Origin of the sequence: Cryobacterium sp. Hh11 (assembly GCF_004404045.1) — a bacterium.
GTDB classification, from domain to species: Bacteria; Actinomycetota; Actinomycetes; order Actinomycetales; family Microbacteriaceae; genus Cryobacterium; species Cryobacterium levicorallinum.
Window position 1 is genome coordinate 1 of record NZ_SOHF01000019.1, and the last position, 115,016, is coordinate 115,016.

Annotated in this window: 107 protein-coding genes, 1 tRNA gene, 1 rRNA gene and 1 pseudogene (1 of these 110 running past the window's edge); 66 read left to right on the forward strand and 44 right to left on the reverse strand. The window is 65.1% G+C overall.

Annotated features, from left to right (window positions below; genetic code table 11):
• The 19 genes from rrf to E3T46_RS08385 form a co-directional block, all read left to right on the forward strand.
• Nucleotides 1-104 (forward strand): 5S ribosomal RNA (gene rrf / locus E3T46_RS08305); the annotation flags it as partial.
• Nucleotides 105-1,635: 1,531 nt separating this feature from the next.
• Nucleotides 1,636-2,772: a hypothetical protein gene (locus E3T46_RS17860; RefSeq protein WP_166790214.1), complete on the forward strand. Its 1,137-nt coding sequence runs from the start codon at nt 1,636-1,638 to the stop codon at nt 2,770-2,772.
• Entirely contained in the window at nt 2,750-3,778 is a 1,029-nt protein-coding gene (locus E3T46_RS08310; protein ID WP_134444523.1) for an HAD-IIA family hydrolase, read from the forward strand. The genes E3T46_RS17860 and E3T46_RS08310 overlap by 23 nt, the downstream gene beginning before the upstream one ends.
• Before the next feature lie 9 nt (nt 3,779-3,787).
• The gene (locus E3T46_RS17865) at nt 3,788-3,937 is read left to right on the forward strand and encodes a hypothetical protein (RefSeq protein ID WP_166790215.1); all 150 of its coding nucleotides are present in this window, start codon (nt 3,788-3,790) and stop codon (nt 3,935-3,937) included.
• Between the two features lie 104 nt (nt 3,938-4,041).
• Nucleotides 4,042-4,842 (forward strand): TlyA family RNA methyltransferase, encoded by an 801-nt coding sequence (locus tag E3T46_RS08315; protein WP_134473497.1) that lies wholly within the window; start codon nt 4,042-4,044, stop codon nt 4,840-4,842.
• A 4-nt stretch (nt 4,843-4,846) separates the two neighbouring features.
• The gene (locus tag E3T46_RS08320; RefSeq protein WP_134444521.1) at nt 4,847-5,767 is read left to right on the forward strand and encodes an NAD kinase; all 921 of its coding nucleotides are present in this window, start codon (nt 4,847-4,849) and stop codon (nt 5,765-5,767) included.
• 4 nt (nt 5,768-5,771) lie between these two features.
• Nucleotides 5,772-7,493: a DNA repair protein RecN gene (recN, locus tag E3T46_RS08325; RefSeq protein WP_134578194.1), complete on the forward strand. Its 1,722-nt coding sequence runs from the start codon at nt 5,772-5,774 to the stop codon at nt 7,491-7,493.
• 14 nt (nt 7,494-7,507) lie between these two features.
• Nucleotides 7,508-9,220, forward strand: a complete 1,713-nt coding sequence (locus E3T46_RS08330) for a CTP synthase (RefSeq protein WP_277870945.1) — start codon at nt 7,508-7,510, stop codon at nt 9,218-9,220.
• On the forward strand, nt 9,213-9,845 hold the full coding sequence (locus E3T46_RS08335) for an NUDIX hydrolase (protein WP_134578195.1): 633 nt from the start codon (nt 9,213-9,215) through the stop codon (nt 9,843-9,845). Before E3T46_RS08330 ends, E3T46_RS08335 begins: the two co-directional genes overlap by 8 nt.
• Nucleotides 9,846-9,847: 2 nt before the next feature.
• Entirely contained in the window at nt 9,848-10,840 is a 993-nt protein-coding gene (locus E3T46_RS08340) for a site-specific tyrosine recombinase XerD (RefSeq protein ID WP_134578196.1), read from the forward strand.
• A 167-nt stretch (nt 10,841-11,007) separates the two neighbouring features.
• Complete coding sequence (locus E3T46_RS08345) at nt 11,008-11,895, forward strand: ParA family protein (protein ID WP_233195351.1); 888 nt, start codon at nt 11,008-11,010, stop codon at nt 11,893-11,895.
• Nucleotides 11,879-12,688, forward strand: a complete 810-nt coding sequence (locus tag E3T46_RS08350) for a ScpA family protein (protein WP_134578197.1) — start codon at nt 11,879-11,881, stop codon at nt 12,686-12,688. Before E3T46_RS08345 ends, E3T46_RS08350 begins: the two co-directional genes overlap by 17 nt.
• A complete protein-coding gene (locus tag E3T46_RS08355) occupies nt 12,678-13,355 on the forward strand; it encodes an SMC-Scp complex subunit ScpB (protein ID WP_134578198.1) in 678 nt (225 codons plus the stop codon). The genes E3T46_RS08350 and E3T46_RS08355 overlap by 11 nt, the downstream gene beginning before the upstream one ends.
• Nucleotides 13,356-13,363: 8 nt before the next feature.
• Nucleotides 13,364-14,173 carry a pseudouridine synthase gene (locus E3T46_RS08360; RefSeq protein ID WP_134467890.1) on the forward strand — a complete coding sequence of 270 codons (810 nt, stop codon included), beginning with the start codon at nt 13,364-13,366 and terminating at the stop codon, nt 14,171-14,173.
• 27 nt (nt 14,174-14,200) lie between these two features.
• Complete coding sequence (locus E3T46_RS08365; RefSeq protein WP_134467860.1) at nt 14,201-15,283, forward strand: prephenate dehydrogenase; 1,083 nt, start codon at nt 14,201-14,203, stop codon at nt 15,281-15,283.
• Between the two features lie 3 nt (nt 15,284-15,286).
• The gene (gene cmk, locus E3T46_RS08370) at nt 15,287-15,979 is read left to right on the forward strand and encodes a (d)CMP kinase (protein WP_134578199.1); all 693 of its coding nucleotides are present in this window, start codon (nt 15,287-15,289) and stop codon (nt 15,977-15,979) included.
• Nucleotides 15,972-17,483, forward strand: coding sequence for a ribosome biogenesis GTPase Der (gene der, locus E3T46_RS08375; protein WP_134578200.1), 1,512 nt, complete (start codon nt 15,972-15,974; stop codon nt 17,481-17,483). The genes cmk and der overlap by 8 nt, the downstream gene beginning before the upstream one ends.
• A 213-nt stretch (nt 17,484-17,696) precedes the next feature.
• On the forward strand, nt 17,697-19,178 hold the full coding sequence (locus tag E3T46_RS18215) for a hypothetical protein (protein ID WP_194092396.1): 1,482 nt from the start codon (nt 17,697-17,699) through the stop codon (nt 19,176-19,178).
• A gap of 231 nt (nt 19,179-19,409) precedes the next feature.
• The gene (locus E3T46_RS08385) at nt 19,410-20,780 is read left to right on the forward strand and encodes a hypothetical protein (RefSeq protein ID WP_134578201.1); all 1,371 of its coding nucleotides are present in this window, start codon (nt 19,410-19,412) and stop codon (nt 20,778-20,780) included.
• A 509-nt stretch (nt 20,781-21,289) separates the two neighbouring features.
• Here the strand turns inward: E3T46_RS08385 and E3T46_RS18430 are convergent.
• From E3T46_RS18430 to E3T46_RS08440, 11 genes and pseudogenes are all read right to left on the reverse strand, one after another.
• Complete coding sequence (locus tag E3T46_RS18430; protein WP_134578202.1) at nt 21,290-21,844, reverse strand: GAF and ANTAR domain-containing protein; 555 nt, start codon at nt 21,842-21,844, stop codon at nt 21,290-21,292.
• Between the two features lie 177 nt (nt 21,845-22,021).
• Nucleotides 22,022-23,116, reverse strand: a complete 1,095-nt coding sequence (locus E3T46_RS08395) for an SDR family oxidoreductase (protein ID WP_134578203.1) — start codon at nt 23,114-23,116, stop codon at nt 22,022-22,024.
• Nucleotides 23,117-23,267: 151 nt separating this feature from the next.
• Entirely contained in the window at nt 23,268-24,182 is a 915-nt protein-coding gene (locus E3T46_RS08400; protein WP_134444502.1) for a DUF808 domain-containing protein, read from the reverse strand.
• Between the two features lie 223 nt (nt 24,183-24,405).
• On the reverse strand, nt 24,406-25,332 hold the full coding sequence (locus E3T46_RS08405; protein ID WP_134444500.1) for an exo-alpha-sialidase: 927 nt from the start codon (nt 25,330-25,332) through the stop codon (nt 24,406-24,408).
• Nucleotides 25,333-25,354: 22 nt separating this feature from the next.
• The gene (locus E3T46_RS08410; RefSeq protein WP_134578204.1) at nt 25,355-26,572 is read right to left on the reverse strand and encodes a M23 family metallopeptidase; all 1,218 of its coding nucleotides are present in this window, start codon (nt 26,570-26,572) and stop codon (nt 25,355-25,357) included.
• 34 nt (nt 26,573-26,606) lie between these two features.
• The gene (locus E3T46_RS08415) at nt 26,607-27,266 is read right to left on the reverse strand and encodes a M23 family metallopeptidase (protein WP_166790217.1); all 660 of its coding nucleotides are present in this window, start codon (nt 27,264-27,266) and stop codon (nt 26,607-26,609) included.
• A 330-nt stretch (nt 27,267-27,596) separates the two neighbouring features.
• On the reverse strand, nt 27,597-28,190 hold the full coding sequence (locus E3T46_RS08420) for a DUF305 domain-containing protein (protein ID WP_134578206.1): 594 nt from the start codon (nt 28,188-28,190) through the stop codon (nt 27,597-27,599).
• Nucleotides 28,191-28,283: 93 nt separating this feature from the next.
• The gene (locus tag E3T46_RS17875) at nt 28,284-28,526 is read right to left on the reverse strand and encodes a hypothetical protein (RefSeq protein WP_166790218.1); all 243 of its coding nucleotides are present in this window, start codon (nt 28,524-28,526) and stop codon (nt 28,284-28,286) included.
• A 354-nt stretch (nt 28,527-28,880) separates the two neighbouring features.
• Nucleotides 28,881-30,119, reverse strand: coding sequence for an MFS transporter (locus E3T46_RS08430; protein WP_134578208.1), 1,239 nt, complete (start codon nt 30,117-30,119; stop codon nt 28,881-28,883).
• Nucleotides 30,112-30,504, reverse strand: coding sequence for a metalloregulator ArsR/SmtB family transcription factor (locus tag E3T46_RS08435; RefSeq protein ID WP_134578209.1), 393 nt, complete (start codon nt 30,502-30,504; stop codon nt 30,112-30,114). Before E3T46_RS08435 ends, E3T46_RS08430 begins: the two co-directional genes overlap by 8 nt.
• A 304-nt stretch (nt 30,505-30,808) precedes the next feature.
• Nucleotides 30,809-32,036 (reverse strand): annotated as a pseudogene (locus E3T46_RS08440) (ISL3 family transposase).
• A gap of 610 nt (nt 32,037-32,646) precedes the next feature.
• Here E3T46_RS08440 and E3T46_RS08445 point away from each other — a divergent pair.
• The 3 genes from E3T46_RS08445 to E3T46_RS08455 all read left to right on the forward strand — a co-directional run bounded on the left by E3T46_RS08445 (nt 32,647) and on the right by E3T46_RS08455 (nt 35,945).
• Nucleotides 32,647-33,216, forward strand: coding sequence for a sigma-70 family RNA polymerase sigma factor (locus tag E3T46_RS08445; protein ID WP_134578210.1), 570 nt, complete (start codon nt 32,647-32,649; stop codon nt 33,214-33,216).
• A complete protein-coding gene (locus E3T46_RS08450) occupies nt 33,203-33,811 on the forward strand; it encodes a hypothetical protein (RefSeq protein ID WP_134578211.1) in 609 nt (202 codons plus the stop codon). Before E3T46_RS08445 ends, E3T46_RS08450 begins: the two co-directional genes overlap by 14 nt.
• Before the next feature lie 232 nt (nt 33,812-34,043).
• The gene (locus E3T46_RS08455; protein WP_134578212.1) at nt 34,044-35,945 is read left to right on the forward strand and encodes an ABC transporter ATP-binding protein; all 1,902 of its coding nucleotides are present in this window, start codon (nt 34,044-34,046) and stop codon (nt 35,943-35,945) included.
• Nucleotides 35,946-36,055: 110 nt separating this feature from the next.
• On the opposite strand, the gene E3T46_RS08460 is transcribed toward E3T46_RS08455, so the two are convergent.
• Nucleotides 36,056-36,523: an SRPBCC family protein gene (locus E3T46_RS08460; protein ID WP_134578213.1), complete on the reverse strand. Its 468-nt coding sequence runs from the start codon at nt 36,521-36,523 to the stop codon at nt 36,056-36,058.
• A gap of 98 nt (nt 36,524-36,621) precedes the next feature.
• The gene (locus E3T46_RS08465) at nt 36,622-37,089 is read right to left on the reverse strand and encodes a hypothetical protein (RefSeq protein WP_241980544.1); all 468 of its coding nucleotides are present in this window, start codon (nt 37,087-37,089) and stop codon (nt 36,622-36,624) included.
• Between the two features lie 429 nt (nt 37,090-37,518).
• Here E3T46_RS08465 and E3T46_RS08470 point away from each other — a divergent pair, with 429 nt between their 5' ends.
• A complete protein-coding gene (locus E3T46_RS08470; RefSeq protein ID WP_134578215.1) occupies nt 37,519-38,052 on the forward strand; it encodes a hypothetical protein in 534 nt (177 codons plus the stop codon).
• Nucleotides 38,053-38,287: 235 nt separating this feature from the next.
• Here E3T46_RS08470 and E3T46_RS08475 read toward each other — a convergent pair.
• A tRNA-Pro gene (locus E3T46_RS08475) sits at nt 38,288-38,364 on the reverse strand.
• Nucleotides 38,365-38,656: 292 nt separating this feature from the next.
• On the opposite strand from E3T46_RS08475, the gene E3T46_RS08480 reads away from it, so the two are divergent.
• A complete protein-coding gene (locus E3T46_RS08480) occupies nt 38,657-39,418 on the forward strand; it encodes an MOSC domain-containing protein (RefSeq protein WP_134578216.1) in 762 nt (253 codons plus the stop codon).
• 91 nt (nt 39,419-39,509) lie between these two features.
• Here the strand turns inward: E3T46_RS08480 and E3T46_RS08485 are convergent, their stop codons facing one another.
• A complete protein-coding gene (locus tag E3T46_RS08485; RefSeq protein ID WP_241980546.1) occupies nt 39,510-40,529 on the reverse strand; it encodes an NYN domain-containing protein in 1,020 nt (339 codons plus the stop codon).
• Nucleotides 40,530-40,630: 101 nt separating this feature from the next.
• Between E3T46_RS08485 and E3T46_RS08490 the strand changes: the two genes are divergently transcribed.
• Nucleotides 40,631-41,509, forward strand: a complete 879-nt coding sequence (locus E3T46_RS08490) for a helix-turn-helix transcriptional regulator (RefSeq protein WP_134578217.1) — start codon at nt 40,631-40,633, stop codon at nt 41,507-41,509.
• A gap of 179 nt (nt 41,510-41,688) precedes the next feature.
• On the opposite strand, the gene E3T46_RS08495 is transcribed toward E3T46_RS08490, so the two are convergent.
• A complete protein-coding gene (locus E3T46_RS08495; RefSeq protein ID WP_134578218.1) occupies nt 41,689-42,756 on the reverse strand; it encodes an NAD(P)-dependent alcohol dehydrogenase in 1,068 nt (355 codons plus the stop codon).
• 425 nt (nt 42,757-43,181) lie between these two features.
• On the reverse strand, nt 43,182-44,261 hold the full coding sequence (locus E3T46_RS08505) for a TM2 domain-containing protein (RefSeq protein WP_134578219.1): 1,080 nt from the start codon (nt 44,259-44,261) through the stop codon (nt 43,182-43,184).
• Between the two features lie 253 nt (nt 44,262-44,514).
• Here E3T46_RS08505 and E3T46_RS08510 point away from each other — a divergent pair, with 253 nt between their 5' ends.
• From E3T46_RS08510 to arfB, 13 genes are all read left to right on the forward strand, one after another.
• Nucleotides 44,515-46,515 (forward strand): hypothetical protein, encoded by a 2,001-nt coding sequence (locus E3T46_RS08510; RefSeq protein ID WP_134578220.1) that lies wholly within the window; start codon nt 44,515-44,517, stop codon nt 46,513-46,515.
• Nucleotides 46,516-46,553: 38 nt separating this feature from the next.
• On the forward strand, nt 46,554-48,131 hold the full coding sequence (locus E3T46_RS08515; protein WP_134578397.1) for a class I SAM-dependent DNA methyltransferase: 1,578 nt from the start codon (nt 46,554-46,556) through the stop codon (nt 48,129-48,131).
• Nucleotides 48,128-49,387: a restriction endonuclease subunit S gene (locus tag E3T46_RS08520; protein ID WP_166790220.1), complete on the forward strand. Its 1,260-nt coding sequence runs from the start codon at nt 48,128-48,130 to the stop codon at nt 49,385-49,387. The genes E3T46_RS08515 and E3T46_RS08520 overlap by 4 nt, the downstream gene beginning before the upstream one ends.
• Before the next feature lie 67 nt (nt 49,388-49,454).
• The gene (locus E3T46_RS08525) at nt 49,455-52,646 is read left to right on the forward strand and encodes a type I restriction endonuclease subunit R (RefSeq protein ID WP_134578398.1); all 3,192 of its coding nucleotides are present in this window, start codon (nt 49,455-49,457) and stop codon (nt 52,644-52,646) included.
• Between the two features lie 241 nt (nt 52,647-52,887).
• Nucleotides 52,888-53,433: a helix-turn-helix domain-containing protein gene (locus E3T46_RS08530; RefSeq protein ID WP_134578222.1), complete on the forward strand. Its 546-nt coding sequence runs from the start codon at nt 52,888-52,890 to the stop codon at nt 53,431-53,433.
• 405 nt (nt 53,434-53,838) lie between these two features.
• Nucleotides 53,839-54,081 (forward strand): helix-turn-helix domain-containing protein, encoded by a 243-nt coding sequence (locus E3T46_RS17880; protein ID WP_166790221.1) that lies wholly within the window; start codon nt 53,839-53,841, stop codon nt 54,079-54,081.
• A gap of 256 nt (nt 54,082-54,337) precedes the next feature.
• The gene (locus E3T46_RS08540; RefSeq protein WP_134578224.1) at nt 54,338-55,258 is read left to right on the forward strand and encodes a pseudouridine synthase; all 921 of its coding nucleotides are present in this window, start codon (nt 54,338-54,340) and stop codon (nt 55,256-55,258) included.
• A 136-nt stretch (nt 55,259-55,394) separates the two neighbouring features.
• Nucleotides 55,395-56,102, forward strand: a complete 708-nt coding sequence (locus E3T46_RS08545; protein ID WP_134578225.1) for a histidine phosphatase family protein — start codon at nt 55,395-55,397, stop codon at nt 56,100-56,102.
• Between the two features lie 9 nt (nt 56,103-56,111).
• Complete coding sequence (locus E3T46_RS08550) at nt 56,112-56,651, forward strand: DUF3090 domain-containing protein (protein WP_134578226.1); 540 nt, start codon at nt 56,112-56,114, stop codon at nt 56,649-56,651.
• A complete protein-coding gene (locus tag E3T46_RS08555; RefSeq protein WP_134441290.1) occupies nt 56,651-57,418 on the forward strand; it encodes an SCO1664 family protein in 768 nt (255 codons plus the stop codon). The genes E3T46_RS08550 and E3T46_RS08555 overlap by 1 nt, the downstream gene beginning before the upstream one ends.
• A gap of 147 nt (nt 57,419-57,565) precedes the next feature.
• Nucleotides 57,566-57,946, forward strand: coding sequence for a hypothetical protein (locus tag E3T46_RS08560; RefSeq protein WP_134441291.1), 381 nt, complete (start codon nt 57,566-57,568; stop codon nt 57,944-57,946).
• Nucleotides 57,943-58,236 carry a helix-turn-helix transcriptional regulator gene (locus E3T46_RS08565; RefSeq protein ID WP_134578227.1) on the forward strand — a complete coding sequence of 98 codons (294 nt, stop codon included), beginning with the start codon at nt 57,943-57,945 and terminating at the stop codon, nt 58,234-58,236. The genes E3T46_RS08560 and E3T46_RS08565 overlap by 4 nt, the downstream gene beginning before the upstream one ends.
• A gap of 40 nt (nt 58,237-58,276) precedes the next feature.
• Nucleotides 58,277-58,699 (forward strand): alternative ribosome rescue aminoacyl-tRNA hydrolase ArfB, encoded by a 423-nt coding sequence (gene arfB / locus E3T46_RS08570; RefSeq protein WP_134578228.1) that lies wholly within the window; start codon nt 58,277-58,279, stop codon nt 58,697-58,699.
• An 86-nt stretch (nt 58,700-58,785) separates the two neighbouring features.
• Here arfB and E3T46_RS08575 read toward each other — a convergent pair whose 3' ends face one another.
• The gene (locus E3T46_RS08575) at nt 58,786-60,657 is read right to left on the reverse strand and encodes an FAD-binding monooxygenase (RefSeq protein ID WP_134578229.1); all 1,872 of its coding nucleotides are present in this window, start codon (nt 60,655-60,657) and stop codon (nt 58,786-58,788) included.
• A 518-nt stretch (nt 60,658-61,175) separates the two neighbouring features.
• Here E3T46_RS08575 and E3T46_RS08580 point away from each other — a divergent pair.
• Both E3T46_RS08580 and E3T46_RS08585 read left to right on the forward strand, forming a co-directional pair.
• The gene (locus E3T46_RS08580; RefSeq protein ID WP_134578230.1) at nt 61,176-62,444 is read left to right on the forward strand and encodes an MFS transporter; all 1,269 of its coding nucleotides are present in this window, start codon (nt 61,176-61,178) and stop codon (nt 62,442-62,444) included.
• Nucleotides 62,445-62,479: 35 nt separating this feature from the next.
• Entirely contained in the window at nt 62,480-62,800 is a 321-nt protein-coding gene (locus E3T46_RS08585) for a pirin-like C-terminal cupin domain-containing protein (protein ID WP_134578231.1), read from the forward strand.
• Nucleotides 62,801-62,878: 78 nt separating this feature from the next.
• Here E3T46_RS08585 and E3T46_RS08590 read toward each other — a convergent pair whose 3' ends face one another.
• Nucleotides 62,879-64,855, reverse strand: a complete 1,977-nt coding sequence (locus E3T46_RS08590; protein WP_134578232.1) for an HNH endonuclease signature motif containing protein — start codon at nt 64,853-64,855, stop codon at nt 62,879-62,881.
• Nucleotides 64,856-65,682: 827 nt separating this feature from the next.
• On the opposite strand from E3T46_RS08590, the gene E3T46_RS08600 reads away from it, so the two are divergent.
• Complete coding sequence (locus E3T46_RS08600) at nt 65,683-65,835, forward strand: zinc-binding dehydrogenase (protein ID WP_166790222.1); 153 nt, start codon at nt 65,683-65,685, stop codon at nt 65,833-65,835.
• Here E3T46_RS08600 and E3T46_RS08605 read toward each other — a convergent pair.
• Entirely contained in the window at nt 65,832-66,329 is a 498-nt protein-coding gene (locus E3T46_RS08605; RefSeq protein ID WP_134578234.1) for a nucleoside deaminase, read from the reverse strand. The two genes, E3T46_RS08600 and E3T46_RS08605, sit on opposite strands and share 4 nt — an antisense overlap.
• Nucleotides 66,330-66,380: 51 nt before the next feature.
• Nucleotides 66,381-66,935 carry a CGNR zinc finger domain-containing protein gene (locus E3T46_RS08610; protein ID WP_174845388.1) on the reverse strand — a complete coding sequence of 185 codons (555 nt, stop codon included), beginning with the start codon at nt 66,933-66,935 and terminating at the stop codon, nt 66,381-66,383.
• 73 nt (nt 66,936-67,008) lie between these two features.
• Here E3T46_RS08610 and E3T46_RS08615 point away from each other — a divergent pair, with 73 nt between their 5' ends.
• Nucleotides 67,009-67,998, forward strand: coding sequence for a DMT family transporter (locus tag E3T46_RS08615; RefSeq protein WP_134578235.1), 990 nt, complete (start codon nt 67,009-67,011; stop codon nt 67,996-67,998).
• A 67-nt stretch (nt 67,999-68,065) separates the two neighbouring features.
• Entirely contained in the window at nt 68,066-68,719 is a 654-nt protein-coding gene (locus tag E3T46_RS08620) for a YigZ family protein (RefSeq protein WP_134578236.1), read from the forward strand.
• 40 nt (nt 68,720-68,759) lie between these two features.
• Here E3T46_RS08620 and E3T46_RS08625 read toward each other — a convergent pair whose 3' ends face one another.
• Both E3T46_RS08625 and E3T46_RS08630 read right to left on the reverse strand, forming a co-directional pair.
• A complete protein-coding gene (locus E3T46_RS08625; protein ID WP_134578237.1) occupies nt 68,760-69,416 on the reverse strand; it encodes a response regulator transcription factor in 657 nt (218 codons plus the stop codon).
• Nucleotides 69,407-70,684, reverse strand: coding sequence for a histidine kinase (locus tag E3T46_RS08630; protein ID WP_134578238.1), 1,278 nt, complete (start codon nt 70,682-70,684; stop codon nt 69,407-69,409). The genes E3T46_RS08625 and E3T46_RS08630 overlap by 10 nt, the downstream gene beginning before the upstream one ends.
• Nucleotides 70,685-70,842: 158 nt before the next feature.
• On the opposite strand from E3T46_RS08630, the gene E3T46_RS08635 reads away from it, so the two are divergent.
• Nucleotides 70,843-71,403 carry a hypothetical protein gene (locus E3T46_RS08635; RefSeq protein ID WP_134578239.1) on the forward strand — a complete coding sequence of 187 codons (561 nt, stop codon included), beginning with the start codon at nt 70,843-70,845 and terminating at the stop codon, nt 71,401-71,403.
• A gap of 5 nt (nt 71,404-71,408) precedes the next feature.
• On the opposite strand, the gene E3T46_RS08640 is transcribed toward E3T46_RS08635, so the two are convergent.
• Nucleotides 71,409-72,047, reverse strand: coding sequence for a hypothetical protein (locus E3T46_RS08640; RefSeq protein ID WP_134578240.1), 639 nt, complete (start codon nt 72,045-72,047; stop codon nt 71,409-71,411).
• Between the two features lie 379 nt (nt 72,048-72,426).
• Between E3T46_RS08640 and E3T46_RS08645 the strand changes: the two genes are divergently transcribed.
• The 6 genes from E3T46_RS08645 (at nt 72,427) to E3T46_RS08670 (ending at nt 76,247) form a co-directional block, all read left to right on the forward strand.
• Nucleotides 72,427-72,840, forward strand: coding sequence for a SprT-like domain-containing protein (locus tag E3T46_RS08645; RefSeq protein ID WP_134578241.1), 414 nt, complete (start codon nt 72,427-72,429; stop codon nt 72,838-72,840).
• A 212-nt stretch (nt 72,841-73,052) separates the two neighbouring features.
• Nucleotides 73,053-73,235 carry a hypothetical protein gene (locus tag E3T46_RS08650; RefSeq protein ID WP_134578242.1) on the forward strand — a complete coding sequence of 61 codons (183 nt, stop codon included), beginning with the start codon at nt 73,053-73,055 and terminating at the stop codon, nt 73,233-73,235.
• 353 nt (nt 73,236-73,588) lie between these two features.
• Entirely contained in the window at nt 73,589-74,068 is a 480-nt protein-coding gene (locus tag E3T46_RS08655) for a GNAT family N-acetyltransferase (protein ID WP_134578243.1), read from the forward strand.
• Entirely contained in the window at nt 74,065-74,679 is a 615-nt protein-coding gene (locus E3T46_RS08660; protein ID WP_134578244.1) for a DUF1992 domain-containing protein, read from the forward strand. Before E3T46_RS08655 ends, E3T46_RS08660 begins: the two co-directional genes overlap by 4 nt.
• 120 nt (nt 74,680-74,799) lie before the next feature.
• Complete coding sequence (locus E3T46_RS08665; protein ID WP_241980548.1) at nt 74,800-75,180, forward strand: hypothetical protein; 381 nt, start codon at nt 74,800-74,802, stop codon at nt 75,178-75,180.
• A 35-nt stretch (nt 75,181-75,215) separates the two neighbouring features.
• On the forward strand, nt 75,216-76,247 hold the full coding sequence (locus tag E3T46_RS08670) for an NADPH:quinone reductase (RefSeq protein WP_134578245.1): 1,032 nt from the start codon (nt 75,216-75,218) through the stop codon (nt 76,245-76,247).
• Between the two features lie 53 nt (nt 76,248-76,300).
• Here E3T46_RS08670 and E3T46_RS08675 read toward each other — a convergent pair whose 3' ends face one another.
• Nucleotides 76,301-78,175, reverse strand: coding sequence for a DEAD/DEAH box helicase (locus E3T46_RS08675; protein ID WP_134578246.1), 1,875 nt, complete (start codon nt 78,173-78,175; stop codon nt 76,301-76,303).
• A gap of 225 nt (nt 78,176-78,400) precedes the next feature.
• Here E3T46_RS08675 and E3T46_RS08680 point away from each other — a divergent pair, with 225 nt between their 5' ends.
• Entirely contained in the window at nt 78,401-78,832 is a 432-nt protein-coding gene (locus tag E3T46_RS08680; RefSeq protein ID WP_134578247.1) for a VOC family protein, read from the forward strand.
• Between the two features lie 3 nt (nt 78,833-78,835).
• Here E3T46_RS08680 and E3T46_RS08685 read toward each other — a convergent pair whose 3' ends face one another.
• On the reverse strand, nt 78,836-79,612 hold the full coding sequence (locus E3T46_RS08685; RefSeq protein ID WP_134444007.1) for an alpha/beta fold hydrolase: 777 nt from the start codon (nt 79,610-79,612) through the stop codon (nt 78,836-78,838).
• Between the two features lie 171 nt (nt 79,613-79,783).
• Here E3T46_RS08685 and E3T46_RS08690 point away from each other — a divergent pair, with 171 nt between their 5' ends.
• Nucleotides 79,784-80,968: an ATP-binding protein gene (locus E3T46_RS08690; protein ID WP_134578248.1), complete on the forward strand. Its 1,185-nt coding sequence runs from the start codon at nt 79,784-79,786 to the stop codon at nt 80,966-80,968.
• Nucleotides 80,969-81,303: 335 nt separating this feature from the next.
• Nucleotides 81,304-81,705: an ankyrin repeat domain-containing protein gene (locus E3T46_RS08695; protein WP_198419155.1), complete on the forward strand. Its 402-nt coding sequence runs from the start codon at nt 81,304-81,306 to the stop codon at nt 81,703-81,705.
• Between the two features lie 55 nt (nt 81,706-81,760).
• Here E3T46_RS08695 and E3T46_RS08700 read toward each other — a convergent pair whose 3' ends face one another.
• Nucleotides 81,761-82,306: a hypothetical protein gene (locus E3T46_RS08700; protein ID WP_134578250.1), complete on the reverse strand. Its 546-nt coding sequence runs from the start codon at nt 82,304-82,306 to the stop codon at nt 81,761-81,763.
• A gap of 254 nt (nt 82,307-82,560) precedes the next feature.
• A complete protein-coding gene (locus E3T46_RS08705) occupies nt 82,561-82,914 on the reverse strand; it encodes an FCD domain-containing protein (protein WP_277870962.1) in 354 nt (117 codons plus the stop codon).
• Between the two features lie 513 nt (nt 82,915-83,427).
• Between E3T46_RS08705 and E3T46_RS18435 the strand changes: the two genes are divergently transcribed.
• Nucleotides 83,428-83,685, forward strand: a complete 258-nt coding sequence (locus tag E3T46_RS18435; RefSeq protein ID WP_241980550.1) for a hypothetical protein — start codon at nt 83,428-83,430, stop codon at nt 83,683-83,685.
• Nucleotides 83,682-84,401 (forward strand): hypothetical protein, encoded by a 720-nt coding sequence (locus tag E3T46_RS08715; RefSeq protein ID WP_134578252.1) that lies wholly within the window; start codon nt 83,682-83,684, stop codon nt 84,399-84,401. The genes E3T46_RS18435 and E3T46_RS08715 overlap by 4 nt, the downstream gene beginning before the upstream one ends.
• A gap of 30 nt (nt 84,402-84,431) precedes the next feature.
• Here the strand turns inward: E3T46_RS08715 and E3T46_RS08720 are convergent, their stop codons facing one another.
• Nucleotides 84,432-85,292 carry a 3-methyladenine DNA glycosylase gene (locus E3T46_RS08720; RefSeq protein WP_134578253.1) on the reverse strand — a complete coding sequence of 287 codons (861 nt, stop codon included), beginning with the start codon at nt 85,290-85,292 and terminating at the stop codon, nt 84,432-84,434.
• A gap of 164 nt (nt 85,293-85,456) precedes the next feature.
• Here E3T46_RS08720 and E3T46_RS08725 point away from each other — a divergent pair, with 164 nt between their 5' ends.
• Entirely contained in the window at nt 85,457-85,657 is a 201-nt protein-coding gene (locus tag E3T46_RS08725) for a hypothetical protein (RefSeq protein WP_134578254.1), read from the forward strand.
• 54 nt (nt 85,658-85,711) lie between these two features.
• On the opposite strand, the gene E3T46_RS08730 is transcribed toward E3T46_RS08725, so the two are convergent.
• Together E3T46_RS08730 and E3T46_RS08735 are read right to left on the reverse strand one after the other, a co-directional pair.
• Complete coding sequence (locus E3T46_RS08730; RefSeq protein WP_134578255.1) at nt 85,712-87,484, reverse strand: HNH endonuclease signature motif containing protein; 1,773 nt, start codon at nt 87,482-87,484, stop codon at nt 85,712-85,714.
• A 547-nt stretch (nt 87,485-88,031) separates the two neighbouring features.
• Nucleotides 88,032-88,226, reverse strand: coding sequence for a hypothetical protein (locus tag E3T46_RS08735; protein ID WP_134470921.1), 195 nt, complete (start codon nt 88,224-88,226; stop codon nt 88,032-88,034).
• Nucleotides 88,227-88,525: 299 nt separating this feature from the next.
• On the opposite strand from E3T46_RS08735, the gene E3T46_RS08740 reads away from it, so the two are divergent.
• Together E3T46_RS08740 and E3T46_RS08745 are read left to right on the forward strand one after the other, a co-directional pair.
• Entirely contained in the window at nt 88,526-89,524 is a 999-nt protein-coding gene (locus E3T46_RS08740) for an LLM class flavin-dependent oxidoreductase (RefSeq protein ID WP_134578256.1), read from the forward strand.
• Between the two features lie 9 nt (nt 89,525-89,533).
• On the forward strand, nt 89,534-89,902 hold the full coding sequence (locus tag E3T46_RS08745; RefSeq protein ID WP_104131124.1) for an MmcQ/YjbR family DNA-binding protein: 369 nt from the start codon (nt 89,534-89,536) through the stop codon (nt 89,900-89,902).
• A gap of 58 nt (nt 89,903-89,960) precedes the next feature.
• On the opposite strand, the gene E3T46_RS08750 is transcribed toward E3T46_RS08745, so the two are convergent.
• Nucleotides 89,961-90,623 (reverse strand): histidine phosphatase family protein, encoded by a 663-nt coding sequence (locus E3T46_RS08750; RefSeq protein WP_134444561.1) that lies wholly within the window; start codon nt 90,621-90,623, stop codon nt 89,961-89,963.
• A 116-nt stretch (nt 90,624-90,739) separates the two neighbouring features.
• On the opposite strand from E3T46_RS08750, the gene E3T46_RS08755 reads away from it, so the two are divergent.
• Entirely contained in the window at nt 90,740-91,066 is a 327-nt protein-coding gene (locus E3T46_RS08755; RefSeq protein ID WP_092452218.1) for an antibiotic biosynthesis monooxygenase, read from the forward strand.
• A 48-nt stretch (nt 91,067-91,114) separates the two neighbouring features.
• On the opposite strand, the gene E3T46_RS08760 is transcribed toward E3T46_RS08755, so the two are convergent.
• From E3T46_RS08760 to E3T46_RS08775, 4 genes are read right to left on the reverse strand one after another with little or no spacing between them, the layout of a single operon-like run.
• Nucleotides 91,115-91,408 (reverse strand): antibiotic biosynthesis monooxygenase, encoded by a 294-nt coding sequence (locus tag E3T46_RS08760; protein ID WP_134578257.1) that lies wholly within the window; start codon nt 91,406-91,408, stop codon nt 91,115-91,117.
• 31 nt (nt 91,409-91,439) lie between these two features.
• Nucleotides 91,440-91,895: a hypothetical protein gene (locus E3T46_RS08765; protein WP_134578258.1), complete on the reverse strand. Its 456-nt coding sequence runs from the start codon at nt 91,893-91,895 to the stop codon at nt 91,440-91,442.
• Nucleotides 91,892-92,896: a DUF6545 domain-containing protein gene (locus E3T46_RS08770; protein ID WP_134578259.1), complete on the reverse strand. Its 1,005-nt coding sequence runs from the start codon at nt 92,894-92,896 to the stop codon at nt 91,892-91,894. The genes E3T46_RS08765 and E3T46_RS08770 overlap by 4 nt, the downstream gene beginning before the upstream one ends.
• Nucleotides 92,896-93,390 carry a hypothetical protein gene (locus tag E3T46_RS08775; protein WP_134578260.1) on the reverse strand — a complete coding sequence of 165 codons (495 nt, stop codon included), beginning with the start codon at nt 93,388-93,390 and terminating at the stop codon, nt 92,896-92,898. Before E3T46_RS08775 ends, E3T46_RS08770 begins: the two co-directional genes overlap by 1 nt.
• A 327-nt stretch (nt 93,391-93,717) precedes the next feature.
• Here E3T46_RS08775 and metH point away from each other — a divergent pair, with 327 nt between their 5' ends.
• Complete coding sequence (gene metH, locus E3T46_RS08780) at nt 93,718-97,335, forward strand: methionine synthase (RefSeq protein ID WP_134444568.1); 3,618 nt, start codon at nt 93,718-93,720, stop codon at nt 97,333-97,335.
• Nucleotides 97,336-97,437: 102 nt separating this feature from the next.
• Here metH and E3T46_RS08785 read toward each other — a convergent pair whose 3' ends face one another.
• The 7 genes from E3T46_RS08785 to E3T46_RS17885 form a co-directional block, all read right to left on the reverse strand.
• Nucleotides 97,438-98,376: an ECF transporter S component gene (locus E3T46_RS08785; protein ID WP_134578261.1), complete on the reverse strand. Its 939-nt coding sequence runs from the start codon at nt 98,374-98,376 to the stop codon at nt 97,438-97,440.
• Nucleotides 98,373-100,346 carry an ATP-binding cassette domain-containing protein gene (locus E3T46_RS08790; RefSeq protein WP_134578262.1) on the reverse strand — a complete coding sequence of 658 codons (1,974 nt, stop codon included), beginning with the start codon at nt 100,344-100,346 and terminating at the stop codon, nt 98,373-98,375. Before E3T46_RS08790 ends, E3T46_RS08785 begins: the two co-directional genes overlap by 4 nt.
• Nucleotides 100,346-100,933 (reverse strand): hypothetical protein, encoded by a 588-nt coding sequence (locus tag E3T46_RS08795; protein WP_092452195.1) that lies wholly within the window; start codon nt 100,931-100,933, stop codon nt 100,346-100,348. Before E3T46_RS08795 ends, E3T46_RS08790 begins: the two co-directional genes overlap by 1 nt.
• Before the next feature lie 20 nt (nt 100,934-100,953).
• The gene (locus tag E3T46_RS08800) at nt 100,954-102,396 is read right to left on the reverse strand and encodes an aminotransferase class I/II-fold pyridoxal phosphate-dependent enzyme (protein WP_241980551.1); all 1,443 of its coding nucleotides are present in this window, start codon (nt 102,394-102,396) and stop codon (nt 100,954-100,956) included.
• A complete protein-coding gene (locus E3T46_RS08805) occupies nt 102,396-103,568 on the reverse strand; it encodes an aminotransferase class I/II-fold pyridoxal phosphate-dependent enzyme (RefSeq protein ID WP_134578263.1) in 1,173 nt (390 codons plus the stop codon). Before E3T46_RS08805 ends, E3T46_RS08800 begins: the two co-directional genes overlap by 1 nt.
• 338 nt (nt 103,569-103,906) lie before the next feature.
• A complete protein-coding gene (locus tag E3T46_RS18255) occupies nt 103,907-104,164 on the reverse strand; it encodes a hypothetical protein (protein WP_198419157.1) in 258 nt (85 codons plus the stop codon).
• Between the two features lie 229 nt (nt 104,165-104,393).
• The gene (locus E3T46_RS17885; protein ID WP_166790223.1) at nt 104,394-104,555 is read right to left on the reverse strand and encodes a hypothetical protein; all 162 of its coding nucleotides are present in this window, start codon (nt 104,553-104,555) and stop codon (nt 104,394-104,396) included.
• Between the two features lie 598 nt (nt 104,556-105,153).
• Here E3T46_RS17885 and E3T46_RS08815 point away from each other — a divergent pair.
• Nucleotides 105,154-105,885, forward strand: a complete 732-nt coding sequence (locus E3T46_RS08815; RefSeq protein ID WP_134578265.1) for a hypothetical protein — start codon at nt 105,154-105,156, stop codon at nt 105,883-105,885.
• Nucleotides 105,886-106,004: 119 nt separating this feature from the next.
• On the opposite strand, the gene E3T46_RS08820 is transcribed toward E3T46_RS08815, so the two are convergent.
• On the reverse strand, nt 106,005-106,853 hold the full coding sequence (locus E3T46_RS08820; protein WP_134578266.1) for an alpha/beta hydrolase: 849 nt from the start codon (nt 106,851-106,853) through the stop codon (nt 106,005-106,007).
• Nucleotides 106,854-107,082: 229 nt separating this feature from the next.
• Between E3T46_RS08820 and E3T46_RS08825 the strand changes: the two genes are divergently transcribed.
• The 5 genes from E3T46_RS08825 to E3T46_RS08845 form a co-directional block, all read left to right on the forward strand.
• Nucleotides 107,083-107,823, forward strand: a complete 741-nt coding sequence (locus E3T46_RS08825) for a GAF and ANTAR domain-containing protein (protein WP_347232612.1) — start codon at nt 107,083-107,085, stop codon at nt 107,821-107,823.
• A 334-nt stretch (nt 107,824-108,157) separates the two neighbouring features.
• Nucleotides 108,158-110,389, forward strand: coding sequence for a UvrD-helicase domain-containing protein (locus E3T46_RS08830; protein WP_134578267.1), 2,232 nt, complete (start codon nt 108,158-108,160; stop codon nt 110,387-110,389).
• A 221-nt stretch (nt 110,390-110,610) separates the two neighbouring features.
• Complete coding sequence (locus E3T46_RS08835) at nt 110,611-112,260, forward strand: HNH endonuclease signature motif containing protein (RefSeq protein WP_134578268.1); 1,650 nt, start codon at nt 110,611-110,613, stop codon at nt 112,258-112,260.
• 62 nt (nt 112,261-112,322) lie between these two features.
• Nucleotides 112,323-114,434, forward strand: coding sequence for an alpha/beta fold hydrolase (locus E3T46_RS08840; protein ID WP_134578403.1), 2,112 nt, complete (start codon nt 112,323-112,325; stop codon nt 114,432-114,434).
• A 58-nt stretch (nt 114,435-114,492) separates the two neighbouring features.
• On the forward strand, nt 114,493-115,016 hold the start of the coding sequence (locus E3T46_RS08845) for a DUF3375 family protein (RefSeq protein WP_166790224.1). The gene runs 985 nt beyond the window's last position; 524 of the gene's 1,509 nt are visible here — the first part of the coding sequence; it begins with the start codon at nt 114,493-114,495; its stop codon lies beyond the right edge, outside the window.

The window sequence follows — 115,016 nt, forward strand, 5'->3', positions numbered from 1 at the left end:
GCGAGAGGGAAACGCCCGGTCACATTCCGAACCCGGAAGCTAAGACTCTCAGCGCTGATGGTACTGCAGGGGGGACCCTGTGGGAGAGTAAGACACCGCCGGACTTAACTTAGAAACAACAGAAAAGCCATCCCTCACGGGGTGGCTTTTCTGCGTTAACGAGCCACCCCAGGGTGGCCGTTTCTCGTTAACACCACACCGCAAGCGGTCCCGCTTCGCACTCACCCATCCGTTGGTCGAGTATGCCCTGACCGCCATCGGCACGACCGGGGCCGGCTTCTGGGACGCGACCATGAACTCTTGCGGGGCGTCGGGAGACTCGCGCCTCAGTTCAAACACTCGAACTCGTCACCCCGCAAAAATCCCTACGCCCCACCGACATGACCGACACGTGATTGACGTTGGAACAGCATTCACTTGGGTGGGGTTCTCAGCGCGATTTTGCGTGAGGGATTAGGCTTAGCAAGTCTGTCGAAATGCCGGACTAATTACACAGGAGATACAGTGAGCCCTTCAGGACCCCGCGACGGCGATTCCCGTAACAACGGTCAGGACGACCGTCGTTCGAACCAGAGCGGCCGACCCTCGAATGGGCGACCTGCCGGCGGACGCGATGGCGCGAAGCCACCGTACCGCGGTAACTCCGACCGCCCGCAGCAGGGTGGCGAGCGTCCTGCTTACCGCGGCAACTCGGATCGTCCTGCGCAGGGTGGGGAGCGACCTCCTTATCGCGGCAATTCCGATCGCCCTGCATACGGCGGCAACGACCGGGCTCCTTACCGGGGTAACTCTGACCGTCCCGCGCAGGGTGAGCGTCCCCCGTACCGGGGTAACTCTGACCGTCCTGCGCAGGGTGAGCGTCCCCCGTACCGGGGTAACTCTGACCGTCCTTCCGGTGGAAACGACCGCGCGCCCTACCGCGGGAATTCTGACCGTCCTGCGCAGGGTGAGCGACCTCCGTATCGCGGGAATTCTGACCGTCCTGCCCAGGGTGAGCGCCCTCCGTATCGGGGTAACTCGGATCGTCCGGCGCAGGGCGAGCGTCCCCCGTACCGTGGCAATTCGGAGCGTCCTTCCGGTGGGAGCGACCGGGCTCCGTACCGTGGTAATTCGGATCGTCCTGCCCAGGGGGAGCGACCTCCCTTCCGTGGCAATTCTGAGCGTCCTTCCGGCGGGAACGACCGGGCTCCGTACCGGGGCAACTCTGATCGTCCGGCTCAGGGTGAGCGTCCTCCGTACCGGGGTAACTCTGACCGCCCCGCGCAGGGTGACCGCGCTCCGTACCGGGGTAACTCTGACCGCCCCGCGCAGGGTGACCGCGCTCCGTACCGGGGCAACTCTGACCGCCCCGCTCAGGGTGAGCGTCCCCCTTACCGTGGTAATTCGGATCGTCCTGCCCAGGGGGAGCGACCTCCCTTCCGTGGCAATTCTGAGCGTCCTTCCGGAGGAAACGACCGGGCTCCGTACCGAGGTAACTCTGACCGCCCCGCTCAGGGTGAGCGTCCTCCGTACCGGGGTAACTCTGACCGGCCCAGCAATGACCGGCCGAGAAGCGACAACGACAGCAAGCCGTGGACCCAGCGCGGCGGTTCTCCGAACCGTGCCGGTGCTCCGCGCGTCGATGCCGGCAAGAAGTTGTGGACCCGCGACGGCGCTCCGGCCCGTAACGACCGCGATGCCCGCGTCGTTGAAGAGGAGATGACCGAAGAGCAGCGCATGCAGCGCGAGCTGCGTTCGGTGCGTCCGCGTCACGACGACCCGGAACTTCCCGACGACATTTCGGCCAATGACCTTGACCGCATCGCCCGCAATGAGCTCAAGACCCTCACCAAGGAGAACGCCGAGACCGTCGGCCGTCACCTGGCGATGGCCGCCCGCGTCATCGACGAGAACCCGCAGCTGGCTCACCAGCATGTGATGAGCGCCGCCCGTCGGGCCGGCCGTATCGGTGTTGTGCGCGAAAGCCTCGCGATCACCGCGTATGCCACCGGTGACTTCGCGCTGGCCCTGCGCGAACTGCGCACCTACCGTCGCATCTCCGGCTCGAACGACCAGCTTCCCCTCATGGTCGACAGTGAACGTGGCGTCGGCCGCCCCGACCGTGCCCTCGAGCTCGGCCGCTCGGTCGATCGCAGCACGCTGTCCCCGTCCGTGCAGGTTGGCCTGGCGATCGCCATGTCCGGCGCACGACTGGACCTCGGTGAAACGGATGCCGCGCTCGTCGAGCTCGAAATTCCGCAGCTCAACCCGAACACGGCTTTCTCCTACAGCCCCGAGCTGTTCGCCGCCTACGCTGAGGTGCTGAGCGAACTCGGTCGCGAGGACGAAGCCGACGAGTGGCTTCAGCGGGCCTCCCGCGCCGACGCTGCCATCGGTGCCTCCGGTGACGATGACGAGACCGTCGAAATCGAAGAAATGGAAGAGGACGATGACGCCGCCCTTGCCGCCGAAGCCGCCGACGCTGGAGACGAAGACGACGAAGACGACGAAGACGACGAAGACGACACAGTGGCCGCCGGCGAAGCGGCTCGTGCCGTTGCCCAAGCCGGGCTCAACGCTGTCGCTGCGCCGATTACCGACGCCGACGACGACGCCGACGACGCCGACGACGCCGACGACGCCGACGACATCGTCAACGAAGCGGCGGACACCGCCGAAACCGACGTTGAGATCGATAACGTGAACGAGGCGGACACCGACGCTGCGGCATCCGTTTCGATTGCCGACGCAGACGACGAGACGGAGCCGAATGCTGCATCGCCGAAAGCCTGAGTCGGCGACGCCGCTGGACGGCGTTGACGTTCTGCTGACCGATCTGGACGGTGTGGTGTACGCGGGCCCGGCGGCGATCCCCTTCGCCGTCGAGAGCCTGAACCGTGCCGCTGAGACGATTCGCGTTGGCTACATCACCAATAACGCTTCGCGCACCGATCAGTCGGTCGCTGACCACCTCACCGAGCTCGGGCTGAGTGTGGCGGCAACGGATGTCGTCACCTCCCCCCAGGCAGCCGTGCGGCTGCTCGCCGAGCAGGTCGCACCGGGCGCGAGCATCCTCGTGGTTGGAGGCGACGGTCTGGTCGACGAGGTGCAGAAGGCCGGATTTGTGGTGACCCGCTCGGCCGACGACAAGCCGGCCGCTGTGATCCAGGGTTTCTCGCCCGAGGTTGGCTGGGTGCACCTCGCGGAAGCGGCCTTCGCGCTCAACGCCGACGGTGTGGGCACGGGCATTCCGTGGATCGCGACTAACACGGACTGGACCATTCCGGTCGCCCGCGGCATCGCTCCGGGTAACGGCACGCTGGTTTCGGCCGTGCACACCGCGGTCGGGCGGCTGCCACTCGTGGCCGGTAAACCCGAAGCGGCCATTTTTCTGGAAGCTACTCGGCGGTTCGGCGCGCAGAACGCGCTCTTCATCGGCGACCGCCTCGATACCGACATTCTCGGCGCGAACCGGGCCGGAATTCCCGCCGTGCTCGTGCTGACCGGCATCGACCGGGCTAAGCAGGCCCTGGCCGCCGATAAGGATTCGCAGCCCGCCTTCATCCTTGACAACCTGCAGCAGCTGCACGAACCGTACCCGGAGACCGTGTTCTCCAAGGACGGCTCGACCGCGACGGTCAACGGGGCCAGCGTGCGCGTGCACGGCAATGACGTGCAGATTCTGAAAGACGGTGACGGCGCAATCAATCTGCTGCGCGCCGCCTGCGCTGCGATCTATCGGTCGGGACGGGCCATTTACGGGCTTAACGTTCCGGAGCGACTGTATCTCGCGCAGTAGCCTAGAGCTGTGAACCCCGAACCCGTACCGGTCGATCTCGCCGCGCAACTGGCGAAGATCGAGGCCCAGCCGCTCGAGGCGCGCGCCGCGGCGTTCGGGGAGCTGCACGAGCAGTTGCGCGAACGGCTCGAAGACGCCGACCAGGCTGGCCAGGCATGACCGGCACCAGCACACCCAACGACCAGGAACCAGACGCACCCATGCCTGAGAACGACGCCGACCTTCCCGACGAGTTGAACGACACCGACAGCGTTCCAGAACGGATGCCAGCCTCCCGCCTCGACGCCGCCCTCGCCGATCGGGGGCTGGTGCGCTCCCGAACCGTCGCGGCGAAACTCATCGCCGACGGCCTCGTCACGGTAGACGGACTGCCGGTCGTGAAGGCCAGCACCAAAGTGTCAGCGGATGCTGTTCTCGAGGTGGCCGCGACCGACCACTACGTCAGCCGCGGTGCCCACAAGCTCATCGCCGCCCTCGACGCGTTCAACCTGAGCGTCACCGGGCGCACCGTGCTCGATGCCGGCGCGAGCACCGGCGGTTTCAGCCAGGTGGTGCTCGAACGTGGCGCCGCCCAGGTGATCGCGGCCGATGTCGGCCATGGGCAGCTGGCAGCGCAACTGAAGACCGAGCCGCGTCTGAAACTGGTCGAGGGCTACAATATCCGCTATGCGACACCGGAAACCCTCGCCGGGGCATCCGGAATCGACACCCGACCCGACCTCGTCGTGGCCGACCTGTCGTTCATCTCCCTCACGACCGTGCTGCCGGCCCTCGCGGCCACGGCAGCACAGGGCGCCGACTTTGTACTGCTGATCAAGCCGCAGTTCGAGGTGGGCCGCGGCGGCATTCGGGAGGGCATCGTGCACGACAAGGGCCTGCGCAGCGACTCGATCGCCGGCGTGCTGTGGGCCGGCTGGGACCTCGGCCTGAAAACCTGCGGCGTGATCGCCTCGCCCATTATCGGGGCGGCCGGAAATCACGAGTATCTGTGCTGGATGAGCGCCACGGCCGGCTCAAATCCGACAGAATGGATGGAACGGATCGAAACCGTGGTGGGGGCGTGACGAGTTGAGCGACACCCCGCGGTACTTTCTCATCGTTGCCCATACCGGTCGCCTCGACTCGGTTGAAGCCGCCTCGACGGTCTGCAAGCAGCTTCTCGCCGCGGGCGCCGTGCCGGTGCTGGCCAGCGATGAACGCGCCGACCTGCTCGCTGCCTGCCCGGAGCTCAACGGGCACATCGCCATTCTCGGTGAGACCGTGACAACCGCCGACCTCGAGCTGGTCATCGTGCTCGGCGGTGACGGCACCATTCTGCGTTCGGCCGAACTCGTGCGTGGTTGTTCGGCCCCGCTGCTCGGTATCAATCTCGGCCACGTCGGTTTTCTCGCCGAGAGCGAGCGGGACGACCTCGGTGAGGCCGTGCGCCGCGCCCTTAAGGGCGACTACGAGGTCGAAGAACGACTTGCCCTGTCGGTGCGGGTCAAGGTCGCCAACGAGGTTGTCTACGAAACCTGGGCGCTCAACGAAGTCACCGTCGAAAAGGCCAGCCGCGAACGCATGATCGAGGTTGTCGTCGAGGTTGACGGCCGTCCGCTATCGTCATTTGGCTGCGATGGCGTCGTGTTCTCCACCCCGACCGGCTCGACCGCGTACTCGTTCTCGGCCGGCGGCCCCATCGTCTGGCCGGGCGTCGAAGCGCTGCTGCTGGTACCGCTCAGCGCGCACGCCCTGTTCGCCCGGCCGCTCGTCGTCGGCCCCGATTCGTCCCTGGCCGTCGAGGTGCTCTCCCGCACCGGAGCCCGCGCCGTGCTGTGCGCCGATGGCCGCCGTACCCAGGACCTTCCGAGCGGCGCCCGCGTGATCGTGCGCCGCTCGAGCGTGCCGGTGCGCCTGGCCCGCCTGCACATCGGCCCGTTCACGGACCGCCTGGTCAACAAATTCAACCTGCCGGTCACCGGCTGGCGCGGCCCGGTCGGCCGCGAGTAATTCGATGATCGACGAGCTGTTCATTCGCGACCTCGGCGTCATCGCCGAGGCGACGCTGCCGCTTGGGCCTGGATTCACCGCCGTCACCGGTGAAACCGGCGCCGGAAAAACCATGGTGGTCACCGCGCTCGGCCTGCTACTCGGCGATCGAGCGGATGCCGGCACCGTGCGGCAGGGCCAGCCGCAAAGTTTCGTGCAGGGCCGCTGGGTCATCGACCCCGGCGGTCCCGTCGCTGAACGCGTGCGCGACGCCGGGGGAGACCTCGACGGCCCCGAACTCATTCTCGGACGCTCCGTCTCGAGCGAAGGGCGCAGCCGGGCGACGGTCGGCGGACGCGGCGCTCCGGCGAGCGTACTCGGCGACCTGCGCAACGACCTCGTCGTCGTGCACGGCCAAAGCGACCAGGTGCGCCTGCGCTCCGCCGCCGCCCAGCGCGACGCCCTCGACCGCTTCGCCGGGTCCGACCTCTCCGCAGTGCTCGCCGACTACCAACACGCCTTCCACCGCTGGCAGGCCAACCAGACCGACCTGGACCGGCTCGTCACCGAACAGGATTTGCGCTCCCGCGAAGCCGACGACCTGCGGGCCGCCATCGCTGAGATCGAAACGGTCGCCCCGCAACGCGGCGAAGACGCCGAGCTCGGTGAACGGGCCGAACGCCTCGGCAACCTCGAAGAGTTGCGCTTGGCCGGGGAACAGGCCCGCCAGCTCATCTCCGCCGAAGATAACCCCGACGACCTGCCTGACGTTGTCGCGCTGCTCGAAACCGCCCGGCGCGCCCTCGACCGGGTCGCCACCCACGATGTGGCGCTGCCACCGCTCGTCACAGCGATCGCCAACGTCGGTTTCGTCGTCGCGGATATCGCCGCCGAACTCTCCAGCTACCTCGCCGGCCTCGATGCCGACGGTGCCCGCGAACTCGAAATCGTGCAGGAACGCCGCGCCGAACTGAGCATCCTCGCCCGTAAATACCCCGGCGGCCTCGACGAGGCCATCGAATTTCTGGATACCGGCAGCACCCGTCTGCTCGAGCTCGACTCCGACTCCGACCGCATCGAAACCCTCACCGCTGAAACGGATGCCGACCATCTGCTGGTCACCGATCTCGCCACCGCCCTCACCGCGCTCCGTGCAGCGGCAGCCGTGCGTCTCGGTGCCCTGGTCACCGCAGAGCTCGGCGCACTGGCAATGCCGGACGCCGTCCTCCACGTGGAGGTCGAGCCAGGGGCCGAATTCACCGTCACCGGCTGCGACCTCGTGCGCCTACTGCTGCAGCCCCACGCCGGGGCCGAGCCGCGATCGCTCGCACGCGGGGCATCCGGTGGCGAGCTGTCTCGGGTCATGCTCGCTATCGAGGTCGTCATCAACGCGACCGACCCGGTGCCCACCTTCGTCTTCGACGAGATCGACGCCGGCGTCGGCGGCGCCGCCGCGATTGAAATAGGACGGCGACTGGCCCGCCTGGCCGAAACCGCCCAGGTGATCGTGGTCACCCACCTCGCTCAGGTCGCCGCGTTCGCCGTGAACCACCTCAGCGTGGTCAAGGACAGCGACGGATCCGTCACCGCCTCGAGCGTGCGCCAGTTGCGCGGCGAGGATCGGGCCGCCGAAATGGCCCGCCTGCTGTCGGGTCTGCCCGACTCGAAGAGCGGCCTCGAACACGCCAGAGAACTGCTCGACCTCGCCCAGTCCATCCCGCCCCAGTCAGCGACAAAAATCAGGTGATAGCATTGAAGCCCGTGGTGGAAAATATAATTGCGGACAGATCAGGACCGAGCAGGTCAAACGGCACAACCAAGCACATCTTCGTGACCGGGGGTGTGGTCTCCTCGCTCGGTAAGGGCTTGACGGCGGCCAGCCTCGGAAACCTACTCACGGCACGCGGCCTGAGGGTCGTCATGCAGAAGCTCGACCCGTATCTCAACGTCGACCCGGGAACGATGAACCCGTTCCAGCACGGCGAGGTCTTCGTGACCGACGACGGCGCAGAGACCGACCTCGACATCGGGCACTACGAACGTTTTCTCGACATCAACCTCGGCCAGTCGGCCAACGTGACGACCGGGCAGATCTACTCGCAGGTGATCGCCAAGGAACGCCGTGGCGAATACCTCGGCGACACCGTGCAGGTCATTCCGCACATCACCGACGAGATCAAACGCCGCATGCGCCTGCAGGCGAGCGATGAGGTGCGCCCCGACGTCATCATCACCGAGGTCGGCGGCACCGTTGGTGACATCGAGTCCCAGCCGTTCCTCGAGGCTGCCCGTCAGGTGCGCCACGAACTCGGCCGCGGCAACGTCTTCTTCGTGCACGTCTCGCTCGTTCCGTTCCTCGGCGCGGCCGGCGAGCAGAAGACCAAGCCCACCCAGCACTCCGTCGCGACACTGCGTTCCATTGGAATTCAGCCGGACGCCCTCGTGCTGCGCAGCGACCGGCCCGTCTCCGAGGCGAACAAGCGCAAAATTGCGCTCATGTGCGACGTTGACGAAGACGCCGTGGTCAACGCCGTCGACGTCGCGTCGATCTACGAAATCCCCACCATGTTGCACGACCAGGGCCTCGACAAGTACATCGTCAACGCCCTCGGCCTCGTCGCTGACGGCGTCGACTGGACCGGCTGGGAGAACCTGCTCGAAGCCGTGCGCCACCCCAAGCACGAGGTCACCATCGGCCTGGTCGGCAAGTACATCGACCTGCCGGATGCCTACCTCTCGGTCACCGAGGCGCTGCGAGCCGGCGGGTTCGCCAACCAGGCCAAGGTCAAAATCGTCTGGATCGGCTCCGACGACTGCGAGACCGACGAGGGAGCCGCGCGTCTGCTCGGCGAACTTGACGGCATTTGCGTGCCCGGCGGGTTCGGCATTCGCGGCATCGAGGGCAAGCTCGGCGCCCTCAAATTCGCCCGCGAAAACGGCATCCCGGTGCTCGGACTGTGCCTCGGCCTGCAGTGCATGGTCATCGAATACGCCCGCAACAAGGCCGACCTGCCCGGCGCCTCCTCCAGCGAGTTCGACCCGGAAACAGAGTTTCCGGTCATCGCGACCATGGAAGAACAGGTCGAAATCATCGCCGGCGGCGACCTCGGTGGCACCATGCGCCTCGGCCTCTACCCGGCAACGCTCGCCGAGGGATCCCTCGTCGCCGAGCTGTACGGCGCCAATGAGGCGTCCGAACGTCACCGCCACCGCTACGAGGTCAACAACGCCTTCCGTGACCAGATCGCCCTGGCCGGCCTGTGGTTCTCCGGAACCAGTCCGGACCGCCACCTGGTCGAATACGTCGAGCTCAAGCGCGACGAGCACCCGTTCTACGTCGGAACCCAGGCCCACCCGGAGCTGCGGTCCAGGCCGAACCACGCGCATCCGCTGTTTCGCGGCCTGGTCGCCGCAGCCCTCGACCGCCAGCAGGCCAGCCGGTTGTTCGAGGTGAAGGAAGAGCTCAGTGCCTGAACCACTGCAAGATGACGTGGCTCCGGTCACGGTGACCGCGAGCGAGGTCGTCTTCGACGGCGCCATCTGGAACGTGCGCCGCGACAGCTTCGAGTACAACGGCGCGAGCATCACCCGCGAATACCTCGACCACCCCGGCGCGGTGGCCGTGCTGGCCCTCGACGAGCACGACCGGGTACTGCTGATCAAGCAGTACCGGCACCCGACCGGCCTGCGCGGCTGGGAGCTGCCCGCCGGGCTGCTCGACGTGAGCGGCGAGCATGCCCTGATCGGTGCCCAGCGCGAGCTCGCCGAAGAAGCGGATGTCGTCGCCACCGACTGGGCGCTGCTCACCGAGTTCTACACCTCGCCCGGCGGCAGCAATGAAGCTATCCGGGTCTACCTGGCGCGCGGCGTCTCGGCGGTTCCCGCCTTCGCACGCACCGAAGAAGAAGCCGATATCGAGTTGCGCTGGGTGTCCCTCGACGACTGCGTCGACGCCGTCCTGGCGCGGCGGGTCGAGAACCCGATCCTGATCGTGGGTATTCTGGCCGCGCACGTGGCCAAGTCACGCGGGTGGAGCACGCTCGCGCCGGCCGACTTGCCGTGGCCGCGGCATCCACTCAACCGGCACGTCACAGCCTAGGCATGACGATCGCCACGGCGGTAGATGGGTATCTGCGGCACGTGGCGGTCGAGCGCGGTCTCGCCGCGAACACCGTCGCTGCTTACCGCCGCGACCTCGGGCTGTACACGGCGTGGCTGGCCGGCCAGCCTGATTCTGACGCCGGGGATGCTGTCATTGCGGGTGCGGGTGCGGGTGCGGGTGCGGCTGCTGCCGACGCCCCGGCGCGCCCGATCACGAACCTGCGCGCCATCACCCGGCACCACGTGTCGGCATTTGTGCGAAACCTCGGCCTACGTCCGGAGTCGCCGCTGACCGCCGCGTCGATCGCGCGCATCCTCTCGACCGTGCGTGGATTCCATCGGTTTCTGCTCGGTGAGGGCCTGGTCGAAACGGATGTCGCGCACGACAGTAAGCCGCCCAAACTCGCCCTGCGCCTGCCCAAGGCCATCTCGATCGAGCAGGTGGCCGCGCTGCTCGCGGCGACCGACGGCGACGATGTGCAGCGCCTGCGCGACAAGGCCCTGCTCGAATTGCTCTACGCGACCGGCGCGCGGGTGAGTGAGGTGGTCGATCTCAACGTCGACGACGTGCGCCTCGAAGACTTCGACTCCGTGCGGCTCACCGGCAAGGGCGACAAGCAGCGCATCGTTCCTGTCGGTAGCTTCGCCCGCGCCGCCGTCTCTGACTACCTGGTTCGGGCCCGGCCGATGTTGTCGGCGCGCGGACGGTCGACGCCGGCACTGTTTCTCGGGCTGCGAGGGCAGCGAGTGAGTCGGCAAAACGCCTGGCTCATCATTCGCGCGGCTGCCGAACGCGCCGGACTCACTGTGCCCGTCTCCCCGCACACCCTGCGGCATTCCTTCGCGACACACCTGCTCGCCGGCGGCGCCGACGTGCGCGTCGTGCAAGAACTGCTCGGCCATTCGTCGGTAGCCACCACCCAGATCTACACCCTGGTCACAGCAGACACCCTCCGCGACATGTACACCCTCTCCCACCCAAGAGCCCGCTGATAATTGCGCGAGAGCGCAAAAAGTGCCCGTATGGCGAGTCCAAACGGGCACTTTTTGCGCTCTCGCGAGCGGTGGCAGGGGGTGCGCGGCGATCCTTGCGAAGACCGGGCGATCTAATCGCTAGAATCGACCAAGTGATGGGTGCAGGACAAATCAAGGGCGGGCCAGTGACGCGTAAGTTGAGCGAGCGGATTTCGCTTCCCGGTTTCGATGAGATACCGGTGGGCCCGACGGGACGCGAAAAACACGAATTCGCCGAACCGGAGCCGTTGAAAAGCCACGGTCCGGCCCGCATCATCTCCCTGTGCAACCAGAAGGGTGGCGTCGGCAAGACCACGACGACCATCAACCTCGGTGCCGCCCTGGCCCGCTACGGCCGCCGCGTGCTCGCGATCGACTTCGACCCGCAGGGCGCCCTCTCGGCCGGACTCGGCGTGCCCACGCACGACGTCACCACCATCTACGACCTGCTGCTCAACGGCAAGGTCGACCCGAAAGACGCTATCCAGCCGACCTCGGTCGAGGGACTCGACGTCATCCCGGCCAATATCGACCTCTCTGCCGCCGAGGTGCACCTGGTCAACGAGGTCGCCCGTGAGCAGATTCTGTCCCGCGTGTTGCGCAAGGTGTCCGGCGACTACGACGTCATTCTCATCGACTGCCAGCCGTCGCTCGGCATTCTCACCGTGAACGCGCTCACCGCGAGCCACGGCGTGCTGATTCCGCTGGAGTGCGAATTCTTCGCCCTGCGCGGTGTCGCCCTGCTCATCGAAACCATCGACAAGGTGCGCGACCGCCTCAACCCGGCGATCGAACTCGACGGAATTCTCGCCACCATGTACGACTCCCGCACCCTGCACTCCCGCGAGGTACTCGAGCGAGTCGTCGACGCCTTCGGTCACAGCGTGCTCGAAACCGTCATCGGCCGCACCGTCAAGTTTCCCGACGCGAGCGTGGCCGGGGTACCCATCACCGACTTCGCGCCAGAGCACGCGGCTGCCAAGGCCTACCTGCAGGTGGCCCGCGAATTGATCCACCGTGGCGCAGTCGCCTAGCGCGGCCGAGAAGCCCGCGTTTTCGGTCGCCCTCGGCGTTTTCGAGGGTCCGTTCGACCTGCTGTTGAAACTGATCACCCGGCACGAACTCGACATCACCGAGATCTCGCTCAGCCAGGTCACCGACGAGTTCATCTCCTACCTGCGCGGCCTTGACGCGGCGGAAGAACTCGACCAGGCCACCGAATTTCTGGTCGTCGCCGCGACACTGCTGGATCTCAAGGTGGCCGGACTGCTTCCGCAGGGCGAACTCGTCGACGCCGAAGACGTCGCCCTGCTCGAAGCCCGCGACCTGCTGTTCGCCCGCCTGCTGCAGTACCGCGCCTTCAAGCAGGCCGCGACCTGGTTCAGCGGGCAGCTCGAGATCGAGACCCGCCGACACGTGCGCTCGGTGCGCCTCGAAGAGAAGTACCGCCAGAAGACCCCAGAGCTGGTCTGGACGCTCTCCCTCGCCGACTTCGCCGCGCTGGCAGCCGTCGCCCTCGCCCCGCGCGAGCTGCCCAGTGTGGGCCTCGACCACCTGCACGCGCCGCTCGTGAGCATCCGCGAGCAGGCCGCCTACGTCGTCGCCATGCTGCAGCCGGGGGAGCCGGTCTCGTTTCGTGCGCTCATCGCCGGCACCGACGAGAAGGGCGTCATTATCGCCCGCTTTCTCGCGGTGCTCGAGCTGTACCGCCATGGTGCCGTCTCCTTCGACCAAATCGAGCCCCTCGGTGAGCTCACCCTGCGCTGGAGCACCCAGTCCTGGACCGACGAAACCCTCGCCTCGCTCGGAGCCGACTATGACAATTGAAAACCCGACCACCGACACCCGGTCACGCACGCCGCAAACGGATGCTGCAGCATCCGCTTCACCGGCCGCCAGCGAAAGAGACCAAGACCAGAACGCCGCAGACCACTCCCTCGACCGCCAGCTCGAAGCCGTGCTCATGGTCGCTGACGAACCGCAGGGGCTCGTACACCTCGCGACCGCCGTCGGGCGGCCCATCGCCGCGGTGGCGGCATCCGTTGCCCGGCTGGTCGCTGATTTCGACGGCCTGCGCAGCACCGACGGTACCCAAACGGTGCGTCGCGGCTTTGAGCTGCGCGAGGTCGCCGGCGGCTGGCGCATCTACGTGCGCGCCACCCACGACGAACTCGTGACCGACTTCGTGCTCACGCAGAATCCCAGCCGGCTCAGCCAGGCGGCCCTTGAGACGCTCGCCGTGATCGCCTACAAGCAGCCGATCAGCCGCGGCCAGGTTGCGAGCATTCGGGCGGTCAACGTCGACTCCGTCGTGCGTACCCTGCTCGGGCGCGGCCTGGTCACCGAGGCCTTTACCGACAGTGAAACCGGCGCGATCAACTACGCCACCACAGACTTGCTGCTTACCCAGCTCGGAATCAACTCGCTCGACGAGTTACCCCACCTATCGCCGTTGCTTGACGGCGGAACCGACGGATTCGAGGATCTGCTTTGACCGACAACATCCCCCAGGACCAGACGCCCCGCGACCCCAACTTCAACCCGGAGGCCGCCGCCGACGGCGTCCGCCTGCAGAAGGTACTGGCCTCGGCCGGCGTCGCCAGCCGCCGCGTCTCCGAAGATCTCATCACCTCCGGTCGCGTGCGGGTGAACGGCAAGGTCGTCACCGAGCTCGGTCGCCGCGTGCACCCTGAAACCGACCAGGTCGCCGTCGACAACGTGGCCGTGCAGCTCGACACCACCCGCCGGTACCTCATGCTCAACAAGCCGGTCGGCGTCGTCTCCTCGATGCAGGACGAGAGCGGCCGCCCCGACCTGCGCGAGTTCACCGACCAGTTCGATGAACGCCTGTTCAACGTGGGCCGGCTCGATGCCCAGACCAGCGGCCTGCTCATTCTCACCAATGACGGCGACCTCGCCCACGTGCTCGCCCACCCCTCCTTCGGTGTCTCCAAGACCTACATCGCCAAGGTGGAGGGCCGCGTCTCGCCGCAGACCATCGGCCAGCTGCAGAGCGGCATCGAACTCGACGACGGCCCCATTCACGCCGACAAGGCCCGCATACTGACGAGCCCTCCCGGCGGCGGCTACAGCATGGTCGAGCTGACCCTGCACTCCGGCCGTAACCGCATCGTGCGACGGATGCTCGACGCCGTCGGTCACCCCGTGGTTGATCTGGTGCGTCGCCAGTTCGGGCCGCTGAACCTCGGCACCCTGCAGCAGGGCGCCGTGCGGGAACTCACCCGCGAAGAACTGGGCCAGCTGCTCACAGTGTCCCGCCAGGCGCCGAGCGCGCGCCCTGATGCTAACTAACTCCGCGCGAACTAAGGACTGAAATCCATGGCTGAAAGCCGCCTCGTCGGCCCGGTGCGCATCGTCGGCGTCGGCTTGCTCGGAACCAGCGTCGGCCTCGGCCTGCGTAACCGCAAGATCGAAACGATCCTTAGCGATGCCTCGCCGACCAACCTGCGCATCGCGATCGATTACGGCGCCGGCCGGGCCGCCCAGCCAGACGACGAGCCGCAGCTGATCGTGGTCTGCGTGCCGCCCGACGTCACCGCCGACATCGTCGCCCGCGAACTCGAGGCGTACCCCGGCGCGATCGTGACGGATGTCGCAAGCGTCAAGCTTGCCCCACTGGCCGAGCTGCGCGAGCGTGGCGCCGATATCAGCCGCTACATTGGATCGCATCCGCTGGCCGGTCGGGAGAAGGGCGGCCCGCTCTCCGGCCGCGCCGACCTGTTCATCGGCCGCCCCTGGGTCGTTGCCGCACACGACGCGATCAGCTATCAGCAGGCGGGAGCCATTGACGACCTCATCCTCGACCTCGGCGCTATTTTGGTCGAGATGACGCCCGAGGAACATGATCTCGGCGTCGCCCTGGTCTCGCACGTCCCGCAGGTCATCTCGACCCTGATGGCCCGCCGCCTCACCGGTGCCGCGCACTCCTCGCTGAACCTCGCCGGTCAGGGCTTGCGCGACGTGACCCGCGTCGCAGCGAGCGACCCCGATTTGTGGGTGCAGATTCTCGGCGCCAATGCCGGCCCGGTGCGCGATGTGCTGCTGGCCTACCGCGACGACCTCGACCGGTTCATCGATGCCCTAGAAGACCCCGCCAAGCCGGGGGCGCAGCGTCAGATCGCCGAAGAACTCGGCGGGGGCAACGCCGGAGTGGCCCGACTGCCCGGAAAACACGGCCAGGACCGGCGTTTCTCCTCGATGGTGGTCATGGTCAACGACCAGCCGGGCCAGATTGCCCGCCTGCTCAACGACATCGGCGACCTTGGAGTTAACCTCGAAGACTTACGCTTGGAACACTCGCCGGGCGCGCAAATCGGCCTCGCCGAAATCTCCGTACTGCCCGAGGCCGTCACTCGCCTCACCGAAGAGCTGGCCGCCCGCGGCTGGCGGATTGCTGGTTAACGCATGGCACGTCACGCCTTCCCCACCCTCGTCGCCATCGACGGACCGGCCGGCAGCGGCAAGTCGAGTGTGAGCCGTGCTGCCGCACGCCGCCTTGGCTTCGCCTACCTCGACACCGGCGCCGCTTACCGGGCGCTGGCCTGGCTGGCTCTCGACCGCAACACCGACAGCAGCCAGGCGGATGCCGTCACCGCGCTCCTGAAAGACTTCGACTACTCGATCGGTACCGACCCCGACGAGTACTTCGTGACGGTGGGGGAGACCGACGTGACCGACGCCATCCGCTCGCCGGAAGTCAGTGCAGCGGTGAGCGCTGTCGCCCGCGTTCCCGAGGTGCGGGCTGCGCTCACCGAGCTCTTTCGCAGCCTCGCCGCGAACGTGGATCGGCCCGGTGTCGTGGTCGAAGGACGCGACATTACGACCATCGTCGCCCCCGAGGCGGAGGTGCGCATTCTACTCACGGCATCCGAGGAGGCTAGAATGGCTAGACGCTCTGCGGAAATAACGACCCAGTCGGCTGAAACCGTGGCAGAACAGCTGCGATCGCGAGATCGCGCTGACTCACAGGTTGTCGATTTCATGAGCGCCGCAGACGGTGTGATAACCGTCGACTCCACCCATCTCGACTTCGAGCAGACCATTGAAGCGGTCATCGACGTCATACACACACGCACGAAGCGGGCTTTGAATGAGTAACGAATACGACGACACGAGCTCAGCGCTCGATACCGAGCTGGCGGAACGACTCGCCAATCTCGATGAGGAACTCGCCACCCGGCGTTCCGCCGCGCTGCGCACGGACCTCGACAACTACGACCTCGACGAGGAAGACCTCGACGTACTGCGGGCCGTCACGAACGACCCCGACGCCATCCAGTACCTTCCCGCCGTTCCGGTGATCGCTATCGTCGGCCGCCCAAACGTGGGCAAGTCGGCGCTGGTGAATCGAATCCTCGGCCGCCGCGAAGCCGTTGTGGAGGACACTCCCGGTGTCACGCGAGACCGGGTTGCCTACAAGGGGGAGTGGCACGAACGCAAGTTCAGCCTCGTCGACACCGGCGGCTGGGAGCCAGACGCCAAGGGCATCGACGCTTCCGTCGCCGCTCAGGCCGAGATCGCCATCGACCTGTCCGACCTCGTCATGTTCGTCGTCGACTCCAACGTGGGCCCGACCTCGACCGATGAGGCCGTCGTGCGCATGCTGCGCAAGAGCGGCAAGCCGGTCTTCCTGATTGCCAACAAGGTCGACGACGTGCGCCAGGAACCCGAAGCGGCCAGCCTGTGGTCGCTCGGCCTCGGCCAGCCCTGGCCGGTCTCCGCCCTGCACGGTCGTGGTGTTGCCGACCTGCTCGATGCGATCCTGCTCGTTCTGCCCGAAATCTCCAACGTTGCCAAGCAGGAGGTCGGCGGCCCGCGCCGCGTGGCCATCCTCGGCCGCCCGAACGTCGGAAAGTCCAGCCTGCTCAACAAGGTGGTGGGGGAGGAGCGCGTTGTTGTCAACGAGCTCGCCGGCACAACCCGTGACCCGGTGGACGAGCAGGTTGAACTCGGCGGTAAGGTGTGGCGCTTCGTCGATACCGCCGGCATCCGTCGCCGTGTTCACCTCTCGCAGGGCGCCGACTTCTACGCCTCGCTGCGCACCAGCGCCGCCCTCGAAAAGGCCGAGGTTGCCGTCGTGCTGCTCGACGTGACCGAGGTCATCAGCGAGCAGGACGTGCGCGTCATCGACCTCGTGATCGAGTCGGGCCGTGCGCTCGTGCTCGCCTTCAATAAGTGGGACCAGATCGACGACGACCGTCGCCGCTACCTCGAACGTGAAATCGAGCAGGACCTGGCCCACGTGGCGTGGGCCCCGCGCGTGAACATCTCCGCCAAGACCGGTCGCCACATGGAGAAGCTGGTTCCGGCCCTCGAGCTCGCGCTCGAATCGTGGGACACCCGCATCGCCACCGGTAAGTTCAACGCCTTCCTCGCCGAGCTTGCCGCAGCCCACCCGCACCCCGTGCGCAGCGGCAAGCAGCCGCGCATCTTGTTCGGCACCCAGGCCTCGAGCCGTCCGCCGACGTTCGTGGTCTTCACCACCGGGTTCCTCGACCCAGGCTACCGTCGCTACATTCAGCGTCGCCTGCGCGAGATCTACGGCTTCGAGGGAAGCCCGATCAACCTCAGCATGCGCGTGCGCGAGAAGCGCAAACGCTAACTTTTTTTGAACGGATGCGGTCGGGCCTGTTTATGCAGGTCCGGCCGCATTTTTCGTATCCGGCGGGCATCGTTATGAAGTTGGAATGTTCCGGGTCGATTTGTGTCTTCGGATATTCTGAGCCAAGCTCAAGTCTTACCCTAATGGCTCCCTACAGCCGACCACCTGCACGTACCGAACTTGTGCGCGACCCGGAATATACATAACGAGCCCATGGCATATAAAGAAGCCCGCACGTCCAAAATCGACCACAACTCAACCGGTACCCCTCAACACCTCGCCGTAAGTAGCTCGCCCCGGGCTCGACGATTGGCTGTTTGGGCGGCACTTGCCGCCTCGACGATCGCCCTCTCGGGGCTCGCTGCTGTTCCGGCTATCGCCGAAGTAGGCGGCTCCGACCGAAGCGGTGCCGACCGAAGCGCTGCCGACTCGATGAGCCCGTCCATCGTTGTCCCGGCCGGCGAAAGTGTCACCACCCGATTGGGCAATGTACCTACCGGCCTGAGCTCCATCGACGTGGAATACTCCACATCGAACGATGGAGTGCCCACCCAGGTCGAAATTTCTGTCGGCCCCGAGAACACCCAAACCTATTCATTCACCGCTCCGACCGGAACGAGCGCTAAGGCCACCATCACGGTTCCCGTGACGGATAAGACCGACGGCACGATCACCGCGAGCAGTAACGCCTCGACAGTGTCGCTGAATCTCGCCCTCGTCGGTTTCGAACGCGGCGAGGCTGGTCGCGCGCCAACGCCCAGTCCCGTGCTGGCACCAGCTCCGAAGCCGTCGCCCACGCCGACTCCCGAGCCCACCCCGGCCCCCGAGCCGACTCCGACGCCCGAGCCCACCCCGACTCCCGAGCCCACTCCGACGCCCACTCCCACTCCGACGCCGGCTCCCGAGCCCACCCCGTCGCGTGGCGGTATGCCCGGTAAGTCCAACACCGGCGTTCCTGCCGGTACCGCGCTCACCGTACACAACGATGACATCACTGTCACCAAGGCCGGCACCGTGCTCGATGGCCTCGACATTCGTGGTCTGGTCAAAATTGAGGCCGCGAACGTCACCATTAAGAACTCCATCATCCGTGGTCGCGAATTGAACGGCATCGGGGCGCTGATCAATAACCTCGGCGGCTTCAGCAACCTCGTGATTGTCGATACCGAGCTGCGCCCCTCCATCGCGTCGCCCGACGCCATGGGCATCTACGGCTACAACTTCACCGCGACCCGGTTGAACATCAACAATGTCATCGACGGAATCCACGTCACCGGCAGCAACGTCGTGATCAAGGACAGCTGGATCCACGACAACCTGCACTACCGGAACGACCCGAATCACGGCGGTACGCCGAGTCACGACGACTCGATCCAAATCCAGGTCGGCAGTAATATCAGCGTCACCGGCAATCGCCTGACCGATGCGTACAGCGCTGCGGTGCAGATCACGCAGGACCGTGGACGGGTCGCCAACTTCTCGTACACGGACAACTACGCTGACGGCGGGCACTGCACCGTGAATATCGCCGAGAAGGACTATGGGCCTCTCCAGGGTACGACGATCACCGACAACGAGTTCGGCCGCGACACCAGTCTGAATAATTGTGCTGTCATCGCGCAGACCTCGACGAAGATCGACTTCGCTCGTAACTACTTCACCGACGGCAGCCCGGTGAAAATTTCCAAGGGGTAATTCTCAAAAATCCTTAAACGGATGCGGCCGGACCTGTTGACCCAGGTCCGGCCGCTTTTTTCTGTCCAAATTTTGCAAAGTGTCTACCCCTGAACGAGGGGTGAAACTGAGAAAGTGATGTGATCGCTTGTAGCATTGCCCATTGTGGGTAATGCTCATCTTACTCATCAAGGCCTCCTACAGCCTCTCACTCGCACCTCCCGATTCTGTGCACTAGACGAAATGTGAACCATGTCCTCCACTGCTTTCGCTTCGCGTTCTACCCCTCGACCTTCTCGCCGACTCGCCCTCATTGCCGCGGCCGGCGCCTTCGCCGTCGCGTTCAGCGGCGTCGCCGTTGTGCCGGCCAGCGCCGCCGTCAACACCGTCACGGTCGCCGTGCCGGCCGGTAGCAAGGTCTCGAGCGACCTCGGTACCATTCCGGCCGACGCCGCTTCCGTTGACGTCATGTTCGATACCACCGCTGCCGCCCGCACGGACATCAAGGTTCTGGTCGGCCCGGAGTACACGCAGCGCTACTACTTCACCGCTCCGGTCGGTGATGGCCCCGAGCGCACCTACACGGTTCCGGTCACCAGCAAGTCAGACGGAACCATTGTCGTCGCCAGCAGCGTCGCCAACGTCAAGGTCGAGATGACCGTCGTCGGCTACACCAAGAAGGTCGTTCCGGCACCGACTCCGGCTCCCGCACCGACTCCGGCTCCCGCTCCGGCTCCGGCTCCCGCTCCGGCTCCGGCTCCCGCTCCCGCCCCGGCTCCCGCCCCGGCTCCCGCACCTGCCCCGGTACCTGCGCCCACTCCGGCACCCGCTCCGACCGCGGTGCCCACCGGTACTATGCTGAACGGCACAAATACCGGTGTTCCCGCCGGTACCGTGCTCAAGGTCGTCAACGGTGACATCACCGTCACCGTCCCCGGTGCCGTGCTCAACGGCCTCGATATTCGCGGTCTGGTCAAGATCAACGCCGCCAACGTCACGATCAAGAACTCGATCATTCGTGGTCGTGCCGACAAGCCCGGCGTACTCATCAACAACCTGGGTGGCTTCAGTAACCTGGTCGTGACCGACACTGAAATCTTTCCCACCGTCATGTCGAACAATAACCACGGGATCTACGGTTATAACCTCACCGCGACCCGCCTGAACATTCACAACGTGATCGACGGCATCCACATCACCGGCAGCAACGTGACCGTGCAGAACTCCTGGATCCACGACCACGCACACTACGCGCAGGACCCGAACCACGGCGGAACGCCCAGCCACGACGACGGCATCCAGGTTCAGGTCGGCAACAACATCAAGGTCAACGGCAACCGTCTGACGGGCGCTTACAGCGCCGCCGTGCAGGTCACCCAGGACCGCGGAAAGGTCTCCAACTTCAGCTTCACCAACAACTACGCCGACGGCGGACACTGCACGGTGAACATCGCCCAGAAGACCTACGGCCCCCTGGTCGGCACCGTCATCAAGGACAACACGTTCGGCCGTGACACCGACAACTTCAACTGCGGCATCATCTCGTCGACCACGACCATCATCGACCACGCCCGCAACTTCTTCACCGACGGCACCGCCGTCACCATCCGCAAGGGTGCCTAAGCCGCGGCACTCCCCACCCAGCTAGCTCCTACCAAGAATTCCCTCGCAGGAAACCAGGCGGGCCCCACGTGCGCAGCACGCGGGGCCCGCTTTTTTGCATATCCAGCGCGCCGAGTCAGGCGCCGCGCCGCGGCGGACCCGGTCCTGGTCCCGCCCGATCACCGCAGGCCAGCCGCAGCACTGCGCGCCTCGCTGACAAACGCGACACCACCTCGAACCCGGCCGCCTCGAACAGCGAGAGTGACCCTTGGTAGAGCTCCGCCGCCGACACCGTGGCCTTCGCCGTCACATCCACCGGGTAGCCTTCGAGCACCCGCGCCCCCAGTGATCGTGCCTGCTCCACGGCCGCACGCTCCCACGCTCCCACGCTCCCACGAGCCCACGAGCCCCCGAGGACGAATGGACCCGGCAGCTGCTCGTGTTCCTGGCGAAGTAGCTGAACCCAGGAGCGCCCGTCACTGACACGTGAAAAGCCCGCGTCGGCTAGCCGATCTCAGGACTTGATTCCTCTAGATCATCACGACGGTGTTGATCACGTTTGTGGCACTCCGGTGCATCGGCTCCTGGTGCGCACGGGCATGCTCGCGGAGGCGCTTGAAGGCTTCATCCATATGGATGTTGTTGCGGGCAGCGATGACGCCTTTGGCCGGCTCGATGAAAACCCGGCTGGTGAGTGCACGCTGCAATTGCGCATTCACCGTGGCATTTTTTCGAGCCGAGCGTTCGTGAAGGAGACTGATGGTCGCGACGTCTGCCAGTGCCTGCCCGATTGTGGAGTCTTCACTACTCAGGGCGCCTATTCGCGTTCGAAACAGATTCAGTGCTCCGATGGTGTTGGGACGAAAGCGCAGGGGGATGGCATCCACGGAGTGGAAACCCTGCGACAGTGCCGCCTGAAAATTGGGGTACCGACATCCGTCCGCCGCAATATTGCTCAGCGTGACGACCGCGCCGGACCGATAGGCGTCGACGCAAGGACCTGCCCCGGCCTGGTGGTGGAGTACCTCCACGAGGTGGCTCTCCTTACTCGTAGCTGCAGACCTGCAGGTTGCCGTTTGAATCAGCCAGTAGAAGGCTCGCCGCGGTGGCGTCGAGCAACATCACACATTGATCGAGCAGAGTGTGCGGGAGACGTTGGTGACTGATTGCACGACCAGAGTGCGACGCACCAACCGGAGGAGGCGCCGACTTCAAGGCCCACAACTACCGCGAAAGTCGATCGGCCTATTCCCCGCGAGAGATCAGGCTGCGGAGCCAGGTATGAGCTTCTCGGCACGATAGCGGTCGAATAGGGATGTGAAGGAGTCGATCGTGCGGTGGTGCGGGGTGAAGCCTGCGAGGCGGCTCTTGGTGATGTCGGTGAACACTTCGATGGTGCGGCCGAGGTCGGCGTCGGTGTGCCACCAGGACGCGATGCGCCCCAGATCGGACTCGACGAGGCCGTGTGCGGTGGCGACGTCGGCCCAGACCGGCTCCATGCCGGCCATTTGCACCTCGAGGGGACGCGGCTCGTTCACGAAACCTTCCGGATCGACGTCAAAGTAGGCGGCGATCTTCGGCCACATCGCGCGCCAGCGAAAGACATCGCCGTTGACGACATTGAATGCTTCGTTGGCGCCGGCTTCCGTTGTCGCGGCCCACACCATCTGCTCAGCGAGGATGGTCGCGTCGGTCATGTCGGTGACGCCGTTCCACTGGGTCTCGCTGCCGGGGAACACAAAGGGAATGCTGAGGTGCTTGCACAGGGATGCCTGCGCGGCGAGGGTGAGTCCCATGTTCATGAGGTTGCCGACGGCATGGCCGATCACGGTGTGCGAGCGGTGCACCGACCAGGTAAACCCTTGGCAAGCGGATGCCGCGAACAGCTCGTCTTCCTGCGCGTAGTAGAAGTTCGCCACATTGAGGCGCGGTTCGTCTTCATGAAAGGGGGTTTCGGGCATAGTGCCCTGTCCGTAGGCCTCGAACGGGCCGAGGTAGTGCTTGAGCCCGGTGACGAGGGCGACGTGGCGCACCGGCGCGTGGGCGAGTGCGGCGAGGAGGTCCCGCACCATGCCGGCGTTCACCTCGATGTTGAGTTCCTCGGTGTCCTGACGTGACCAGGCGGTGAAGAAGACCTGTTCGGGGTTCTCGTCGGCCAGTGCGCGCTTCAGGTCGGCGGGGGACCGCAGGTCGGCTTGGATCCAGCGCACGCCGGGCAGGTCACGGCCGACGCGGCGGGCCAAGGCGAGCACATTCCAACCCTCGGCGGAAAGCTGGTCGACGACGGCGGATCCGGTGATGCCGGAAGCTCCGACGACGATGGCGGTGCGGGTGTGGGGCTCGGGTGAAATAGTCATTATTTTGTGTAACCGTGTGGTGTGGGAGGTATTCCTCACGCCATGGCAGCCCAGTTTGGGAACGACGTTGCCGGACCGGAGGCGGGGCCACGACCGCCGCCGGCGGGCATCCGCTTCTGAGGTGAGGCAGGCAACTACGTTGACGCGTCAACTAGACACGCGGCGCTGGGTGTTCCTCCGCGACGACGTCTGGTCTGTTTCGCTTGAGCATGCCCGATATTTTGAACACGATCCCGACGATGATCAGGCCAAGGATCAGGCCGAACACGGCCGACATCGCGGTGTCGGTGACCCAGACGACGATGGGGCCGGCAGCTACGATGACGTTCGTGACGGTGTGCAAGACGTCATAGGGGCCGTGCCAGAAAGTCTCGGCGAGGTTGACGATCACCAAATGGCCGCCAACCCACAGCATTGCGACCGTACCGATGATTCCGATCATTCGGAACACAGCGGGCATGGAGGCCACGATGCGCGCGCCGGTGCGTCGCACCCGCCGTGCGGGGTTTTTCATCAGTGACAGGCCGATGTCGTCGATTTTGACTAAGAGCGCGACCGCGCCGTAGACGAGCACGGTCATGCCGAGGCCGATCACCACCAACGCGCCGAGCGTCATCCAGATGCCGAAATCGGGGTCGAGGCTGGCCAGCGCGATCAGCATGATCTCGGTGCTGAGGATGAGGTCGGTGCGAATGGCGCCGAAAATGAGTTTGCGCTCATCCCGTGATTCGGTCTCGTCGGTGGCGTGATGCGCGCCGAACCATTCGGTGACTTTCTCCGCGCCCTCGAAGCACAGGTAGGTGCCGCCGAGGATGAGCAGCCAGGGCAACACCCAGGGCGCGAATGCGGACAGGAGCAACGCGAGCGGGATGATGATGACGAACTTGTTGAACAGACTGCCGAGGGCGATGCGCCAGACGACGTGCAGCTCGCGCGCGGGCGACAGCCCCTGAACATATTGCGGGGTGACGGCTGCGTCGTCGATGACGACACCGGCAGTCTTCGCGCTCGCTTTGAGTGCGGCGGTGAGTATGTCATCGACGACGGCAAGTAGGCCGACCGACATGTGGTTCTCCTTGGCTGGGGGCGCCCACGTGAAGGGCACCGGCAATGAAGTCCAGAGTACCGTGGGGGAGGTGGGTGCGAGCCGTGGCAATTCGGCATCCGCTCTAAAAATGCGGAGGATGCTCCGCACGGAGTGACCGTTTCGCACAAGGCCGAGTGGAACCGGCACGTGCTCGCGTTTGAAATCGTTGAATGTGATCCGAACGCGCACGGTGCTGCGCATGCTAACTGGACAGCGATACCAGCGCGGTCCAGGTTTTCCCGAAGTCGTCGCTGGCGGCGATGCCGGTGACGTCTGCGACGAGGATCCAGGGCGAGGAGCCGCCGACGACGGCGAACGCTTCGGGGGCACGTCCGGTCGTTCCGGTTTGCGTCCACGTCTCGCCGTCCAGGCGCCAAACTGCGCCGCTGGGATCCAGACCGACCAATCCTCCGCCTGCGTTGGCGTCGACGGTGTCCAGCAGGAGCAGCACGGGAGCGCCAGGCATCGCGCTGAAGGTGCGACCCACGTCGGTGCTCAGCATGACGCCTTCGGCGGTCGTGGCGTAGAGCCGTTCGGCCTGAGACGGATCCGCGCTCAGGTCGCGGAGTGCAAGGTTCGCTCCCGCTGTCCAGGTGAGGCCGGAGTCGTCACTGATAGAAATGTTCCCGGCGCCCGCGTCGTACCCGTAGACGCGCAGGGTACCGTCGTCGAGGGGGACGGCATCCAGATCGTGAAAATCAGTCTTGCCCGCCAGCGACAGGGCCGTCCAGGATGAGGCGCCGTCCGTGCTGGAGATGAGCCCCAGGTTGGGGAGCGCCAGGTCGCTGGGTTCGCTTGGATCTGGGTGACCAGACGCCAACAACTGCCCGGGCGCGGCCACGGTGAAACCCATCGTGTCCTGTGCAAGGCCGGCGATCTGTATCGGCTGGGTCGTGTCGGCTCGTGGCGCTCCGGCCAGATAAGTGTCGGGCAGCATGCCGGTCGGGATGAGCCACACCCCCTGGTGGGTGGCCGCGTAGGTGTCTCCGGTCAGGGGATCGGCGCCGAGGCCATGCACGTGCTCGACAGCGTTCGCCGTCGAGTTGGTGCTGGGCGTCGAATCCAGATTATTGGTGGAACACCCCGTAAGGATGATGAGGCCGACGAGCGATACCGACAGGGCCGGCATTCGGCATTGTGATCGGTTGAATTTAACCAAGAGTGACTCCGCGAGTGCTCATGAAGGGTTGTGGATTGACGCGGGCACCATTGACGCGTGTTTCAAAGTGCACGTGACAGCCGTTGGACGCACCCGTCGTTCCGACGAGAGCGATGGTGGCGCCTGCGGAAACCTGTTGCCCGGTGCTGACGAGCAGAGAGCTGTTGTGCGCGTAACCGGTTTGGGTTCCGTCACCGTGGTCGATGAGGACCCAGTTGCCGTAGGAGCCCAGCCAGCCGGCGTAGCTGACTGTTCCAGCGGATGCTGCCGACACGTTCTGCCCGCAGCCCGCGGCTATGTCGGTTCCATAGTGGAACGCACCGACTCCCGCCACCGGTCTATTGGGTCGAGCCCCATACGCTGAGCTAATCCAGCCTGACACGGGCAAGGTCCAGCCCTGTCCGTTGGGCGTTCTGCTGCCGCCAGCAGGCCTGCTCGCTGCTGCGGCCGCCGAAGCGGCGGCCGCAGCAGCCTGGGCGGCGCGCGCTTTCGCGGCGGCAGCTTCGGCTGCCCGTCGGATTTCTTCGCCCGCAGCGTAGTCGGCTTCCGTCGCGGCGCGATCCTCGGTCAGAACTGCTAGCTGCGCCTGTAGAGTTGCGGCAATTTCCTGCTGGTCGGCCAGTGCCGTCTCCACCCGGATGCTCGCGGCCATCGCGTCGGCCAACGCGGTTTCAGCCGTCTTGGCTAGCGCGCCGAGCGTCTGCTGTGCGACCTGGGCCTGATCCGTGAGCGATCTGGCGGAGTTTGCATCAGCGGCGGCGGACTCATAGACCACGCTCATCCGCTCGGTCAGCTTGCTCATGGAGCCAAGCTGATTCAAAAGGTCACTGGCGCTAGGCCCGTCTAAAAACAGCGACAACGACAGGTCGCTGTTCCCCGACCGAGCGAGCATGGCCGCCAGCCGGCCGGCCTGTTCGCCCGAAATGGCGGCGGCGGCCGAAGCTGCGTCGGCCTGGTCCCGCAAATTCGTTGCTCGCAAGGTCGCATCGTCGAATGCGTTTTGCGCAGCCTCGTAGGTGGCCGCGCGACGAGATGCTTCGGCACGCGCAGCATCCACTTCGGCGGTGAGGCCTGCGATCAGCCCGGTCAACTCCGTGACCTGCGCTTGTTTACCAGCTTCGGACGAACGTGCGGTTTCCACATCGGACCAGCTCGGGTACTCGGCCGCGCCGGCCGGCACCGCGACCAGAAGGAGCGACAGAACCGTCACTGCTCCGAGAGCGAACCGAGCGCCAGCCCTGCGCCTAGCCAAGTGACACCCCTCGGGTGCTCATGAATATTTCCGCGTCGATTCGTTCACCGTCGACGCGGGTTTCGAAGTGCACGTGGCAGCCGCTGGATGCACCTGTTGATCCCACTACGGCGATGATTTCACCGGCCACGACCAGTTGACCGGCGTCGACGAGGAGCTGACTGTTGTGGGCATATCCCGTCTCGACGCCGTTGCCGTGGTCGATGAGAATCCAGTTGCCATAGGAACCCTGATAGCCCGAGGTGACAACTTTGCCTCCGGTGGCCGCGAAGACGGGCTGGCCGCAGGGTGCGGCTATGTCGGTTCCGTTGTGGAAGTCGCCGACACCATCAACGGGTTTGTTCGGGCGAGAACCGAAGGGGCTCGATATTCGGCCCAGAACTGGTAGAGCCCAGCCTTGGTCGCTGAGCTGGCCCGGACTTAAGCTGGCCCATTCCCCATTGCTGGCGACTTGGGTGTACGAGGCCGGTTCGGGTGCTTCCGTGATGGTGTATCCGTCGCGTTCAATGAGAACGGATGCCGTCCCTTCTGCGCTGAGGCTTTGTAGCTCGTCCGCCGGGGCGGCGCTCGCAGCAGCGGCTTGCGATGATTCTGTGTTGACCGCCAGCGCGGGCAGGGACGTGCTTATTGCGAAGAGCGCGATCATCGCCATGGCGCTTCCGGCCGCAGCGCGCTGGCGCAGCGGGATCGAACGGGGTACAACTTTCGCCGCTGGCGCAGTTTTCCAGGGGTCAGAGCGACCCGCGCGCAGCATGCTCTCCATGGCGCGCAAATCGCGTCGTGACATTGGTGGAATGGCGCCGGGAAGGCGGGGCGCTGTGGCGACGTGACCGGTGTTATCCACGTAGTACCGTCCCCGCGACGCGCAGCAGAGAAAGAATTTGACGGCAATGCATACTTGTGTCCTTGCAGGTCATTCAGAAAACGAACGGTGGGTTCCACCGGCGGGTCCTCCAGAGAAGGACCCGCCGGACGTGCCGCTCTAGAGCGAAGCGAGAAGCTTAGCCATTTCGTCGATTTCGGCCGTCTGCGTCTTGACGATGTTGGCGGCCATCGCCTGTGCATCCGCATTCTCCCCATCATCAATTTCGAGCTGCGCCATCGCGACAGCGCCCTCATGATGCACCGTCATTTGTTCCAGGAACAGGGTGCTGGCCTCTACCCCAGAGGCATCCTGCAGGGCCATCATGTCGTCGTCGGACATCATCCCGTCAGAGCCACCGCCCATGCCGCCCATGCCCGACATGCCGTTTTCATCCTCGCCCCATGCCGTCAACCAGTCTTTCAGCTGCGTGATCTCCGGTTCCTGAGCGGCCTTGATCTCCGTCGCGAGGTCGATCACGCTTTCATCAATACCGTCCTTGGCAAGGAGGTCATCGCTCATTTGAACGGCCTGCTCGTGATGGGGGATCATCATCTGCGCAAAGGTCACGTCGGCGGAATTAAACGCCGCTGTGGTTTGGCTGGCGGAGGGGTCTGCTGAATCGGTGGCGGGACTGCCGCCAGCGCATGAGCTGAGGGTGAGAGTGGCCGCGAGGGCCACAGCCGCATACAGAAAAGTTCGTGGTTTAAACATTGTTCATCCATTCGTCGTAGGCAGTAGAAACCGAGTGGCCGCAAGCACGGCAAAGCTCCGAAGCCACGTGCTGGCTCGGAACTACATCACGGTCTAAACGCGACAGATGGAGAGAAGAGTGAGGCTGGGGCGCTGAACCGGCAGGACGATGGTGCGCCAGGAGTTCAGGAGGATACTGCCGGCGTCGAGCAGGCGCCGATAGGTGGCCGGAAGCCGAGTCAGGAACACCAGGGCGACGAGCGTGAGGAGCAGAACGCAGGTCATCGCGAGCAGGGCGCAATCAAGCATCCCGCCCAGGCTCCCCGACGAGATCGCAGCAACGACGGGAGCAGCCATGACAGCACCCATCCCCATCACCGAAGATTGTTGCTCAGACACAATCGATGAAGCAGCGGGCGGCGTATGCATGGCATGCCCGGTGGCCTCGGAATGGATGGCGAAAACGGCGAAAAGCAGCGCGGCGAGAGCGAGCAAGGCGACGAAAGGCGACAAAGAGACGGGTGCAGAGATCCGTTGTGCCGCGCGATCCCGTGTCATTTCACCTACTTCATTACCTACAGCCAAGATTGAACTGCCAATGTCTTCCCTCGCAGAATACCCCACGGCGCGTTGTGAATCCTGAGTGCCAGTCGCACGCGAGCACAACTGCGGGCGGTGACGGCGCTTTCTGCGGACGGCACGGGCAACGCTTCAGGCAGCCACCGTTGATTCCACCTGTGCCAGAGGTGTCGTCGGAGCGGTCCACGTCCGAAGCGCAATGATGCCGGCGAGTATCCCTATGCCGGCGAGCACCCCTGCAGTCGGTGCTAGACCGAGCACGGCACCGAGTATCCCGGCGAGAGGATAGGTGACGATGAAGCAGGCGTGCGAGAGGGAGAACTGTGCGGCAAAGACGGCCGGCCGATTCGTTTCGTCGGACGAGCGGCGCAACAGCCGTGCCGACGGCGTCAGGATGGACGAGGTCGCGGTACCGAGCACGAACCAGATCACGAGGAGGCCAGACCAAGTTAAAGGTGTTGCCGGCGCGACAACAATGCCGGTGAGGGATAGAAGCCCGACGGGCAGCACCGCACAGCCGAGCAGCATGACGTTCCGGTCGTCAAAGCGCTCGAGTACCCGTGGAAGCGCGAGCGCGACGAGCATGGACCCGAATCCGTAGCAGGCCAGAGCGAGGGCGAAGTCAGACTGAGCGCGGCCGAAGTGGCTTTGTACGAGTACGACGGTGTTCACAATGACCATGCCGGTTGACGTCGCGACGACCATGTTCATGGCGAGCAGCGCGCGCAATTCCGGTGTGCGCCAGAAGACGCGTCCGCCGCGGGTAAGGCGGTCCAGAAATGGTGTTGGAGTGGCGACCCGGTGCGTAGGCAGGGTGGCTGTGAGCACGAGCAGGGCAGAACCCACGAATCCGACGACAGTCCCCACGAAGAGAGAATGGTAACTGATCACGGTCAACAGGGCGGCGGCCAGGATGGGGCTCAGAAGCGATTCGAGGTCGTAAGCCAGTCGCGACAGCGACAATGCCCGGGTGTATTCACCTTCATCCGGAAGCACAGCCGGAATCAGCGCTTGGAATGCCGGGGTGAAGGTGGCGGAGGCGGCTTGCAGCACGAAGATGAGCACGTAGATCTGCCAGGCCTCGGTGACGAACGGCAGCGAGAGCGCGACGATCGCGCGCAGCACATCAGCTGACACCAGCAGCATCTTGCGCGGCACGTGCGCCGTCAGGGCGGAGATCACCGGGGCGATACCGACATAGGCGAGCATCTTAATGGTCAGCGCAATGCCGAGCACGATTCCGGCGTCGCCGCCGGCCAGGTCGAAGGCGAGCAGGCCCAATGCCACGGTGAGCAGTCCGGTACCGATCAGCGCCACAATTTGCGCGCTGAACAATCGGCGGTACGTGCGGTTTCGCAGAACCTCAAGCATGAGCGCTCCCGTCGACTGCGTCAGTAGCCCGTTCAAGCGGATGCCGGTGGTGTGCCGGTGTGCCCTCGACGGCATGCTCGGCCTGGGAAATCGCATCCGCAACGAGCTGGCGGGCATGCTCATTGGCCAGACGGTAGAACACCCGCGTGCCCTCGCGGCGGGTCGCCACGATGCGCCCGAGCCGCAGCTTTGCGAGGTGCTGGGAGACTGCAGCTTGAGACTTGTCGACTGTCTCGGCGAGCTGGTTGACCGACAGCTCTGTGTCGCGGAGGGCCAGAATGATGCGAATTCGCGTAGCGTCGGCGAGCATGGCGAAGACCTCCACGGCCAGCTCGACGTACTCCCCATCCGAATCAAGCGTGCACGTCTTCTTATCTGCATTCATATGCAGATTCTTGCACATGCATCCTGTATTGCGATAGAGGCGCTGGACCGGGTGAGATCGGTGGTCCAACCCGCGGGCGAGACGCTGGCGGTCAGCTATGGCGTTGGTTGGCGGGCCCGTCGCGGCGCGTGTCAGCGGTCATGAAAACGATGGCCCGCAACCCGGTCCTTAACACTTCCCCTACAGGGTCTCTTAGCCTCGATCCACCGGTCGAGTTGAGGTTGTGGCGGCGCGTTAAAGCGAGAATGCCTGTCGGATCAGGAAAAATAGAACTGACTTAGGGTTCTCCTGCCTCTTCCGTGGGTTAAATCTGGCCCAAAAGTACAGGTTTGTGCCCGCCGAGGCTGAGCATGGCGAGGGCGATGAGTGCGTCAGGGGATTTGAAGCCGAAGGCGATGCGGGTCATGAGGCGGATCTTGGTGTTCATGGATTCGACGCGGTCGTTGGAGAGGCCGTGCTCGATGGATGCGAGGATCGCGGTGCGGTGTTTGACGATGCTCTTCTGCAGTTTCACGAAGGAGGGGATTCGGCAGCGGCGGCCCCCCGACCCATTTGTCGAGAGCTTCGGTCGCCTCACTGAGAGGCAGATTGAAGATCACGCGGAGGCCTGCTTGCAGGTAGTAAGCGCGGGCCAGGCGAGGGTCGGTCTGCACGATCCAGGCGAGTTTTGCTTGCTGCTTCTCGGTCAGGTTCTCAGGGTTCTCCCAGAGGGCGTAGCAGTAGTTCTTGATGCCAGCAGCTCGAGCACTATCCGGGCGGGCCGGAGTATCGGCAGCGGGTCGGCCGCGAGTGCGGCGGGCATCGTTGTGCCGGGCGGCTGTACGGGCCTCGTTCCACGCGGCCCGGCGGACGTCGTTGAGGGCTTCGGTGGCCCATTTCACGACGTGGAACGGATCAGCGCACCGAACGGCGTTGGGCGCTCATTCCGTGACAACACTGGCGATCCAAGCCGCACCATCCGCGGACACATGCGTGATCTGGGCCGACCGTTCGGGCCCTAACGCGTCGAAAAACGTCGCCAGGATGGCCTTGTCCTGGCCCGGCGCGGCCCCGGACGAGGCAGCCGGAATCGTGGTCGACGACGCAGGTCAAATACTTGTGGCCACGCTTGTAACTGACCTCGTCAATGCCGATCCGGGTGAGGTCGGCGAATTGGTCGTATTGCCTCTCGGTATCGGCCCAAACCCGGGTGATGATCGCGCCGACAGTGCGCCACGCGATGCGCATCAACACGGTGATCGCAGTCTTCGACGCCACGCAACCTGGTCATCAAAGAACAATGTGTGACCGCTGTGGTGACGGGCCCACGGCACGGCGGCGACCGTCACGCCGTGGACACGGCACGACACTCGGGGTGCGTCAGCTTCGAGGTGAACTTGAATCGAGCCCAGGTCCAACGCACGCCAGCGACGTCGCCCATCACCGAGGTCGTAGCGTGGGCTGCGTTTCTGGCAGGACCCGCAGCGGTTTCGCTTGGACGCCATCGGACGCACCGAAGCGATCAGAATCCTGCCCTCCAGGTCGAGATCGATGTCGTCGACGAACGTCTTCTCGACACCGAGAAGGGTTCACCATACTCTTAGAATTTGCACGCCGCTTTTCCGCTCCCGAGTTTCTTACCTTTGACAGTTAGAAACCTAGGCGGAGAGCGGCATACGGCCCTTAAGGCTCTCTTGACGGACCCACGGTTACGTCAAGAGAGCCGGAAAAAGTCCCGGCAGATCTTGCGATTTTCCGGGACTTTTGGTGGGCCGTTCGCGAAACCCAGCAGGGCGCGGATCGCGGGGGAATCGGGGAACGATTTTCCTCCGCACGGCGCGCGATTTTCCTCCAGTTCGCAGAAATTAGCACTCACCGCTTCGCGGGGATTCGGATGACCGCAGCGCGTCGCGCAGCCCTGCACGCCCTCATGAACCGCCGGTAATCACCTCGCTGTGCACGGACGTCATTGAGTGCTGGCAGCAAATTCTCGATGATGCGGCCGTTGACACCGCATCGAGCATCCAGGCCTTTCCCGGCCGCAAGGTCCACGTAGAGGGGCATAGATGTGGCCCAGGCCGGGAACCGACGGGGTGAAACGGTGCGAGCGTGCCTCGCATGAAATCCTCGCGCCTCTGCCGGACATGCCTCAGTATGAGAGTTGTGACCGACACCCAGCGCGAAAAGCGGATGCGCAACCTCGTCGCGCTCGTCGGCGACCCTGTACGCCGCTACCTGCACCGCCGCACCGACGCCGCGACGGCCGACGATGTGATCGGCGACACGCTGCTCGTGTGCTGGCGCCGCCTCGACGAGGTGCCCGACGATGCCCTCCCCTGGGCGATCGTCGTCGCTCGACAGTGCCTCAGCAACGCCCAACGCGCCGAGCGTCGCCGCACCCGTCTCATCGGCCGCATCATCGCGATCGACCCGCCGCCGGCCGTTGCACACGAGAACCCGGCAGCATCCACCGTCGATGAAGGCACTGCCGTGGCGGCCCGCGTGACCGCAGCCCTCGCCGGCCTGCGTCGAGACGATGCCGAGATCCTGCGGCTGTGGGCGTGGGACGAGTTGACGAGCCCGCAGATTGCCGTTGTGCTCGGCGTCAGCGCGAACGCAGCGGCGATCCGGCTGCACCGCGCGAAGGCGCGCCTCAAGCAGGAGCTACTGAAATCGGGCCACCCGACCGGACATATACCTTACGACGAAGGGAGCGACGATGCACGACGATGACCGTGCGCTGCGCGATCAGCTGCGCGCCGCCGATCCGGCCCGCGCGCTGCCCCCTGCCTCGCCGACGTGGCTCGACCACAGAATGGAGCAGATCATGACCGACCAATCCGTTACCACCCCGACTGTCACCCCCGAGACGCCGCGACGCGCGTTCCGGCGGTGGATGCCGGTGGCCGGCGTCGCCGCGGGCCTCGCCATCGCCGCCGCTATCGTCGTACCCCTCGTTCTCGGTGGTCCGGAACCCACCATCGAGGCGCTGCAGCCTCCCATGGGTGGAGGCCTCGCGAGCGGTAGCTGCCTCGTACTCGAGCCGGCGACCGTCGCGGCGCAGGAGCAGGCGTTCGCCGCGACGGTGCTGCAGATCCAGGGCAACACCGTTTTGCTGGAGGTCACAGAGCGCTTTGTCGGCGAGGTCGCCGACCGCGTAGAGGTGGCGCAGGTCAACGCGATGACCTCTGACTTCTCGGGCGTGCCCTTCGCGGTCGGCCAGAGCTACCTCGTCGGCGCAGTCGATGGAACGATCACGGGATGCGGCGTGACCGGGGCCGACAGTGCCGAGCTTCGCGCGGTCTACGACGCAGCGTTCCCTGGCTGATCTAGGAACGAGCGAGCGGCTGGCGGGAAAAGTGCGTGGAATCGTCCCATCAACGCTCGCGCAGCATCCGCTCGTAACAGAAATCGCTCCTGAGAATCGCTCGAGGAGCGATTTCTCTTTGGCGGCCGAGCCGTTTCATGAAAGAAGCCCCGGTTCGCCGCCACTGGGGAGAACACCGAGCTCGGGCAACTCGTTATCTAAACTTGGTTTAGTACGAGCGAAAGGAACCACCATGAGCATGGAAGGCGCGGCCTGGAGCTCGCTGCACAAGATCTCGCGTGCTAGGGACGGCAAGCACGGCTTCTCCCGTGAGTCCGTGAGGCGGATCATGACGTTCGCGGTGCCCTACCGGTCCAAGCTGCTGATCTTCATCACCCTCTCCACCGTGGGAGCTTTCCTCGCGGTCGCGACGCCGGTACTCGCCGGCCAGGTGGTCGACGTCATCGTCGCCCAGGGCGCGGTCACCACGATTGTGTGGCTCGCCGTCGTCATCGCGCTCGTGGCAGTGGCCGACGCAGCCGTGTCACTCGTGACGCGCTGGTACTCGGCGAGGATCGGCGAAGGCGTGATTTTGGACCTCCGTACCGCCGTCTTCAATCACGTGCAGAAGATGCCGATCGCGTTCTTCACCCGCACACGAACGGGCGCGCTCGTGAGCCGCCTCAACAACGATGTGATCGGCGCTCAGCAGGCCTTCAGCGGCACGCTGTCCGGCGTGGTCACGAACGTCGTGGCGCTGATCCTCACCCTGATCGTCATGCTCAGCACGTCCTGGCTCGTGACGGTTCTCGCCGTGATCATGCTCCCCATCTTCCTGGTACCCGCCCGCCGCATGGGGAGCCGCCTCGCCGCGCTCCGCCGCGAGGCCGCCGATCACAATTCCGCCATGAGCACGCAGATGACCGAGCGCTTCTCAGCGCCCGGCGCCACCCTCGTCAAGCTGTTCGGCCGGCCCGACGAGGAGGCCGAGGAGTTCCGCGTCCGCGCCGCCCGTGTCCGCGATATCGGTGTGCGGGCCGCGATGCTGCAGTTCGTCTTCTACACCGCACTGATGCTCGTCTCCGCTCTCGCCCTGGCGCTCGTGTACGGGCTCGGCGGCTTCCTCGCACTAGCCGGCCAGCTGAACACCGGTGACGTGGTCACCCTGGCGCTCCTTCTCACCCGCCTCTACGCGCCGCTCACCGGCCTCGCAAACGCACGGGTGGAGATTATGAGCGCGGTGGTCAGCTTCGAGCGCGTCTTCGAGGTGCTCGACCTTGACCCGCTCATTAAGGAGAAGCCCGACGCCGTCGCCGTGCCCGAAGGCCCGGTGTCCGTCGAGTTCGACAACGTGCGCTTCGCCTACCCGTCCGCGGACAAGGTGTCTCTCGCCTCCCTCGAGGAGGTTTCCACATTGGACACCCGCGGCGGCGAGGAGGTACTGCACGGCGTGTCCTTCAGGATCGAGCCGGGTCAGACCGTTGCCCTCGTTGGTTCGTCCGGTGCCGGCAAATCCACGATTGCGCAGCTTCTCTCGCGCCTGTATGACGTCGACAGCGGGGCCGTGCGTCTCGCGGGGACGGATGTCCGCGATGTCACGTTCGCCTCCATGCGGCACACTCTGGGTATGGTGACGCAAGACGGCCACTTGTTCCACGAGACCATCCTCTCCAATCTGCGGCTCGCGCGGCCGGAAGCGTCCGACGATGAGGTGTGGGATGCCGTTCGCCGTGCGCGGCTCGAGCCGCTCATCCGGTCCCTGCCCGACCAGCTGAACACCATGGTGGGCGAGCGTGGCTACCGATTGTCCGGGGGAGAGCGCCAGCGGATGACCATCGCCAGGCTCCTGCTCGCCCAGCCGCGCGTCGTCATCCTCGACGAGGCGACAGCGGCGCTGGACTCTACGTCTGAGGCCGCCGTGCAGGCGGCGCTCAGCGAGGCGCTCGAGGGACGGACAGCGATGGTGATCGCACACCGCCTTTCCACCATCCGCAGCGCGGACCTGATCCTCGTGGTTGAGGACGGCTTGATCGTGGAGCGCGGTACGCACGAGGAACTGCTGGCGGTGGGTGGGCGGTACGAGGAATTGCACCGGACCCAGTTCGCCGTGCAGAAGAATGTTGCGGCAGATGCGGAAGTGCTAAGCGGGATCTAGTCACTGAGCACTTTGCCACCATGCGGTCCGGCGGCTGAGCCGGACGACCGACGAGTCGGTGGCGCTGGTAATCACGGCCGCGTAACCGACTCCGGCCTGGTGGCCTCACGTCAAGCGCGGGCGGAGCGCGAGGTGAGTTGGCGAAGGGTGGCTTCGATGCCGGCGGCGTTCTGCCGAGGAAAGCCGAGCAGCTCGTATATTTTTCCCTGAACGGCTGGGACGGTGCTGTAGTCAAACGTCTCAGTAACGCGCGTAGACGTGGGCGTGAGCGGCGTGAGTTCCCAGCGCCACCGGTGTCCCGCGGGGTGACGCCACTCTACAAGCCGACCGTCTTCGATGCGCGTCACCGTGCTGGTGATGCGATACGGGACGCCGAACTGCTTCATCGCTACCGAGAATTTTGCGCCCTGGGTGAGCCGCCGCGGCCCCGACACCGTACCGCCGACGGTGCCCGAGCCGTCCAGCTCACCGTGACGGTGCGGATCAGCCACCAACGCGAAGATGTCTTCGGCCGAAGCCGACACCTCAACAGTGCGCGCGACTTGGCGAGGCCCTTGCTCAACCTGTTCGACCGTCATACTGCTCAGCCTAGGTGGGGGCTGTCTCTTAGACGGTGTTTTCGGCCTGACGCGCTGCACGTGGGTTTTTCGGGAGCGGTCGGTGCAACGAATTGCCGCTACGCGGGGTCGACAAGGGCGCCGTCATCCTCGTCGCCCCAAGACTCAACAAGCGTGATTCGCCCGCGCGAATCGCGAATCGAAAGCACGAGCGCAATGATCGCGGTCGCGATTCCGATAACGCCCAGGGGGTTCGCGATACCAATAGCGATATCCAACGCAGGCTGTGTGGGTCCACTGATGATTGTCTGCAAACCGCGAGGTGTTGAATCTGGAAGCGTGAGTCCCAACAAGAGTCCGATAACGCCTGATGCAAGGAAAAACACGTATGTTATCGCGCGAGTTTCGAACCCTCGACGTGCCGTGCGTCGTACCGCGAGCCCCGTGAACACCAGCAAGGCGGCAAAAGTCACACCCAGCGTCGCCGCGTAAATGATGGTGAGGTCGCCACCGATCCCGAAGAGGTGGCGGCCGAAAGAGATCCACGCGGCCACCGCGATACCAGCAACCACGAGCACGCCACCCATGTGCCCTGAGCGCGAGGCACTAGGCGTCGCGCGAACTCGAATTACGCTGTACGTCATCACGCGCTCTCAATCACTGTGCTCGTTACAACCGTAGCCATGGAAGTGCTTGCGCGTGCGCACCTCCACAGATGGACAAGCCCGCGAACCGCGAAATAAATGTGACGCTATCCGACAACACACCCCTGCATGCTTTCTCTAGACGGAATCTAGCAAGATGACGCAAGCCTGAGTTTCATCCTTTCCGTGCTCCGGTACCGCGACGATCTCAGCGTCAACGGCGCGGCCGGCTTGCGCGCTCAGCACCATTCTGAATGGCGCGGTTCAAGTCGACGATCAGACGCAGTGCGGGAGCCCATTTGTTGTCCAGCAGCAGTGGGTCCGACCGGACCAACCCATTCAGAGCGACGAGGACATTCGCAACCGCCCGGGGTGATCCGCAAACCGCTGTTGGGTGTTTCTTGGGCATATCCGAATCCTTTCACCAGAAAGAAAGCGGCAGGAAATCAGGGACGGTTCAGCCAGCATTCCGTGTCGTTTGACACCGCCAAGAATCGCCGTAGTGCCCAGGCGTTTGAATATGGCACCAAGGAATGGGAGGTCTTCCACACCCATGCCCGCAACAGCATCGAGTCGCTCAACAACCAGGTGAAAACCGGTGGAACGGAGGACATTCAATCGGCCAGTCGCCGCCGCGTTCGCGGATTCGGCGCCGCGCAAATCATCGTGACCATGCTGCTCACCAACTTCAACCTGCGCAAAATCGCCGCTTTCATCAGCGACAAAATCAAAGCCGACGCGAGAAAGCAGACGTTCGTCGAACCTGGCGTCGCCCTCGTTCGCCGCCGCGACCGCGAATGGCACAACCCCTACACCGGGACCTACCCACCCGGGGTGACGCCGCCAAGTACAGCTACCGCATCACCAGCATCCGATGAGACCGGCGGACCTCCCCGGAGAACCTAAACCGGTCCAGCGAGGCCACCCGTACCGTCCGAGAGGGCAAACTCCAAGCATTCTGGACAATCCGACGCGCCCTGAAAGGCCCAGAATCACCAGTCCGGCAGTCAAACGACTCGAATCGCCGGTAGAGACTCACGAAACATCCACTTAAACAAGAAATCGCTCCTGAGAATCCTCAGGAGCGATTTCTTTTTGTTCCAACCAGACCGTTTCGCGAACAGTTTCGCGAACGGCCCTTTGGTCGGGCTGACAGGATTCGAACCTGCGACCCCTTGACCCCCAGTCAAGTGCGCTACCAAGCTGCGCCACAGCCCGCCGCTCCCACAACACGATTTCAACGATCAAAACCTGCGGAAGACAACTGTAAGAGCTTACCGCTTTCTGAGAGCGCCCAAGAACACATGGGGCGACGGCTGGGAAGCACGCGGTGCCGTCGCGGTTTGCCGGTTTTCATTTCGTAGACGTACCGCTGGCTGGTTCTCAAATCGGCAGCCAGTTCGCGCTGGGTGCGGTCTTGGAGTAGGCGGCCGTGCTACGAAAATGTAGTCATGACGGATGCGGGTTCACCTCGTGCACAACCAAGCTGCTCGGTAGGCTGAACGGCATCATGCACATTCGAGAGATCGGGCTGTCGCCCCTCAAAGGTGGTCGCCACCAGCCACGTGAGACCGTTTCGCTCGCGGTCGACGGTCCCATCGGTGACCGCGAATTCGCCGTCGTCGATCGAAACACCGGCACCATTCTAAAGACGGTTGAGCATCCGCTTCTGGTGAGGTGCGAGGCTCGCTGGGCTGACGGCGTGCTAGCCGTCGCGTTCGATAGCCGCCGAGTTGCGGCGGAACCCGAAATGACGGACGAGTATCTCGACCTGGACTACTGGGGTCGATCCACCGCCATGCAGGTGATCGAGGGGCCGTGGGCCACTGAATTCTCCCGGCTGCTGGGGCGCAGCGTCACCCTCGCGCGGAGCGCTGTCACGGGATCCGTGGTGTACGGCGACTCCGTCACGATCACCACGTCGAGTTCCCTGGCCCGGTTGGCCGGCGAATCGCAAACAGCGGTCGATACGCGCCGATTCCGCGGCACTTTCACCATTGACACCGGCGACGCCGACGCGCACGTGGAAGACTCCTGGGCTGGCCACGAACTCGAGCTCGGGGGAGTCCGACTCCTCGTGAAAGGCGGCATTCCCCGGTGCGCGGTCATCGACATTGACCCCGACTCCGGCGCTCGCGGCACCCACCTGCTAAAAACACTCGCCAACTACCGGCTGCAGGCGAGCGACATCATGTTTGGCGTTTATGCCGAGGTGATCCGTCCGGGAACCGTGTCGGTCGGCGACCACGTGCGGGTCGTACCACCCCACTGAGCAGACCCGCTGGTCAGGTCCTTGCGACGCCGGGAGACTGCCGGCCCCAGCCTCCGGTTGACTTCCGGAGGCTGGTCAGGGCGGGCGTGGCTCAGCGTTGGATCTCTGCGTCCGGACGCAGCCGGATCAGCCGCTGCGGGCCATCCTCTTTCAGCTCGGCCAGGTCGCTGCGCGACGAGAGAAAATCGGTGAAGGAACGAAAACCGAGCGGCTTCTCGTTGAAGGACGGGTCCATGCGGCGCATCTGGTTCTTGACGGTGCCCGTGTTGAGCCATTCGTCGTCGTCACCCTTGGCATGACCGATCTGCAGCGCACGCACGAGGAGTTCGGTGGCCAGGGTCTGCGGGTCGATGTCTTCGGCTTCGGGCTCGTCGAATTGTGCGTCATCGGTGTGCGAGAACATGGGAATCGTGGTGAACTTGCGGGCCTCGATGGGGGCCGGGTCTGGTGCAATTTCAGCAGGTTCGGGCGCCCGCCTGCTGGACTTGGGCCTCTCCGCAGCTGTCGCGGTGGCTTTGCCGATTCCGGGCAGCGAGTCGTAGTCTTCAAACTCGTCGCACGCCGCCGCCAGCGAGGTGCTCGTCGAGCCCGCGACGCCGATGCCCACCACGAAGCGACCCAGCCGCTTCGACTTCTGGGCGAGCGCGATGTAGTCGGAATCGCCGGCGATGATGATCACATGGGTCAGATCGGGCAGCCGAAAGAGGTCTTCAACCACATCCACGGCCAAACGGATGTCCGCACCGTTCTTGGTTCCGCGGGTGGTCGTGGTGAACAGCTGGGTCAGGTCCACCGCTCGGGACATGAGCTGGCGCTGGTAGCTTGCATTGACCGGAACCGACCAGTCGGCGTAGGCACGATTGACGACCAAAGTTCCGAAGGACGCCGCAAAGTCGATGATGGCGTTGAAGTCAACGGTCGCGGCGGCGAGCCGTGCGGCGATCTCGGGGTCGGCATCCGCTGAGGACTTGTTGAAATCGCGGATGCCGTCGCGCTGAAAGGCATTGCGCCCGTGCAGCTGCTGATAGCGCGAGATGACGATGTTGTCGAAGTCGATATAAAGGCCGACGCGGGCGTCGTTCGGTTCAGTGATGGTGAGCTCCTTAGCCACAGGCGGAAGACTCAGTTGCGATCCGGTATGTATAGTCTGCGCTGCGCTGCGGGTAGAGGGCAACTCGGTGCGCGGTCAAGCAGTCGAGAGATACTGGAGGGATGGACGACAAAGATACCCTCGCTGATTTTTTGCGCTCGGCCAGGGCTCGGCTAACGCCCGCCGATGTCGGGCTTCCTATCAACCCGCTTGCGGCGGCCCGGCGAGTGCCCGGACTGCGCCGTGACGAAGTGGCTGGGCTCGCCGGCGTGAGCGTTGACTACTACGCGCGCATGGAACAGGGCCGGGTGACGCAGGCATCCGATGCGGTTGTCAATGCGCTCGCCGAGGTACTGCACCTGAATGAGGCGGAGCGCACCTATCTGTTCTCGCTGTTGTCGGCGTCGACCGGTGGACGTACACAGCAACGGCGGCGCTCCAACACGATTCGGCCGTCAGTGCGCACCATCATGGACTCGTTCCCCGCGCAGCCGGCGTTCGTGCTCGGCGTTGGCATGGACGTGCTGGCCATGAACGACCTCGCCAAGCTGTTGCTGAAGGACTTCACGCAGGGCGTGGGACTCGGGCGCAGCATGGCCAGATGGACATTCCTCGACCCGGCGGCGCGCACCCTGTACCTGGATTGGGACATTGTGGCCCGCGACGTGGCGGCCATGCTCCGCCACGACGCGCGATCTCACCCGAACGACCGGGCACTCAACGAGCTGATCGGCGAGTTGACCGTCAAGAGCGACGAATTTCGCGCCTGGTGGAGTCAACACCGGGTGTGGGAGTGCACGTTCGGAGTCAAGCGTTTCATGCACCCGATCGTTGGCCGGGTCGACGTGGACTACGAAACCTTCCCGGTTCCGGGCGAACCCGACCAACAACTCTTCGTCTACAGCACGCAACCCGGGTCCGCCTCGAGCGACGCCCTGCGCATTTTGGCCTCGTGGCGTACCGATCAAACGGATGCCGCCGCGCTCAAGTCCCTTCGCTGACGCTTTTAGAACCCTCCGGGCGTTCGCGGCAGGTACGGTGCCTCGAGACGGGCGCGCTCCTCGGCGCGGAGTTCCTTAACGACGGATGCCCCGGGCCGCGTTGAAATCTGCGGCCCGGGGCGGTTCGTGCCTGGGGTTTTTATCGACCGGCGAGGCTTATGCCGCGCCGGTCAGTGCGCCTACGCGTCGACGCGGGTCTCGTTCGCAAACGTGGCGACGTCGATAACGAAACGGTAGCGCACGTCGCTGCGGATAACGCGCTCGTATGCTTCGTTCACCTGATCGACCGAGATGATCTCAATGTCGGCGCCGATTCCGTGGGCGGCACAGAAGTCGAGCATTTCCTGGGTCTGGCGGATGCCACCGATCTTGGAGGCGGCGATGGAGCGACGCTGGGCGGCGAGCCAAACCATCTTCACGCTGTCAGGCTCGGTGGGGATTCCCACGTGCACGAGCGTGCCGTTGAGGGCGAGCAGCTTGAGGTAGCCCTCCAGATCGAGGTTTGCGGCCACGGTGTTCACGATGAGGTCGAAGTGGTTCTCGAGCTCGGTGAAGGTGGTCGGGTCGCTCGTGGCGTAGTAGTGGTCTGCGCCGAAACGCAGGCCGTCTTCCTTCTTGCTCAGGGTCTGGCTGAGCACGGTGACCTCGGCGCCGAGCGCGTGGGCGATCTTCACACCCATGTGTCCGAGGCCGCCCATGCCGAGGATGGCAACCTTCTTGCCGGGGCCGGCCTTCCAGTTCGTGAGGGGGGAGAACAGCGTGATGCCGGCGCAGAGCAGGGGAGCGGCCTCGGAGAGCTCGATGCCGTCTGGTATGCCGAGCACGTAGTTCTCGTCGACGACGATCGCGGTGCTGTAGCCGCCGTTGGTGGGAGTGCCGTCGTGGTTGCGGTCGTTGTACGTGCCGACCTCGCCCTTCAGGCAGTACTGCTCTTCGCCGGCGAGGCAGTTGGCACACTCGCGGCAGGAGTCAACAAAGCAGCCAACGCCGACGCGGTCGCCCACCTGGTATCGGGTGACGCCGCTGCCGATGGCTGAGACGATGCCGGCAATCTCGTGGCCGGGAACCATCGGGAACAGGCCAACGCCCCACTCGTCGCGTGCCTGGTGGATATCGGAGTGGCAGATGCCGGCGAACTTGATGTCGATCGCGACGTCGTGAGCGCCGGGGGTGCGCAACTCGATGGTGGTGCGAGCGAGGGGCTGGTTGGCCGCGGGAGCGGCGAGGGCAGGAACGGTGGTCGTCATAAAAAACGTCTTTCGGTACCGGTGGTGGAATGCGGGGGAACCCCGTGCCGTGGCACGTGTCGGCGGTGACATCCGCTCGTGCAACATTACGCCGCTCCACCGACACCGTCGAGGCCGCAGCATGGCACTGTCTGACCTACCCAGGGCATCCGCTTTCGCGACGCCTTCACCGTGCACCGGCCGGGAATAGCAGGACCAGTCGTCGATTACGCGAGTGCTTGAGGAGGTTGCGGAGACCCTTGGCGCGATCGAGGTGCTGCCGTACAGCCCGCTGCCGCAGAAGGACTTCAGGCGTCCCGTTCTCGAAACGACCCCCGCTGATCTGGTCGGACCGATCGTAAACGACCGCGGCACGTGTTTGAGACGCCGGCAGGTGTTTAAACCAGTGCCAACTTCTCAAACACGTGCCACGCGACGGCCGTCAGCTATTCGGCCAGCAGCGTCCAGTTGCCGTCGGCGCTGACGACGATGGCCGAGGGGCCGGAGCTGAGCGGCACGGTTCCCGAGTAAGGCCCGATCTCGTTCACGAGCAGCCCCATGCTGAAGAGCTCGTCGGTTTCCTCGATGATGGCAAAGTTGCTCGAGCCGTCGTGGGTCGCCGTGAGCTTGCCGGCTGAGCCCTCGTAGAGAAACACGCCGTCGCCGGCACCGGATGCCGCGAGCACGGGTGCCGCAGAGATCGGCGCGATGGTCAGACTCCAGTTGCCATCGGCGGTGATCTGCAGCGTCGCGTCCTCACCGAAGGAGCTGAAGCCGTACTCGGTCGTGCCGTTGTAGGCGCCAATCGTATTCACGAGCAGCTGCCCAGTGGATGCATTAGCAGCGTCGAGAACGGAAATCGAGAAATTGCTGCTCCCATCGTGGGTCGCGGTGACGATCCCCGCGGTGGCACCGGCGGGCAGGGTGACGAGGTTATCGCCGAAGCCGGTCTGCGAGACGACCTCGAACGTGCCGAAGGCGTCGTCGGCCCAGGACTGCACGGTGTCGACGGGCGCCGCTTCAACGACCGGCTCCTCCTCAACCACCGGCTCGTCAGCGACCGGCTCGTCCGCCGCATCGGCGACTGCGGCGGCCGGCGCCACAGCGGCCGGACTCTCACTCGGTCCATTACCCGCGCTGATACCGGACACGATCATCGACAGCACGGTCACCGCGCCGGTGACAATCCAGGCGACCTTCTTGAACTGGCCGTAGCCGGCGAGTGTGAGGCCGTGCTTGTCGCGCTGGGCACCGACCAGCACGAGGATGAGGTCGACGAGCCACCAGATCCCCAACCCGCCGAAGGTCACCAGCTTCAAGAGGCCGGTACCGATCTTGCCGAGGTAGAAACGGTCAACGGCGAAGATGCCGAGCAGCCAAGAAAACAGCCAGGTGGCCACGAACGATTTCTGCGAGATGGGCGGGTTGGCCATGGTGGCCGCCTGAATCGGGGGAGCGGGAAGCAGGAATTGTTCCTGCTGGGTGGTCGGTACGCCGGTCGGAGCGGGGCGCTGGCTGGTAGTCATTTTGACGTCCTTTGCTGGTGATGGTGCGTGTGCTGGTGATGGTGCTTGGGAGGGGCAAGTGAGGAGCGGCCATTCCCCCCAATGACAACGGCCGATCCTCACCTGCTGGTGCCAGCCGACTGCGGCGGGCACAGGAACAAGTTATTGCAGCGCCACGTTTACTACGCAAAGAACCCTGATAACAGGGGTTATCAGTAAATCGACATAAGCGACACGAATCTGCCCTAACCTAAACCCACGAGAAGGGAACGCAATGACCGACACCGCACTGCTGATGACCATGTCCGACATCGCCGGCCTCGCCCACGTGCAACGCCCGGTCGTCTCCGTCTGGCGCAGCCGCTCCGCAGCCACCAACACACCCTTTCCCACGCCGGTCAGCCGACAGCGCGGCGTCGACCTCTTCAACGCCGACCAGGTGGGCAGCTGGCTCAGCGCAACCGGCCGCGGCAACAACCGTGACGCCGCAGCGGATGCCGCTGCCTACGCTGTACCCGACGCGCACGACGAACAAACCTTTCGTGGCGTCACCGCCCTGCTCGCTCTGCGCGCGGCGTGCGATCACGCGCTCAGTACCCTTACCGAAGCCGAGCTGGTCGACCTAGCCGACGAGCACGACCCCGACGACGACCTGCTGCTCCGCGAGATCGAAGCCCTCGGCGATACCCTGCCCACCTTGGCCGCCTACGTCGACGCCCTGGTCGAGGCTGCTTTCGGCCCGGCGCCCGCCTTCGAACGGATGCTCACCGACCGTTTCAAGCGCAACCTCGCCGACGAGGGCGACCTGTCCCTCAGCCGTGAAGCCCTTGACCTCATGGCCGAGACCGTCACCGCGCTGCGACTCACTCAGCCCGCTGATTCCGTGCTCGTCGACCCCACGGGTAGCGCGAGCGACCTGCTCATCGCCATCCACCAGGGCGAGGTGCCGGTGATGACAGCGAACATCGACAGCCCCACCGCTCGCCTGCAGCGCCGGCGGCTGATGGTGCACGGGGTCGTGCGCACCGAGCTGCAGGTTCTGCCCTCCGGTGCCTTCAGCGTGACCGGCGCCGCCGTGCACGTGGCGCAATACCCCTCAGCGGCCCGGCCGACCATGACGCCGGTGCAGATTCTCTCGGACATCGAGCAGATCGTGCTGCAGATGACCGATGAGCAGCTGGCCGTGGTTCTGGCTCCGTCAGCGGTGCTCAGCGACACCGGCCTCAGCCGCGAAGCCGACGAGCTGCGCTCGTCTCTCTTGCGTTCCGGCCGAGTGCGCGCCGTCGTGCGTCTGCCCGCCGGGCTGCTGACTGGCAAACCGCAGCAGTTGCAGGCGCTCTGGGTGCTCGGTGCCGCCCACGCCGAGGTCGCCCTCGCCGATCGCTACGCCATGGTCGCCGACCTCGTTGCGACGCCGCTGGGTGGCGCCGCCATCGACGACCTCGTCAGCGACCTCGCCGCGTCACTCGGCAGCCAGAGCACCGTGCGCGCGCACGCCTTTCGCTTTGCCCGACTGGTGCTCACCCGCAGTCTGCTCGCCAGTCGCCGGCCACTCGTGGCCGGAGTGCACACGGTTCCCTCGGCCGCCGATCAGCCGGCGGCGGCGCTCGCCGTGACCATTGACCGGCTGGCAGCCTCGCTCGACGCCGACCTGGCGGTTGAACCCGCCAGCGACAAGGCTGCCTCGTCGACCGTGCACGAGCTCCTCACCGCCGGGCACCTGCACTATATTCCGGGCAATCGCATCGCCGCCGACGATGTGATCGAGGGTTCAACGGATGCCGCCGGCATCCGCTTAATAGGACCGGCCGAAGTCGCGAACCCCTCACAGCTCGGCCACCGGCGAATCGACCGACTGAGGTTCGCGGCCGCGTACTCGTCTGGCCGCGTGACCGAGCCGGGCGACGTGGTGTTCGCCACCTCGCCCCGGCCGGCAGCGGTGGTCGACACGGAAGGCACCTCCGTCGTGCTCTTTCCCGCCCGCATTCTTCGCATCGAGCAGGCCGACCCGAATGGTCTGCTCGATGCGGTACTCGCCGCCGACATCCAGTCAATGCCCCCCGGCCATCGCCGGTGGCGGTCCTGGCCGGTGCGCCAGGTGGCCCTGAACCAACGCGCGGCGCTCGCTGACGCTCTCACCTCGCTACGGTGGGAACAGAAGCAGGCGCTTGATCGGCTCGGGCAACTCGACGAGCTCACCGATTTGCTCATGGCCGGCGTCACCGCCGGCACCATCACCATCGCTTCTGACGCACGATCGAAAGGAACCACCTAGTGGCACCGAAGACCAAAGCCGCCGCCCTGCCGTCGACCATGAAGGAACTGAAAGACACCCTCTGGAAGGCCGCCGATAAGCTGCGCGGATCCATGGACGCCTCGCAGTACAAAGACGTCATTCTCGGCCTGGTGTTCCTCAAGTACGTCAGTGACTCCTTCGACGAGCGCCGCGAGCAGATTCGCACCGAGCTCGCCGCCGACGGCCTCGATGAGGACCAGATCGGTCAGCTCATCGACGACGTCGACGAATACACCGGCCGCCGCGTGTTCTGGGTGCCGGCCCCCGCCCGCTGGACCTACATCGCCGAAAACGCCAAGGGCATCGCCGGAGTGACCGGCGAACCGTTCAAGCAGGTGGGCCAGCTCATCGACGAGGCCATGGACCAGATCATGGTCGCCAACCCCACCCTCGCGGCCACGCTGCCGCGCATTTACAACCGTGACGGCGTTGACCAGCGTCGCCTCGGCGAACTGCTCGACCTGTTCAACTCCGCCCGCTTCACCGGCGAAGGGTCGACCAAGGCCCGCGACCTGCTCGGCGAGGTCTACGAATACTTTCTGGAGAAGTTCGCCAAGGCTGAGGGCAAGCGCGGCGGCGAGTTCTACACCCCGGCCGGCGTCGTGCGCGTGCTGGTCGAGATGCTCGAACCCACCCGCGGGCGCGTCTACGACCCGTGCTGCGGCTCCGGCGGCATGTTTGTGCAGGCCGAGAAGTTTCTGGAAAACCACCACAAAGAGGGGTCGGAGCTCTCGGTCTTCGGCCAGGAACTCAACGAGCGCACCTGGCGCATGGCCAAGATGAACCTCGCCATTCACGGCCTCAATGGCAACCTCGCCAGCCGCTGGGGCGACACCTTCGCCCGCGACCAGCACCCCGACATGCAGGCCGACTACATCCTCGCCAACCCGCCTTTCAACATCAAGGACTGGGCCCGCAACGAGCAGGACCCGCGCTGGCGCTACGGCGTGCCGCCCGCCGGCAACGCCAACTACGCCTGGATCCAGCACATCATCTCCAAGCTCAACCCCGGCGGCAGCGCCGGCGTCGTCATGGCCAACGGGTCGATGTCGTCCAACTCCGGGGGCGAAGGCGAGATTCGCGCCCAACTCGTGGAGGCCGACCTCGTCACCTGCATGGTCGCCCTGCCCACCCAGCTGTTTCGCAGCACCGGAATCCCGGTGTGCACCTGGTTCTTCGCCAAAGACAAGACCGCGGGCGAGAAGGGCTCGATCGACCGCACCGGCCAGGTGCTCTTCATCGACGCCCGCAACCTCGGCACCATGGTCGACCGCGCCGAGCGCGCCCTCAGCGACGACGACATCGCCAAGATCACCGGCACCTATCACGCCTGGCGCGGCACACCTTCAGCAGCGGATGCCGGCCACACCTATATAGACGAGCCCGGCTTCGCCTACTCCGCGTCGCTCGCCGAGATCAAGGCCGCGGACTACGCGCTGACCCCGGGGCGTTACGTCGGCGCGGCCGAAGCCGAAGAGGATGCCGAGCCGATCGATCACAAGATCGCCCGGCTGAGTGCCGAGCTGTTCGCCCAATTCGACGAGTCCGAGCGCCTCGCGGCGGTCGTGCGCGAGCAGTTGGGGCGCGTCTCGTGACCGTACGCCGCGTAAGCCTCAACGAGATCGCTGAGATTGGTCTGGGATTCGCATTCAAGAGTGCCGATTTCTCAAAGGACGGAACGGGCACTCGACTATTGCGAGGGGACAACATCGTCCAAGGCACGACGCGGTGGAATCGCGCAGAGCTCTGGCCAGACGACAAGGCAGCTGATCCCCACTATCAGCTAGCAGAAGACGACGTCGTCCTTGCGATGGATCGGCCGTGGATCGAAGCTGGGCTGAAATTTGCAAAGATCCAAAGGGCCGACCTCCCGTCCTTGTTGGTTCAGAGAGTCGCTAGATTGCGGGTCAAGGCTGGCAACGATCAGCGCTTCTTGTCTGCAGTAATCGGGAGTCGTAGTTTCACTGACTACGTTCTCTCAGTGCAGACCGGAACAGCTGTGCCGCATATTAGCGGGGGCCAGATTGGGAACTATTCATTCGAAATCCCGAACCTTGCAGTACAGACAGCGATCGCGGAGGTGCTCGGCGCGCTCGACGACAAGATCGCCTCCAACATCAAGATTGCAGCCACTATCGACGATTTCTTCATGGCGCGGTGGCGTCAGGTCGATCAAAGGCGAAAGCCAGGCACAATTGACCGCCCCTTAGCCAGCATGATTCTTGAGACGATCGCGGGTGATTGGGGCGTCGAATTGAGTACATCGACTCACACTGAGGGGGCCTATTGTATGCGTGGAGCAGATATATCGAGCCTGCAACGCTCTGGTCTTGGAAGGATGCCAACAAGGTTCATCAAACCCAGAAGCTTGCAGCGGAGGAACATGACATCGGGCGATATCGTCGTTGAGATGTCGGGTGGTAGTCCGACACAATCAACGGGGAGGCCAGCATATGTAACTGACCAATTGTTGGCTCGCCTAGATAGACCTTTGATCAGTTCCAATTTTTGTCGAGTACTGAGAATGGGAGATGCAACCTATTCCAGTTTTGTCTATGCGATGTTGCGTTGGGATTGGGCAAACGGGGAGTTTTTCCAATACGAAAACGGGTCTACTGGTATCAAGAATCTTGCTTTTGGCGAGTATGCGGCCAGAAGATCTGTCCCGATTTTGGATCCGACGGATCTTGCATCATTCAATGACGCTGCACAAGCCTTATTTGCCAGTGCGAGCGCGTTGGGAGCAGAGTCAGACATGCTCGTCGCAACACGCGACGCCCTGCTCCCACAACTCATGTCGGGCAAGCTGCGCGTCAGAGACGCCGAGATGTCGCTCGCGGGCGTGCTGTGACGCCCGCCGCACTTCGCAACTAGCTTTCACCAGCGTCAGAGTATTGAGGGGATAGGCAATGACGATCATGAATCCAACAGTGGGGCTGTCCGAAGCCGCGTGGGAGGACTTCGCGCTCGACCAGCTGGGGGAGCCGCTCGGCTGGCTTCCGCTGGCCGGGGAGAAGATTGCGCCGGGAACGGGGGAGCGCGAGTCGTGGAGCGAGCTGCTCATCCGACCACGCCTTCTCGAAGCCCTGCGCAACCTCAACCCGACCGTTCCGGTGGAGTACCTGCGTCAGGCGCTCGCCGAGCTGACGGCGCCCAAGTCGATGGACGCGATCACCGAGAATCAGCGTATGCACGAGTACTTCGTGCACGGGTTTCCGTTCAGCTACCTCGATGCCAGCGGGGTCGAGGTGAGCCCCAGCATCCGCTTGATCAGTTCTGACCCGGCGCAGAACGATTGGTTGGCCGTGAACCAGGTCACGCTCGTGAAGCCTGACTTGAAGCGCCGGTTCGACATCGTGCTGTACTGCAACGGTATGCCGGTGAGCATTATCGAGTTGAAGAAGGCGGGCAGCGAGCGGGCCACCGTGGCCGCCGCGCACGCCCAGCTGCAGACCTACCTGCGCGAGTTTCCGCTGGCGTTTCGATTCTGCGTGTTCACGCTCGCCTCCGACGGCCAGTCCGCCGCCTATGGCACACCGTTCACTCCGCTCAACCACTTTTCGCCGTGGAACGTCGACGAAGACGGCAAGCCGGTGCCGCCGGGCACGACCACGGTCGACGGCGATGCGGTCACCGGACTCGACACCGCTCTGGCGGGTCTCTATAACCAAGAGCGGTTTCTGCAGCTGCTGACCTATTTCACCGCGTTCGATGAGGGCGACGATGGCCTCACCAAGCGCATCGCCAAACCGCACCAGTTTTTCGCCGTGAACAAGGCGGTCGCCAGCACGGTGCAGGCCGTCGCGAGCAACGGCAAGGCCGGGGTGGTCTGGCACACGCAGGGGTCGGGCAAGTCCATGGAGATGGAGTTGTACACCAACCTGGTGACGCTGCATCCGAAGTTGAAGAACCCGACCGTGGTGGTGATCACCGACCGCAAGGAACTCGACGGGCAGCTGTTCAGCTCGTTTGATCGCAGCCTGCTGCTGCCGGGAAAGCCGGAGCAGATACTGCGCCGCTCCGACCTGCGGCAGAAGCTGGGTGAGCGCAACACTGGCGGAATCTTCTTCACCACGCTGCAGAAATTCGGCATCAGCAAGGCGGAGAAGGATGCCGGGATGGAGCATCCGCTTCTGTCGGACCGGCGCAATATCATCGTGATCGTCGATGAGGCGCACCGCAGCCACTACGACGACCTCGACGGGTATGCCCGCCACCTGCGCGACGCACTGCCGCACGCAACGCTGATCGCGTTCACCGGCACACCTATCTCGTTCGACGACCGCAACACCCAAGACGTGTTCGGGGACTACATCGACGTGTACGACCTGTCTCGCGCGGTCGAGGACGGCGCGACCGTGCCGGTGTATTTCGAGCCGCGACTGATCAAGGTGTCACTCGCAACCGGTGTCACGGAAGAGATGCTCGACGACGCGGCCGATGACGCCACCCAGGGGCTCGACGAAACCGAGCGCGCCCGCATCGAACAGAGCGTGGCCGTCGTCAACGCGGTCTATGGAGCTCCCGAGCGCATCGCCGCGCTCACGGAGGATATCGTGGCGCATTGGGAGAATCGGCGCAGCCGCATGATCAAGTTCATTGTTTCCCCGGGCAAGGCCATGATCGTCGGTGGTACGCGGGAGATCTGCGCGCTGCTCTACGAGGCGATCGTGGCGCTGCGGCCAGACTGGCATTCCGCTGCGGTCGACCAAGGCGTGATCAAGGTGGTGTATTCCGGGGTTGCGACGGACCAGCCGCCGGTCAGCCTGCACGTGCGGCGCACCTCGCAGAACGATGCGATCAAGGCGCGGCTGAAGAACGTTGACGACCCGCTCGAGCTCGTGATCGTGAAAGACATGATGCTCACCGGCTTCGACTCTCCGCCCCTGCACACCCTCTACCTTGACCGTCCGCTCAAGGGTGCGCTGCTCATGCAAACGCTCGCGCGGGTCAACCGCACCTTCCGCGGCAAGGAAGACGGGCTGCTCGTGGCCTACGCGCCGCTCGCCGAGAATCTGGCCAAGGCGCTCGCCGAATACACAGCGGATGACCAGACCGGCAAGCCGCTCGGCCGCAACATTGACGAGGTGGTCGCGCTCACAACGACCCTGGTTGACACGCTGCGCGGTCTCCTGGCCGGGTATGACTGGAAGGCCGTGCTGCACAAGGCCGGGCCGAAGGCGTACCTGAACGCGGTGACCGGTTCCGTGAACTACCTGCGGGCCCCCGGCACGCCCGGCAACCAGATCGTCGAGGGTGAAGAGACCCTCGGCGTGAAATACCGCCGGTACTCGGGCCAGCTCTCGCGGGCCTGGGCGCTGTGCTCGGGATCGCAGAACCTGGCAGCGCTGCGCCCCGAGGTGCAGATCTACGAGGAGATTCGGGTCTGGATGGCCAAGGGCGATGCCAATGATCGGCAGTTGCGCGGCGAGCCGATCCCCGAGGAGATCCAACGGTTGCTGGGGGAGCTGATCGCGTCCGCGACGTCGTCCGGTGAGGTGCTGGACATCTACGAGGCCGCCGGTATGCCGAAGCCCTCGCTGAGCGATCTGACGCCGGAGTTCGTCGCTAAGACGCAGCAGGCGCGCAACCCGCATCTGGCGATTGAAGCGTTGCGTAAGTTGCTGACCGAGGAGGCCGTGGCATCCACTCGCAACAATATGGTGCGGCAGCGCGCGTTCTCGGAGCGCATCACCGAGCTGATGAACAAGTACACCAACCAACAGCTGACCTCCGCTGAGGTCATTGCCGCGCTGGTGGAGATGTCGCGGGAGGTCGCCGCCGAGTCGCAGCGTGGTTCGCACTTCACTCCGGCGCTGACCAGTGATGAGTTGGCGTTCTATGACGCGGTGGCGCAGAACGAGTCCGCTGTGGATCTGCAGGGCGAGGGCAAGCTGGCTGACATCGCGCGCGGGCTGGTGCAGGTGATGCGCCGCGACGTGCGCACCGACTGGACCGTGCGCGACGATGTGCGTGCCAAGCTGCGCTCGTCGATCAAGCGGTTGCTCGTCGTGAACGGTTACCCGCCCGACCAGCAGCCCGCCGCGATCAAGCTGGTGATGGAGCAAATGGAGTCGATGGCGCTGCGGTTTGCCGGGGACCGGACATGACGAAGGTCGGCCTGAGGCCATGCTGAAGGCGTGGTCGGCCGCATGATGACGCCGTTCACGGCCGCTCCGGGGAAGTGTTGCCGCGGGAAACTGCGGCTTGGGGTCCCATCGCCCTGGCCACAAATGTCGAATGCCTCGCGGGGCTTGTCGTCGCTCGAATAACTCGGTGACGGGGCAGTCATTAAATTCTCAGTCGAAATGTACACAAATGTGACACGTTTCTTTCGGATAGGGAGAAGTGATGAGCAACGCGGTGGCATTGAGTCAACAGACATACGTCTGCGACGATCTGGCTGGTGTCGCCCGCGTGCACGATTTTCTTGCGGCACATGAAGCGGCCGATCGAGAGGCCCCGCTTCCGCATTACTTCCTCGCCGGCGCCGCAACGGGTGACCAAGTGGAAATTCCAGAGGAGATCCATAGGGTTCTCCTGCAAGTAATTGAATCCATGCAGCGAGGGCTCGCTGTCAGTATTGTGCCGCAGTCGAAGACGCTCACCACTCAGCAGGCAGCGGACCTCCTCGGTATCAGCAGGCCAACGCTGGTGAAACTCCTTGACGAGCAGAAGCTTCCCTTTGAACGAGTCGGTACCCATCGGCGCGTGCTCCTTGTCGATGTGATGGCTTTTCGGGATCGACGGCGCCAAGAACAATACGACGCGCTCGAGGCGATGCGGTCGACTCTTGATGACGAGACAACTGTTGACGAGATCCTAACGAAGGCGCGCCAGACTCGGCGAGCTCTCGGTGCCCAGCGGCGGGCCAAGGCTGGGGCGTTGGCAGGCTAGGCGAGTGTTTACTGCCCTGTTAGACACAGCTGCGTGGCTCGACGTATTAGCGACCGCGGTGTTCGCAAGCTCATCGAACGCGGGCGCATCCCGGCGAGCAGGAAGCCGGGGAGCAAGGCGTGGGTCATTGAAGACTCAACAGCGAATCGACACACGCGTTCCCGCCGCCCGCTCGCGCCGCGTTCGTAGGCCGCCTTTATTCATTTCTTTCGCACGAATACCCTCGCCGGACTCGACTCCAAGACGAGGGAACGCACAGCTCAGCGCATCCGCTTTCTGCGTGGCAGCGATGCGCCAGCTGCGGTGCTCGCGGATTGGTTCAATGGCCAGCCGTCTGCCGGCTTGAATGCGGGGTCCAATCTCATTGCCCATGCGGTGGCCGGCAATGATGCCAGGGTGCGGCAGGTGCTCCAACGCAGACATGCCGCGAACCTCCGCGAACGAGTTGACCTTGCCCCGCGGGTCAGTGATGAACGCGCTATTCGCGGCCTGAGCCGAGCCGACCTCGCCGCGGCCGCCGACGTGGACCTGACTGTTCTGTCAGCCATCGAGCGCGGCAAACTTGTCACGAGCATCGCTGCGATTCGCCGAGTCCTGCGCGCCCTGCACATCGAACCCTCGGCTATCCCCGCACCAGGTGTTCGATGACGAGCGGACTCGATGCCTACCTCGAGGGCCAGCGCGTTGGCCAGTTCGCTCGGAATGCCCACGGAAGAACGGCTTGAAGGGGTGCGAATTTCGGAGTTTTTCTCCTATGTGGGTTGCCTGAGTATGTGCTGATGGGGCGTTATATTCGAGATGTGGTGCCGCCGAAGGAACGCTATTGGACTCTCGCGATGATGTCAACGAAAAATCCCGAAGGTACGTCGCGCGGTGACAGGGCGGCGCGACGTACGATCAGTGGATGCCGCCGCGCTCGCCACTTCCGCAACGTCACGGCCTCGAGGCCGCGTGGGTCTGCACCCCGGAACGGGCGCAGCATCCGCTTTGGGACACGATGGGCGCCTGGCTGGATGAGCGTTTGTCGGAGTTCGTGGACGCAGCCGGCTTTCTGGCTCAGGGCCGATTGGTCTATGAGTCGGGCACCGCGGTAGCCGGTCTCGACCCGTACCGGCCGCACACCTTCGTCTGGTTCCACCGCGACCTGGCCGCCGAGACTTTTGTTCCGGGGCCCATCCACCTGATCTATCGCGACGATCGCCTCGTCGTGATCGACAAGCCCGCCTTTCTCTCGACCATTCCCCGCGGGCGCCACGTCGTGCAGAGCGTGGTGGTGCGCCTGCGCGCCGAACTCGGGCTGCCGGAGCTCTCGCCGCTGCATCGGCTGGATCGGGTGACGTCGGGGCTGGTGGTGCTGGCAACCGAACGTCGGTGGCGCGGGGCGTATCAGTCGATGTTCCAACGGCAGGAGATCGCCAAGACCTATCGGGCGCTGGCGCCGCTGCTGCCGGGCCTCGACCTGCCCGTGACGGTGCGCAACCACCTCACGACCCGCCGTGGTCAGTGGCAGGCCGAGGTACTGCCGGACGCGCCGGCCAACGCTGAGTCGTTGATCGAACTCGACTCGGTGATCGACGGCCTGGGCGTCTACAGACTGACGCCACGCACCGGCCGCACCCACCAATTGCGCATGCACATGCTCGGCCTGGGGATTCCGATCAGTGACGACCCGATCTATCCGGTCGTGCGAGATATCGCGATCGACGATTTCAGCCACCCCCTGCAGCTGCTGGCGAACGAGGTGCGCTTCACCGACCCGATCGACGGTCGCCTGCGGCAGTTTGCCAGCGTGCGCACGCTCCCGTTGCGCAGTGAGGTCGGCTGAGCCTGGGTGTCGGGCGTCGCGACACGCGGTTGACAATCTGACACGTGTTCAAACCAGGGCGAACTTCTCAAACACGTGCCGCGAGCCTTGATGGTGCGCGTCCAAAGCTCGCCAAACGGATGCCTAGGCTAGACCCATGGCCACAGTCATTCTCGTGCGGCACGGCCGCACCACCGCAAACACCGCCGGAATACTCGCCGGGCGGGCCGCCGGCGTGCGACTCGACCAGATCGGGCAGGACCAGGCGGCGCTGACCGGAAAACGCCTCGCGGTGGTGCCCCTGGTCGCCGTGGTCTCCAGCCCCCTGGAACGCTGCCAGCAGACCGCGCAGCTCATTCTCGACCACCAGAGTGGTTCCCCGGTCATGCCGATTGACGACGATCTCACGGAGTGTGATTACGGCCAGTGGCAGGGCCGGACCATCAGCGACCTGGCCACAGAAGACCTCTGGTCGGTGGTGCAGATGCAACCCTCAGCCGTGGTCTTTCCCGGCGGCGAGTCGATGGCGGCGATGCAGGCGCGATCGGTGGCCGCGATTCGACGCCACGACGCCGCCTTCGAGGCGCAGCACGGGCCCGGTGCGGTGTGGGTCGCGGTCAGCCACGGCGACGTTATCAAGTCCATTTTGGCTGACGCGCTCGGCATGCACCTGGACCTGTTCCAACGTATCAACGTCGGGCCCGCGTCGGTATCGATCGTGCAATACGGCCCCAAAAGGCCGAGCGTGCACGCGACCAACACCGACGGCGGCGATCTGTCCTGGCTGGCTGGCAGCATCCACTCAGCGGATGCGCCGGTCGGCGGTGGGGCCGGTCATCAGCCAGCGCGCACCTCGAACGCGTAAAATATTCACATGCCCACAATCGTCCATGAGTTCGACTGGCCCGACCGGGTAGTCGTCGGCACCGTCGGCCTGCCCGGGTCGCGCACATTTTACTTGCAGGTGCGCAGCGGCACCCGCATCGTGAGCATCGCGCTGGAGAAACAGCAGTCGTCGCTTCTCGGCGAAAAGATCGACGAGATTCTCGACCAGTTGATCACCTTCGAGGGCAATCCCTTCAGCATTCCGACCACGACCCCCATCGAGCTCGTCGACAACGACCCGCTCGAACAGCCCGTCGCCGAGGAATTTCGCACCGGCGCGATGAGCCTGGGCTGGGACCCGTCGACGGTGCAGGTCGTGATCGAGGCCTACCCGATCACCGACGATGACGAGGAATTGCTCGATCCGGCAGAAGTGGCTGAAATGCTGCTGGTGCGCATGCCCGTCGGCACGGCGCGAGCCTTCGCCAAACGCACGCGCGAGGTCGTCGGCGCCGGCAGGCCCATGTGTCCCCTCTGCGGTTACCCTGTCGACGCCGATGGGCACACCTGCACCCTGCCCGAAGCCTGATGCCGATTCCCGACCTGATCAACGGTGAGCTGAAGCTCACCGGCCGCATCACGACGGCCTCGAATGCAACGTTCCTGGGGAGTATCGACGGCGCGGTGGTCGTCTACAAACCGGTGGCGGGGGAGCATCCGCTGTGGGATTTTCCGGGCGGCCACCTGGCTAATCGCGAGGTGGCGGCCTACTTGGTGTCGCAGGTCTTCGGCTGGAACGTCGTGCCGCACACCTGGTTGCGCGAGGGTCCGATGGGCGAAGGCATGGTGCAGCTGTGGCAGGAGTCTGACCCCGCGCAGGCCGCCGTCGACCTTGTCGCGGCCGATGCCGTGCCGGATACCGGGTGGCGACACGTTCTCGATGGGCGAGACGAACACGAACGGATGGTCACCCTCATCCACGAAGACAGCGCGGCGCTTCGCCGCATGGCCGTGTTCGACATCGTCGTGAACAATGCCGATCGCAAAGGCGACCACATTCTCGCCATGCCCGACGGTCACCGGCACGGCGTCGACCATGGGCTCACCTTTCATATCGAGCACAAGCTGCGCACCGTGCTGTGGGGCTGGCTCGGCGATGCGCTCACCGACGAGGAACTCGAGGGCATCGACCGGGTGCAGGCCGACCTGAATGGTGCGCTGGGCGCGACCCTTGCTGGCCTTCTGAGCGCCGAAGAAGTTGCTGCGCTCGCGGAACGCTGCGGCCGGTTGCGGTCAGAGGGGGAGTTCCCCGCCCCGAGCGGCGACATGCCCGCGGTGCCCTGGCCCCTGTTCTGATTGTCGTTCGCGCTCAACGTCAATGTCAGGGGTGCGCGGCAGTATTGGACTCACTGAAGGGGGGCCGATCGGGCGGCCGCGCGGTCAGTGTGAATTGGCTCGAAAATCACGTGGATGCTTGTCACAGCGGACAGGATGTGTTAAGTTATGACTGAACATAAACCCGTGCAACTGCTCGACGGTAGCTCTGTCGTGCTTGCTATTGTGCGGCCGAGCGGGGCGTGCGACACACAGGAGTTTCTTCGAAGTTTGAATTTTCGCTTCTTAGCGCGGTATCAGCGTTATCTGGAATATCTTCGCGATGGAGTCCTTATAAAATCGCCCGAGAACTTTCGGCGGTTGAGTTTACCGGGTTCCGCTGCGGTGGTATTTGAGATCAAGGTTGACAAGTATCGCCTCTATATCGTGCGGTTCAGATCAGCTTGGTACGCCACGCATGGCCGCGTGAAACCCAAAGACAATCAGGTTAACCAGGAAATCAAGAAAGCCCTGGAGATTTTCTGGGAAGGAATTGGAGACGTCTCGTGAGCGATGAATCGGTGTTTCCTACAGGCGACCCCACCTATGCCTCAACGTATGCGGAGGAATCCGCAATGGTTGAGGCCAGCGAGATTATTGCCTCCGCTCTCGAGCGGAGCGGCATGTCGCGGGCCGAACTTGCCCGGGCCTTGGGAGTGAGCAGGAGTGAAATTACGGCTCGTCTTGCCGGCGAACGGAATATAACTGTGCGAAAGCTCGCCGCGACGCTGCATGCGCTCGGGCAAAAGCTTGAGCTGTCCGTCGTCGTTACCCATGATGAAAGGTTGCAGAACACCTGAATCGATCCGCCGCGGCACGAGTCTGTGCCACGCTTGATGCATGGATCTTGAGGTATCGCCGGCGCTAACCATTCCCGAGCGCGAACTCGGCTGGCGGTTTTCGCGTTCGTCCGGGCCCGGCGGCCAGCACGTCAACACCTCAGACAGCCGGGTAGAGCTGTCCTGGAACGTCGCCGACTCGACGGTGCTTTCCGATGATGAGCGGATGCTGCTGCTCACCCGCCTCGGGCACCGTCTCGTTTCCGGAGTGGTCACCATCGCCGCGAGCGAGCAGCGCTCCCAGCTGCGCAACCGCGAGATCGCGCTGCGCAAGCTCGCCGATCTGGTGATCGCCGGGCTGGCGGCTGAGCCGCCCGCCCGCCGCGCGACCAAACCCACGAAGGGCTCGGGGCGGCGGCACCTCGCCGCCAAACAGCAGCGCTCAGCCACGAAGCAGAACCGCCAGCGTCCCGCGGCCGATTAGGGGCGGCCCACCGGTATCCGTTCGCCGAGAAAGCAATGGCCTCCCGGGACGGTGCCACTTGACCGATCGGCATCCGCTTGAAGCGGCTACCGCACGAGCAGCATCTGCCGAAAATACGCCGCGAGCTCGTCGGTCGCCGTCAGCGGCAGCACGTTCGCGACGTACTGGTCGGGTCGCACGACCACGATGGCACCGTCGCGGCTGATTCCGCGCAGGGAGAAAATATCGCGTTCCGGGTCGGTGGCATAGAGCTTTTCGTAGTCGATCAACCCGAACGGACCAGTTTTGGGCAGAAACACGTCGTCGACCCGGCTGATATCGACCTCGGCGTGGGCCTGCTGGTAGACCACCTTGACGTCGAAGATGCTGTCGATGTCGCTCCCGTCCGGGGTGTGGGCGAGCAGCGGCGAGTCGCCAGCTGCGCGCATCCACTCTGCCCAGGTGGCCAGTTCAACGGATGCGGCGTCGGCAAACGCGTAGACGCGCCAGCGGCCGTCGGCGCGGTGGTGGTGGCCGAGTTCGACCGGGTTGGCGTCACCGACCCGCACCACCGGGGCCGACTTGAAGCGCTTACCGATCGGGAACCCGGTCGCGAGCGACTGGTGGGTCGCCTCGCCGATTAGCATCGACGGCGGATACTGGGTCATGAAGCCGGCCGGAAACTCCGCCGTCTGCGTGTAGAACTCCTCCAGCGGAACCTTGAGGTCCTCCGGCTTGGCGGCCATCAGTGACGACCACTCCTTGTCGAAGTCGATCAGGTTCTTGGCGATGACCTGGCGTTCGGCCGAATAGGTGCCGAGCAAGCTGTCGGGGCTGCGCCCGTCAAGCACGTAACCGAGCTTCCAGCCCAGGTTGAAGCCGTCCTGCATCGAGACGTTCATGCCCTGGCCGGCCTTGGCGCTGTGCGTATGGCAGGCGTCACCGAGAATGAAAACCCGCGGCGAGCGGATGCCGATCTCCGCCGGCAGCACATCGTCGAAGCGGTCGGTGAGGCGGTGGGCAACCTCGTACACGCTGTGCCAGGCGACGTTTTTCACGTCGAGGGTGTACGGGTGCAGAATGGCGTTCGCCTTCGCGATGATCTGCTCCATCGAGGTCTGGCGCACCGCGCCATTGTCGTCGGGAGCGACTTCGCCGAGGTCAACGTACATGCGAAACAGGTAGCCGCCCTCGCGCGGAATGTGCAGGATGCTTCCGCCGGTACCGGACTGGATGGCGCACTTGGTGCGAATGTCGGGAAAATCGGTGACGGCGAGAACGTCCATGACGCCCCAGGCGTGGAAGGCCGCGTCACCGGCGAGGGTGCAGCCGATCGAGTCACGCACAGCGCTGCGGGCACCGTCGGCGCCGACGACGTATTTGGCGTGCACGATGCGTTCCTGGCCCTTGTGGGCGCCGGTGGTGTGCACGAGCGTCACCGTGACGGGGTACGCGCCCTCATTCGTGTTCACGAGGCTGTGAAATTCGAAACCGAAATCCGGGGTCATGCGGGTGGGCGCATTGGCCATCACCTCGGCGAAATAATCCAGGACGCGGGCCTGATTGACGATGAGGTGCGGAAACTCGCTGATGCCGGTCGGGTCGTCGATGGCGCGGGCGGTGCGGACGATGTTGGCCGGGTTGGTGGGGTCGGGCTTCCAGAACGCCATCTCGGTGATGCGGTAGGCCTCGGCGATGATGCGCTCGGCGAAACCGAAGGCCTGAAAGGTTTCGACGCTGCGAGCCTGGATGCCGTCGGCCTGCCCGATCGCCAGGCGGTCGCCGCGGCGTTCGACGATGCGGGTCGTGATGTTCGGAAACTGGGAGAGCTGGGCGGCCGTGATCATGCCGGCCGGGCCCGTGCCGACGATGAGAACGTCGACGGTGGCGGGAAGTTCGTCGGGGCGATCGATGCCGACCCCGGCGGCGTCCTGAACGCGGGGATCGGTGGACACATATCCGTGGTGGTGAAACTGCACGGCTTCCTCACTTCTCTGTGTGGTTCCTCGGTGTGGTCTCGCACGGCGATCAGTCACCGTTCGATAATAGAACACCGTGTTCTATTATCGTTTTTTGAATCATATACGACATTGGGTGATCTACAGGGGCCGGCGGCGTATCCGGCCGAGCATCCCACGAGCGCCTGAGTCTGCTGGAACGCCCGCCACCACGGTCAACCGACCGTGAGCCAGGCGCGAGTGGTGGGCGCTGCTCATTATTCGCGACTCGGTGCCGCGGCGCTAAACCGACGTCAAACTCGAGCTTCCGGGCGTCCGTCAAATAATTGGTTGCGGCAGATGGGAAGTACTGGTGCTGGCTCGCCGTTGAAAAGGACACACGGGCTAGTGCACGCCTGCCAGGGTAGACGCGTCCAAGCCAGCTCGCGCGCCCGATATTGTGACCGGGGGCCTGGCACGAATAGCTGGCTAGCCATCCGCTCTTCGTGGGTTGATGATTAGTCTGTGATGGAAGATGCGGAGTCAGCGGGGTTCGGGTTGTGAACCCGGCGGCCCGGCGGGTGCAGCGCGTCTACCTGACCCTGATGCTTGGGAACACGCTCGCGGCGTCGTTCATCTGGGGCATCAACACCCTGTTTCTGCTCGACGCTGGACTGTCGAACTTCGAGGCCTTCGCCGCCAACGCGTTCTTCACCGTGGGCATGGTGATCTTCGAGATTCCGACCGGGGTAGTCGCCGACACCGTCGGGCGTAAGGCGTCGTATCTGCTCGGCACCATCACGCTGGTGGTCACGACCGGGCTGTACTGGATGCTCTGGCTCTGGCACGCGCCATTCGTCTGGTGGGCGATCGTGTCGGTGCTGCTCGGACTCGGCTTCACCTTCTTCTCCGGCGCCGTCGAAGCCTGGCTGGTCGATGCGCTCGCCGCGACCGGCTACACCGGCAGCCTCGAGGCCGTGTTCGGCCGCGGCCTCGTGGTGACTGGAATCGCCATGTTCTCCGGCTCCGTGCTCGGCGGGGTGATCGCCCAGGTCACCGACCTCGGGGTGCCGTTCCTGGTGCGTGCCGGGGTGCTCGTGCTGATGTTCGTCTTCGCGTACATCGTTATGAAAGACCTCGGTTTCACCCCGGATCGCTCCGCCGGCCCGCTGAAAGCGACCCGCAACGTGCTGACCCAGTCGATCGAGCACGGCCTGAAAAAGCGCTCGGTGCGCTACGTGATCTTTTCGGCGCCCTTCGCCGGCGGCGTCGGAATCTATGCGTTCTACGCGCTGCAGCCCTATCTGCTCGAGCTGTACGGCGACCCGACCGCGTACTCCATTGCCGGGCTGGCCGCGGCCGTGCTGTCCCTGGCGCAGGTGGCCGGCGGACTGCTCGCGCCGCGCATCCGCTCACTGTTTAGAAAACGCACCAGCATGGTGTTGGCAGCGTCGCTCGTCAGCGTCGGTATCTTGGTCGCGCTCGGCCTGAACAGCCTGTTCTGGCTGGCCGTCTTGCTATTGGTCGTCTGGGGCTTCGTGTTCGCCGTCGCCGGGCCGGTACGGCAGGCGTATCTCAACGACATGATCCCGTCGAAGCAGCGTGCGACCGTGCTGTCGTTCGACTCGCTGTTCGGCAGCCTCGGTGGAGTGTTCATCCAGCCGGCCCTCGGCCGCGCGGCCGACCTGCAGGGCTACGGCACCTCGCTCGTGATCGGCGCCGTGGTCGAGCTCATCGGTCTGCCGTTCCTTCTGGCCAGCCGCCGCCAGCAGGATCCAGCCGACGCCCGCACCATCCAAGCGGATGCGGCGCCGCCCGCCGGCGATTAGCTCCCGTCGCGCACGTCCCGCAGAAAGCTGCGCACGTGCTCGCCCAGGATCACCTCGCCTATTTGCCGGTTGGTCGGTCCTCGCTCACCCTGGTCGCAGGGGCCGATCCCTTGCGCCTGCTGCTCGTCGGTGGTGAACCACTCGGTGAACAAAATCTGATGTGGTGGAACTTCGTCGGCGGCAGCCACGAAGAAATCGTCAGCTACCGAACCCAGTGGCAGACCGAGATCGGTGCAGCCGACGATGACGCCTGCTTCGACAGGGACGGGCTGCGCTGTGGCGCTTTTCCTGACGGCGAGCCCGCCCTGATCCCCGGGCCGCCACTGCCCACGGTGCGCCTCCGTTCCCGCAGTTAGCGGCATGGTCCCTAGTCAAGACCGCCATCTCGTGGTTGTCGACAGTGCTGGCTTCGGGAGTGCCGAGTAGGGGAACGCCTAGTTTTGGTAATCGTCGTGCGGGTGACCCGGTGTCGGGTCGTCCCCTCTGCGCTGGTCGAGCTGGTCGAGCTGGTCGAGCTGGTCGAGACCGCCATCCCGCGACTCGCCGCCGTCTACGGGACCAGCCACGGGCGGGCACAGCGTCGGCGGGTCGAGTTCGGGCGGTTCCTGCATGAGTGGGTTCTTGCTGGGGAGGGGGATGAGTGTCTGTTCAGGGTCGATCTGGATCGGGGGTTGCAGCCAGTACTCGCCGTCGCGGAGCCAGATCTTCCAGTGTCGGTTATGGAGCAGCATGTGATGCAGACGACAGAGCAGAATGGCATGATCAATGTTGGAAAGTCCCTGATCAGACCAGTTTGCGATGTGGTGGGCTTCTGCCCAAGAAGGGGGTTTTTCGCAGCCGGGCCAGCGGCATCCGCCGTCGCGCGCCGCGAGAGCACGGCGTTGCTCACGGTTGAAGAGGCGTTGGTCTCGTCCAACGTTGAGGGGTTGCCTGGTTTCGCTGAAGAGGATGCCGAGGTAGCCGGTGTCGCACAGGTGCCGGTCGATCGTCTCGGCGGATACCGGTGCGGGGTTGCCCTCGAGGTATCCGAAAGCGGGGTGGGTGCTGGCAGGTTCGGTACCGAGTAGGGTCTCAGTGCCCCTACGAGCTTCCGTCATCCGGCCCGTTCCGTTGCCCGCTAGCGTGTCGTTGGGCGCCTCGTCGGTGCGCTCGGTGCGCTCGGTGCTCGGGGCACCTGTCGCGCCCGTGTTGGCGGGTGCGACCGGAGCGGGCGCCATGGTAGTTGGCGCACCCGAGCGCGCGGCAGGGGCAGCGGTCGGAGCTAGGCCAGCGGCAGGGGCGGCATGTTCGGAGATAGTGGTGGGGCGGTCGTGTTCGGTGACGATGATCTGCACCACCGGTCGGCGACCGCCGAACAGGGTGTTGGGGTCGGCGTCGGCGCCGAGCTTGAGCAGCTGAGTGAAGGAATCGGCGGCGATCTGGTCGAGGGTGCGCGGGTCGTCCTTCACGCTCTGCGCCCAGGCGGCTCGTTCTGGGTCGACGAACCGCACCCCGCCGCGACGCGGGCTGGTCAGCGCGTCGTAGGTTGCCATCCACATTTCCCCCTGCTCCGGCGGAAACAGCGCATGCAGGGTCACCATGCCGTCGGCACGCCGCCACAGCGACCAGGTGGTGTCGTCGCGAGCCTGCTTCTCCCGCGCCAGAATGCCCGCCGCGTCGAGGTCGTCCCGCATGCGCCTGGCCCATTTGTAGGCCTGCTCGGTGTTCATTCCCGGCGCCGCAACGAGCAACACGCGAAGCGCTGCGGCAAGTTTCTCGGGGGTGATCGCCTGATCCAACGTGCCCAGACCCCGCAGTAAGGCGTCGCCGACGCCGGGGGAGAATGTGCCGTCGGCGACGGCGTGCATGATCGGCGCCTGCCACGGCACCACCACCGGAACCAGTGGCGCTGCCGGTGCGAGCGGCGGAACCGGGCGCGGCACAGTCACGGGCAGCGGCGGCAGATCCGGGTGCAGCGCCGCCCAGGCCGCCGCCCGCTCCGCCTCGCGAGCGGCCTCCCGCTCAGCCTTCGCTGCGGCCTCTTCAGCGGCTTGGGCAGTCCGCTCCGCCGCCCGGGCGGCGTCGGCCGCGCGGCGTTCAGCGGTTTCGGTCTCGCCCATGAGCACGCCGACGGCGACCAGTCGGCCGGCCTCGATGCGGCTGAGGCCGGTGGCGTCCTGCACCATCATGGTTGGGTTGCCAAACCCGTGCCGCGTCGACAAGCCCGACTGGCCCACCTCGGGTCGGGACCGGTGCGCGATCGTGCCCGCCAGCAGGGCTGCGACCGTGTTGCTCAGTCGCAGCAGCTGCGCAATCGGGCCACGCGCCGCGAGCACCTCGGCATCCGACAAGCCCGCGAATTCAGCGCTGGAGCCACCGAGCGCGGCGACAGCGGCCGCCGCCCGGGTGAGTTCCACAGCTACGTTGCTCATGATTCAACCCAACACCCGACCACCGACATTCCCGAGGAAGATTCATGCTTATAAGCACGAAACCGACGAAATTCGCCAAAGAATACCCAAAGAAATGTTTTGCGGGCCGTTAGATAGCGGAACATGGCCGCGCTGGGCACCCCGAACCGGTGTTCAGCACCAAAATCGCTCCCGGCGTTGGCCCACCCGAGGACGCTGGCCCGAACGACCTCGCCGGCAATTCACCTGCCCGGAGCCGCACGCGGACGGACAGACGTGATCGCGACTATCCACTAGCGGCAACTAAAAGGGTGCATCGCTCGATTTTGCGATGGCGCGGTCACCGGGTTGAACCGGACTGGACGTTGAGATGGCGCGCTGCTGGTGGGTGGCCACCGACATCCACTCGCGGAATTTGCTACCGAGTGATCTCGGGAGCACATGGCTGCGCGCGGGTACGCTGTGCTGCATGAGAGCTGCCGTCTACCGCCGTTACGGACCACCGAGCGTCGTGCATGTGGAGTCGGTTCCGATGCCGGTGCCGCAGGCGGACGAACTTCTGGTTCGCGTGATCGCGAGCACAGTGAACCGCACGTACTGCGGCTTTCTGAGTGGGATACCGTATTTCGTTCGGCTGTTGATTGGGCTGCGGGCGCCGCGGGCGACGATTCTCGGCTGCGAATTCGCGGGGCTGGTCGAGCAAGTCGGGGCTGGCGTCACATCATTCACGGTCGGCCAAAGGGTTTTCGGCTACAACGGCGTGAAATTCGGCGGCCACGCTGAGTACCTGACCATCGCCGAAGGCGGTCTCGTGGCCGAGATTCCGGCCTCAACGTCGTATACGAGACGTGCTGTTCCTGAAGGGGCTCGTCGGGACCGGCGAACTTCACCCTCTGTTCGACCGCAGTTACTCACTCGCCCAGATTCGAGAGGCGTACCTCTACGTAACGGCCGGTCAAAAGATCGGCAACGTCGTCATTCACGTGCAGGACGAGATTTAATTACGGGCGTCCCAGAAACCAGCGTGCACTTCGGCAGCCTCGGCGAGAAGGGCCGGACCGGCCACGGTCACGCTGTTGCCGCCACGGGCGAACACCTCGCGGCAGGGCAGATCCATGGTGGCCTCGCCGTCTTGCAGCGGAACCATCGCCGCGAGCTGTTCTTCGGGCAGCCCATAGACAACGCGGCCGATGCCAGCCCAATAGATCGCTCCCGAACACATGGCGCACGGTTCGGTGCTCGTATACAGGGTGCTCGAGCGCAGGGCGTCCCGGGCGAGCAGCGTCGCCGCGATGCGTACCAGGTTCATCTCGGCGTGCCCGGTCGGATCGCCAAGCGTCACGACGGTGTTCTGACCCTCGATGATGATGTCTTCGCTCGTGACGAGGATCGCTCCGAAGGGGTGGTTGCCCACTTCACGGGAGGCGCGGGCGACTTCGATCGCGTGGTGCAGATGCGCTTCGTCGGAACTGGATACCGTGCTGAGGTCAGTCATGAGAGTCACTTTCTCAATGGGGGAAAGATTCAAGCCTAATCATCCTCGCAGCTACTTTTCGGCGGACTGACGCTCGCGGAAGGCGATCATGTTCATGCGGTTGCCGCAGCGCACACTGCAGAAACGCTTGGACCCGTTGCGGGACAGGTCGAGAACCAGGCCGGTGCAGGCATCCGCGTCGCAGATGCGCAAGCGACCCATTTCGTCGCTGCGGATCACATCGATCAACGCCAGGGCCGCCTCGACGCGCATGCGCTCGCCGAGCGGGGCTTCGGGCACGGTCGCGTGCAGATGCCAGTCCGACACATCGTGACGCGCGAGCTGGGGGAGCGCGCGAGCCTCGCGCAACATGCGATTGACCTCGATCACCGCGTCGTCGCGGCCCAGGGTCCACACCCGACGGAGTAGGGCTCGAGTCTGCCGTACATCGCGCAGTTCGGCGCCATCCCCGTCGATGCGCCCGGTGAACGGAATCGGGGCGAGCAGCGCGGCGAGATCGGCGAGCGTTTCGAGCTCGTCTCGACCGCTGCGGGAGGCCCCTGCGTCGGTATCGCAGAGCATGACCACGAACTCGAGAGCCTCCTCGGTGTCAGGGGCAAAATGCAAGTTGACTCCTAATGCACTCGGTCGTACTGTCAGTGGTGTAAAGCAGTTTAGACCATGACAGAAGGGCGCCTCCGTGAAGCTGACGTCGATCCCCGGCGGCCTCGCCGTCGCGGTGCTCTCGGCCGTCTCGTTCGGCACCTCCGGCGCGCTCGTCAAGCCCCTGCTCGAGGCCGGATGGTCGCCGGCCGCCGCCGTCACGGTTCGCGCCTTCACCGCCGGACTCGTGCTGCTGCCCCTGGCCGTCATGGCTTTGCGGGGGCGCTGGGCCGCCCTATGGCTCGGGCGTTGGAGGGTACTCGGCATGGGCGTCGTCGGCGTGGCGTGCACTCAACTCGCCTACTTCGCCGCCATCTCGACCATCCCGGTCTCGACCGCGCTGCTCATCGAATTTCTAGCCCCGCTCATTCTGGTCGGCGTCGCCTGGGCCGTTTCCAAGCGGATGCCCCGTCCGGCCGTGTTTCTCGGCTCGGCCCTCGCAGTCGGCGGCCTTGTGCTGGTGATCGGCCCCGGAGCGATCCAGGCGGTCGATCCGATCGGCCTGACCTTCGCGTTTCTCGCCGCGATTGGCTGCGCCGCCTACTTCTTCATTGCCGCGCGCCCGGACCGCGACCTGCCGGCCGTCGCGCTCGCGGCCTTCGGCTTGATCGTTGGCGGCTTCATTCTCGGTCTGCTCGGGGTTGCCGGCCTGCTGCCGATCACGGCAACCTTTGGCGACCTGCCGCTGTTCGGCGCGCTGGCGCCGTGGTGGGTGCCGCTGGTGCTGCTCGTGCTCGTCAGCACCGCGGTCGCATATAGCACCGGAATCACCGCGGCCGGCGTGCTCGGCTCCCGGCTCGCGTCCTTCGTCGGACTGCTCGAGGTCGTCTTCGCCTCGCTGTTCGCGTGGCTGCTGCTCGGCGAGCAGCTCAGCCCGCTGCAGTTACTCGGCGGGCTGCTGATCCTCGGTGGAATCGCTGCGGTGCGGTCCGAGCGGGCCGAGGCCCTGCCATCAATAGCGCCGCTCCATCACGACACCGCGGCCGCCACCACCGGGGAGGCGACGGCCGCGGCATCCACTCACTGAGTCGTTAGCCGTCGAGCGCGACGAGGTGACGCTCGGAACACTACCGGTCATGAGGGAGACTGGGCTCATGTCCGATCTCACCCTGCGCGGCGGCGTCGGCAGCCGCATTGACAGCGAGATCGAGGTCAAACGGTCCCGGTTCCTTTGCCGCATAGTGCGCACCGAAACCGAGGACGGCGCGCACGCCGCCGTCGAAGAAGCCCGCTCGGAGCACTGGAAGGCTCGCCACCACTGCTCGGCGTTCGTCCTCGGGCCGGGCGGTGCTCCCGACCAGGTGCGACGCTCGAATGATGACGGTGAGCCGTCGGGAACGGCGGGCCGGCCCATGCTCGAGGCACTGGCCGGGCGTGGCTTCGTCGACTGTGTGGCCGTTGTCACGCGCTATTTCGGGGGCACCCTGCTCGGTGCCGGCGGACTCGTGCGCGCCTACTCCGAGGCCGTGCTGACCACGATCGACTCGGCGCACTCCCGGGGGCTCGTCGTCGGGCGTGATCGCCGTGAACTGTTCACGCTCGCGCTGTCCCACACGGATGCCGGTCGTATCGAGGCCGAACTGCGCCAGCGGGGCGTGCTCGTGCTCGGCACAGACTACGGTCGCGAAGCGGTGCTCCGGCTGGCCGATGATGACCCCGAACGGCTCGCCGCGGTCGTGGCGGGGGTGACGGCCGGAAGCGCCGAACTCGAGTCGGTCGGCCACGAATGGGTCGACGTCCCGGCATGACCATGCCATTCGATCCGACTTGCGGCCGGGACGGCTGGCGTCAGGCGAGGCCGGCGTCGTGGATGCACCGGGCGATGTGCACCCGGTTGGCCGCGTCCAATTTCGTGAACAGATGACCGACGTGGGTCTTAACCGTCGCGACGCCCATGAACAGCTCGGCGGCGATCTCGGCATTGGACAGCCCACGCCCGATCGCGATCGCCACCTCGGTTTCGCGTTCGGTGAGTCGGCCGAGCAAGGCTTGGGCGCGCTGCTGCCGGTCGTCCGGCGCACGAATCACCCTCGCGATGAGCTGTGCAGTGACGCTCGGGGACAGCATCGGGTCCCCGTTGGCTACCCGGAGTATGGCGGCGACGAGCTCGGCCGGTGGCGTGTCCTTCAGAAGAAAACCCGCTGCACCGTGCCGCAGCGCGGTGAGCACCATATCGTCCGTGTCGAAGGTCGTCAGCACGATCACCCTGGCCGGATCGCCGCGCTCCTGCAGGGCGCGGGTGGCCGCAAGACCATCCATTCGCGGCATACGGATATCCATGAGCACCACGTCGGGCGCCTCGCGGCCGATGAGTTCCAGCGCTGCGAGCCCGTCGCCGGCCTCCCCGACGATCTCGATCGCCGGGTCTCCGCCGAGGATCAGGCGCAGGCCGGTTCGCACCAAGGCGTCGTCGTCGGCGAGCACAACACGCACGGTCAGGTCCATGGCAACCATGCTTGCAGAAGAAACGAGCCATCCGGTTCGATGCCGTGCCTTATCCGGCCGCCAGCGAGTTCGGCGCGTTCCTGCAAACCGATCAGGCCGACGCCGCTCCCGGTTGCGTCGGTCCCGCGTGACCGAATGCTGGGGGTGGCGACCTCATTGCGCACTTCGAGGTGCAGCTGGTCTTCGATGCGCTCGAGCCGGAGGGTGACCGGCTGACCCGGCGCGTGTTTGCGCGAGTTGGTGAGTGCCTCCTGCACGAAGCGATAGGCGGTGCGGGACACGGTTTGAGACGGCCCCGGCGTTACCTGGTCTGACCCGGCCGAACCGGGGGCATCCGTTTCATCTAGTGTCACCCTTGTGCCAGCCTCGCGCGCCTCGGCCAGCAGTGCAGGAAGGTCAGCCAGCGTCGGCTGGGCCGGTTCGGGTTGCCCCGCCCCAGTAGTGGCCTGCCCGCCGCGCAACACGCCGAGCACCTGCCGCAGCTCGGTCAGGGCGAGGTGGGCGTTGTCCTGGATGATGCCGGCTGCCTGCGCCGTCTCCTCCCTCGTGAGGTCCGTTCGATACGTCAATGCGCCAGCGTGCAGGGCGACGAGGGAAATGCGGTGGGCGAGTACGTCGTGCATTTCGCGGGCGATGCGAGTGCGCTCAGCGCCGCGGGCTGACGCGGCGCGAAGTGTCTGCTCTCGTTCGGCGTTTAGGGCACGCTCGCGGAGGGTGGCCAGCAGGTCGCGGCGCGCTCCGATGTAGAACCCGGTGGCCACGCAAATGGCGTAGATGGCGATCGCCAGACCACCGGATGCCCACGGTGTCGGATAGAGAATGAGATCGGCCAGGCTGGCCCGCACGATCATCTCGTAGAAGACGGTGGCCAGGCCCCAGATTACGCCGACGACAATGACGCCTTTCCAGCGGCGCCGGGTGCTCATCGAAATGGCAGCCCAGATGGCTGCCGCGAACGAGGACGCCGACACGGCCGACAGTGCAGCGGTCACGGCGGCGATCAATACCGGGTGCCGGTGACGCAGCGGGAGCAGGCACAGCGCGACCGCGCCGAGGACGAAGTCCAGAAGGATCAGACCGCCGAGCAGATCTTCCGACACCTGGGCGTCGGAGAATGCCCCCGAATAGTCGGCGAACACCAGAACCAGGATGACAAAGGAAGCCAGGGCGGTCGCGAGGTACCGCCAGATGCGCGACCAGGGCCGCAGTCGCGGAGCCTGTGCGGAGTCGATTGCGTTGGTTTCGGTGGGAGGGGGCCGGGGGATCATTCTCCCCAGCGTACGGTCGTGCTTCCAGCCCGGCCTCCACCCGTGGTCTGCTTCGCCTGCAACTAAAAGTGGAGACGACGAAGACCCCGGGGCCGCCGCAACCATGGAGGAAGGATCAACGCAGAACAAACTAGCGAAGTCCTGGAACGGAGTAGGTCGTGATCCTGGGAATTATCGTCGTCTGTGAAATTGGGTTCTGGGCTGTCATCGTGCTCGGATTGTTCGCCCACTACATTCTCAAATCACCCCGCTTCGGTCTCGCCCTGCCCTCGATGGCTCCCGTCATCGACCTCGTGCTCCTGATCACGACCGCCGTGCATCTTCGGTCGGGGGCCGAGGCGGAGTGGGCTCATGGACTGGCCGCAGTCTATGTCGGCTTCTCGGTCGCGTACGGCCATCAGATGATCCGCTGGGCTGACATCCACTTTGCCCATCGGTTTGCCGATGGTCCGGCGCCTATTCGGCTTTCAGGGGCGGATTACACCCTGGCGTGTTGGAAGGACATGGCACGCACCCTTCTCGCTGCGGCGATTTCTGCCCTCGTACTGGTGGGCTTGGTTTGGTTGGTCGGCAACGCCACGCAGACATCAGAGTTGCAAGGCCGGTATCGAATCCTGCTGCTGATCTGCGGCGTTGAGTTGTTCTGGGCTGTGTCCTATACGATCTGGCCCCGCCCTATCACTCAGCGTTCCGCAACCGCCTGCACACCAGTGCGATAGCGCAGTCACATGAGTTGCACCGGCGCCGGATCGTCCATTGTTGGCGGGTTCAGCACGACCTCGAGGGCGTCCTCCCGGTTGAGCGACCCGGGAAAGTTGTAGCGGGCGAAGCGCCCGGTGGGGTCATTGGGCGACTGCGGCACGACTATCGACGATCGCCGCACAATATCGGCGACGACCGCGGTGACCGCGGCGGAGGGGGGCTGCCCCTTGCGACCGCGCAGACGAACGGATGCCCGCGGGCCGCCGGCGGCGCCGAACCGGAGTGTGAGCATGCGGGTGTGCGAGCGCTTGAGGTCGAACAGATCGAGGCGGGCCCAAGTGATGTCGGCCAGCGGCACGACGCGGCGACCCGAACGCAGCTCGTCGGTGTCGAAGTTCACCCAGGGCTGCGGGTAGCGCAGTCGCTGCACGAGATACAGCACGAAGAACACGGGCAGGAACGCCCCGACGGCAATCAGAAATCCCCACCAGGGCGAAATGTCGAGGATTTGAGCGATCGCGTTCCCGAGCTGAAGCGGCGCGATGACCGCGAGAACGCCGGTCCATGGGGTGGTAGCGAAGGTGCCCCACCAGCCTGCCCGGTCGAGTCGCAGCCAACCGTGGGGGAGCGTCGCAGAGTTCGGCGCGGTCGTTTGACTCATGCCTGCAACGTATCAGTCGGCTCGCTTTGCGGCTCCGCCAGGTCAGGGCCGCGTTGGTGCGCTTGATTCCTCGGCAGGATTTGTCAGGTCGGCAATGCCATGGAGCGTTTGTTGGCACCTCGCCCGAGAGGTGCCAACAATGGCCCCATGGCAGCCGCGCTGCACATGTGAGGGGCCAAGAAAAGCCCCTTGGCGAGCTCTGAAGGGGCGTTTGTTGGCACCTCACGTGGAACGGGAATGGGCCAAGGGGCGTTTGTTGGCACCTCGGCGCGACGCACCACAAATCCTCCACGATCGGGGTTAAAGAGGACAAGTTCCGCTGAGAGAAAGGACGGATGCCGTTGCCCGATGATGCCGTACCCCACGCAGCGGATGTCGCATGAATCTGACCACTGCGCGGGAGACCGCACTCGCCCTGATGGCGACCCACGGCCTTCGGGACACGGGCTGGACGTTCACGTTCGACCGGGCCACCCGGCGCCTCGCGCTCTGTAACCACCTCACTCGCACAATCCGGCTGGGCGAAACCTTCGCTCGCTCTGCCGAGAAAGATGAGGTCACCCAGGCCCTGCTGCACGAGATCGCCCACGCGCTGGTCGGGCCGATTCAGGGACACAACGCCGTTTGGAAACGCATGGCTCTTTCACTCGGGCACTCGGGGGAGCGCACGGCGCGCAATCCCGCGCACGACGCGAAGGAGGCCGCCCAGCTGGCCGTCGCACGAGCCCTGGCGCCGATCCGGGCGGACGTGACCAGCGGGCCGCTCGCGGTGGGGGACCTCGTTATTTCCTAGGATGAGCGCACCAGCGGTCTGATCATTTCGGTGGCTCGAACTCGTTGAACCGTTTTCAACACGAGCGATAGCCTCTTCTGGACTATCCCGATGGCCTCAGTGCGTCGGGTCAGTGCCCCACCGATCGCCAGGGTGGAACCACCACCCGTGGACCCGACCATCGTGGTGGGGGACCGAATTGCTACCGCGACGGAGTGCATATCGGAACGGTCATGAAAGTCGCCCGTACTCGATACCATTTCAGAGCGGATGCCGATGGGAACCTGTATTCCGTGCGGTTTCCCGGTGCGAAACGACTGCTGGAACCGGAGTCGGGCGGGCCGAAGAACTATCGGGTGCTGCTCGATTCGGGCGTCGTTCTCGTTGCGTCCCCGTGGCTGTTGAGCCCGGAGTAGGCGGCAGACACGGCCAGCGCGGGACGCGGCATCCGCTACAGCGCCGTTGCATGCTCGGCGCTGCGGTTTGCGGCTCGCGCGGCTGGCAGGCCGCCGTCGTGTGCAGCAAACGGCAGCGCCACGCGTTCCCGGCCGCGAGCGCTGGCAGACCCAAGGTTCGCCCCGCCCCGCGCTGGCTCTGAGCCGCCCGTCTCGATTCGCCCGCCGCAACTGCGGAGACTGCGAGCGAATGGGGCGGAATCTGCCTGGGGGCACCAAGCGAAAACCTCCGCGGGGACCGAGCGCCAGCTCGCGCAGGGCTACCTCAGGATGGTCTGAGCAGCAGGCTGCACCCTTTTGGTAGTCTCGGTGCCATGTTCATTCGCCCGTTCACGGTGCTCGACGGAGAGGCGACCCGCGACGTGTTCCTGCGTGCCATTCGAGTCACCGCCAGCAGCGAATACACGCCCGAACAAATCGCCGCGTGGGCTTCGCACGACATGGATATCTTCGCCTGGACCGCCAAACGAGCACGGACCTCGACGGTGGTTGCGACCAGCGACGACCACGTCATTGGATTCACTGATCTCGACGACCAGGGTTACATTGACATGCTCTTCGTTCATCCCGATTTCGGTCGGCGTGGCGTCGCTTCGGCGCTGCTGGCCAGCGCACTCGAACGGGCCGGTGAGCTGGGTCTCGCCGAGCTGTCGACCAACGCCAGTCTCATCGCGAGGCCCATCTTCGAACGGTTTGGCTTTGTCGTTCTGGAGCAGCGATACCCCGTGCTCGCCGGCGTGCGCCTGACCAACTTCAGCATGCGCCGTTCGCTGGCCGCCCCGGCGACCTCATGACGGGGAAGAAAGACCGCAGCGACGCACGGTTGAATGTGGCCAGATACCAAATTGAGCGGATGCTGCCGCCCGAGCCGGCAGACAGGCCTGCGTCGTCGGAGAACCAGCCCGAGCAGAACACGACAGGGCAATCCATGATGGAAGCCCGCGCCCAGTACGTTGAAATGGCCATTCAACAGGCCATTCGCCGCGGAGAGTTCGACAACCTGCCCGGGGCCGGCAAGCCGCTCACCAACCTCGACCGCGGCTACGACCCGGACTGGTGGATCCGCCAGAAGATCGAGAGCGAGAAGATCACCGGGCTCGGGCCGCCCGCCCTCACCCTGCGCGCCGAGAACACCGAGCTCGACGCCCGGCTGGATGGCGCACAGTCCGAGGCCGCGGTGACCGAGATTCTCAACGATTTCAACAGTCGCGTCGTGGCCGCACGGCGGCAGTTGCAGGGCGGGCCGCCGGTGGTCACGCCCACCCGCGATGTGGCCGAACAGCTGTCGCTCTGGCGGGAGCGCCGCGCCGTCCGCAGCGAGGCAGCCCGGCAGCAGCGCGAGCATGAGGCAGCGGCGCTCGCCGCCATGACCTGGCGCGAGCGCCGCCGCGCCCGTTCGCGCTGACTTGCAGCACGTCGGTCGTTGGCAGCTAGAGGGCGCATCCTGGTTGGCCGATGCTGACGGATGTCGGTACTCGCGCAGCAGCGTCGCGTAACGTTGGACAGCCCACCAGAAAGCCGCACGATGACGAACAGCCCGACGCACAGCCCGACGAACACCCCCGACACCGGCCTGAGCGCCGCGAGCACCGAGGCCCTGAGCGTGCGCGCCCTGTACGAAATTCTCGAACAGCGATTCAACGGCAAGACTTGGTCGCTGAACGAAATGGCGATCGGATACACCAACGATGTCGGCTACATCGGCCGCCTGCTGCTCGCCCACGACGGAACCTGGCCGATCGACGGCGACGCGACCGCCGAACTGAAGCACAAGCTGGCGGAATCGCTCTGGTGGACCTTCGTGCTGGCCGGCAAGCTCGACATTGATATCGACCAGGCATTCAGTGAGACCATGAGCACTATTCGCACCAACCTGGAAGCCACGATCGAACGAACCGCGCTTTAGGGAAACATTCCTGCGCCTCAAGCGTTGGGTTTCACATGAAGACGATTGTGTATAGCGAAACCGGTGACCCGTCCGTGCTCCACTTGGTTGATCGGCCGGTGAGTGAGCCCGGAGCCGGTGAAGTGCGCGTGCGAATCGCGGTGGGCGGGGTGAATCCGACCGACTGGAAGTCGCGCCGTGGCGCGCGCCCGGGGGAATCCCTCGCGTTCCCTGACGTGGTCCCGAACCAGGACGGTTCCGGGCTCGTCGACGCGGTCGGCTCCGGTGTCTCGAATGTGGCCGTCGGCGATCGCGTCTGGCTCGCCCTCGCCGCCTACCAGCGGGGCGCCGGCGGAACCGCCCAGGAATACGCCGTGCTCCCGGCCGAACGCGTCTTTCTGCTGCCCTCCTCGGCGAGTTTTGACCAGGGCGCGTGCCTTGGTGTGCCAGCGATCACCGCTTACCGGGCGCTCACTGTCGCCGAGGATGGACCGCGGCGGCTGCATCCCGGCGCGCTCGACGGCAGGATCGTGCTCGTCGCGGGTGGTGCAGGCGCCGTCGGCCATGCCGCCATCCAGCTCGCTCGCTGGGCAGGAGCGACCGTGATCACGACGGTGAGCGGGCCGCCCAAGGCAGCGCTCGCGGCGGCAGCCGGCGCACACCATGTGCTTACCTACACCGCCCCCGATGTCGCCGCTGAAATCCGAGCCATCGCACCCGACGGCGTCGACCTCATCGTCGAGGTAGCCCCGGCCCAGAACTCCGAACTCGACCTGGCGGTCATCCGTAACCGCGGATCGATCGCCGTCTACGCCAACAACGGCGGCGACCAGATGACCCTCGACGTGCGTAAACACTTCAGTCTCAACGTGCGCTACCAGTTCGTACTGCTCTACACCGTGGGCATCGAGGTCGTGCAGCAGGCCGCTGCCGCCATCAACGAAGCCCTCGTTGACGGCGCTTTGCCCGTCGGATCGGATGCGGGACTGCCGCTGCACCGCTTCGAACTGGCCCACACCGCTGATGCCCACGCCCTCGTCGAAAGCGGGGTCACCGGAAAGGTGCTCATCGACGTATCGCGGGCCTGAAAGCGCGAAAGCCCCCTCGCCGCGAACGGTGAGGGGGCTTTCGAGTTCAGACTCTAGTACTCGCGGCGCGGAGCGCGCGGCGGGCGGTCGCCCTGCTCGGCGGAGCGTGAGGCTCCGCCCTTGTCGGCACGCAGCTCGATCAGCTTGCCGCTGATGCGGGTGTTCTCCAGCTTGGAGAACACGTCGCCCGCGAGGTCAGCGGGAAGCTCGACCAGGGAGAACTCCGGCAGAATCTTAATGTGGCCGAAGTCGTCGCGGCTCAGGCCACCCTCGTTGGCGAGGGCGCCGACGATCTGACGCGGCTCCACCTTGTGACGCTTGCCGACCTCGATGCGGTACTGGGCCATCGGCTTGCCGCTGGAGCGAATCGGGCGTTCGCTGCGAACCGGACGATCGTCGCGGGCGCCGTAGCTGCCCCGATCGTCCCGGCTGCCACGGTCGTCGCGACCAAAACGGTCTGAGCGGTCGGGGCGGTCCGAACGGCCGCCGCGCTCCGGACGATCGCCGCGCTGCTCGGAGCGTTCGACCCGCTCGTCGCGTTCGAGGCGCTGCTGGGCGCGAACATCCTCGGCTGAGAGCAGCAGGGGCGTCTCGCCCTGTCCGACCACGGCGAGGGCCGCAGCCACGTCGACCTCGGGCACGTCGTGGTGCGACACGTAGTGCGCGATGATGTCGCGGAACTTGCTGATGCGGTCGGTTTCGTCGAGCGCCGCGGTGATGGCGTCGTCGAAGCGCGTCAGGCGCGTCACGTTGACGTCCTCAACGCTCGGCAGCTGCATCTGGGTCAGTGGCTGGCGGGTGGCCTTCTCGATCGCGGTGAGCAGGCGGCGCTCGCGCGGCGTGACGAAGCTGATCGCTGCGCCCGAGCGGCCCGCACGGCCGGTACGGCCGATGCGGTGCACATACGACTCGGTGTCGATGGGAATGTCGTAGTTGACCACGTGGCTGATGCGCTCGACGTCGAGGCCGCGAGCGGCGACATCCGTTGCGACGAGAATGTCGAGCTTGCCGCTCTTGAGCTGGTTGATGGTGCGTTCGCGCTGCACCTGTTGCACGTCACCGTTGATCGCCATGGCGGAATAACCGCGCGCACGCAGCTTCTCGGCCAGCAACTCGGTCTCGTTCTTGGTGCGGGCGAAGATGATCATGCCCTCGAAGTTCTCAACCTCGAGAATGCGGGTGAGCGCATCGAGCTTCTGTGGGTACGACACCATCAGGTAGCGCTGGGTGGTGTTCGCGCTGGTCGTGGTCTTGCTCTTGACCGTGATCTCTTCGGGATCGTGCAGGTACTTCTTGGAGATGCGGCGAATCTGAGCCGGCATCGTGGCCGAGAACAGTGCGACCTGCTTGTCGTCTGGGGTATCGGCGAGAATCGTCTCGATGTCCTCGACGAAGCCCATGTTGAGCATCTCGTCGGCCTCATCGAGCACCAAAAACTTCAGCTCTGAGAGGTCGAGGGTGCCCTTGGCGAGGTGGTCCATGATTCGACCGGGAGTACCGACGACGATGTGCACCCCACGGCGCAGGGCCGACAGCTGCTGGCCGTAGCCCTGTCCGCCGTAGACCGGCAGCACGTGCACGCCGCGCATGTGGGCGGCGTACTTCTCGAACGCCTCACAGACCTGCAGCGCGAGCTCACGCGTGGGCGCAAGCACGAGGGCCTGCGGGTTCTTCTGGGACAGGTCGAGCCGGTTCAGAATCGGCAGCGCGAACGCGGCCGTCTTGCCGGTACCGGTCTGGGCGAGTCCGACAACGTCCAGACCCTTCAGCAACGGGGGAATAGTGGCGGCCTGAATGGCCGAGGGGGTTTCGTAGCCGACGGCTTTGAGCGCCTTGAGCATGGCGTCATTGAGCCCGAGATCGGCAAATGTCTTGGTTGCAGTGGCAGTTTCTGCCTCGTTCTGCGCTGTGGTGTCTGGTGCGGTCATAGTACCAACGGTAGTCGAAGACAGGGCCCCCGGTGTAAAGGCTCGTCGACGACCCTTAGAGCGGATGCCCGGGGCCGCAGCATCCGCTTTCTTCCGCCGACGTCTGCTCGTCTGGGCCATCCGGACCGCGGCCAATAGGGTCGGTATCGGACCGGTCTGGAAACGGTCGACGGCGGTCACCCCGGGGCTAGTTCACAGCACGGGCGCCTCTGTGAGACTGGACCCATGGAACAACGCGTGAACTTCATTACCCTGGCCACGAGCGACCTCGAGGCCGTACGCACGTTTTATCGCGACGGCCTCGGCTGGACGCCGCTCGTGGACGTTCCCGGTGAGATCGTGTTCTTCCAGGTCGGACCCGGCCTGATGCTTGGGCTCTTCGATGCCGAGAAATTCGACGCAGACCTGCACCGCGAACACACGACCACCGGCGCGACCGGCGTCACCCTCTCGCACAACCTTGACAGCCGGGACGAAGTCACCACAACGGTTGCGGCGATGGCGGCCGCTGGCGGTACCGTACTCAAGCCCGCTCAGGACGGCGCGTTCGGCGGCATCTTCCACGGCCACGTCGCCGACCCGAACGGCGTCATCTGGGAGATCGCGCACAACCCCGGCTGGCACGTCGACGACGATGGAACCGTCTCGTTCGGCTAGGGCCTAAGCCTTCAGGAACGCGATTGCCGCCTCGCGGAAGGCGCGTGACGTTGGCGCGTTGAAGTGATTGCGGCCCGGAATCTCAAAGAAGCCACCGTTCGGCGTCACCTCGGCCAGCGCGCGCGACGCATCCAGAATGCTGTCTTCGCTTCCGGTCGCGAACAGCAGTGGCTGCTCTGGGGCGTTCGCAGCGCCGGGCTGCGGGCCGCCGCGCATACCCTCGACGAGGGCGACGAGGGCCGCGAGATCGTTGCCCGGCAACGCCTTCGCCATCGTGAGGTAGGCGCCGGTGAGCCGGTCGGTGACGTCGGCTCCGTGTTCGAGGTGGGCGCGGGCATCCGCTATTTGAAAGCGTTTGAGCGGGTCACCGTCGGGGATGCCGCCAAGAACGGCGTGCGTGATGCGGCCGCCGAGATCGCGGGCGGCCTGCCAGCCGACCCGTGCACCGAGGGAGTAGCCGACGTAGCGCACCTCGGTGAGCAGGTACGCGTCGAGTACGGCTTCGACGTCGGCGACGAGCAGCTCCATCGTGTACGCGTCGGGGGAGTGCGGCTTGTCGCTGGCGCCGTGGCCGCGCTGGTCGATGCCGATCACGTGAAAGCCAGCCCGGGTCAGGTCACGGGTCCATCCCGTGGCGTGCCAGTTGGCGATCGCACTCGAGGCGAAGCCGTGCACGACGAACACGGTCGGGTGCTCCGGGTCGCCGAGCTCGTAGGTGGCGAGCTGCACGCCGTCCGGCGACAGAACGAAAAGGTGCTCGGGGGCGGTTCGGTGCGACATTCCCCCATTTCACCACGGATGCCGCGGCCCCGGTTCCCCAGAGTCGCCCGGACTAGTGAGTTCTCGCGGGCGTCCCATCGATTCAGACTCGTACCCGCGCGTCACGCATATTCTAATAAATAATATGGATGAGTAAACAAAACGTTTACTCAGAGATATATTGTTTTAGTTATGGACCTTTCTGCGAATCCTTTTAGGCCTGGTGCTGGAAGAGTTCCGCCGGTACTTGCTGGTCGGGCCGCCCTCCTGAGCGAATTCCGAACCCGGCTCTACCAGGCGCGAGAATCCGGCGAGGGGGAACGACCTTGGATTCTCTCCGGGCTCCGCGGAGTGGGTAAGACCGTTTTGCTCAATCAGCTGGGGCGTGATGCCGCCGATCTCAAGCTCATCTTCGTCAAGGTTGAAGCCTCGAGTAGTCAACCCTTGGCCGCCGCATTGGCCAAGGAACTGTACTTGGCTCTGCGCCGTCTCCTCTCGACTTCAGACCGTGCTCGGGCGCTGTGGTCGAGAGCTGCACGTGTTCTGCGTTCGTTCCAAGTGCGGGTTGACCCGTCTGGCACCTACTCCTTCGCATTCGACATCGAACCCGAGCGCGGTGTTGCCGACAGCGGAGATCTGGCCGTTGACCTGCAGGAGCTGTTGGAAACTCTCGGACTGGCCGCCCGTGAAGCAAACTCGGTTCTCCTTTTGGCAGTCGATGAACTTCAAGAGGCATCGACCGAGGACCTCGCCGCGTTGAATGTTGCCCTGCACAACCTCGGGCAGGATGTGTTTCCCGTCCCGGTCGTCTTTGTCGGAGCCGGACTACCTTCCCTCCCCGCGGTGCTCGCCGATGCGACGAGCTACGCGGAGCGGCTCTACGATTACCGACAGATCGGACTGCTGGACACGGCCGCAACCATGGACGCGCTCACTGGCCCCGCACGCGCTCACGGAGTCGCGTGGGATGTCGATGCCCTGGACTCCGCAGTGACGGCCACCGGTGGGTACCCCTATTTCATCCAAGCGTGCGGAAGTCATGTGTGGTCCGTTCGGGCAACAGACATTATCAACCTGGACGATGCCCGAATCGGCATTGAGGCGGCACGAATTGAGGTTGAACAAGGGCTTTACCAATCGAGATGGGAACGAGCGACCCCCACCCAGCGTGCCTTTATGTCGGCGATGGCAGTCGATGACGATGCCCCCTCGTCCATGGCCGAACTCGTCACCAGGCTTCAAAAAAAGCGCACCACCGATCTTTCCGTCAACCGTCGAGACCTGATCCGAAGTGGGCACATTTACACGCCCGAACGGGGTTATGTCGCCTTTACAGTGCCCGGCATGTCCGGTTTCATCGTCCGACAAAGCGACTAACCGTTTCGTCGATGCCGGCGCGCCGGTTCCCCGGATTCGCTCGAACTGCCCTATTCGCAGTGGTGCGCGAAGACTATTCTGGGCGACAAACAGGCCGTCCACGCCCGGGGTCGCGTGCTGCGGAACGCCCTGCCACGCCAGGGAAACCCTGTTTCGTGGCGGTCGGGAGCGGGTCGCGCTCCAGGGTCGGGTGGTGATCATCGTGGATGACGGCATCGCAACGGGTGCCAACGCGCGAGTCGCCTGCCAGGTGGCTCGACGGCTCGGCGCTCGCCGGGTGGTGGTGGCAGGCCCCGGTTATGCTGGAGACACATTTTAGCGAGCGGGAGCAGTCAGTGAACGAGAACACATCCGGGCCCAGCCCGCAGGTCATCGAGGGCGTTTTCGACCTCGCCCGCGACGGCTTGACCGGTCCGCTGGGTGAAATGCTCGACGCCGGGGTACCCATCAATATGGTCAACCCGCGCGGAGACACGCTGTTGATCGTCGCGGCCTATCAGCAGCACCCCGAGACCGTCGCGGACCTGCTGCGCCGCGGGGCGGACGCATCCGCAATTAATGCGATGGGCCAAACCGCCATCTCGTGCGCGGTCTTTCGCAACAATGAGGCGATTCTGAAGTTGCTCCTCGAAGCGGATGCAGACCCTCGCCTCGGCACACACAGTGGCGTCGCCATCGCCGACCAGTTCGGGCTGCCGCGCATGCGCGAGATCATCGAGTCGTACCCGCGCGACTGAAAGCCAGGAAGGGCGCCTCCCGAAGGGGAGACGCCCTGGCTGCTAAGCGGTTTGGCTAGCGACCGAGGCCGAGTCCGAGATCGCCGAGAACGTCGTTGACGATCGAGTCGACCGAGCCGCCGATGTCACCACTGTCGATGTCGCCGCCATCAACGCCATCAATGTCGGTGCCGTTACCGGCGTCGACCGGAGCCTCGATCGGTGCGACCACGTCGGTGCCGTTCCCGACGGATGCGTCATTGCCGACCTCGTTGCCCGAGGCGACATCGCCGATGTCGTTCGTGAGCGAGTCGTCAATGAGGGGGCCGTTGACGACGCCACCGTTCAAGGTGCCACCGTTGCCGACGGAGGTGTCGTTGCCGAGCACACCGTTGCCGGTCGCCTCGTTGCCGGAGAAGTTGAACAGGTCACCGATGATGTCCAGGCGGTTCTGTTCGGAGGAGTTGTCGGTGCTCGTGCTCGTCGTGGTGCTCGTGCTGTCGCCGGTGAAGGCCTGCGCGGGAGCGACGAAACCACCGATGATGAGAGCGGATGCCGCAGCGCCGGTGATTCCCAGCGCCGTGATCTTGCGAACGTTCGTGTGCTTCGTGATCGTATTCATGAGAGCTCCTAATCGTTGTTCTGTTCCAGCCTCGAGTTGTTTTCGGGCCGCACAGATGGTCCGGAGCCCCGGCGATCCGGGTTTGGTCGACTCCCCCATAACGGGGGTCGTGAACCGTACGGCACGCTCATGTTGCGAGCGCAGATCGCCGCGACGAGCGGCATCCACTCGTCGTCGCGGCAAAACCTGAGAAGACGCTGGCAGCCGCACTCTGAAAGAGAGGCAGTGCCGGAAGCGGCAGCACCTGCGGTGGCTCAACTCCCAAGTGGCCCAGTGGCAGGAGGTTCGGTCGGTCCAGCCAGGCGAGCACCTGCGGTACGCATATGCGTCACCATTGCGGTGGCGGCCGCTTCGGAATCACCCGCGGCGATAGCCTCATAGACGGCGGTGTGTTCCACAATGGCCAATCTTGCGTGCTCGTCGTCTTGAACAGACCGGTCCGACCAGACACGCAGGAGCGAGCGGATGCTCTGCAGCAGATCCAGAAGTACCGTGTTGTCGGTGCTCTGCGCCAGTTCCAGATGAAACTGGAGATCAGCTTCGACAAACGCCGAGAGGTCGGCTGCGGACAGTCGCATTTTCTCCAGATGGCCGTGCAGACGCGCGATCGCAGCGGGGGGGCATCCGTTCGGTGGCGCGGTCGGCGTCTGCGGATCCGACGTTCATTTCTGGCACGATGGTCGTCTTGGTGACTGGATCGTTGATGAGCCCCTCGTCCTCGGACACGAATCGGGCGGTCGAATCGTTGCCGTTGGGCGAGCCATCAACCCGGAACGGGTGGGTGAACGGGTGTCCATTCTTGAGCCCCTGTCGGTAGCGATCGCCACCGCCCAAAAGGGCGGCATGACCATCGGTACCCGTGTTCTCATCACCGGTGCTGGTCCGATCGGCATCATCACCGCGCAGGTCGCTCGTGCCTATGGGGCCAGCGAGATCATCATCTCGGATGTGAGCCCCGCACGCCGAGCGCAAGCGCTGATCTTTGGTGCGACCCGGGCAATCGACCCGCTCGTTGAAGACATCGCGACGCTGGGACTCGCGGTGGACGTGTTTGTGGATGCCTCGGGTGCAGCGAGCGCCGTGCAATCGGGCCTGCGAGCCGTTCGCGCGGGGGAGTCGTCGTGCTCGTGGGAATGGGCGCGGGGGAGATTGCCCTGCCGATTTACGTCATCCAGCACCGTAAACTCATCGGCACGGGCATCTTTCGGTACGCCAACACCTGGCCGACGGCCATCGAATTGGTGAGTCGAGGCCTCGTTGATCTGGATTCCCTCGTCACCGGCCATTTCGACCTCGACCAGGTTGACGCTGCCCTCCGTTCGACGACACAACCGGGTGTTCTGAAATCCATCGTGACCCCCAACCCGACCGCGCGATGACGGCGGCACCTGAGCGACCGGTGCTCCTGCCGAGCAACCAGCCAGCGAACCGGTTCTACGCCGGTGGGCCCAAAATTCGCGCCTTCCGGCACGAGGAGGGAAGCATTGATCATGTTCCCGAAGATTGGGTTGCATCGACCACAATGATTTTCGGTGAGAAGGACATTGGGCTGACCGAGCTTCCGACCGGGGAACGACTCCGCGACGCTGTTCTCGGTGACCCGGTCGGTTGGTTGGGCCGTGACCACCATGCACAGTTCGGTGCCGGTGTCTTTATCGTTGAGGTGCAGGAGCCCGAAGACATGTCCGTGCTGCTCGAATGGAAAGGCTTTGCGATCGATGGGCCGCGGCACGGCCACCTCGGGATTGGTGTCGAGAAAGCTTTGGAGGCGACCGACCGTCACGGGTGGTCAGTGGCGGAGCTCGAAACGCTCCTCGTGCACGCTGGCACCGGCGGGCACACCCTGGTGCCGCAGGCCGGATCCTACTTTCGTGCGGAACACAGGTCGGTAGCGGGGGAGACCGTGCTGGAGGCAGACTTCAGCATTCTCGTGATCCTCTCCCGGAGCGGTCATCTCACCGCGGCGAACGGGTCCCACGTTGTTCTCGAGCAGGGGCTCACGATTCTCACGCCACACAATATCGGTGAGCTCACCATAACCGGTGAGCTGACGCTGCTGCGGTGTCGTCCGCCGATGCCCGATCAGGCGCGATAGTCCGATCTCATCCGAGGAGCAGCTGCTGCGTCAGCCGAGTAGGTCGACCACGCGGTCGCGCAGCAGGTTGCTGCGCTCGGTGAAGCCGCGCTGCCGACGCACGTACTCGGCCTTGCCCGCGGCGGTCTCGACCTCGACCGGCGTATAGCCCCAGTCGGCGAGGTCGTAGGGGGAGGCCTCCATGTCGAGCTGGCGGATGTCGCGCGCAAGCTCGAAGGCGTCCAGCAGGACCTCGCCGGGAACCAGGGGGCCGAGCTTGATCACCCACTTGTAGATGTCCATGCCGGCGTGCAGGCAGCCCGGCTGCTCCAACGTCGGCTGATTCTCCCGCGACGGTTGCAGCTGATTGAGCGGCAGGGCGGCCGGGGTGAAGAACCGAAACGCATCGAAGTGGCTGCAGGCCACGCGGTTGCCGTCGACGACGGCGTCGGTGTCGCTCTGGCCGAGGCGCAGCGGCGCGACATGCCGGTGCTCACCCTGACGGTAGACCATCGCCCACTCGTGCATTCCGAAACAGCCGAAGTGGGCTGGCCGCTGCCGGGTCGCGGAGAGGAGTGTTCCGATGAAGCGGATGACGCGCTCATTTTTCGCGGAGAAGGCGGCGGCATCCACTTGGCTGGCGCTGCCCGTGCTGCGGTACCACTTCCACGTTGCGCGGGGCAGATCGGCCGCGCCCTGGAGCAGCACGCCGGCGCCGGGATGCCAGCGGCGCAGCAGGCCCGGGCGAAATGGATAGTAGGTGAACAGAAAATCGTCGACCGGATGCGTCTGGCCGGTTGCCGCGCGCTCTCGGCGGCCGCGAGTGAAGGCGTCGGCGCGTTCCTCGTGAACCTGCTCGAGGCCCCGCCACTCGTCGGTCCCGAGCTCCTGGGTCTGGTCAGTACGTCGCACCCGTCGACACTACGCCGTCAACCCTGAAGATGCTGGCTGCCCAGGCCGATGGCAGTCAGCAGGATGCCTGGCGCTGGAACCTCTACATCAACGTCGTCATCGCCGTGGTCGCCTCGGCGATGGTCAACACCAGCTAGCAGATCGGCGGTTCCCTCGGAACGGCGTTGCTCAATACCCTCGCCGCCACGGCGGCCACCCACTACGTCGCCGATCACCTGCCCGCAACGGCCGCGTTTGCCGCCCAGGCTGCTGTTGACGGCTATTCCGTGGCTTACTGGTGGGGTGCAGGGGTCGTCTTGGGCGGTGCGATCATCGCGGCCTTGCTGTTTCGTCGCATCGGGCACGGCCTCTCGCTCCGCCACTGACCTTTGCAGAAAGCGGACACCGCGACCGGGGCGTTGCGCCCAGCGCGGTGGCGCTTACTTCTCCCAGTGTGGTTTCTCGGCGGGGGTGGCGGCGCGGTTTTGGCCGGCGGGGCGCCAGGTTTGGGTGGGGTCGAAGATGAGGGGGCCGCGCACCCAGGGGCGTCCGTGTCGCATGTCGATGTCCCAGCCGGATGTTTCGATGCTGGCATGGCCGGCGTTGCAGATGAGAACGGCGTTGTCGATGTCCGTGAGGCCGCCCTTACTCCAGGGAATAACGTGGTGAGCCTGCGTGAGGTGCGGTGGCACGGTGCAGCCGGGGATGACACAGCCACCATCACGGGCCGCTAATGCTCGGCGTTGGCTGTTGGTGAAGAATCGGTTGGTGGTGCCGAGGTGCAATACCTGACCCTGGTGGCCGAACAACGCGGGCTGATAGCCGCCGGCGCAGACGAGTTCGTCGACTTGTTTGACACTGAGGGGGCCGTCGATGCCGTCGATCCAGCCGGCGCCGCGCCCGGCGAGGAGGTCGTCGATGTGGATGTGCACCAGCACCGTTGGTGCCGCGCCGCCCATCGTCGGGGTTCCCGGCTGTCGAGCGGCCGCTTCGAACACCGCGCGGAGGATCCCGGCCTGCTTCTCACCGATCGAGCGGATGTCGCCGGGTTCCTGCGGGCAAGGACTGAGCACCTGGCCGCTGCTTGCTCCAGTCCGCTCGTCGCGGCCTGCGTGCTGGCCGTGCTGGCTGTCGGTCTGCTGGTCGGTCTGCTTGTCGGCTTCGCAGTGCTCTGCCGGTGCGTGGTTCTCGGCCTGGTCGCCGCCGTCAGCGTCGGCGGCAGCTGCGAGGCCGTCGCTGCCGTCGCTGATGTCGCTGCCATCGACGCTGGTGCTGTCCGTGCCGTCTTCAGCGGACGGTTCGCTCGCGTGGAACGCGACCGTGGGACGCGGGGCAGCGCCGGGAACGGGGTTGGCGGCGGCGGAGGAGAGGTAGGCGTCGAAAACGGTGCTGATGATGGCGCGGTCGAGGGTGGTCATCCAGCCGGAGAGGCTGTAGCCCCCGTTCGCCAGCCCACCAAAGGAGAGCCAGCTGTGCCGCTCCGCCGCAGCCTCACCAGGCGCGGACCCGTCGGGCGCGAGGCGCGCCTGCCACGCAATGCCCTGCTGGCGCAGCAACTCCGGCGCGAACGCAATCCCCGCACCGGGAAGCCCCTCGGTCTCTGGCGTGATCGCACCGGACCCACTCGCCACGAGAGAGCGTTCGACCCGGTCGAGGTCATCGACCAGAACCGAGGGGCGTAGGCCGTCGAGGACGGACACGATCACGCGGGCCTGCTCGACGCCGAGCTCCCCGCCCTGCAGAGCTTCCCCGACAACGGGATAGGTGGGCGTCAGGGGCAGACCCAGCAGCATCCGCTCACCCGCAGCCTTACCCAGCGACGCACGCTGCCGCACCTCACTGCGCGAGATCCGGGCCAGGGTCGAAACCAACAGGAGGCCGCTACGGCAGCCCAGCCGGCGCGCCAGAGACACCGCGCCAACCGCTTCAATCTCGGTCTGCTGAGCCGTTTTCGCGGTGGCCTTCTTCGCCACGGACTTATCAAGGTACTCGGAACGACGGAGCACATCCGTCGTCGACAGCACCCGGGCCCCATCAACAACCCGACCCACACTTTCCAGCGCGAGCAACATGCTCAAGGATTCTTCATCACCGAGCAGCCCGAAGGACAGCCCACCCAACGCCGCCAACAACGCATCCCGCGCCTGCTCCACCGCCACAATAGTGGGGTTCGAACTGACCTCGCTCGGGTTGTCCATGAACATGGGCGCCATTGCCTCCTTCCCATGATTCTACCTCAAATCGAACACAAAAGCGAGAGAAACTCAGGTAAATTTCTACACGAACTTCGGTGCCACAGCGAGTTGGCGGAGCTTCCCCGCGCCGGAAGGCCCTGAATCACGTTCGATTGAAAGGTTCGTGCCATCGGAGGCGTTGCGGTGACGCGAGCGACAAATAAAAATAACTATCGAAACTCTGTCACCATTTTCTGCAGGGCAGATTCGGCCGATTGGAATGGCGTCCCGATCCACAAGCAGCGTGTGCAGCCATGCCGTGCCGATGTTGCGAACGCGGTCCCCGCTGGTTGACAGACCAGGACCAGGAACAGTGCGCGCCGGCGCAACCCTACGGCCGGCGCAGAGGACTGTAGGGGCACCGGCGCAACGCAGCCGCAATGGGAACCGCAACGCATCCGCAACCGCCGGCAAAGTGGACGCGCAGGCGCAGCCGCACCGCAACCGCAACCGCCGGCATAGTGGCCGCGCAGGCGCAGGAGCGCCCCGGACGCGCAGGCCCAGGCGGAGCCCTCCAGCGCCGCCGTTACGCGGCCAGGGGAGTGGGCTCCACACTCCAGCGGATGGCGCGGACGCCGGCCCGGGTGCCGTGCGGCTCGCCGCCGTGGCCGCGCAGGCGGCGGCACTCCACGAGGTCCGCGGCCGGGGTGATGTGCGGGTCGCGGCAGGAGCTGTCGTAGCCGGTGTAGTCGATTTCAAGCAGGAGTTGGTCGTCGGTCATGGTTGTGGTTCCACTTCAGCGGGGCATCTCGTCGGAGCTGCCGGGCGAATGCACCTACCGGAGCAGGCGTTTGCCTCGAATTGATCGTGCGCGAATTGTTGGCACGCGATCGGGATCGAAACCCGATGTCACTCTCCGGCGATGCTGGCGGAGCTGGTCTATGCGTACGAGGCTAGGTCGCCCGGGTACGGATTGTCTGCAAGAAGGCGAAAATGTTTCAGTTCGTTACCTGATGGAAATGCCTCTTGCCCATTTCGGGTAGCGGGTAACGATTTGCGCGCGCCAGCGTTGCCCCCAGTATGACTATTCCGCTGTCCATTCTTGACCTCGCTCCGATTGCCCCCGGGCAGACTGCCCGTGAAGGCTTCGCGGCGAGTGTCGCTCTCGCCCAGACCGCCGAGAAACATGGGTATGAGCGCGTTTGGTATGCAGAGCACCACAATATGCCGACCATCGGATCGTCGGCCACGAGCATTCTGATCGGCCACGTCGCCGGCCAGACCAGCACAATTCGTCTCGGGTCCGGCGGCGTCATGCTGCCCAACCACTCGCCGCTCGTGATCGCCGAGCAGTACGGCACCCTCGCCGAGCTCTACCCCGATCGCATTGACCTGGGGTTGGGCCGGGCGCCCGGCAGCGACCAGACCACCGCTCGGGCGATGCGACGCGATCCGCGTGCCTCCGACCAGTTTCCCCAGGACGTCATGGAACTGCAGGCTTACCTGCGCGGCCAGTCGATCGTGCCCGGTGTGCAGGCGGTTCCCGGGGCCGGCACCAACGTTCCGCTGTACATTCTCGGCTCCTCGCTGTTCGGCGCCGGTCTCGCCGCCGCACTTGGCCTGCCCTACGCCTTCGCCTCGCACTTCGCGCCGGACGCGCTGCACGAAGCCATCGCGCTCTACCGCCGCGACTTCAGGCCCTCGGAGCAGCTCGCCGCCCCGCACCTCATCGTTGCCGCCAACGTGATCGCGGCCGATGAGAAAGCGGATGCTGTGGCGCAGTTTGACACGACCCGTCGCATCCGGGTGCGCGGCATGCTCTCCCGCGGACCGGCCACGCCCGAGTACAGCGACGACCAGATCGACGTCTTCCTGACCACCCCGGAGGGCCGGAACATCGCCAACATGATGCGCTACTCGGCCGTCGGAACGGCGGACGAGGTGCGCGCCTACCTCGAGGAATTCGCCGAGGGAACCGGGGCCGATGAGCTCATTCTGGCCCACCAGTCGCCGCGGATCGAGGAACGCCTGCGGTCGGTCGAGCTGACCGCCGATGCGATGAATCTTGTCGCGGCCTAGATTGGCCTGATGACCCCGGACGCGCTCGTCGACCTGTGTCTGAGCCTGCCTCAGGCTGTTGAGACCTTTCCCTTCGGCGAGGAGACGAGCGTGTTCAAAACCAGCGGCAACGGCAAGATTTTTGCCCTTGCTGCCCTGGCCGGCGACCCGCTGACGGTCTCACTAAAGTGTGATCCGGAGGAAAGCCGCGCGCTGCGTGAGGAGTTTCCCGCGTGGATCACGCCGGGGTATCACCTCAATAAGAAGCACTGGATCACGATTGTGCTCGATGGCCATGTGCCCCGCGAGCTCGTCGAAGAGCTGCTGCGGGACAGCCACGCTCTCGTGCGGCCGAGAGTTCCCCGGGCGCAGCAACGTCCCAACGTCGACGAGACGTGAGTTACAGGCCGTTGAAATCAGGTTGAGACTCACGGGTCGGCGAACGGATGCCGCCAAATCACACCTCGGCGAGCGGTTCGCCCAGTGGGTCGGCCGCGCCGAGGTCGGCCAGCGCCATGCCGCCGACCGGGAGGCCGGCCCAAGACAGCAGGGTCCAACCGTCCTCTGGCGAGCCGGTGAGCTCGACCACACCGGTGTTATCGAGCTCGTTCTCACTGGCGAAAGTGGGCGGCACGTTCTGGGCACGCGCGGCCGTCCACACCCGAATCGCCGCGCCGTGGCTGAACACCGCCGCCACTTCCGAGCGCCCTGCCGCCGCAGCAATGTCTACGTCGAACCGACGCAGGAAATCGTGGCCGTCGTGAGCACCCGGCATCCGCTTTTCAAGATCGCCGGAACCCCAGGCCACCGCGGTCTCCAGATAGGCACGAACGGATGCCCGATCACGCAGACCCTCGAGCGACCCGGCTTCGATCTCGTGCAAACCCCCGGCGACCTGCAGCTCTAGACCGCGGTCGGCGGCGAGCGGATGCGCCGTTAGCTGGGTGCGCAGGAGCGTTGATACGAAGATGGCGTCGATCGGGTCGGAGCGCAGGGCATCGGGAATCGCAGCGGCCTGGCGCAGACCGAGATCGGTCAGTCCCGGACCGGGATGCGCGGTGTCGAGCCGCCCGAGAACGTTGCCGGGAGTCTGGCCGTGACGGATCAAAAGAAGTCGCATGGTCCATCCAGCATAAGCATCGAGCCTGAATGGCGAGCGGTTCGCGGCGCGGGCACGCAGCAGACAGTGGCAGCATGGGACACACACCCACGACCGGTCAAACAGGAAGCAGCCCCATGACGATCATCAAAATCAACGCCATCACCGTGCCGAGCGATGGCGGCGACGAGCTCGCCCAGCGCTTCGCCGCCCGCGCCGGTGCCGTCGACGACCGCCCCGGTTTTGAGGGCTTCGAACTGCTCAAGCCGACCGACGACCGCCTGACCTGGCTTGTCGTGACCCGCTGGGCCGACGAGGAATCCTTTCAGGCCTGGCTCACCTCGCCGTCCTTCGCGCACGGACACCGCAGCGAGACGCCGAAAGACGGCGAGCCGGCCGCGCGCCCGGTCGGTGTGAGCAGCGAGCTGTGGTCCTACGCCATCGCCGGTGGAACCGGGCGCTGACGATGTCTGGCGGCACGGCAGAAGCGGTCGCGCACCTCGGATAGTGCCTTAGATGTCCGTGGCGATTTCGAACTTGGTTAGCAGGGGCGGGCCGGCCAGGACTGCTCCGAGGGGTGATTTTCCTGGCCCGGCTCGAAAGGTGCGGTAGGCGGCGTCGTGTTCCAGTGACGCCCACTTCTCCACGAGTACGAAGTGGGTGGGGTCTTCGGTATCGACGAGGACATCCACGCCAAGACATCCATTGAAGGCTCTGGTAACGATGAGAGTTTCGTGCAGGATGTCAGGAGCGTCAGCGAGAGACTCGGTTTTCACATGGATGTCGAGAAAAGCAGTGATGGGCACGAAAAGCTCCTTGCGGTTGAGGATGGGACCACTATGCGTGATCTATTGAATCCGGAGGTGGATCGGGAGTGTCGCTTTCGAGCAGCTCGGTGATCGACCGGAGGGTTTCGGGGGAGACATCGCCGAGCATCCGGGCAGCGAAGCTCACCACGCGCGCAACGCGCAGGCTCTTCACGAAGGCGAGTTGAGCGTCGACCCGTTCGGGCAGGTCGCCACCCCCGCCGAGCATGTACTCCGGAGGGATGCGGAAGAACTCGGCGATTCCGGTGAGCAATGCCGGATCGGTGACGAGCGGTCCTTCGCCGGTGATCATGTATGCCCAGCGGGCTCGGGAGAGGGTCAGGCCGCGTTCCTTGAGCCCCGCTTCGATTTGGCGATAGGTGTACGGAGTGTTTCCTTCAGCGACGACGACGTCAAGCAGCAAGTTGAGTTTGCGCGCCAATTCCACCTGGGGGCTCACCTCGTCGGCGCCCCGCGCGACGGTCATCTGGTCACCCCGGCCAGAGCGGTGGTTCGGGCCTGCGTGCGCACCTCGGCCAGGTCGATCAGGCCCTGTTCGGCCGGACTGACGGCCTGCTCGGGGTGAAGTAGCAAGCTGTCCCGAATCTCGACGTGCCGCCGGTACAGGTGCGCACCTGGCACACGCACGATGAGTAGCTGAAGCGGTGACAGCTCTCGTTCGATGCTGAGCTCGGGAGTGTCGGCCAGGAGGCGTTGCCACAACGGTGTGATGCGCCATAAAAGCACACGATCGTGGAAGTTTCTCCCGCTCGAGGTCAACCCGTCGACGGTGGCGGTCAGTCCCAGGCCGATGACGAGGCTTATCGGCGAGAGGAGCAGGCTCAGAGTGTACGCGATTCGGCCCCAACCGACCAGAAGGTAGTCTGCGTACAGCACGGCCAGGATGGCGCTGGTCAGGCTGATGAGGGCGTACGCGAGTACTCCCAGGCACGCAAGGAGCACGAGACTCAGTGAGATCCGGGTCACCAGACGTCGCTGCCGTCGCAAGTCCCGAATGCACGCGATACCGAACGACACCGCAAAGATGCCCATCGCGATCCAGGTCGTGGCCGCGTAGGCAGTGAAATCCCAGCGCGGTATGAAGGATGCTGCAATGTCGTCGGTGACCCGCCAGTCGCGTCCAAAAAACAGAACGGCCTGAACGAGCACGATCGCCGTGGTGATCAGCACAGTCGCTCGCTGACGAGCCCGCGTCAGTCCACGCGGAGACATAGCCTCCTGCACGATGACATCGAGCAGTGCGATGGCCACGATGGTGAGGGCGTGGAAGATGAAATAAGTCACGTTGCCGCCGCCGAGAAGCGCGTCAACCGGCCGGTACACCGGCTGCGGCATCAGCGTCATCGTCAGTGCAAAGACCGCCAGAAACAGCAGTAGCGGCCGACGTCGTCCGCGAATGGCCGATGGGACGCAGACCGCGGCGGCGATCCAAAAGACGGCCGACAGTGTGAAGAGAATTGTTTGCACTAGAGAACTCGTCCGAATCCGGTTGGGGTGCCCTGGGCAGCTTCGGGTGCGTCCTGCAGCATAATGAGGGCCAGTCGATCTCCGATGGCTTCGGCCAGGGCCTCCTGCTCATCGGTGAACTGGCTCCGCGACAGGGCGTAGGCGATCGCGTCGATCGGAATCAGGGGTGCCAGCAGCGCAATTCGTTCCGCAGGAATGAGTTCTTTCTCGTGATCGAGAATCATATGACCGGACTCGTGGTTGAGGAATTGCTGGCGGTGCACCGGGGAGGTGGTCGGTGCATGGTGGATGCGCTCAAAACTCTCCCCGGCCACGGCGATCCACAGCCCGCAGAGCCCCGACTCCAGCATGCGGGGGGTCGCGCTCTGCACCACGATCTTTTTTCCACGCACCGATTCCATGTGCCGGTGCAGCAATTCAGCCGTCAGTGGGCGGGGCAGACCGAGGTCGGACACCATCGTGTGTGCCCGTTTCTGCCGTGCTTCGTAGCTCATACGATGCCCCCTACTAGCCCATCAGCCTACCCCGCAGCGGGATCGGTCACCGCAAGTATGCACCGGTGCCCATATCGGGTTACGATAGACATGTCTAACGTGGGTCCTCGGGGGAGGATCGGCCAGGGCATCGCTCGATAATGGTGGCAACGCGGGGGCTCCAGTACCGGTTCTGCACACGGTACGACCACCATTCATCGAGCGGGCCCTGGCTCCACGTGGATGTTGAGTCCTAGAATCGGGCAGACTCATCGGGCCCGGGCCCGCACACTAAGATTCGTTACGCCTCCTCGTCGGAGTGCCGATGCCCGCAGTTAAGCTGGGCGCATGAGCACTGTGCGAACTACTGTCGCTGACACCCCCATCGCTGCGGCACGCCCGGCTCGATCCCAGGCACTGCTGGATGCCGTGACCAACTCCGTCGTCATCGCGGACGGCGCCATGGGCACCATGCTGCAGGAGCACAACCCCACCCTCGACGACTACCAGCAGCTCGAGGGCTGCAACGAGATCCTCAACGTGAGCCGCCCCGATATCATCGCGGCCATCCACGACGTCTACCTCGAAACCGGCATCGACGCCATCGAGACCAACACCTTCGGCGCGAACTGGTCCAACCTCTCCGACTACGGCATCGAAGACCGCATCGAGGAACTCGCCAGGCTCGGCGCCGAGATCGCCCGCACCAGTGCCGAGAAGTTCGAAGCCCGCGACGGCCGCGTGCGCTGGGTGCTCGGCTCGATGGGCCCGGGCACCAAACTGCCCAGCCTCGGCCACACCACCTACGCCAACCTCAAGGCCACCTTCGCCGAGCAGGCGCTCGGGTTGATCCGCGGTGGCGCCGACGCGTTTTTGATCGAAACCTCGCAGGATCTGCTGCAGACCAAGAGCGCGGTGAACGGATGCAAGCAGGCCATCGCTGAGACCGGCATCCGCTTGCCGATTTTCGTGGAGGTGACGGTGGAGACCACCGGGACCATGCTGATGGGCAGCGAGATCGGCGCAGCCCTGACGGCGCTCGAACCCCTCGGCATCGACGCGATCGGCCTGAACTGCGCGACCGGACCGACCGAGATGAGCGAGCACCTGCGCCACCTCTCCAAATTCTCCCGCGTTCCCGTTATCTGTATGCCGAACGCCGGCCTGCCGCAGCTGACCAAGACCGGCGCGAGCTACCCGCTCACCCCTGACCAGCTCGCCACGGCACACGAACAGTTCGTGAAGGAATTCGGGCTGGGGCTGGTGGGTGGATGCTGCGGTACGACTCCTGCACACATGACCGCCGTGGTAGAACGGTTGCGTGGTGTCACCGTTAAACCGCGAACGCTCGAAGCGGATGCCGGCGTCGCGAGCTTGTACCAGCACGTGAGCTTCGACCAGGACAGCGCCTTCCTCGCCATCGGCGAGCGCACTAACGCCAACGGCTCGCGCGCGTTCCGCGATGCGATGCTCGCCGAGAACTGGGACGACTGCGTCGACATCGCCCGCAGCCAGGTGCGGGACGGCGCCCACCTGCTCGACGTGTGCATCGACTACGTCGGCCGCGACGGCGTCGCCGACATGAAACAGGTCGTCTCCCGTCTGGCCAGCGCCTCGACCCTGCCGCTCGTGGTGGACTCGACCGAACCGGCCGTGCTGCAGGCCGGCATGGAACTCATCGGCGGCCGCCCGGTGGTGAACTCGGTCAACTTCGAAGACGGCGAAGGGCCTACCTCCCGGTTCGGTCGCATCATGCCGCTCGTGAAAGAGCACGGCGCCGCCGTGATCGCCCTCACCATCGATGAAGAAGGGCAGGCCCGCACCGCCGAACACAAGGTGCGCATCGCCACCCGGCTGGTCGAGACCCTCGTGAACGTGTGGGGTATGCGGGTCGAGGACATCATCGTCGACGCCCTCACCTTTCCGATCGCGACCGGCCAGGAGGAAACCCGCCGCGACGGCATCGAAACCATCGAGGCGATCCGCCAGATCAAGGCGAAATACCCCGGCATCCACACGACGCTCGGAGTGTCGAACGTGTCGTTCGGACTCAACCCGGCCGCCCGGTCGGTGCTCAACTCGGTGTTTTTGCACGAAGCCACCGAGGCCGGCCTCGACTCCGCCATCGTTAACTCCGCCAAGATCGTGCCGCTCGCCTCGGTGCCCGATGACCGCCGAAAGGTGGCCATGGACCTGGTCTGGGACCGCCGCGAATACGACGCCGAAGGCACCCTCACCTACGACCCGCTGGTGGCCCTGCTCGACCTGTTCGCCGGCGTCGACTCCGCCGCATTGAAGGACGAACGTGCCGCCGAACTGGCGGCCCTGCCGGTGGGCGAACGGCTGGAGCGCCGCATTATCGACGGCGAGGCCAAGGGCCTCGAGGCTGACCTCGACCTTGCCCGAGCCGGGGGGTTGAGCGCGCTCGATATCGTCAACGTGCACCTGCTCGTGGGCATGCAGGTCGTCGGCGCCCGCTTCGGCAGCGGCGAGATGCAGCTGCCGTTCGTACTGCAGTCCGCCGAGGTCATGAAAGCCGCCGTCGCGCTGCTGGAGCCGCACATGGAGAAATCCGAAGCGGCCGGCAAGGGCACGATCGTGCTCGGCACAGTTCGCGGCGACGTGCACGACATCGGCAAGAACCTCGTCGACATCATCCTCACCAACAACGGCTACGACGTGATCAATATCGGCATTAAACAGCCGATTGCTGAGTTCATTCGGGTGGCTGAAGAACACAACGCCGACGTGATTGGCATGAGCGGGCTGCTCGTGAAATCCACGGTGGTGATGAAAGAGAACCTGCTCGAACTCGAATCGCGCGGCCTCGCTGACAAGTGGCCGATCCTGCTCGGTGGCGCCGCACTCACCCGCTCCTACGTGGAGGACGACCTTGACAGCGTCTTCGCCGGGCAGGTGCGCTACGCCCGCGACGCGTTTGAGGGCCTCGCCCTGATGGAACCCCTCGTGGCCATCGCCCGCGGTGCCGACCCCAAATCGGTCGGCCTGCCGCCGCTCAAGAAACGCATCCACAAGAAGAGTCTGCTCACCTTGACCGAACCCGAGGAGATGCCCGCTCGGTCCGAGGTCGCGAGCGACAACCCGATCCCGGTGCCGCCGTTCTGGGGCACCCGCATCGTCAAGGGCGTGGCCCTAGCCGACTTTTCGGCCTTCCTCGACGAACGCGCCACGTTCATGGGGCAGTGGGGGCTCAAGCCCAGCCGGGCTGAAGACGGCGCGAGCTATCAGGAACTGGTCGATACCGTCGGTCGGCCGCGCCTGCGTTACTGGCTCGACCGCATCCTGGGCGAGGGCATGCTCGATGCCTCCGTCGCCTACGGCTACTTTCCGGTGGTTGCCGACGGCGACGACCTGGTCGTGCTGCACCACGGTGACGACCCGACCGGCCTGGTCGGCCAGGCTGGACTGCTCGCGCCCGACGGCGGTTCCGACGGCGTGCTCGGCTCTGATCGCCTGCGCTTCAACTTTCCCCGGCAGCGCCGTGACAAACACCTGTGCCTGGCCGACTTCGTGCGCGGTCGCGCGTCTGGCCAAACGGATGTCGTCGCCCTCCAGCTGGTCACCGCCGGCTCGAACGTGGACTCAGTGACGGCCCAAATGTTCGCCGCGAATCAGTACCGCGATTACATGGAACTCAACGGGCTCACCATGCAGCTGACCGAGGCGCTGGCCGAATACTGGCACTCGCGCATCCGCTCGGAATTCGGTGTGGGCGGCGAAGACCCCACCGATATCGCCGGCATGTTCAAGCTCGAGTATCGCGGTGCCCGGTTCTCGCTCGGCTACCCGGCCTGCCCCGAGATGGAGGATCGCCGCAAGGTGGTCGAGCTGCTGAAACCCGAGCGGATGGGCGTGGTCTTGTCGGAGGAGCTGCAGCTGCACCCCGAGCAGTCGACCGACGCGTTCGTGTTCCACCACCCGGAAGCGAAGTACTTCTCGGTGTAGTTCGTCGGGGTCGGAGGGGGCTCCGCGCGGGAGTCGCGCCTCCCGCGCACTGGCGCACGTCCCGCGCAGCGCGAAACGGATGCCTTCGAGCCAGAGAACGAGTCAGCGGGGGCCCAGGCGTGCGCGGCGCAGGGCGGCGAGAACGGCCGGGCCCACCAGGGAGATGCCGACCACAGTGGTGATGGCCCGCACGGTGTCCCAGGTGAGGGTTGACGTGACCAGGGAGTACAACGCGAACGAGGCGAGATTCTGCCCGGCGTCGGCCCCGGCCGTGTAGGAGATGCCGGTACCGCTACCGACGGCGAACGGCCAGAACCAGAGGTTCATCATGAGGCCGAACAGGTACGACGAGACGACGCCGTAGACGGCCAGCAGCACGATTTCGAGGCTCCGACGCCAGCGCGTCCCGGTCGTGAGCCGCGATTGCGCGTTCAGCCTGGGGCGCTGCCAGCGCTGCCAGCGCTGCGCGGGTGCGCCTGGCGCGGGCTCGCCATGCGCGGGTTGGCTTGGCGCTTGTGCGGTCGACGCCGGTTGGGTCCTGGGTGCGGTCGGGGTCGCTTTCGCCCAGTGCGGCAGCAGCCCCGCGCCGGCGCCGACCCAGCCGCAGGCGAACATCTGGAACGGGGTCCAGGGCCCGAAGCCGCCCCAGAGCAGGGAGGACACCGCGATGGTGAGCAGTCCGAGCAGAAAACCGAACCGCGCGCCGTAGACCCGTCCGGCCAGAATCAGCAGCACGAACACCGCCTCAACCCCGCCCATGCCGGCACCGGCGATTCGCACCGCGGCACCGACCGCCGCGAGCACACCGAGCAGCGCCACTGTTTTCGCCGTGTACATCTCCCGGTCGAGGGTGAGCGCGAGGGCCACGATGAGCGCCGGAATGAGCGCGAACGCCACGATCGGCACGGCGACCTGCGCGTCGGCCGGCACCGCCGCGACGAAGAACGGCCAGGCGAAGGCTGCGGCGGCGAGAACGCTGCCGCTGCCCAGAATCCACGACGTCCAGCGGATGCGCTGGCGCGCGCTCACAATGACCGTCACGAGTGCACCTCGATAGGGGCTTCGAGCCGGCCGGCTTCCATGCGCAGGATTCGGGTGGCGAGACCCCGCGCGAAGTCGTCGTCGTGGGTAGCGAAAATAACCGCAGCGCTGTAGCTCGCGGCCTTGAGCAAAGCGTCGCTCACCAGGGCACGCGACGTGAGGTCGAGGCCGCGAGTGGGTTCGTCGATGAGCAGCAGGTCGGGCCGGGCCGCGAGTTGAATGGCCATCACGAGGCAGAGGCGTTCGCCGGAAGAGAGGTCGCGTGGGTGGCGCTGCATCAGGTGCGCGGCATCCGCGACGCCATCGAAACCCAGCAGCTGCGCAAATGTCTGTGCCGTATCGGCGCCAGCCAGAGTGCGGTTAGCCCGCCGACACTCCTCGGTCACGGTGATCGCAAACAATAGGTCATCGAAGTTCTCGGGCACCAGCGCCACGGCCTGCCGACGGGTTCGCCGCTTGAGGGCGTGCACGTCATGGCCGGCAACGGTGACGGTGTCGGCAGCCGTCGGCAACGCCATCGCCCGCAACAGGCTACTTTTACCGGCGCCGTTGCTACCCCGAAGCGCGATCAGCTCGCCGGCCTGCACCTTGAAGGACACGTCGTCGACGACCAGACTCGTTCGGTGTCGAACGCTCAGCCGGCGGATGCTTGCCAACAGCACAGCAGGCACGGTTCCGAAATCTCGCGACGCGACCGGCGTCGGCGTGGGAGTCTCGGCGGTCGACAGCGCCTGCATCTCACCGGCGGAGACCTCGTGCAGCTGGCTGCCTCGAATCTGGAGCCAGACATCCGCTATCGAAGCGAACTCCTTCGTGTTGTGTTCGGCGATGACGACGCAGACGTCGGCTTCGTGGGCGAGCTGGCCAAGCACGGTGCAGACCCGATCCCGGGCGGCAGCGTCGAGGTCGGCAAGCGGCTCGTCGACGAGCAACAGGATGGGGTGATTCACGATGGCCGCCGCGATTGCGACGAGGCTGGCCTCGCCCGCTGAGAGCCGCTCGATCGGTCGGTCGACCAAATGTTCGATTTTCAGCCGAGCGGCGACCTGGAGAATCCGGGCGTGCACGATGGACGGGGTGACGTTGCGCACGGCCAGGGCGAATCCGATTTCGTCGTGCACGGTTTCGGCCGCAAAGCCGAGGCGCACGTTCTGCGCGACAAGCCCGACGAAACCGGCCGTGTCACGCGGGGGAGTCGAGGCCCGATCGGCACCGCCAATGTTGACGGTGCCGGTCTGAACGCCGTCGTAGAAGTGCTGGAACAGCCCGCTCATGCTGTGCAGCAGGCTGGTTTTGCCTGACCCGGTCGCGCCGACGATAACGGTGAGAGTGCCGGGCTTGAGGGTAACGTTGAGCTCGTCGAGGTGCCAGCCCGTCTTGTCAGGCGCAGCACCGAAGTTCAATCTGACATCCCGGAGCACCACCGGTGCCTCGCACACGCCGGTTACGACGCGGGTCGCCGCAAATCCGCGGGTTTCCATCGACGCGGCCAGCGCGAGCGCGCGCTCGATTGTCTGCTCGAAGATGGGCACGAGCAGCGACGCGATCGACCGCTCGCCGCGTAGGGAGCGGGCAACCCGCACGCGGCGCACGGATTCCAGCAGTGCCGGAAAGGTCGCCCAGGCGATGACGAGCGAACGAGAGATGGCGCGCAGCGGGCCGCGACCGGCACCGCGCGCAAACAGGGATTGCACGTTGATGACCGCGTTCAGCAGGCCGAAGAACACGATGATGGCGGCAACCGGCAGTGCGCTGAGCGCGGCATTGCCGAGACCGACCAAGGTGATCGGGCCCAGCAGCGTGATGTGGCTGAACGGCCCGTCGAGTCGGAGCCGGGGAAGCTCCAGGAGTACCGGGCCGGTGCCGGCGCCTGCCCCGCCGAAGACCACGCGGTAGACGACCCGCAACAGCACGAAGCCCACCGCGAGCACGATTGCCGCGAGAAGCGGGGCCAGGCGCAGGCGAAACACTAGCTGCCGGGCGTCGGCGTTTCAGTGCCGGTCGTGTAGACGAGTCCCACTGACTGGCCGGGTTCGACCTCGAGCGTGCCGATGCCCTCCTGGGCGTACTCCCATTCGGCGTCGGGAGTGGCCTTCACCCAGAGCGCCCAGTAGGCGTAAGCCGGTGGCATCGAGGCGCAGCTCTCGGTGAAGGATTCCTGGCCCTCGACCACGACGGTTTCGTCGGCGGCCGGGCGGTCGTTGACGCGGCAGACGATGGCGTCGCCGTATTCGACGCTGCCCTCGGTCGTGGTGCCCGTCGTTGCGAGGGTCTCGCTCGCAGGGATGGCCTTGGTCGCGTCGACGCACTCGGTGATCGTGGCGGCGTCAAGCAGACCGAAGTCCACGACGACGGCGACGCCGGCGCAGTCGGCCGAGGAAGCTTCAGCGGTCGCGGCAGGTGAGGCCGACGAGCCGGAATCAGCGGGAGCGCATCCGCTCAGTGCAGCGAGCAGAACGAGCGCGCCCAATGCAACTGAGGTGCGGGCAGCCGTGCTGCGGAAGCCCGTGTTGCGGGAGAAAATGGGCGCAGAAAAAATTGTTGCGTTGAGGTTCATTGGTTCAGATTACCTAGCGTTTAGAGGATGCCGGCGACTCGGTCGAGCCCCCCGCGGAGATCGAGCAGAAGGTCGTCGAGCGCTTCGATGCCCACCGACAGGCGCAGCATTCCGGCGGTGATGCCGAGGCGGGCGTTGAGGTCGGGGGCAAAGGAGGCGTGGGTGGTGGTCAGCGGATGCAGCACCATCGAGCGGGTGTCGCCGATACCGGTCATGCGGCTGAACACCCGCAGGCCGTTCGTGAAGGCGCGGGCACCCTCGGTGCCGCCCTTGACCGTGACGGCGAAGACCGAGCCGGTGCGCCCGTTGTAGTACTGCTGCGCAATGTCGTGCAGCGGGCTGCTCGGCAGGCCGGCGTAGTCGACGACCTCGACCTCCGGCTGCTCTTCGAGCCAGTGCGCGATGGCACGGGAGTTGTCGACGTGGCGTTCCATGCGCAGCGACAGGGTTTCGATGCCCTGGTGCAGCAGAAACCCGTTGAACGGGGAGAGCGACGGGCCGACGTCGTTGACGACGGCCTCGCGCACATACTGGGCAAAAGCGGCCGGGCCGAACCGGTCGAGCAGCGACGGCAGGCCGGGGCGCAACGAGTCGGTCAGCAGCGGGTAGCGGCGGGAACTCGCCGCCCAGTCGAAGGTGCCGCCGTCGACGATCGCGCCGGACACACCGGCGCCGTGGCCGCTGAGAAACTTGGTGGTCGAGTGCACGACAATGTCGGCGCCGTGCTCGAACGGGCGAATCAGGTACGGCGTGGCCACGGTGTTGTCGACGACGAGGGGGATGCCGTGGCGGCGGGCGACGGCGGCAATGCGGGCGATATCCACGACGTCGTTGCGCGGGTTGGGGATCGTTTCGGTGAAAATCGCCTTGGTCTCCGGGCGAATGACCGCGTCCCAGGCTTCGTCGGAGTCGGTGTCCCAGACGTAGTCGACCTCGATGCCCATGCGGCGAAAGCTGCGGCCGAGCAGAATGCGGGTACCGCCGTAAATGCTCGCGGTCGAGACGATGTGTTCGCCCGCTTCGGCCAGGGCGAACAGGGCGGCGCTGATCGCGGCCTGCCCGCTCGACACGGCGACACAGGCGGTGCCGCCCTCGAGCGAGGCGAGGCGCTGCTCGGCGACCGCGTTGGTCGGGTTGCCCTGCCGGGAGTAAATGGGTTCGCGGGAGCCACCGTTGAACCGGGCGGCGCCGTCGTCGAAGGAGTCGAAGACGTAGCCGGCGCTCAGGGTGAGCGGCGGAATGCGTGCGCCGCGGTTTTCGTCGGCGTATTCGCCGACGTGCACCTGGCGGGTGTCGAAGCTGAAGCCGTCCCAGTTGGTAATCGGGTCCACGACCTCACGAGCGTCAGAGTTCAGCGGTGACGACGTGAGTGAAGCGGATACTGGTGCTGGCGTGACCATGAAACTTCCTGTTGCGTCGGTGTGGGTCGGGAGCGGAGCATCCGTTTGGGTAGAGGTGGTCATCAGGCCGCAGCCTCGGCCGACACCCGGGCGACGAGCGCCGCGATGCGGACGACGGCCTCGCGCAGAGTGTCGGGGGAGCAGGCCAGGTTGAGGCGGGCGAAGCCCTGACCGCCGAGGCCGAAGGACTCACCGCTGTTGAGGGCGACGCGGGCATCGTCGAGAATGCGCTGGTACGGATTGTCCCCGAGACCGACGTGGCGAAGATCCATCCAGGCAAGATAGCTGGCGCGCGGCCGGTGATAGATCACGGCGGGCAGGTGTTCGCGGAGTAGGGAATCCAGGAGAGCATCGTTGCTGACAATTTGGTCGATGGCAGTGTCGAGCCAGTCGGTACAACCGAACGCGGCGATATTCGCGTGCAGGCCGAGAATGCTGGTGCGACAGGCAACTTCCTCGGGCAGAAGGTTCAGCAGCGCGTTGGTCGCATCATCGGCCGCGACCATGATGGCGCACTTGAGCCCGGCAATGTTCCAGCCCTTGCTCGCCGAGGTCACGGTCACCGCGCGCGCGCCGGCGGCCACGGCCAGCGGGGCGAACGGAGTGAAGGTGGCGCCGGGGTAAGTGAGCGGGGCGTGGATCTCGTCGGAGATCACGAAGACGTCATAGTGGGCCGCGAGCCGGGCGAGCTCCTCGAGTGTGGCCCGCGCCCACACGATGCCGTGCGGGTTGTGCGGGTTGCACAGGAGGAAGGCATCGACGCCGGAAGCGAAACTGCGCTCCAGCGCCGCGAAGTCGAACAGCCAGGTGTCACCGTGCTCGATCAGGGGGGTCTCCACGACGTTACCGAGGGCCTCCTCCACCAGTTCGTAGAACGGCGGGTAGACCGGCGGGGTGATCGCGACGCGGCCGCCAACCGGCACGGCCAGGCGCAGGGCCTCGACGATGCCGACGCTGACGTCCGTGGCGAGATGTACGTGGCTCGGGTCCACGTTCCAGCCCCAGCGGTCCAGGGCGAACGTGGCGAAGGCCGGAGCAAGCGGCCCAGGGCCGTCAAGGTAGCCGGTGTCGGACGCCTGTACGCGCTCCACCAGGGTCGCGACGATCTCTGGTGCCAGGGGGTAATCCATCTCGGCAACGAACAAGGGAAGTACGTCGGCGGGAAACCGAGTCCACTTGATGCTGCTGCGCTCGCGCCGGATATGCTCCAGCGGTGCGGCCTTGATGACTGACATGACCACAGCATGTTCCTGCCGCCCCGAATTAGCGAACAGGTCCGTAAATATTCGACACATGAGAGCGGATGCCGCCGGTGCCCGGTCGCAGCGGCCAAGGGTGTTGTCACCCCTGACTAACGCCCGGGATAGAGGATAGGAACCGACGTGTCCAGCGCTCCGTAAGCCAACGGCTGACGGGACGTTTCTGTATGGCCAGACTGCGAGGATTCGCTGCGTCGGTATTGCGTGTCGGCTGACCTTCTGGTTCCCACCGACGGATGGACGGGGCGTAGTGGCCCTGTTCGCGGGCGAGAAGGCAACAACGGGAGACATGTTCTACGACGGTGTCGAATCACTCATGAACGGCTTTGGTGGCCGTAGCGCTGGGCCATCTTCTCGGCGAGCAGCTGCGCTGCTTTCACCGCGGTCAGTGCCAGGCTCTCGCTTTCGTCAACGCCGAGTTCGCTGAGCGCCCGAACGAGATACAGCGGTAATGGCTCCCTATGGGTCACGGTTTCGGGTACCCCGCGGTCCGGCAACTTCTTGTCACGAACACAGGCCCAGAACGCGTCAGCGTCAACGGTGAGCCGGGTTCGCAGCATGTGGGTCCACATCCCGGCAGAGTACGTCGACCGGTCGACGGGCCGGGAGATTCGTGTTCGGAGGATTTGCCCGTCCCAGAGCGCCAACTCATAGGTGCGGTGAGGCCTGACAGGCTGTCCTGATGCGCCGCTTACGAGCTGCCACTTCTCCGCCACGCAGAAATCGTCGTGGTCCTCGCGGGTCGTGGTCGGGTACTTACTCACCGCCGCGCTCAAGCCATTCGAGGAGCTGCTCGTCGGTTTAAAGTTTGATGAGCTGCACAAGTGCCCAGTTGTCGGCGTGATTCGGAGCGCGCTCCAGCCGGTCGTCCCAGTCTTTGGCGTACTCACGAAGCGACAGGGCGAGGTCCGCGAACGCGCCGTCAACATCCGTACCCTCTGACACGACGGGGCGACCATCCATCAACGCAATGGTGCGGTCATCTTCCCGAGTGACGCGAACGCGCGGCGATACAGTTCGAGAGAAGTATGTACGGAGCCGATTCACCGGCATGACCGCAGAGAGCTGACCATCGCGCTGCACGGTGACGGTTCGCCCGCGCGCACATGCGAACGTACGCCGAGTACGTCATGTTCATGTCATCTCGGTGTCACTTCCTCTGGCCATCGCGGCACTTGATGCACAGGGCCGACGCCGTCCGCTTGGCAGCACGACGGGCGCCCACGGTCCGAGTTCGGTCGCCACCAACAATGACGAGCTCAGGTGGAACAGCGAGGCTTCTCAGGTGATCGGCTACCTGGACCAACCGATTAGGCGCTTCGAGGTCTTCCATCGCGGTAGCCCGTAACTCTTTCGGGGGGAGCGGTTTGGATTCAAAAATCCGTAATATGAGTATTTGACACTTCGCTCTAACTTTGAAACGTCCTGGCGCTGATGGCTGGATTGCTTGGTTCCCGCGCGACCGCGCGGGTGAGAACCCTGAAACGACGGAGCACTCCATCTCAATGTTGAATCCTGAGTTAGTTACCCGATCCGCACACCGCCACCGGATCGCCTTCCGGTGACTTTCAATTCCCCCTCTGAGTCGCGTTTTGCGGCGGCCAGCCGGTTTATGACGGCGCAGACCTGGTGGATCGCCAGCGAATTGGTTCGCCGGCATCCGCATCTACTCATGACGCGCGTCACAGCTGAAGACGACGGACCAGTAGTTCTGCTCCACGACGAACAAGATGGCATGCGCATTCAGTTCGATTTGGAACGCGGCATCAGATTTGTGGTTTTGGGTGAGGCCGTCAACATTGCGTGGCGACGCATTGTGAACTCGGACAGTTCGCACGAGATCGTGAAGATGATCGAGTTCGCCACGGGTCTTCAGGCACCCCGAGTCACGCCGAATACCACGCCTCGTGCCCTCGTATACAGGCTGATCAGTAGCTTCCTGACGTCGGTCGTGAACGACCCGAATGAGTGGAACGTCGTGCCGGCGACCATGTCCACTGACGGCACCGACGATCAGAGCGCCGGGCAGTTTCTGCTCTTGTTTCCGTCAACGCAAGCGGCTGTGGCGGCTTACACCGCGCAGACCCATACCCAATTACCCAACGGCGGCACACGGCTCTTCCATCAGCCGTTTTGGGCCCTTACCCGGGACCTTGAGGCTGTGGCTATTTTAGACATTGCCGGGGTCATTCACACCCGCGAGGGCGCCGTGCGCCTGATGCCGATTTTCAAGGAAGCAGGTGGTCAGATGTCAGCGACCACGGCCTGCGTGCTGGGAAAATTCCAGCCCTGACCACTCCAGCCTGCCGTTGACTGCCGCGTCACTTTCTGCGAGTAGATCTCTACACGCGAAGGAGCCAAGCCACCCACCGACAGGGCCCGGCATCGTGGGTAGGGGCCCTGTCGGGCGTGCTACTTGGCGAGGAACGCGAGTACGTGCCGGTTCCATTCGTCCTTGTGGGAAACGGTGAGACCGTGGGGGGCGTCTTCGATCAGTACGAGTACGCTGCCGGAGATGGCCTCGTGCGTGCGCTTGCCGCTGACCTCGAACGGCACGATGGTGTCAGAGTCGCCGTGAATCACCAGGGTCGGGATGGTAATTTTCGTCAGGTCATCGCGAAAGTCCGTCGTCGCGAAGGCGGTGGTGCAATCGAGCGTGCCCTTCGGTGAAGCCATCTGGGCAATATCGAGGTTGTACGCAATCTGTTCGGAACTGACCTTCGGCTTGTTGACCAAGGACGGCTTACCTGCCGTGAAGAACATCGTCAGGAACTCATTCAGGAATGCCGGCCGATCGCCGGTCAAACCGTCGTGGAACCACTGGGCCAGGTCGGCGTCGACACCGCCGTCAGGGTTGTCCTCAGATTTCCAGAGGTACGGCGGCACCGCGCTGGCGAAGACGAGTTTCGCGATGCGGTCGGTGCCGTAGGTACTGACGTAGCGGGCGAGCTCGCCGCCGCCCATCGAGAATCCGATGAGCGTAACATCCCGTAGGTCCAGGGTATCGAGAACGGTCTTTAGGTCGGCAGCGAACGTGTCGTAGTCGTACCCGTTCCAGGGCTGTGACGACTGGCCGAACCCGCGACGGTCGTAGGTAATAACCCGGTAGCCGGCGTCGACCAGGGCGGGGACCTGACCCTCCCAGGATCTGCCGCTGAGGGGCCAACCATGAATAAGTACGACGGGCTTTCCGGCACCGACGTCGTCGTAATGCAATTCAACGCTCGGATCGTTCTGACCGGTGACGGTGATGAAAGGCATGTTCACTCCTTGCAATCGGGATGGTTCCTTGGAGGTAATCGGGATGGTTGTTTCGAGGTAACCGGTGTTCGCTGGGAGACGGCTGTAGGCGGCACCATCGGTCGGGCTCGTCCCCCCACATTCGACAGAACTGACCGGGACTGAGGAGGCAGATCGTGCAACCTGCCAAAGCACTGACATTCGACTCTGACGCGCCACCCGCTGCGAGTTAAGAGCGACACTAAACCGCATGACGAGCATGACGAGCATGACGAGCATGACGAGCATGACCCGGGCCGCGCTGGTAAGCGGAGCATTTGTAGAACTAGCCGACGCACTGGTCGGCGAATACGACGTGCTCGATCTCTTGCACACCCTGGTCGACCAATGCGTGGTGTTACTTGACGCCACCGCAGCTGGCATCCTCCTAGCGGACCACAACGGCAATCTGCAAGTTGTCGCCTCCACGAGTGAAGAAAGCCAGATCGTTGAAGTTTTGCAACGTGAAGCCGGAGCAGGTCCCTGCATCGACGCGTATCGGTCAGGAAGGGTCGTCACGCTCAGCGATATCGCCACCAACGGTGATCTCTACCCCACTTTTCAGGCCGCGGCATTGTCCCAGGGCTTCCAATCCGTTCACGCCATTCCGATGCGTTTTCGTCCCCACACCATCGGGGCGCTGAATCTGTTTCGAACGGAAAAAGGCGTGTTGAGTGCTGAAGACGCGACAATTGGTCAGGCCCTGGCCGACGTCGCGACGATCAGCCTTCTCCATGAACGCACGGCTCGAGAGAATGCAACGGTCAACGAACAGTTACAGCGTGCCCTCAATAGCAGAGTGTTCATCGAGCAGGCCAAGGGAGTCATCGCTGAACGAAACGGCATCAATATGGATGAAGCTTTCCAGCGGCTGCGCGAGCACGCCCGTTCGCGTCAGGAGCCGATGCACACAAGCGCCGCAGACGTGATCAGCAGCCGCGTCATGATCTAGGTCGGGTGTCCCGATTCACGCACTGCGTGAGCCATGCTTTCGTCGAGGTACTGGCTAGAGTTCTGACCTGGATTGGTCCTCCCGACCCTGCCGCGCCAGACCACGAAACCATCGAGCGCGGGACTAATGCAGCCGTGGACTGGACGGTCTGTGATCGACCAAGCTGACACCGGGTCCCCGTCACCGTCGGCAATACGCCCGAGATGACGTTCACCGATCAAGGTCACCGGGAAAGAAACGTGCCCGGCCAGGCCGTCCCGAGCGTCCCAATACACACAGCAAGGCCCACACTGACCGCGACTAAACTAGTGACTTCGGTTTAAGGGGTGCGTGCGTGATCGACCAGGAGCTTGTTCGGGAACAGAACTATGTCCAGTCGCTGTATGAGCGGTTGGATGCATTAGCGGAAGAGGCCGAACATCAGCTGATCGAGGTGCGCCGCCTCGACGTGGGCGGCAACCACCAGTCCCGCAGCGAGCGCGATACCTTCGCCCGCCTGTACGAGGATCGCATCGTGCAATTACGCGAGGTCGACGACCGGCTTGCCTTCGGTCGGCTCGAGACCATGCCGGACGACTCCGGCGACTCGGTCTACCGTTACATCGGACGGGTCGGGCTGCGCGACGAGGACCACAAGCCCCTGCTGCTGGATTGGCGGGTGCCGCAGGCCAGCGCCTTCTATCAGGCCACGGCCGCCACGCCGCTCGGTGCCCGGGCCCGCCGTCACCTGCTGTCCAAGGGGCGCAGCATCATTCGCATCGAGGACGAAATTCTCGATGCCGCCCTGCTTGCCGACCCGGATGCGACCACGCATCAGGGCGAGGGGGCCCTGCTCGCGGCCCTCACCGCGCAGCGCACCGGGCACATGTCCGACATCGTCTCGACCATTCAGGCGGAGCAGGACCGCATTATCCGCTCGGAGCTGGCCGGAATTCTCGTCGTGCAGGGCGGCCCTGGCACCGGCAAAACCGCCGTCGCTCTGCACCGCGCCGCCTACCTGCTGTACACGCACCGGGAACGCCTCCGCGACAGCGGTGTGCTCATCATCGGCCCGTCACGCTCGTTTCTGCAGTACATCGAGGCCGTGCTGCCGTCGCTCGGCGAGACCGGGGTCGTGCTCGCCTCGGTCGGTCAGTTGTTTCCCGACGTCGAAGCGACCGAAGAGGATGCCCCGGCCGTTGCCGCTCTCAAAGGCCAGGCGTTCATGGCCGACCTCATTGCCCGGGCCGTGCAGTCCCGGCAGCGCACCCCGGCCGCCGCGCAGGTGCTCGTCGTCAACGGCGACCGCATCGTGCTGCAGCCGGAGCTGGTCGCCCAGGCGATCGCGCGCGCTCGCGGCACCGGCAAGACCCACAACGAGGCCAGGGTCACGTTCGTGAAGACGGCCATCAACGCGCTGTCCCGGGTGTGGCTCGAGCAACTGCAGCAGCAGGGCCGGTCGATGGACGATACCGACCTGCCGATGCTGCGCGAAGATCTGCGCCTGGCCGATGACGTGCGCGTAGCGCTGAACACCGCCTGGCTGCCGCTGACCCCGCAGAAGCTGCTGCAAGATCTGTATGCGCGGCCGCAGTGGCTGGAGGAGCTGACTCCGCGCTGGCGTTTTGCCCAGCGCAAGCTGCTGGCCCGCGCGCGCGACGCCGAGTTCACGATCGCCGACATTCCGCTGCTCGATGAGGCGGCCGAACTGCTCGGCGAGTACAACGCGGTCGACCAGGCGAAGAAGCGCGCGCTCAAGGAACAGCGCAAGCGTGACGTGGAGAACGCCGAAACGGCCATTGAAAACATGCGGGTGAAGGGGCTGGTCAACGCCAAAGACCTCGCCGCTCGTGCCGGCGAACTCGATGAGCGGGCCACGACCAGTGAGCGTGCCGCGCGAGACCGCAGCTGGACCTACGGCCACGTCGTCATCGACGAAGCGCAGGAACTCTCCCCGATGCAGTGGCGGCTCGTGTTGCGGCGTGGTCCGCGCAGGTCGTTCACGATCGTCGGCGACATCGCGCAGGCGGCGAGCGCTGCGGCATCCGCTAGCTGGAAGGAGGCGCTGCAGCCGGTACTCGCGGGCTCGCCGGAGGCCGACCGCTGGCGGCTCGAAGAGCTCACGGTGAACTATCGCACGCCGAGCCAGATCGCTACAGCGGCCGAAACCGTCGCGATCTCGCACGGCTTGTCGATCACGCCCTCCCGCACGGTGCGGTCCAGCGAATGGCCGGTCGAGACGGTAGTGGATGCCGCGTCGGCGGTGCGCCGTGATCTGGCGCTCGGCGCCGGCGGCACCCTCGCCGTGATCGTCGTCGACGCCGGTCTCAACGACCTGGAAGCCACCCTGCGCGCCGAATTCGGCGACCTGCTCGGCGTTGGCGCGCTCGGCTTGAGCCGGGACATTGCGCTGCTCACCCCGCAGGACGCGAAGGGGCTGGAGTTCGATGCGGTTATCGTTGTTGACCCAGCTGCGATTCTCGCGGCCTCGGAGCGCGGTGCCGGGGCACTCTACGTTGCGATGACCCGCGCCACGCAGCGGCTGTACCTGGTGGGCGACGCGCCGCTCGGTGATGCGCGCGGCTGACGTCGCTGTTGACGCCGTCGTCAATGCGGATGCCGAGCTGCCCTGATCGAGAAAGTGTCTTCCCAAGGTGCGCAGCGAATTGACCTTGGCTGCTCAAACGAGCTTTGAGCCCCGTTCGCTGATCGTAGACAACTCTTAGAAAATCGCACCATAATACTGAGATTGTCTCGTTTTCACGGGCGTTTCGGAGTATAATTGTGGGTGAAGGAGGCATCGTCGCCATGACCCTCACCGTCCCGCCCGCAGCAGCCGGTTCGATGCCGGAGTTTGAGGGTTCCCGGGTTGCGGTGATTGCTCAGGCCGGTGCATTGTTGGCTTCCGTTGTTGACGGGGTGCGGTTTAGTCATCTTGATGACGGCGAAGCGGTCGCGGTCATGGCCGCGCTGGAGGGCCTCGGGCGCAAGGTCGATGCGGCCAGACTGCGGTCGACCACCGACATTGGAGTTCGCGCGGAGACCGACCTCGGCAACGGATCTTTGGCGTATAAGAACGGATGCCGTAACCGGGTTGAGTTCATCACCCAACTTGCCGGCATCTCCGGCCGTGAAGCCAAGCGTCGCCTGAAACTGGGCGAGACGGCGGTCGAACGCACCCCGCTTGGTTTGCCGGTCGCGGCCCGGTATCCGGTCATTGCCGAGGGGCTCGTGAGTGGGGAGCTTGGGGTGGAGTCGGCGGAGATCATCGCCGGCACCCTGACCGCGTTGCAGGGCCGGGTCTTGCCGGACGACCTCGACCGCGTCGAACGTGCACTGGTGGCGTCGGCGACCGGGGAGATCACGCCGGAGACGGTGGGGCTGCCGGGCGCGGGAATCCGCTTCGCGCCCGACATGCTGCGGGCACAAGCCCTGGAGTGGCAGGGCCGGCTCGACCCCGACGGCACCGCGCCCAACGACGACGCCGTCGAGGCGAAAAGCACGTTGACCTTCGGCCTGCTGCGCAACGGGCTCTACCCGGTGCACGCCAACGTCACCCCGGAACTGCGCGGCATCATGGACACGTTGTTCGACACGTTCCTATCGGCGCGGTCCCGCACACCGCGATTTGAACCCACCGAACCCGGCAATGACCCCAGCGAGCTGGACGGCGTTGACATCGACGGCCCGAGCACGAAGGGTGAGCGCTTCGGCGCCGACCCGTTCGGCGCCGACCCGTTCGGCGCCGACCCGTTCAGTGCCGACCCGTTCAGTGCCGACCCGTTCAGTGCCGACCCGTTCGGCGCCGACCCGTTCAGCGGCGATACCCGCTTCGACGGGGACCGCCGCACCGGCGGTGAGAAGCGTGCTGACATCCTTCGCTCCGTGTTTGAAGCGGCCGCGCGCGACCCGCAGACCCCGACGATGGGCGGTGCGGCCCCGACCGTCATGATCCACATCAACGCCAGCGACCTCGACCAGGGCCGTGGCGTTGGCTGGATCGACGGTATCGAAGCCCCGGTCTCGTTCCGCCGGGTGAAAGAAGCCATCTGCACCGGCGGCGCCCGAAAGGTACTGTTCGGCGACAACGGCGACGTGCTCTACCTCGGCGACACAGTTCGCTGCTTCACCGCCAAGCAACGCACCGCCATCGCCGCCCGCGACGGAGGCTGCATCATCCCCGGCTGCACCATTCCCGCCCGGTGGAGCGAAGTCCACCACGTCATCCCCTGGCAAAAACACGGCCTCACCAACATCGACAACGGCGTCCTCCTCTGCTGGTTCCACCACCACACCATCGACACCAGCGGATGGAGAATCCGCATGATCAAGGGCCGACCCCACATACTCGGACCACTGCTCTTTGACCCAACCCAAACCTGGCGACCCGCCCACAATCACCGAGCCAACACCCCCAGCCCCGAACCTTACCGGCCCGAACGACCATGGCGCACCTGAGTCTCCGGCGACGCGTGCGCCAGCGGCTAGTCATTCCGGTCGGGTAGCGTTGAAGCATGACAATGGAGTCTCACCCCACGCCCTTTTCCAGTCTCGATGACTACGTGGCGCTGCCGCGGGTGGAGGGCCTCGCGCTCTCGCCCGACGGGCAGCGGGTCGTCCTCACTGTTGCGACCCTCACCCGCGACCAGACGAGCTATGAGCGGGCACTGTGGTCAGTGGCCGCCGACGGCACCGGCGTTCCGACCCGCCTGACCCGGTCGGCGAAGGGCGAATCCGGGGCCGCGTTTACGGCCGACGGAGACGTTTTGTTCGTTTCCACCCGCCTCGACGCGGCTGCTGACAAGGGTGCTGACACGGACGCCGTGGCCGCCCAGCTCTGGCTGCTGCCTGTTGCCGGCGGCGAGGCTCGCGCGATCACCCGCCTGGCGGGGGGAGTATCCGGCATCGCCGCGGTGGCGTCCTCCTCCTCCAACCTCGTGATCGCCGCCGAGCTCCTGCCGAGCGCCGCCGACCTCGAAGCTGAAGGCGCCGCCCGCAAGGAACGCACCGAGAAGAAGGTCGCGGCTATTCTGCACGAGAGCTACCCGGTGCGGTTCTGGGACCACGATCTCGGTCCGGCCGAACCCCACCTGCTGGCGCTCGACCTCGCCGACCTGCAGGACACGATCGCACCTCCCGCCAGCGCCAGCGACACGGTCAGCGAAGCGGATGCCCCCGCTCCTTATCCAGCCGACCTCCCGCGTCCCCGAGACCTCACGGCCGCCCCCGGTCGCACCATGGATACCGCCGGCCAGGCCCTAACCCCGGACGGATCCACGCTAATCGTTGCCCTGCGGGTTGCTGAGCAACGCTCCGGTCGCTATGTGCTGGCCTCCATCGACGTCGCGACCGGCACCCAGACCACCCTGTTCGACGAATTGAAGGTTGACTTCGAATTCCCGGTTGTGAGCCTCGACGGTAGACAGATCGCCTTCGTGCGAACAGCCGTCAGTACCCCGGAGGGTCCGGCCGACCAAGAACTCTGGGCTGCCGACCTGGACGGCCGCCGCCCGCGTCGCCTCGCCGCCGAATGGGACCGCTGGCCGACCAGCCTGGTCTTCGACGCGGACACCGAATCCAACCAGGCCCTTATCGTCACGGCCGACCACGACGGCCGCGGTCCGATCTTTCGCGTACCGCTAGACGGCGGAGCGCCCGAGCAGCTCACCACCGACGACTTCAGCTACACCAACGTCTGCGTCGATGCCCAGACCGGCGACCTCGTGGCCTTGCGCTCCTCCTGGATCGCGCCGGCGCATCCGGTGCGCATCGGCCGCTCCGGTACCGTCAGCATGCTCGCCACACCGGCCGCGCTCCCCGAGGTTCCCGGCACGATCACCGAGGTTGAGACCGTGGCCGAAGACGGAGCGCGAGTACGCGCCTGGCTACTGCTGCCTGCGGGAGCCGGGCAGGAGCATCCGGCCCCGCTTCTACTATGGATTCACGGCGGCCCGCTGAACAGTTGGAACGCCTGGAGCTGGCGGTGGAGCCCGCTGCTCGCCCTAGCCCGAGGTTACGCGGTGCTCTTGCCCGACCCCGCGCTCTCGACCGGCTACGGACTCGATTTCATCGCTCGCGGCTGGAACGCCTGGGGTTGCAAGCCCTACACCGACCTGCTCGCGATCGTTGATGCAGTCGAAGAGCTGCCCGAGATCGACGAGACCCGCACCGCAGCGATGGGCGGATCATTCGGAGGCTATATGGCCAACTGGATCGCCGGCCACACCGATCGGTTCCGCGCCATCGTCAGCCACGCGAGCCTGTGGTCGCTCGACCAGTTCAACGGAACGACCGACGACTCGCAATACTGGCAGAGCATATTCTCGGCGCAAGGCATGATCGACAATTCGCCGCACCAGGCGGTGCGCGAGATCGTCACGCCGATGCTCATCATTCACGGTGACCACGACTACCGGGTGCCGATTGGCGAAAGCCTGCGGCTGTGGTCTGAGCTCGCCGAACACCACGCAGGAGTCGACGGCAGTACCCAGCACAAATTCCTGTTCTTTCCCGACGAGAACCATTGGGTACTCAAGCCTCAACACGCGGTGGTCTGGTACCAGACCGTGTTCGCTTTTCTGGACCAGCACGTGCACGGCGCCGACTGGAAGCGGCCGCGCCTGCTTGGCTGATCAGGTCAGGGGCACCCCGCAAGTCGGTTAAAGTGGAGAGCTGGAAAGGAACCAGCTATTGAGTGACATTGCAGGCGAATTGGCGCGGGTGCGCGAAGCCTTCGACAAACCCACCCTGCGACTGCTCGACCGCAAATGGGCGCCGTTCGTGCTCGCTGTGTTCAAGAGTTCGTTTAGTCGTGAGCATCGCAGCGTTTCCTGCGAGGCACTGCACACCCAAGTGGATGCCTACCTCGCCGACCTCCGCAGCATCGGCCTGGATGCGCCCGAGAAAACGGGCCGCGCCCTCTGCGTGCAGTGGATGAACGACCTCTGGCTCTACCGGGAGATCAGCGACGCGGGGGAGGAACACTACTCGCTCACCAGCCATGCCCTCGAAGCCCTGCTGCTCGTCGACGGTCTCGCCCGAGATCGGGCGCTGATCAGCGAATCCCGCCTCACCACGATCGTCGACACCGTGCGTCATCGCGCCACCGAAGCCAACCCAGACCGCGAGGAGCGGGTGCGGCGTCTCGACCAGCAGATCCACGAGCTCAGCAGCGAGCGTGACCGGCTCTCCGACGGCGGCGACATTGAGCCGGC

What these genes read in the sequence shown, in the direction of transcription:
- E3T46_RS08655 (WP_134578243.1), top strand. Translation starts at nt 73,589, where the DNA reads ATGTTCATTCGCCCGTTCACGGTGCTCGACGGAGAGGCGACCCGCGAC.
- E3T46_RS08745 (WP_104131124.1), top strand. Translation starts at nt 89,534, where the DNA reads ATGACCCCGGACGCGCTCGTCGACCTGTGTCTGAGCCTGCCTCAGGCT.
- E3T46_RS08765 (WP_134578258.1), bottom strand. Translation starts at nt 91,895, where the DNA reads ATGACCGTCGCGCGGGGCGCCGACGAGGTGAGCCCCCAGGTGGAATTG.
- E3T46_RS18255 (WP_198419157.1), bottom strand. Translation starts at nt 104,164, where the DNA reads ATGTGGACCCACATGCTGCGAACCCGGCTCACCGTTGACGCTGACGCG.
- E3T46_RS08670 (WP_134578245.1), top strand. Translation starts at nt 75,216, where the DNA reads ATGAAGACGATTGTGTATAGCGAAACCGGTGACCCGTCCGTGCTCCAC.
- E3T46_RS08455 (WP_134578212.1), top strand. Translation starts at nt 34,044, where the DNA reads ATGAGCATGGAAGGCGCGGCCTGGAGCTCGCTGCACAAGATCTCGCGT.
- E3T46_RS08625 (WP_134578237.1), bottom strand. Translation starts at nt 69,416, where the DNA reads ATGGACCTGACCGTGCGTGTTGTGCTCGCCGACGACGACGCCTTGGTG.
- E3T46_RS08385 (WP_134578201.1), top strand. Translation starts at nt 19,410, where the DNA reads ATGTCCTCCACTGCTTTCGCTTCGCGTTCTACCCCTCGACCTTCTCGC.
- E3T46_RS08645 (WP_134578241.1), top strand. Translation starts at nt 72,427, where the DNA reads ATGAATCTGACCACTGCGCGGGAGACCGCACTCGCCCTGATGGCGACC.
- E3T46_RS08555 (WP_134441290.1), top strand. Translation starts at nt 56,651, where the DNA reads ATGCCGATTCCCGACCTGATCAACGGTGAGCTGAAGCTCACCGGCCGC.
- E3T46_RS08420 (WP_134578206.1), bottom strand. Translation starts at nt 28,190, where the DNA reads ATGTTTAAACCACGAACTTTTCTGTATGCGGCTGTGGCCCTCGCGGCC.
- E3T46_RS08480 (WP_134578216.1), top strand. Translation starts at nt 38,657, where the DNA reads ATGCACATTCGAGAGATCGGGCTGTCGCCCCTCAAAGGTGGTCGCCAC.
- E3T46_RS08590 (WP_134578232.1), bottom strand. Translation starts at nt 64,855, where the DNA reads ATGAGCAACGTAGCTGTGGAACTCACCCGGGCGGCGGCCGCTGTCGCC.
- E3T46_RS08490 (WP_134578217.1), top strand. Translation starts at nt 40,631, where the DNA reads ATGGACGACAAAGATACCCTCGCTGATTTTTTGCGCTCGGCCAGGGCT.
- E3T46_RS08540 (WP_134578224.1), top strand. Translation starts at nt 54,338, where the DNA reads ATGCCGCCGCGCTCGCCACTTCCGCAACGTCACGGCCTCGAGGCCGCG.
- E3T46_RS08685 (WP_134444007.1), bottom strand. Translation starts at nt 79,612, where the DNA reads ATGTCGCACCGAACCGCCCCCGAGCACCTTTTCGTTCTGTCGCCGGAC.
- E3T46_RS08505 (WP_134578219.1), bottom strand. Translation starts at nt 44,261, where the DNA reads ATGACTACCAGCCAGCGCCCCGCTCCGACCGGCGTACCGACCACCCAG.
- E3T46_RS17875 (WP_166790218.1), bottom strand. Translation starts at nt 28,526, where the DNA reads ATGGCTGCTCCCGTCGTTGCTGCGATCTCGTCGGGGAGCCTGGGCGGG.
- E3T46_RS08450 (WP_134578211.1), top strand. Translation starts at nt 33,203, where the DNA reads ATGCACGACGATGACCGTGCGCTGCGCGATCAGCTGCGCGCCGCCGAT.
- E3T46_RS08675 (WP_134578246.1), bottom strand. Translation starts at nt 78,175, where the DNA reads ATGACCGCACCAGACACCACAGCGCAGAACGAGGCAGAAACTGCCACT.
- E3T46_RS08560 (WP_134441291.1), top strand. Translation starts at nt 57,566, where the DNA reads ATGACTGAACATAAACCCGTGCAACTGCTCGACGGTAGCTCTGTCGTG.
- E3T46_RS08515 (WP_134578397.1), top strand. Translation starts at nt 46,554, where the DNA reads ATGAAGGAACTGAAAGACACCCTCTGGAAGGCCGCCGATAAGCTGCGC.
- E3T46_RS08315 (WP_134473497.1), top strand. Translation starts at nt 4,042, where the DNA reads ATGCCAGCCTCCCGCCTCGACGCCGCCCTCGCCGATCGGGGGCTGGTG.
- E3T46_RS17885 (WP_166790223.1), bottom strand. Translation starts at nt 104,555, where the DNA reads ATGGATGGTCGCCCCGTCGTGTCAGAGGGTACGGATGTTGACGGCGCG.
- E3T46_RS08700 (WP_134578250.1), bottom strand. Translation starts at nt 82,306, where the DNA reads ATGAATACGATCACGAAGCACACGAACGTTCGCAAGATCACGGCGCTG.
- E3T46_RS08775 (WP_134578260.1), bottom strand. Translation starts at nt 93,390, where the DNA reads ATGAGCTACGAAGCACGGCAGAAACGGGCACACACGATGGTGTCCGAC.
- E3T46_RS08630 (WP_134578238.1), bottom strand. Translation starts at nt 70,684, where the DNA reads ATGATCCCCCGGCCCCCTCCCACCGAAACCAACGCAATCGACTCCGCA.
- E3T46_RS08715 (WP_134578252.1), top strand. Translation starts at nt 83,682, where the DNA reads ATGACGGCGGCACCTGAGCGACCGGTGCTCCTGCCGAGCAACCAGCCA.
- E3T46_RS08405 (WP_134444500.1), bottom strand. Translation starts at nt 25,332, where the DNA reads ATGCCGGCCCTGTCGGTATCGCTCGTCGGCCTCATCATCCTTACGGGG.
- E3T46_RS08640 (WP_134578240.1), bottom strand. Translation starts at nt 72,047, where the DNA reads ATGAGTCAAACGACCGCGCCGAACTCTGCGACGCTCCCCCACGGTTGG.
- E3T46_RS08755 (WP_092452218.1), top strand. Translation starts at nt 90,740, where the DNA reads ATGACGATCATCAAAATCAACGCCATCACCGTGCCGAGCGATGGCGGC.
- E3T46_RS08735 (WP_134470921.1), bottom strand. Translation starts at nt 88,226, where the DNA reads ATGACCGACGACCAACTCCTGCTTGAAATCGACTACACCGGCTACGAC.
- E3T46_RS08840 (WP_134578403.1), top strand. Translation starts at nt 112,323, where the DNA reads ATGGAGTCTCACCCCACGCCCTTTTCCAGTCTCGATGACTACGTGGCG.
- E3T46_RS08660 (WP_134578244.1), top strand. Translation starts at nt 74,065, where the DNA reads ATGACGGGGAAGAAAGACCGCAGCGACGCACGGTTGAATGTGGCCAGA.
- E3T46_RS08545 (WP_134578225.1), top strand. Translation starts at nt 55,395, where the DNA reads ATGGCCACAGTCATTCTCGTGCGGCACGGCCGCACCACCGCAAACACC.
- E3T46_RS08435 (WP_134578209.1), bottom strand. Translation starts at nt 30,504, where the DNA reads ATGAATGCAGATAAGAAGACGTGCACGCTTGATTCGGATGGGGAGTAC.
- arfB (WP_134578228.1), top strand. Translation starts at nt 58,277, where the DNA reads ATGGATCTTGAGGTATCGCCGGCGCTAACCATTCCCGAGCGCGAACTC.
- E3T46_RS08430 (WP_134578208.1), bottom strand. Translation starts at nt 30,119, where the DNA reads ATGCTTGAGGTTCTGCGAAACCGCACGTACCGCCGATTGTTCAGCGCG.
- der (WP_134578200.1), top strand. Translation starts at nt 15,972, where the DNA reads ATGAGTAACGAATACGACGACACGAGCTCAGCGCTCGATACCGAGCTG.
- E3T46_RS08340 (WP_134578196.1), top strand. Translation starts at nt 9,848, where the DNA reads ATGACGATCGCCACGGCGGTAGATGGGTATCTGCGGCACGTGGCGGTC.
- E3T46_RS08395 (WP_134578203.1), bottom strand. Translation starts at nt 23,116, where the DNA reads ATGACTATTTCACCCGAGCCCCACACCCGCACCGCCATCGTCGTCGGA.
- E3T46_RS08835 (WP_134578268.1), top strand. Translation starts at nt 110,611, where the DNA reads ATGACCCTCACCGTCCCGCCCGCAGCAGCCGGTTCGATGCCGGAGTTT.
- metH (WP_134444568.1), top strand. Translation starts at nt 93,718, where the DNA reads ATGAGCACTGTGCGAACTACTGTCGCTGACACCCCCATCGCTGCGGCA.
- cmk (WP_134578199.1), top strand. Translation starts at nt 15,287, where the DNA reads ATGGCACGTCACGCCTTCCCCACCCTCGTCGCCATCGACGGACCGGCC.
- E3T46_RS18215 (WP_194092396.1), top strand. Translation starts at nt 17,697, where the DNA reads ATGGCATATAAAGAAGCCCGCACGTCCAAAATCGACCACAACTCAACC.
- E3T46_RS08805 (WP_134578263.1), bottom strand. Translation starts at nt 103,568, where the DNA reads ATGTCAGTCATCAAGGCCGCACCGCTGGAGCATATCCGGCGCGAGCGC.
- E3T46_RS08495 (WP_134578218.1), bottom strand. Translation starts at nt 42,756, where the DNA reads ATGACGACCACCGTTCCTGCCCTCGCCGCTCCCGCGGCCAACCAGCCC.
- E3T46_RS08465 (WP_241980544.1), bottom strand. Translation starts at nt 37,089, where the DNA reads ATGGGTGGCGTGCTCGTGGTTGCTGGTATCGCGGTGGCCGCGTGGATC.
- E3T46_RS08605 (WP_134578234.1), bottom strand. Translation starts at nt 66,329, where the DNA reads ATGACTGACCTCAGCACGGTATCCAGTTCCGACGAAGCGCATCTGCAC.
- E3T46_RS08730 (WP_134578255.1), bottom strand. Translation starts at nt 87,484, where the DNA reads ATGGCGCCCATGTTCATGGACAACCCGAGCGAGGTCAGTTCGAACCCC.
- E3T46_RS08665 (WP_241980548.1), top strand. Translation starts at nt 74,800, where the DNA reads ATGACGAACAGCCCGACGCACAGCCCGACGAACACCCCCGACACCGGC.
- E3T46_RS08355 (WP_134578198.1), top strand. Translation starts at nt 12,678, where the DNA reads ATGACAATTGAAAACCCGACCACCGACACCCGGTCACGCACGCCGCAA.
- E3T46_RS08550 (WP_134578226.1), top strand. Translation starts at nt 56,112, where the DNA reads ATGCCCACAATCGTCCATGAGTTCGACTGGCCCGACCGGGTAGTCGTC.
- E3T46_RS08800 (WP_241980551.1), bottom strand. Translation starts at nt 102,396, where the DNA reads ATGACCACCTCTACCCAAACGGATGCTCCGCTCCCGACCCACACCGAC.
- E3T46_RS08795 (WP_092452195.1), bottom strand. Translation starts at nt 100,933, where the DNA reads ATGAACCTCAACGCAACAATTTTTTCTGCGCCCATTTTCTCCCGCAAC.
- E3T46_RS08415 (WP_166790217.1), bottom strand. Translation starts at nt 27,266, where the DNA reads ATGGCGATGATCGCGCTCTTCGCAATAAGCACGTCCCTGCCCGCGCTG.
- E3T46_RS08460 (WP_134578213.1), bottom strand. Translation starts at nt 36,523, where the DNA reads ATGACGGTCGAACAGGTTGAGCAAGGGCCTCGCCAAGTCGCGCGCACT.
- E3T46_RS08510 (WP_134578220.1), top strand. Translation starts at nt 44,515, where the DNA reads ATGACCGACACCGCACTGCTGATGACCATGTCCGACATCGCCGGCCTC.
- E3T46_RS08680 (WP_134578247.1), top strand. Translation starts at nt 78,401, where the DNA reads ATGGAACAACGCGTGAACTTCATTACCCTGGCCACGAGCGACCTCGAG.
- E3T46_RS08825 (WP_347232612.1), top strand. Translation starts at nt 107,083, where the DNA reads ATGACGAGCATGACGAGCATGACGAGCATGACGAGCATGACCCGGGCC.
- E3T46_RS08310 (WP_134444523.1), top strand. Translation starts at nt 2,750, where the DNA reads ATGCTGCATCGCCGAAAGCCTGAGTCGGCGACGCCGCTGGACGGCGTT.
- E3T46_RS08530 (WP_134578222.1), top strand. Translation starts at nt 52,888, where the DNA reads ATGAGCAACGCGGTGGCATTGAGTCAACAGACATACGTCTGCGACGAT.
- E3T46_RS08750 (WP_134444561.1), bottom strand. Translation starts at nt 90,623, where the DNA reads ATGCGACTTCTTTTGATCCGTCACGGCCAGACTCCCGGCAACGTTCTC.
- recN (WP_134578194.1), top strand. Translation starts at nt 5,772, where the DNA reads ATGATCGACGAGCTGTTCATTCGCGACCTCGGCGTCATCGCCGAGGCG.
- E3T46_RS08400 (WP_134444502.1), bottom strand. Translation starts at nt 24,182, where the DNA reads ATGTCGGTCGGCCTACTTGCCGTCGTCGATGACATACTCACCGCCGCA.
- E3T46_RS08740 (WP_134578256.1), top strand. Translation starts at nt 88,526, where the DNA reads ATGACTATTCCGCTGTCCATTCTTGACCTCGCTCCGATTGCCCCCGGG.
- E3T46_RS08525 (WP_134578398.1), top strand. Translation starts at nt 49,455, where the DNA reads ATGAATCCAACAGTGGGGCTGTCCGAAGCCGCGTGGGAGGACTTCGCG.
- E3T46_RS08620 (WP_134578236.1), top strand. Translation starts at nt 68,066, where the DNA reads ATGTCCGATCTCACCCTGCGCGGCGGCGTCGGCAGCCGCATTGACAGC.
- E3T46_RS08690 (WP_134578248.1), top strand. Translation starts at nt 79,784, where the DNA reads ATGGACCTTTCTGCGAATCCTTTTAGGCCTGGTGCTGGAAGAGTTCCG.
- E3T46_RS08650 (WP_134578242.1), top strand. Translation starts at nt 73,053, where the DNA reads ATGAAAGTCGCCCGTACTCGATACCATTTCAGAGCGGATGCCGATGGG.
- E3T46_RS08820 (WP_134578266.1), bottom strand. Translation starts at nt 106,853, where the DNA reads ATGCCTTTCATCACCGTCACCGGTCAGAACGATCCGAGCGTTGAATTG.
- E3T46_RS08365 (WP_134467860.1), top strand. Translation starts at nt 14,201, where the DNA reads ATGGCTGAAAGCCGCCTCGTCGGCCCGGTGCGCATCGTCGGCGTCGGC.